The sequence below is a fragment of the Brevibacterium sp. ACRRH genome (assembly GCF_022346365.1).
In the GTDB taxonomy this organism is placed as follows: Bacteria; Actinomycetota; Actinomycetes; order Actinomycetales; family Brevibacteriaceae; genus Brevibacterium; species Brevibacterium paucivorans.
Map to the genome: position 1 here is coordinate 1 of NZ_JAKRMN010000002.1, position 115,343 is coordinate 115,343.

Annotated in this window: 94 protein-coding genes, 1 tRNA gene and 1 pseudogene (1 of these 96 running past the window's edge); 44 read left to right on the forward strand and 52 right to left on the reverse strand. The window is 57.6% G+C overall.

Going from position 1 to position 115,343, the window contains the following annotated elements; genetic code table 11:
- The 11 genes from MHX53_RS02245 to MHX53_RS02295 all read right to left on the reverse strand — a co-directional run.
- Positions 1-4,153 (reverse strand): YPDG domain-containing protein (locus MHX53_RS02245; protein WP_239271123.1); only part of this gene is annotated, 4,153 nt, incomplete at its 3' end.
- Positions 4,154-4,207: 54 nt separating this feature from the next.
- Positions 4,208-4,429 carry a hypothetical protein gene (locus MHX53_RS02250; RefSeq protein WP_239271124.1) on the reverse strand — a complete coding sequence of 74 codons (222 nt, stop codon included), beginning with the start codon at positions 4,427-4,429 and terminating at the stop codon, positions 4,208-4,210.
- 348 nt (positions 4,430-4,777) lie between these two features.
- On the reverse strand, positions 4,778-5,539 hold the full coding sequence (locus tag MHX53_RS02255) for an IclR family transcriptional regulator (RefSeq protein WP_239271125.1): 762 nt from the start codon (positions 5,537-5,539) through the stop codon (positions 4,778-4,780).
- The gene (locus tag MHX53_RS02260) at positions 5,539-6,912 is read right to left on the reverse strand and encodes a formimidoylglutamate deiminase (protein ID WP_239271126.1); all 1,374 of its coding nucleotides are present in this window, start codon (positions 6,910-6,912) and stop codon (positions 5,539-5,541) included. The genes MHX53_RS02255 and MHX53_RS02260 overlap by 1 nt, the downstream gene beginning before the upstream one ends.
- Complete coding sequence (locus MHX53_RS02265) at positions 6,909-8,129, reverse strand: allantoate amidohydrolase (protein WP_239271127.1); 1,221 nt, start codon at positions 8,127-8,129, stop codon at positions 6,909-6,911. The genes MHX53_RS02260 and MHX53_RS02265 overlap by 4 nt, the downstream gene beginning before the upstream one ends.
- Positions 8,130-8,248: 119 nt before the next feature.
- Positions 8,249-9,835: a histidine ammonia-lyase gene (hutH, locus tag MHX53_RS02270; RefSeq protein ID WP_239271128.1), complete on the reverse strand. Its 1,587-nt coding sequence runs from the start codon at positions 9,833-9,835 to the stop codon at positions 8,249-8,251.
- A gap of 40 nt (positions 9,836-9,875) precedes the next feature.
- Positions 9,876-11,162 carry an imidazolonepropionase gene (gene hutI, locus MHX53_RS02275; RefSeq protein WP_239271129.1) on the reverse strand — a complete coding sequence of 429 codons (1,287 nt, stop codon included), beginning with the start codon at positions 11,160-11,162 and terminating at the stop codon, positions 9,876-9,878.
- 7 nt (positions 11,163-11,169) lie between these two features.
- Positions 11,170-12,864: a urocanate hydratase gene (gene hutU, locus MHX53_RS02280; RefSeq protein WP_239271130.1), complete on the reverse strand. Its 1,695-nt coding sequence runs from the start codon at positions 12,862-12,864 to the stop codon at positions 11,170-11,172.
- A 283-nt stretch (positions 12,865-13,147) separates the two neighbouring features.
- Positions 13,148-14,884 (reverse strand): amino acid carrier protein, encoded by a 1,737-nt coding sequence (locus MHX53_RS02285; RefSeq protein ID WP_239271131.1) that lies wholly within the window; start codon positions 14,882-14,884, stop codon positions 13,148-13,150.
- Positions 14,885-15,227: 343 nt separating this feature from the next.
- Positions 15,228-16,661 (reverse strand): cytosine permease, encoded by a 1,434-nt coding sequence (locus MHX53_RS02290; protein WP_239271132.1) that lies wholly within the window; start codon positions 16,659-16,661, stop codon positions 15,228-15,230.
- A gap of 1,508 nt (positions 16,662-18,169) precedes the next feature.
- A tRNA-Leu gene (locus MHX53_RS02295) sits at positions 18,170-18,253 on the reverse strand.
- 278 nt (positions 18,254-18,531) lie between these two features.
- Between MHX53_RS02295 and MHX53_RS02300 the strand changes: the two genes are divergently transcribed.
- The 7 genes from MHX53_RS02300 (at position 18,532) to pknB (ending at position 28,137) form a co-directional block, all read left to right on the forward strand.
- Positions 18,532-19,467: a DUF3662 and FHA domain-containing protein gene (locus MHX53_RS02300; protein WP_239271133.1), complete on the forward strand. Its 936-nt coding sequence runs from the start codon at positions 18,532-18,534 to the stop codon at positions 19,465-19,467.
- Positions 19,464-20,006, forward strand: a complete 543-nt coding sequence (locus MHX53_RS02305) for an FHA domain-containing protein (RefSeq protein ID WP_239271134.1) — start codon at positions 19,464-19,466, stop codon at positions 20,004-20,006. Before MHX53_RS02300 ends, MHX53_RS02305 begins: the two co-directional genes overlap by 4 nt.
- Entirely contained in the window at positions 20,003-21,628 is a 1,626-nt protein-coding gene (locus MHX53_RS02310; RefSeq protein WP_239271135.1) for a PP2C family serine/threonine-protein phosphatase, read from the forward strand. The genes MHX53_RS02305 and MHX53_RS02310 overlap by 4 nt, the downstream gene beginning before the upstream one ends.
- A complete protein-coding gene (locus MHX53_RS02315; RefSeq protein WP_239271136.1) occupies positions 21,625-23,112 on the forward strand; it encodes an FtsW/RodA/SpoVE family cell cycle protein in 1,488 nt (495 codons plus the stop codon). Before MHX53_RS02310 ends, MHX53_RS02315 begins: the two co-directional genes overlap by 4 nt.
- A complete protein-coding gene (locus tag MHX53_RS02320) occupies positions 23,105-24,574 on the forward strand; it encodes a penicillin-binding protein 2 (protein WP_239271137.1) in 1,470 nt (489 codons plus the stop codon). The genes MHX53_RS02315 and MHX53_RS02320 overlap by 8 nt, the downstream gene beginning before the upstream one ends.
- Positions 24,571-26,202, forward strand: a complete 1,632-nt coding sequence (locus tag MHX53_RS02325) for a protein kinase (RefSeq protein WP_239271138.1) — start codon at positions 24,571-24,573, stop codon at positions 26,200-26,202. Before MHX53_RS02320 ends, MHX53_RS02325 begins: the two co-directional genes overlap by 4 nt.
- Positions 26,203-26,280: 78 nt before the next feature.
- On the forward strand, positions 26,281-28,137 hold the full coding sequence (gene pknB, locus MHX53_RS02330; protein WP_239271139.1) for a Stk1 family PASTA domain-containing Ser/Thr kinase: 1,857 nt from the start codon (positions 26,281-26,283) through the stop codon (positions 28,135-28,137).
- Positions 28,138-28,225: 88 nt separating this feature from the next.
- On the opposite strand, the gene MHX53_RS02335 is transcribed toward pknB, so the two are convergent.
- From MHX53_RS02335 to MHX53_RS02345, 3 genes are read right to left on the reverse strand one after another with little or no spacing between them, the layout of a single operon-like run.
- Complete coding sequence (locus tag MHX53_RS02335; protein WP_239271140.1) at positions 28,226-28,876, reverse strand: aminodeoxychorismate/anthranilate synthase component II; 651 nt, start codon at positions 28,874-28,876, stop codon at positions 28,226-28,228.
- On the reverse strand, positions 28,873-29,088 hold the full coding sequence (locus MHX53_RS02340; RefSeq protein ID WP_239271141.1) for a hypothetical protein: 216 nt from the start codon (positions 29,086-29,088) through the stop codon (positions 28,873-28,875). The genes MHX53_RS02335 and MHX53_RS02340 overlap by 4 nt, the downstream gene beginning before the upstream one ends.
- Positions 29,088-30,278: a class E sortase gene (locus MHX53_RS02345; protein ID WP_239271142.1), complete on the reverse strand. Its 1,191-nt coding sequence runs from the start codon at positions 30,276-30,278 to the stop codon at positions 29,088-29,090. The genes MHX53_RS02340 and MHX53_RS02345 overlap by 1 nt, the downstream gene beginning before the upstream one ends.
- 211 nt (positions 30,279-30,489) lie before the next feature.
- Between MHX53_RS02345 and MHX53_RS11735 the strand changes: the two genes are divergently transcribed.
- On the forward strand, positions 30,490-31,200 hold the full coding sequence (locus MHX53_RS11735; RefSeq protein ID WP_239271143.1) for a cell division protein CrgA: 711 nt from the start codon (positions 30,490-30,492) through the stop codon (positions 31,198-31,200).
- A 24-nt stretch (positions 31,201-31,224) separates the two neighbouring features.
- Entirely contained in the window at positions 31,225-31,884 is a 660-nt protein-coding gene (locus MHX53_RS02355; protein WP_239271144.1) for a hypothetical protein, read from the forward strand.
- A gap of 68 nt (positions 31,885-31,952) precedes the next feature.
- Here the strand turns inward: MHX53_RS02355 and MHX53_RS11740 are convergent, their stop codons facing one another.
- Entirely contained in the window at positions 31,953-32,654 is a 702-nt protein-coding gene (locus tag MHX53_RS11740; RefSeq protein WP_239271145.1) for a rhomboid family intramembrane serine protease, read from the reverse strand.
- 8 nt (positions 32,655-32,662) lie between these two features.
- Complete coding sequence (locus MHX53_RS02365; protein WP_102239340.1) at positions 32,663-33,196, reverse strand: peptidylprolyl isomerase; 534 nt, start codon at positions 33,194-33,196, stop codon at positions 32,663-32,665.
- Between the two features lie 272 nt (positions 33,197-33,468).
- Between MHX53_RS02365 and MHX53_RS02370 the strand changes: the two genes are divergently transcribed.
- Together MHX53_RS02370 and MHX53_RS02375 are read left to right on the forward strand one after the other, a co-directional pair.
- Entirely contained in the window at positions 33,469-34,347 is an 879-nt protein-coding gene (locus tag MHX53_RS02370) for an apolipoprotein A1/A4/E family protein (RefSeq protein ID WP_239271146.1), read from the forward strand.
- Positions 34,348-34,888: 541 nt separating this feature from the next.
- Positions 34,889-36,769, forward strand: coding sequence for an acyl-CoA dehydrogenase (locus MHX53_RS02375; RefSeq protein WP_239271147.1), 1,881 nt, complete (start codon positions 34,889-34,891; stop codon positions 36,767-36,769).
- Positions 36,770-36,946: 177 nt separating this feature from the next.
- Here MHX53_RS02375 and MHX53_RS02380 read toward each other — a convergent pair whose 3' ends face one another.
- The gene (locus tag MHX53_RS02380; protein WP_239271148.1) at positions 36,947-38,128 is read right to left on the reverse strand and encodes a phosphotransferase family protein; all 1,182 of its coding nucleotides are present in this window, start codon (positions 38,126-38,128) and stop codon (positions 36,947-36,949) included.
- Entirely contained in the window at positions 38,125-38,916 is a 792-nt protein-coding gene (locus MHX53_RS02385) for an SDR family oxidoreductase (RefSeq protein ID WP_239271149.1), read from the reverse strand. Before MHX53_RS02385 ends, MHX53_RS02380 begins: the two co-directional genes overlap by 4 nt.
- 210 nt (positions 38,917-39,126) lie before the next feature.
- On the opposite strand from MHX53_RS02385, the gene MHX53_RS02390 reads away from it, so the two are divergent.
- From MHX53_RS02390 to MHX53_RS02400, 3 genes are all read left to right on the forward strand, one after another.
- A complete protein-coding gene (locus MHX53_RS02390; RefSeq protein ID WP_102239345.1) occupies positions 39,127-39,759 on the forward strand; it encodes a TetR/AcrR family transcriptional regulator in 633 nt (210 codons plus the stop codon).
- 248 nt (positions 39,760-40,007) lie between these two features.
- Positions 40,008-40,241 carry a type II toxin-antitoxin system prevent-host-death family antitoxin gene (locus MHX53_RS02395; protein ID WP_239271150.1) on the forward strand — a complete coding sequence of 78 codons (234 nt, stop codon included), beginning with the start codon at positions 40,008-40,010 and terminating at the stop codon, positions 40,239-40,241.
- Positions 40,242-40,445: 204 nt separating this feature from the next.
- Positions 40,446-41,261 (forward strand): crotonase/enoyl-CoA hydratase family protein, encoded by an 816-nt coding sequence (locus tag MHX53_RS02400; RefSeq protein WP_239271151.1) that lies wholly within the window; start codon positions 40,446-40,448, stop codon positions 41,259-41,261.
- 18 nt (positions 41,262-41,279) lie between these two features.
- Here MHX53_RS02400 and efeB read toward each other — a convergent pair whose 3' ends face one another.
- The 8 genes from efeB to MHX53_RS02440 all read right to left on the reverse strand — a co-directional run bounded on the left by efeB (position 41,280) and on the right by MHX53_RS02440 (position 49,250).
- A complete protein-coding gene (gene efeB, locus MHX53_RS02405) occupies positions 41,280-42,587 on the reverse strand; it encodes an iron uptake transporter deferrochelatase/peroxidase subunit (protein WP_239271152.1) in 1,308 nt (435 codons plus the stop codon).
- Positions 42,587-43,837 (reverse strand): iron uptake system protein EfeO, encoded by a 1,251-nt coding sequence (efeO, locus tag MHX53_RS02410; protein WP_239271153.1) that lies wholly within the window; start codon positions 43,835-43,837, stop codon positions 42,587-42,589. The genes efeB and efeO overlap by 1 nt, the downstream gene beginning before the upstream one ends.
- A gap of 37 nt (positions 43,838-43,874) precedes the next feature.
- On the reverse strand, positions 43,875-44,789 hold the full coding sequence (efeU, locus tag MHX53_RS02415) for an iron uptake transporter permease EfeU (protein ID WP_239271154.1): 915 nt from the start codon (positions 44,787-44,789) through the stop codon (positions 43,875-43,877).
- A 251-nt stretch (positions 44,790-45,040) separates the two neighbouring features.
- Positions 45,041-45,847, reverse strand: coding sequence for an amino acid ABC transporter ATP-binding protein (locus MHX53_RS02420; RefSeq protein ID WP_239271155.1), 807 nt, complete (start codon positions 45,845-45,847; stop codon positions 45,041-45,043).
- The gene (locus tag MHX53_RS02425) at positions 45,840-46,766 is read right to left on the reverse strand and encodes an amino acid ABC transporter permease (protein WP_239271156.1); all 927 of its coding nucleotides are present in this window, start codon (positions 46,764-46,766) and stop codon (positions 45,840-45,842) included. Before MHX53_RS02425 ends, MHX53_RS02420 begins: the two co-directional genes overlap by 8 nt.
- Complete coding sequence (locus MHX53_RS02430; RefSeq protein WP_239271157.1) at positions 46,766-47,707, reverse strand: ABC transporter substrate-binding protein; 942 nt, start codon at positions 47,705-47,707, stop codon at positions 46,766-46,768. Before MHX53_RS02430 ends, MHX53_RS02425 begins: the two co-directional genes overlap by 1 nt.
- A 23-nt stretch (positions 47,708-47,730) precedes the next feature.
- The gene (locus tag MHX53_RS02435; protein WP_239271158.1) at positions 47,731-48,564 is read right to left on the reverse strand and encodes a nitrilase-related carbon-nitrogen hydrolase; all 834 of its coding nucleotides are present in this window, start codon (positions 48,562-48,564) and stop codon (positions 47,731-47,733) included.
- Positions 48,561-49,250, reverse strand: coding sequence for a hypothetical protein (locus MHX53_RS02440; RefSeq protein ID WP_239271159.1), 690 nt, complete (start codon positions 49,248-49,250; stop codon positions 48,561-48,563). Before MHX53_RS02440 ends, MHX53_RS02435 begins: the two co-directional genes overlap by 4 nt.
- A gap of 394 nt (positions 49,251-49,644) precedes the next feature.
- On the opposite strand from MHX53_RS02440, the gene MHX53_RS02445 reads away from it, so the two are divergent.
- Together MHX53_RS02445 and MHX53_RS02450 are read left to right on the forward strand one after the other, a co-directional pair.
- Positions 49,645-50,997: a PLP-dependent aminotransferase family protein gene (locus MHX53_RS02445; RefSeq protein ID WP_239271160.1), complete on the forward strand. Its 1,353-nt coding sequence runs from the start codon at positions 49,645-49,647 to the stop codon at positions 50,995-50,997.
- Between the two features lie 207 nt (positions 50,998-51,204).
- Positions 51,205-52,140, forward strand: a complete 936-nt coding sequence (locus tag MHX53_RS02450; protein WP_239271161.1) for a 3-hydroxyacyl-CoA dehydrogenase NAD-binding domain-containing protein — start codon at positions 51,205-51,207, stop codon at positions 52,138-52,140.
- A 4-nt stretch (positions 52,141-52,144) separates the two neighbouring features.
- On the opposite strand, the gene MHX53_RS02455 is transcribed toward MHX53_RS02450, so the two are convergent.
- Together MHX53_RS02455 and MHX53_RS02460 are read right to left on the reverse strand one after the other, a co-directional pair.
- Entirely contained in the window at positions 52,145-55,795 is a 3,651-nt protein-coding gene (locus MHX53_RS02455) for a proline dehydrogenase family protein (RefSeq protein ID WP_239271162.1), read from the reverse strand.
- A gap of 383 nt (positions 55,796-56,178) precedes the next feature.
- Entirely contained in the window at positions 56,179-56,340 is a 162-nt protein-coding gene (locus MHX53_RS02460) for a zinc transporter permease (protein WP_239271163.1), read from the reverse strand.
- Positions 56,341-56,503: 163 nt separating this feature from the next.
- Between MHX53_RS02460 and mgtE the strand changes: the two genes are divergently transcribed.
- The 6 genes from mgtE (at position 56,504) to MHX53_RS02490 (ending at position 62,946) form a co-directional block, all read left to right on the forward strand.
- A complete protein-coding gene (mgtE, locus tag MHX53_RS02465; protein WP_239271164.1) occupies positions 56,504-57,868 on the forward strand; it encodes a magnesium transporter in 1,365 nt (454 codons plus the stop codon).
- Positions 57,869-57,909: 41 nt separating this feature from the next.
- Positions 57,910-58,974, forward strand: coding sequence for a beta-eliminating lyase-related protein (locus tag MHX53_RS02470; protein ID WP_239271165.1), 1,065 nt, complete (start codon positions 57,910-57,912; stop codon positions 58,972-58,974).
- Between the two features lie 73 nt (positions 58,975-59,047).
- A complete protein-coding gene (locus tag MHX53_RS02475) occupies positions 59,048-59,506 on the forward strand; it encodes a hypothetical protein (RefSeq protein ID WP_239271166.1) in 459 nt (152 codons plus the stop codon).
- A 237-nt stretch (positions 59,507-59,743) separates the two neighbouring features.
- A complete protein-coding gene (locus tag MHX53_RS02480) occupies positions 59,744-61,216 on the forward strand; it encodes an MFS transporter (protein ID WP_102239355.1) in 1,473 nt (490 codons plus the stop codon).
- A gap of 21 nt (positions 61,217-61,237) precedes the next feature.
- Positions 61,238-61,906 (forward strand): universal stress protein, encoded by a 669-nt coding sequence (locus tag MHX53_RS02485; RefSeq protein ID WP_239271167.1) that lies wholly within the window; start codon positions 61,238-61,240, stop codon positions 61,904-61,906.
- Positions 61,907-62,001: 95 nt separating this feature from the next.
- Positions 62,002-62,946, forward strand: coding sequence for an acyl-CoA thioesterase (locus MHX53_RS02490; protein ID WP_239271168.1), 945 nt, complete (start codon positions 62,002-62,004; stop codon positions 62,944-62,946).
- Positions 62,947-62,988: 42 nt separating this feature from the next.
- On the opposite strand, the gene MHX53_RS02495 is transcribed toward MHX53_RS02490, so the two are convergent.
- Both MHX53_RS02495 and MHX53_RS02500 read right to left on the reverse strand, forming a co-directional pair.
- The gene (locus MHX53_RS02495; RefSeq protein WP_239271302.1) at positions 62,989-64,470 is read right to left on the reverse strand and encodes an MDR family MFS transporter; all 1,482 of its coding nucleotides are present in this window, start codon (positions 64,468-64,470) and stop codon (positions 62,989-62,991) included.
- 244 nt (positions 64,471-64,714) lie between these two features.
- On the reverse strand, positions 64,715-65,335 hold the full coding sequence (locus MHX53_RS02500; RefSeq protein ID WP_239271169.1) for a TetR/AcrR family transcriptional regulator: 621 nt from the start codon (positions 65,333-65,335) through the stop codon (positions 64,715-64,717).
- Positions 65,336-65,546: 211 nt separating this feature from the next.
- Between MHX53_RS02500 and MHX53_RS02505 the strand changes: the two genes are divergently transcribed.
- Complete coding sequence (locus MHX53_RS02505) at positions 65,547-67,190, forward strand: MDR family MFS transporter (protein ID WP_239271170.1); 1,644 nt, start codon at positions 65,547-65,549, stop codon at positions 67,188-67,190.
- A 146-nt stretch (positions 67,191-67,336) separates the two neighbouring features.
- Here the strand turns inward: MHX53_RS02505 and MHX53_RS02510 are convergent, their stop codons facing one another.
- From MHX53_RS02510 to MHX53_RS02520, 3 genes are all read right to left on the reverse strand, one after another.
- Positions 67,337-70,000 carry a choice-of-anchor M domain-containing protein gene (locus MHX53_RS02510; protein WP_239271171.1) on the reverse strand — a complete coding sequence of 888 codons (2,664 nt, stop codon included), beginning with the start codon at positions 69,998-70,000 and terminating at the stop codon, positions 67,337-67,339.
- A gap of 271 nt (positions 70,001-70,271) precedes the next feature.
- A complete protein-coding gene (locus MHX53_RS02515) occupies positions 70,272-70,919 on the reverse strand; it encodes a type ISP restriction/modification enzyme (protein ID WP_239271172.1) in 648 nt (215 codons plus the stop codon).
- A 339-nt stretch (positions 70,920-71,258) separates the two neighbouring features.
- The gene (locus MHX53_RS02520) at positions 71,259-71,720 is read right to left on the reverse strand and encodes a hypothetical protein (RefSeq protein WP_239271173.1); all 462 of its coding nucleotides are present in this window, start codon (positions 71,718-71,720) and stop codon (positions 71,259-71,261) included.
- A gap of 63 nt (positions 71,721-71,783) precedes the next feature.
- Here MHX53_RS02520 and MHX53_RS02525 point away from each other — a divergent pair, with 63 nt between their 5' ends.
- Positions 71,784-72,251, forward strand: coding sequence for a DedA family protein (locus MHX53_RS02525; protein WP_239271174.1), 468 nt, complete (start codon positions 71,784-71,786; stop codon positions 72,249-72,251).
- A 41-nt stretch (positions 72,252-72,292) separates the two neighbouring features.
- Positions 72,293-73,483, forward strand: coding sequence for a L,D-transpeptidase family protein (locus tag MHX53_RS02530; protein ID WP_239271175.1), 1,191 nt, complete (start codon positions 72,293-72,295; stop codon positions 73,481-73,483).
- 94 nt (positions 73,484-73,577) lie between these two features.
- On the opposite strand, the gene MHX53_RS02535 is transcribed toward MHX53_RS02530, so the two are convergent.
- Complete coding sequence (locus MHX53_RS02535; RefSeq protein WP_239271176.1) at positions 73,578-74,285, reverse strand: DUF1345 domain-containing protein; 708 nt, start codon at positions 74,283-74,285, stop codon at positions 73,578-73,580.
- 348 nt (positions 74,286-74,633) lie between these two features.
- Between MHX53_RS02535 and MHX53_RS02540 the strand changes: the two genes are divergently transcribed.
- On the forward strand, positions 74,634-75,020 hold the full coding sequence (locus MHX53_RS02540; protein ID WP_239271177.1) for a DUF1801 domain-containing protein: 387 nt from the start codon (positions 74,634-74,636) through the stop codon (positions 75,018-75,020).
- Positions 75,021-75,117: 97 nt separating this feature from the next.
- Here MHX53_RS02540 and MHX53_RS02545 read toward each other — a convergent pair.
- Positions 75,118-76,307: pseudogene (locus tag MHX53_RS02545) on the reverse strand (IS3 family transposase); the annotation flags it as partial.
- Between the two features lie 363 nt (positions 76,308-76,670).
- Here MHX53_RS02545 and MHX53_RS02550 point away from each other — a divergent pair.
- The gene (locus MHX53_RS02550; RefSeq protein WP_239271178.1) at positions 76,671-77,303 is read left to right on the forward strand and encodes a hypothetical protein; all 633 of its coding nucleotides are present in this window, start codon (positions 76,671-76,673) and stop codon (positions 77,301-77,303) included.
- Between the two features lie 105 nt (positions 77,304-77,408).
- On the opposite strand, the gene MHX53_RS02555 is transcribed toward MHX53_RS02550, so the two are convergent.
- The 3 genes from MHX53_RS02555 to MHX53_RS02565 form a co-directional block, all read right to left on the reverse strand.
- Entirely contained in the window at positions 77,409-78,395 is a 987-nt protein-coding gene (locus MHX53_RS02555; protein ID WP_239271179.1) for a phosphotriesterase-related protein, read from the reverse strand.
- Between the two features lie 122 nt (positions 78,396-78,517).
- On the reverse strand, positions 78,518-79,615 hold the full coding sequence (gene arsB, locus MHX53_RS02560) for an ACR3 family arsenite efflux transporter (protein ID WP_275433495.1): 1,098 nt from the start codon (positions 79,613-79,615) through the stop codon (positions 78,518-78,520).
- 19 nt (positions 79,616-79,634) lie between these two features.
- Positions 79,635-80,054 (reverse strand): low molecular weight phosphatase family protein, encoded by a 420-nt coding sequence (locus MHX53_RS02565; protein WP_239271181.1) that lies wholly within the window; start codon positions 80,052-80,054, stop codon positions 79,635-79,637.
- 212 nt (positions 80,055-80,266) lie between these two features.
- Here MHX53_RS02565 and MHX53_RS02570 point away from each other — a divergent pair, with 212 nt between their 5' ends.
- Positions 80,267-82,813, forward strand: a complete 2,547-nt coding sequence (locus MHX53_RS02570) for an ExeM/NucH family extracellular endonuclease (protein WP_239271182.1) — start codon at positions 80,267-80,269, stop codon at positions 82,811-82,813.
- A gap of 56 nt (positions 82,814-82,869) precedes the next feature.
- On the opposite strand, the gene MHX53_RS02575 is transcribed toward MHX53_RS02570, so the two are convergent.
- The 6 genes from MHX53_RS02575 to MHX53_RS02600 all read right to left on the reverse strand — a co-directional run bounded on the left by MHX53_RS02575 (position 82,870) and on the right by MHX53_RS02600 (position 89,638).
- A complete protein-coding gene (locus MHX53_RS02575) occupies positions 82,870-84,060 on the reverse strand; it encodes an FAD-dependent oxidoreductase (RefSeq protein WP_343212349.1) in 1,191 nt (396 codons plus the stop codon).
- Positions 84,061-84,124: 64 nt separating this feature from the next.
- The gene (locus MHX53_RS02580; RefSeq protein ID WP_239271183.1) at positions 84,125-84,793 is read right to left on the reverse strand and encodes an ABC transporter permease; all 669 of its coding nucleotides are present in this window, start codon (positions 84,791-84,793) and stop codon (positions 84,125-84,127) included.
- Position 84,794: 1 nt separating this feature from the next.
- Complete coding sequence (locus MHX53_RS02585) at positions 84,795-85,514, reverse strand: ABC transporter permease (RefSeq protein ID WP_239271184.1); 720 nt, start codon at positions 85,512-85,514, stop codon at positions 84,795-84,797.
- Positions 85,507-86,550, reverse strand: coding sequence for an ABC transporter ATP-binding protein (locus MHX53_RS02590; RefSeq protein WP_239271185.1), 1,044 nt, complete (start codon positions 86,548-86,550; stop codon positions 85,507-85,509). The genes MHX53_RS02585 and MHX53_RS02590 overlap by 8 nt, the downstream gene beginning before the upstream one ends.
- Positions 86,550-87,473 carry a glycine betaine ABC transporter substrate-binding protein gene (locus tag MHX53_RS02595; RefSeq protein WP_343212347.1) on the reverse strand — a complete coding sequence of 308 codons (924 nt, stop codon included), beginning with the start codon at positions 87,471-87,473 and terminating at the stop codon, positions 86,550-86,552. Before MHX53_RS02595 ends, MHX53_RS02590 begins: the two co-directional genes overlap by 1 nt.
- Before the next feature lie 11 nt (positions 87,474-87,484).
- Positions 87,485-89,638 carry a CocE/NonD family hydrolase gene (locus MHX53_RS02600; RefSeq protein WP_239271187.1) on the reverse strand — a complete coding sequence of 718 codons (2,154 nt, stop codon included), beginning with the start codon at positions 89,636-89,638 and terminating at the stop codon, positions 87,485-87,487.
- Between the two features lie 330 nt (positions 89,639-89,968).
- Here MHX53_RS02600 and MHX53_RS02605 point away from each other — a divergent pair, with 330 nt between their 5' ends.
- The 9 genes from MHX53_RS02605 to MHX53_RS02645 are packed head-to-tail and all read left to right on the forward strand — an operon-like array spanning position 89,969 to position 99,110.
- Complete coding sequence (locus tag MHX53_RS02605) at positions 89,969-90,820, forward strand: IclR family transcriptional regulator (RefSeq protein ID WP_239271188.1); 852 nt, start codon at positions 89,969-89,971, stop codon at positions 90,818-90,820.
- Positions 90,821-90,841: 21 nt separating this feature from the next.
- Entirely contained in the window at positions 90,842-91,990 is a 1,149-nt protein-coding gene (locus MHX53_RS02610; protein WP_239271189.1) for a thiolase domain-containing protein, read from the forward strand.
- Between the two features lie 10 nt (positions 91,991-92,000).
- Entirely contained in the window at positions 92,001-93,629 is a 1,629-nt protein-coding gene (locus MHX53_RS02615) for an AMP-binding protein (RefSeq protein WP_239271304.1), read from the forward strand.
- Positions 93,630-93,633: 4 nt separating this feature from the next.
- Positions 93,634-94,431: an SDR family oxidoreductase gene (locus MHX53_RS02620; RefSeq protein ID WP_239271190.1), complete on the forward strand. Its 798-nt coding sequence runs from the start codon at positions 93,634-93,636 to the stop codon at positions 94,429-94,431.
- 42 nt (positions 94,432-94,473) lie between these two features.
- A complete protein-coding gene (locus MHX53_RS02625) occupies positions 94,474-95,517 on the forward strand; it encodes a DctP family TRAP transporter solute-binding subunit (protein WP_239271191.1) in 1,044 nt (347 codons plus the stop codon).
- On the forward strand, positions 95,514-96,068 hold the full coding sequence (locus MHX53_RS02630) for a TRAP transporter small permease (protein ID WP_239271192.1): 555 nt from the start codon (positions 95,514-95,516) through the stop codon (positions 96,066-96,068). The genes MHX53_RS02625 and MHX53_RS02630 overlap by 4 nt, the downstream gene beginning before the upstream one ends.
- Positions 96,065-97,387, forward strand: coding sequence for a TRAP transporter large permease (locus MHX53_RS02635; RefSeq protein WP_239271193.1), 1,323 nt, complete (start codon positions 96,065-96,067; stop codon positions 97,385-97,387). Before MHX53_RS02630 ends, MHX53_RS02635 begins: the two co-directional genes overlap by 4 nt.
- Positions 97,388-97,395: 8 nt before the next feature.
- Positions 97,396-98,166 carry an SDR family oxidoreductase gene (locus tag MHX53_RS02640; RefSeq protein WP_239271194.1) on the forward strand — a complete coding sequence of 257 codons (771 nt, stop codon included), beginning with the start codon at positions 97,396-97,398 and terminating at the stop codon, positions 98,164-98,166.
- Entirely contained in the window at positions 98,163-99,110 is a 948-nt protein-coding gene (locus MHX53_RS02645; RefSeq protein WP_239271195.1) for a hypothetical protein, read from the forward strand. The genes MHX53_RS02640 and MHX53_RS02645 overlap by 4 nt, the downstream gene beginning before the upstream one ends.
- A gap of 26 nt (positions 99,111-99,136) precedes the next feature.
- Here MHX53_RS02645 and MHX53_RS02650 read toward each other — a convergent pair whose 3' ends face one another.
- The gene (locus MHX53_RS02650; protein ID WP_239271196.1) at positions 99,137-99,766 is read right to left on the reverse strand and encodes a hypothetical protein; all 630 of its coding nucleotides are present in this window, start codon (positions 99,764-99,766) and stop codon (positions 99,137-99,139) included.
- A gap of 155 nt (positions 99,767-99,921) precedes the next feature.
- On the opposite strand from MHX53_RS02650, the gene MHX53_RS02655 reads away from it, so the two are divergent.
- The 3 genes from MHX53_RS02655 to MHX53_RS02665 all read left to right on the forward strand — a co-directional run bounded on the left by MHX53_RS02655 (position 99,922) and on the right by MHX53_RS02665 (position 102,916).
- Complete coding sequence (locus tag MHX53_RS02655; RefSeq protein WP_239271197.1) at positions 99,922-101,079, forward strand: ImmA/IrrE family metallo-endopeptidase; 1,158 nt, start codon at positions 99,922-99,924, stop codon at positions 101,077-101,079.
- Positions 101,079-101,567: a DUF4411 family protein gene (locus tag MHX53_RS02660; RefSeq protein WP_239271198.1), complete on the forward strand. Its 489-nt coding sequence runs from the start codon at positions 101,079-101,081 to the stop codon at positions 101,565-101,567. Before MHX53_RS02655 ends, MHX53_RS02660 begins: the two co-directional genes overlap by 1 nt.
- 122 nt (positions 101,568-101,689) lie before the next feature.
- On the forward strand, positions 101,690-102,916 hold the full coding sequence (locus MHX53_RS02665) for a CobW family GTP-binding protein (protein WP_239271199.1): 1,227 nt from the start codon (positions 101,690-101,692) through the stop codon (positions 102,914-102,916).
- Positions 102,917-102,978: 62 nt separating this feature from the next.
- On the opposite strand, the gene MHX53_RS02670 is transcribed toward MHX53_RS02665, so the two are convergent.
- From MHX53_RS02670 to MHX53_RS02690, 5 genes are all read right to left on the reverse strand, one after another.
- Positions 102,979-103,758, reverse strand: coding sequence for a MerR family transcriptional regulator (locus tag MHX53_RS02670; RefSeq protein ID WP_239271200.1), 780 nt, complete (start codon positions 103,756-103,758; stop codon positions 102,979-102,981).
- A 27-nt stretch (positions 103,759-103,785) separates the two neighbouring features.
- Entirely contained in the window at positions 103,786-104,694 is a 909-nt protein-coding gene (locus MHX53_RS02675) for a DUF2268 domain-containing putative Zn-dependent protease (RefSeq protein WP_239271201.1), read from the reverse strand.
- A 73-nt stretch (positions 104,695-104,767) separates the two neighbouring features.
- Positions 104,768-106,105, reverse strand: a complete 1,338-nt coding sequence (locus MHX53_RS02680; protein WP_239271202.1) for a Fic family protein — start codon at positions 106,103-106,105, stop codon at positions 104,768-104,770.
- Positions 106,106-106,331: 226 nt separating this feature from the next.
- A complete protein-coding gene (locus MHX53_RS02685; protein ID WP_239271203.1) occupies positions 106,332-107,948 on the reverse strand; it encodes a serine hydrolase domain-containing protein in 1,617 nt (538 codons plus the stop codon).
- A 64-nt stretch (positions 107,949-108,012) separates the two neighbouring features.
- A complete protein-coding gene (locus MHX53_RS02690) occupies positions 108,013-109,470 on the reverse strand; it encodes an APC family permease (RefSeq protein ID WP_239271204.1) in 1,458 nt (485 codons plus the stop codon).
- Between the two features lie 180 nt (positions 109,471-109,650).
- Between MHX53_RS02690 and bioB the strand changes: the two genes are divergently transcribed.
- The 3 genes from bioB to MHX53_RS02705 all read left to right on the forward strand — a co-directional run bounded on the left by bioB (position 109,651) and on the right by MHX53_RS02705 (position 112,316).
- On the forward strand, positions 109,651-111,060 hold the full coding sequence (gene bioB, locus MHX53_RS02695; RefSeq protein ID WP_239271205.1) for a biotin synthase BioB: 1,410 nt from the start codon (positions 109,651-109,653) through the stop codon (positions 111,058-111,060).
- A 143-nt stretch (positions 111,061-111,203) separates the two neighbouring features.
- Complete coding sequence (locus tag MHX53_RS02700; protein ID WP_239271206.1) at positions 111,204-111,434, forward strand: amphi-Trp domain-containing protein; 231 nt, start codon at positions 111,204-111,206, stop codon at positions 111,432-111,434.
- 36 nt (positions 111,435-111,470) lie between these two features.
- A complete protein-coding gene (locus tag MHX53_RS02705; RefSeq protein WP_239271207.1) occupies positions 111,471-112,316 on the forward strand; it encodes a hypothetical protein in 846 nt (281 codons plus the stop codon).
- A 541-nt stretch (positions 112,317-112,857) separates the two neighbouring features.
- Here the strand turns inward: MHX53_RS02705 and MHX53_RS02710 are convergent.
- Positions 112,858-113,736, reverse strand: a complete 879-nt coding sequence (locus MHX53_RS02710) for a CPBP family intramembrane glutamic endopeptidase (RefSeq protein WP_239271208.1) — start codon at positions 113,734-113,736, stop codon at positions 112,858-112,860.
- A 105-nt stretch (positions 113,737-113,841) separates the two neighbouring features.
- On the opposite strand from MHX53_RS02710, the gene MHX53_RS02715 reads away from it, so the two are divergent.
- Positions 113,842-114,381 (forward strand): PadR family transcriptional regulator, encoded by a 540-nt coding sequence (locus tag MHX53_RS02715; RefSeq protein ID WP_239271209.1) that lies wholly within the window; start codon positions 113,842-113,844, stop codon positions 114,379-114,381.
- 127 nt (positions 114,382-114,508) lie between these two features.
- Here MHX53_RS02715 and MHX53_RS02720 read toward each other — a convergent pair whose 3' ends face one another.
- Positions 114,509-115,343, reverse strand: partial view of a toxic anion resistance protein gene (locus MHX53_RS02720; protein WP_239271210.1) — the 3' portion only. It continues 380 nt past the right edge of the window; only the last 835 of its 1,215 coding nucleotides appear in the window; its start codon lies off the right edge, out of view; its stop codon occupies positions 114,509-114,511.

Below are 115,343 nucleotides of genomic sequence, written 5' to 3' on the forward strand. Positions count from 1 at the left end.
TACCAGGGCCTTCCGTCTCAACAGTTGTGCCGTCCTCGACTGGGCCACCGGTGTTCGGAATTTCGACCTTGTCGCCAGGCTTACCCTTGTCGTCCTTCCAGTCCGGCTTCTCAGCAGGAGCGTCAGGCTTCTCAACGGTCACAGTGACGTCAACAGTGTCCTTCGAACCGTCTGGGTAAGTCACGTCCACAGGGACAGTGATCTTGTCACCAGGCTTAGCGTCCTCAGGAATCGGAACGGTGATTTCACCGGTGTTTTCGTCAACCTTCACGCCCTCAGGAGCGTTCTCACCAGGAGTGAACTTCGTTCCTTCAGGAGCCTTGGTTTCTTTACCGTCCTTGTCCTTGAACTCAGGCTTCTCGACCTTGACGTCTTCACCAGGCTTACCCGAGCCGTCTTCGTATTCAGGCTCGAACTTCTCGTTGTCCTTTTCAGCAGGGGCGGGCGGTTCGGTAACAGTCACGGTCGATTCGTCGATCGTGTTGCCTTCTGGGTCCTTCACCTCGACAACGATCTTGTCACCAGGCTTGGCGTCTTCCTCGATGTCAACGACAAGGTTGCCGTTTTCATCGATTTCGGCCTTACCAGGACCCTCGACTTCAGTGGTTGAACCTTCTGGAACGTCGCCACCTTCGTTCGGGACAGTTACCTTGTCACCGGGTGCACCTTCGTCGTCGCCCCATTCAGGCTTCTTGTCAGGGTCGGTGACAGTAACTGTCACGTCGACGTTGTCCTTCGAACCGTCTGGGTAAGTCACGGTCACAGGAACCTTGATTTCGTCACCAGGCTTAGCGTCAGCCGGAATCTGGACCTTCAGTGATCCGTCTTCAGCAACTTCCACGCCGTCCTTGTCGGTGCCGAACTTGGTGCCTTCCGGAACCGTAACCTTGTTTCCGTCCTTGTCCGTGAAGGTTGGAGCGTCAATCGGAGCCTTGGTACCAGGCTTGCCGAAGCCATCCTTGTACTCAGGCTCGAACTTCTCGTTGTCCTTTTCAGAAGGCGCAGGAGTGTCAGGCTTCTCAACGGTCACAGTGACGTCAACGGTGTCCTTCGAACCGTCTGGGTAAGTCACGTCCACAGGGACAGTGATCTTGTCACCAGGCTTTGCCGTTTCCGGAATCTGGACCTTCAGTGAGCCATCTTCAGCAACTTCAACACCATCCTTGTCGGTGCTGAACTTGGTGCCTTCCGGAACCGTAACCTTGTTTCCGTCCTTGTCCGTGAAGGTTGGAGCATCAATCGGAGCCTTGGTACCAGGCTTGCCGAAGCCATCCTTGTACTCTGGTTCGAGCTCGTCAGCCTGCTTCGGAGCGTCAGGATCTTCTTCAACCTCGACAACTACGCGGTCGATCTCGTTGCCGTCCTTGTCCTTGACGACAATTTCGATCTTGTCACCAGGCTTAGCGTCCTTGTCGATGTCGACGATGAGGTTGCCGTCTTCATCGATTTCAGCCTTACCAGGGCCTTCCGTCTCAACGGTGGAGCCGTCCGGAACCGGACCGCCCTCGTTCGGGATTTCGACCTTGTCGCCAGGCTTACCCTTGTCGTCCTTCCAGTCAGGCTTTTCAGCGTCAGGTTCTTCAACCGTGACGGTGACGTCAACGGTGTCCTTGGTGCCGTCCGGGTAGGTCACAACAACCGGAACAGTGATCTTGTCACCAGGCTTTGCCGTTTCCGGAATCTGGACCTTCAGTGAGCCATCTTCAGCAACTTCAACACCATCCTTGTCGGTGCTGAACTTGGTGCCTTCCGGAACCGTAACCTTGTTTCCGTCCTTGTCCGTGAAGGTTGGAGCATCAATCGGAGCCTTGGTACCAGGCTTGCCGAAGCCATCCTTGTACTCTGGTTCGAGCTCGTCAGCCTGCTTCGGAGCGTCAGGATCTTCTTCAACCTCGACAACTACGCGGTCGATCTCGTTGCCGTCCTTGTCCTTGACGACAATTTCGATCTTGTCACCAGGCTTAGCGTCCTTGTCGATGTCGACGATGAGGTTGCCGTCTTCATCGATTTCAGCCTTACCAGGGCCTTCCGTCTCAACGGTGGAGCCGTCCGGAACCGGACCGCCCTCGTTCGGGATTTCGACCTTGTCGCCAGGCTTACCCTTGTCGTCCTTCCAGTCAGGCTTTTCAGCGTCAGGTTCTTCAACCGTGACGGTGACGTCAACGGTGTCCTTGGTGCCGTCCGGGTAGGTCACAACAACCGGAACAGTGATCTTGTCACCAGGCTTAGCATCCTCAGGGATCGGAACCGTGATCTCACCGGTGTTCTCATCGATGGTCACACCCTCAGGAGCGCCCTCACCAGGAGTGAACTTGGTGCCCTCAGGAGCCTTGGTGTCCTTACCGTCCTTGTCCTTAAAGGTCGGAGCATCGATCTTGACATCTTCACCAGGCTTACCCGAACCATCTTCATAACCAGGCTCGAAGTGATCGTTCGCGTTCGGAACCTTCGGGTTGCTGTCGTCCTCATCCGGGATGCCGTCACCGTCATCATCCGGATCCGTAACGTCAGGATCACCGTCACCGTCGGTGTCCAGATTGAAGAACGCCTTAGCGTCGTCCTTGCTGCCATCCGGGTAAGTCACCATGACAGGAACATAGAACTCTTCGACAGTGTCCTTGTTCAGCTTCGACTTGTCCGGGAACGTAACGGTGATCTCACCAGTGTTCTCATCAATCGAAACTTCGTAGCCCTCAGGAACCTCGAAGCCTTCAGGAATCGCGAACTTCGAACCCTCAGGAGCCTTGACGTCCTTATCGTCATCGTCAGTGAAGGTCGGAGACGACTTCGTTTCCTCACCAGGAACAACCAGCTTGTCTTCGTACTCGGGGTCTATGGAATTTGCAATCGGGTCCTGGACAATGAACGAATCAGCCAGGTACGGCGTACCGTCAGGGAGAAGCACCATAGCGGTGTAGACGTCTCCGGCCTTAGCAGTGTCCGGAACGGTCAGCGGGCACGACTTAGCTGCGCCGAAGTTATCGGTGGTGACATCGCACTTGGTTCCGACTTTATTTCCGGCGGCGTCGTACCACTGGATGGTGTACGGCGAATTCGGCACGAGGCCAACAGTCCTGGTCTGCACCGTGGTGCCCTTGAAAGCAGGCTTGTCGGTGGTGTTGTAATCAACAACATCAAAGCCCGGCTTTGAGGGCTTCAGTGCAAAGTCTGAGTTTTCGATGTCACCATACTCAGGCTTTGTTGCATACCGTGCATCCCATGCTGGATCCTGGAAGTAGGCTTGACGGAAGTTATCTGGGTTGACGTTCGCAGACTCATCTGTCTCCAGATACACGTATACGTAGTCGCGGTTGATGTGCTTTGAGACTTTCCCTGCACCCACGCCTTGAGCAACGTCTCCTCCCGATGTGGCCCATCGTCCAGCGGCGGCAGAGTCGGCGACGGTGTGGAAGAGTTTCTTGGCTTCCTCATTTGGAAGAGTCCCGATGTTCGTCGATGAGACTCCATACGTACCCTTGAACTGAAGAACGTACCGTCCTTGGGCGTCCGTAGTAGCTGTCACGGTTTCAGCAATTGCCGACTTACCCGGATTGTCGGTCTCAAACTTAGCTATTGCGTCCTTCTGCGCTTGGACAAACTGTTCGCGAGTGTAACCAGGGTTGTCTTTCTTCCACTTTTCCAGAACATTGACTACTTCGTCCCGGAGGTACGACCCGATAACTTTAGCTTTGGGAATGGCAACGTCGCCGTGAGCAAAGTTGTATGAAGGAACATCTCCGCCACCAATATAATTTTGCTGATCCCAGAAGACACGCCCTTTGATATTTCCACGGTCCTGTTCGGCCTCTGATTCAGTACGCTGCGCTTCAGGCAGGCTTAGCCAGGTCTGTGGCCGTTCGGTCAGTGCAATGTTTTGCTCGTTAACTCGGTTCGTTGCAACATCCCACGTGGAGTTGTACCGGTTGACGGAGTCTTTGAATACTCCGTCGCCTTCCTGGAAGGAAACCTGAAAGCGATCGGCATCTGGATTTTCGATCCACACTCGTAGCTTCTGATATGGATTTGCGGTGAACTTGTGCTCGACACCGGCCACATCCTTATAGGTTGGGAAGTGCACCGTGTATGAGCCGTCTGCACGGGTAGTCGTCTTGTAGACAGGCGAAACGGTATAGCCCTTGACACGTTCATCCATCCACTGGGCGTAGACCGTGACGTTCTCAAGAGGAGTGTCGATTCCCGACTTAGTCTACTGGGTTCCTTCACGGTCCCAGTAGACGTTGCCGTTGACAGTCTGCCGTGCATTTCTTTCACCAGGCGAATTGACAGCGTCTGGCTCGAGCAGCGTATTCGCAGCCGCTGGGGCATCAAGTGCAGACGGGACAGCACCGGGCGCGAATGCCGCTGCCATTGCGAGAGTCAGACCAGTTGCCGCAACGCGGAGACTCCGCTTACGTGATATTGGACGCATTCTTTTCCTTCCAATTCTTGCCGGGGCACCATTGCTCAATGCCCACACACAGTGAATGCACAAACTTCTTTAAACGTCGTTCATAATCGTAACAAAATAAAGACGCTTCACCCGCGGAGATGTTGAACAGCTCATGAATAACCGCCACCCAAACCGCATAAAACAGGCGATCCCAGCGGTGTCACAGCAACCTTCACCTCCTTACCGATCAGTAAACTTGCTGGTCAGAAGGGTAACGGGCAGGCAACGAGCCGTCTTCGCCACGGAACGCACAGTCAACGTCCATCATGTGAACAAAATGACCAAAAGTTTCCTCGCGGGTAACAAGCCAGCGAAAAACTCCCGCCTCTACGTCTTCAAACCCCCGCCAATGAGTTGCGTGACGTTGGATGCCGCACGGGTACACATCGTTGCTGCTTCACTGACCCGGTCCTGTGAATAGTCGCTGTCCGGCAGCGTCAGTCCCACGGCTGCCAGGGCCCGTCCCGCCGCGTCATACACAGGCGCCGCTATCGTCCACACTCCTGGCGTGATCTCACCGGTTTCAATCGCGTACCCCTGCGTACGCACACGAGTCAGCTCTCCCATCAGATCATGAACCGACCTGGGCCCTTTCCCCGTCCGGTTCACAAACGCGACCTCACGCGACAGCGCTGCTAACACATCCCGCTTTTCCATCGTCGCCATGATTGCCCTGCCCGTCGCAGTCAAGTATGCCGGCATATGCACACCAGCCGCCGTAATCACCGCCATCGAATGAACCGACTGCTCTTTGAGCACATACACAGTTTCCCACCCGCGGATCACAGCCAGTTGCGCAACTCCACGCGCGCGCTCAGCCAGCGCCCGCACGTCCTTTTGCGCCACCCGCTGTAACGGGTTGATCCGCAAATACGCGCTCCCCAACTCCGCAACCCCGGGTCCAAGCAAGTAGCCCGCATCAACCTTGGTGACCAGGCCCAGCTCTTCCAACACATTCAACAGCTCATATGCCGAAGACCTGGGCACATTCCCAGACCGCGCAATTGCGCCTGCACTAATAGGGCGATTCGACGCAGCCAAATGACGCAGAATAGCCACTGCACGCCTGAGCGCAGGAACCTGAGACATCAGTCCAGCTCAAACTCACGCAACGCAGCACCATATAACTGCGCCACATCACCCAGTTGCGCGTGCTCACCGTGAGCCGCCACCTCTCGCCCACCTACGATCACGTGCGTCGCATCCGTAGCGGTCGCAGCCAACACCACCTGTTCGCCAACCGAACCAGCCGTGCGTACCGACTCCGTGTCCACCACAACAAAGTCCGCCACCTGAGTCTCGCCAGCACCCACCCCCGGGCGAATGTGCATCGAATACGCACCACCAGAAGTCAGTGCAGCAATCAGTTCAGCGGGGCTGAAGCGCCCACGCTCACCACTACCCAGCCGTTCACCAGCCTCCAAAGCCCGGAGTTCCAACAGCGGATCAAGCACCACATGCTGATCTGAACCCAGCGAAATCACCGCACTGGCCCCAGCCAAAGCTGAAGCCGGCCCAATACCGTCGGCCAGATCCGCCTCGGTCGTAGGGCACATGACCACAGCGGAACGCGCATCCCCCAACAACCTGATGTCCTCATCCGTCAAGTGGGTGGCGTGCACCGCTGACAGCCGGTCAGTCACAACACCAGCATCGGCCAACAAACGGGTCGGAGTCACACCGTAGTGCTCCAGGCACGCTTCATTTTCTGCCGGCTGTTCAGACAAGTGAGCGTGCAACGGCCCGTCCAGCCCAGCAAACGCGGGCAGATCAGGCTTAGCCACACCACGCACGGAGTGAATCGCCGAACCCAGCGTCACCAGCGGGTCCTCTGAACCGGAGTACCCAACCGTCGAATGCCCGCCAAAAGCGCCACCCAGGTCATCTGCCAACGCGGTCGCAAGCCCCGCGTGACGTTCCAGGTAACCGTCGATCGAACCGTCGCTAAACCGCGCCTGCTGCTCGTTGAGCTCCTGCCCAATGCCACCGGTCAGATAACACGTGTCCAGCAACACCAGGCGAATCCCCACGTCACGGGCTGCACGCGCCAACGCCAGCTCCATGTCGTGGCCACCGTAAGGAGTGCCGCCTACCTGGTGGTGGACGTAGTGGAATTCCGCTACCGAGGTGTACCCCGCCGTGAGCATTTCCGCGTACACCGCGCGTGCCAGCAGGTAGTAGTTTTCTGGCGTGAGCTGTTCGGCGGCCCGGTACATGACTTTTCGCCACGTCCAAAAGGTCCCGCCGTCGGCGTGGGTACGCCCGCGCAACAGCCGGTGAAACGCGTGCGAGTGTGCGTTGTTCGCACCCGGCAGTGCCAAGCCACTGTAGGTAACAGCCTCAGGTGGCGCGCTCACTCCAGCCCGCATCTCTGCCACAGACCCGTCATCGGCAACAAGCACGGCCACGCTGTTGATCACCTGGCCGTCTACATACAGGTTTTCAAACCACAGAGTTTTCACGCCTGCACTCCTGCTTCCATCGCCAACGCATCAGCCAGCGCCTTCACACCAGCACGTTGGTCGTCTTCTTCACAGGCTTCTTCTGGCGCATGCGAAACACCCGTAGGGTTACGCACAAATAGCATGGCAGACGGCACAAACCCTGCCAAGATTCCCGCGTCGTGCCCCGCACCCGAATCCAGAATCGGCGCCTCCGGCAGCACTCCCTGCAGACGCTGGTTGAACGCGCTGTTGAAGTGCGTTGTCGCCGAATATGACTCCTGGCTTACCGTCACCTCGACACCCAAGTCGTGCCCAACTTCTTGCGCCCGCTGCGTGATTGCGCGCAACACTGCACCCACAACCCCGTCATCCGGGTGGCGAATGTCCAGCCAGAAATCCATGCTCGACGCGATCACATTGGTACCACCCGGGTGCAAAATGGTACGGCCCACAGTCGCCACAGCCTTACCGTCCACACCGGCCACCACAGCCGGAATCGAACCAATGACCTGTGAACCAGCAACAACCGGGTCAGCACGTTTGGTCATCGGTGTTGTTCCGGCGTGGTTACCCTGGCCCGCGAACGTGAACCTCCAACGGCCGTGCCCCACAATCGAGGACCCAATGGCCACCGGCTGCCCAATATCAATCAGACCCACACCCTGCTCCACGTGAAGCTCAAGGAACGAACCAATCCTTGACAACCGTTCCTTATCCTGCCCCACCGAGTCCGGGTTCAGACCCACCTCGGAAGCCACCTCGGCGAAAGTCTTCCCCTCAGCATCCTTGAGCCCCAACGCACGATCCGGTTCGATCACGCCAGTGATCAACCGTGACCCCAGGCACGCGACCCCAAACCGGGACCCTTCTTCTTCCGGGAACACTGCCAACGCCAGCGGGCGGTTGAGCTGTTCCAGCCGGCCGTCCGCCTTCAGCTGGTCAACGGCTGCCAACGCCGAGGCGACCCCCAGCGGCCCGTCAAACTCACCTCCACCTGGAACAGAGTCCAGGTGCGAGCCGGTCACCACAGCATTGTCGCCCGGGGCGGTCACCCACGCCCACGTGATCCCGTTGCGGTCGATTTCGATGTCCAAGCCACGTGCCTGCGCTTCGCCCACGAACCATTCGCGCAGGTTGAGTTCGGTGGAGCTGAATCCGGGTCGCATGTATCCGGGGCCACGCGGATCGCGCCCCACGTCGCGAATGTCGTTGAGAAGAGAAACTACGTCTGACATGGATCCTCCGAATCATCAGCGCATCAAGCGGATGTATGTGTGGTTAAAAGGTGACTGGATAAATGGTGACTGGCTATAAGGCGACGGCCCACCCCTGTGGGAGTGGGCCGCTTAAGTATTTACAGTGCGTAACCGTTAAGAACAGTTCCGTCAGTGTCGGTGAGCGTATGCACAAATTGGTGGACCCCGCTTGCGACTTCAAGGGCACGGCCCGAACGCACAAACTCGTACGTTGCAGCCAACTCTGGTGACATGAAACGGTCAGTGCCTGGTCCTGGAACGTCTTTGCGGAGTTCCGCGATCACTGCACCGGTAACAGCTCCCGGTTCTGGTTCGCGCAGCTCAATCGCTCGGGCTGCCGCGTACAGTTCAACCGCGAGCACGCGGGTGAGGTTTTCAATCGCGGTGCGCAGTTTGCGTGCCGCTCCCCACCCCATCGATACGTGGTCTTCCTGCATGGCTGAGGACGGAATCGAATCAACCGAGGCAGGCGCAGCCAAACGCTTAGTTTCAGCCACCATGGCAGCCTGCGTGTAGTGGGCGATCATGAGCCCGGAGTCCACGCCTGGGTCATCAGCCAAGAACGAGTTGAGTCCCTGGTTACGCGCAGGGTCCATGAAACGGTCGGTGCGACGTTCGGCAATCGAGGCGACATCGGCCACCACAATGGACAAGAAGTCCAGCTGGTGCGCAATAGGGGCACCGTGGAAGTTACCGTTGGACGACACCTCACCGTTAGGCAACACCACTGGGTTGTCAACAGCTGCACGGATTTCGCGTGCAGCCACCTGAGCGGCGAACGTTGCAGCGTCACGGGCAGCACCGGTCACCTGGGGCGAACACCGCAACGAGTACGCGTCCTGCACCAAGTGGGTGGAATCAAAGTGGGACTTCACAATTGGTGAAGCGTGCAAGGCGTCCAGCATGTTGCGCGCACTGGCCGACTGACCTGGGTGCGGGCGCAACGGGTGGTGCAGTTCGTCACGGAACACCTGGTCCGTACCGTACTGACCCTCAACGCTCATCGCAGCCGTGAGGTCAGCGGTGGTGAGCAGCTTCTCCAAGTCGTACAGCGCCATGATGAGCATTCCCAGCATGCCGTCCGTACCGTTAATGAGCGCTAGGCCTTCTTTTTCTTCCAGTTCAACCGGCGTGATACCTGCTGCTTTGAGAACAGGACCCGCCTCAACCGGTTCCGAACCGCCTTCAGGATCGTGGACATAACCCTCGCCCATGACCACCAGAGCGCATGCGGACAACGGCGCCAAGTCACCTGAACAACCCAGCGAACCGTGCTCGTACACCCACGGGGTGATACCCGCGTTGAGCAGGTTCACGTATGCTTCCAGCGTTTCAACCTTCACACCGGTACGCCCGGTAGCCAGCGTGCGGGCGCGCAGAAGCATCAAGGCGCGAACCACCTCGGGCTCCACCGGCTCCCCCATACCCGCGGCGTGGGAACGGATCAGCGACTTCTGCAACTGCGAGCGCAGATCGTGCGGAATATGACGCTGCGCCAAGGCACCAAAGCCCGTTGACACACCGTAAACCGGTTTGGGGGCCTGAGCCAGGTCATCCACGTGGGTGCGCGTCTTTGCGACCTCTTCGCGGACGTGCTCAGGCAATTCGACCGGCGCGTTCTCACGCGCAACGGCAACCACCTGCGCAAACGTTAGCTCATCGGGTTCAAGCGCAATTGGGTTCATCAAAACTCCTGACAGTTGGGGTGCACTACATCATGCAAACTTATGCAGAAACACTGTACGGTTGCGGGTTGGACGCGATCAATTCGCCTTCACAGAACACCGCACCGATCTGTTGCACGCCCGGGCGGTACACCAGGTACCGGTAGCTGGGGGCATCCAGGATTGAGAAGTCGGCGCGTGCGCCCGGGCGCAAGTGTCCAACGTCCTCACGTTCCAGGGCTTTTGCCCCGCCTTCAGTGGCTGCCCACAGCGCCTGGTCCACCGTGAAGTGCATGTCGCGCACCGCGATTGCCAGGCAGAACGGGATCGAGCTTGAGAACCCGCTTCCCGGGTTGCAGTCCGAGGCGATCGCAACCGTCACGCCGGCCTCAAAGTAACGGCGGGCGTCGGGGTAGGGCTGGCGGGTGGAGAACTCGATGCTGGGCAACAGGGTCAGCACTGTGCCGGACTCGGCTGCCGCTGCCAGGTCGGCGTCGCTGGCGAAAGTCGCGTGGTCAGCAGACGCGCACTTGTACTTGGCTGCCAGCTGCAGGGCACCGCCGTCGGTGAGCTGGTTGGCGTGCAAACGCGGGCGCAAACCGTGCTCGATACCGGCCTGCAAAATGCGGGCCGTTTGTTCTTCTGTGAACGCGCCCTTTTCACAGAACACGTCGATCCACTTGGCGTGCGTCGTAGCCTTGGGGATCATTTCGTTGATGACCAGGTCCACGTAGGCGTCCGGGTCATCCTTAAACTCAGCGGGCACCACGTGAGCCGCCATGAGTGTCACTTCATCCGTGTGACGCGAAGCCAACTCAAGTGCCTTGAGTTCCGACTCAACGTCCAACCCATACCCCGACTTCACCTCAAACGTGGTGGTACCCGAGTGCTGGGCCTGACGCATGAGTCGTACCAGATTCGCTTCCAGCTCATCATCACTTGCAGCGCGCGTGGCCTTCACAGTTGTGGCGATACCACCGGCGGAGTACGACTCCCCCGCCATGCGTGCCGCGAACTCTTCGGAACGGTCACCGGCGAACACCGTGTGGTTGTGGGAGTCCACAAACCCTGGGATGACCGCCTGGCCTGCCGCGTCGATCACGCGGTGGTTAGCGCCGTCTTCAACCTCAGAGGGTGCCTGTGGCGCCTGGGTGGCAACGACCTCGGCGGCCTGCGGGTGCCCCGCTTCCAGGTCCGAGGTGGGACCCGCCCACGCAACCTTGCCGTCCTCAACGACCAGGGTGGCGTCAGTGACGACACCCAGGAAGTCGCTGTGCGGGTCAGCGGGGGTTGCGTTAGGGGCCGGGTTGTTGGTGACCAGTTCCGAAATGTTCGTAATGATCAGCATGAATGCCTCAGTCTGCTCGCTTGTTCAACTTTTCTACTGCAGGGACGCGGATGCCACGTTCTTCAGCAACTTCCACAGCGCGGTCGTAACCAGCGTCCACGTGGCGAAGAACACCCATACCTGGGTCGTTGGTGAGCAGGCGCTGAAGCTTCTCAGCCGCCAACTCAGTTCCGTCAGCAACCGACACCTGACCGGCGTGGATCGAACGACCCATACCCACACCACCACCGTGGTGCAGCGACACCCAGCTGGCACCCGACGAGGTGTTCACCAGAGCGTTGAGAAGTGGCCAGTCGGCCACGGCGTCGGTGCCGTCAAGCATGCCTTCGGTTTCACGGTAAGGCGAAGCAACCGAACCGGAGTCGAGGTGGTCACGACCAATGACGATAGGCGCCGAAACCTTGCCTTCAGCAACCAGCTTGTTGAAGAGCAGACCGGCCTTTTCGCGTTCGCGGTAGCCCAACCAGCAGATACGAGCAGGCAAACCTTCGAACTCCACGTACTCAGCAGCTGCGTCCAACCAGCGGTGCAAGGATTCGTTCTCAGGGAACAGTTCCTTCAGCGCCTTGTCGGTCACTTCGATGTCCTTAGGGTCACCAGACAGGGCTACCCAGCGGAATGGTCCAAGACCTTCACAGAACAGTGGGCGGATGTAGGCAGGGACGAAGCCTGGGAACTCAAACGCGCGGTCGTAGCCAGCCTTGCGGGCTTCGTCACGGATCGAGTTACCGTAGTCGAATACTTCAGCTCCACGGTCCTGGAATTCGACCATGGCGCGCACGTGCTTAGCCATGGACTCTTCCGCACGCAGAGTGAACTTCTCTGGGTCGTCTTCTGCTTCAGTCTGCCAGTCGTCAACGGACACACCAACGGGCAGGTAGGACAGTGGGTCGTGAGCCGAGGTCTGGTCAGTGACGATGTCAACTTCTGCCGCCTCGGGACGGTCCAGCAGGGCAGGCAGGATCTCTGCTGCGTTGCCAACCAGACCCACGGACAGTGGCTTGCGTTCCTTCTTCGCGTCAAGGACCAGCTTGAGGGCTTCGTCAAGGTCGGTGACAACTTCGTCCAGGTAGCGCTTGCCCTTACGGCGTTCCAGGCGCTCCTTCTCAACGTCAATGATGAGGCAGGCACCGCCGTTGAGCGTGACAGCCAGCGGCTGCGCACCACCCATACCACCACAACCAGCGGTCACGGTCAGGGTTCCAGCCAGAGTGCCGTCGAAACGCTTGCGTGCAATAGCGGCGAAGGTTTCGTAGGTTCCCTGGAGGATTCCCTGCGTAGCGATGTAGATCCACGAACCGGCCGTCATCTGGCCGTACATCATGAGGCCTTCAGCTTCGAGCTTGCGGAAGTGCTCCCAGTTAGCCCAGTCGCCCACCAGGTTCGAGTTAGCGATCAGCACGCGAGGCGCCCATTCGTGGGTCTTGAGAACACCAACAGGCTTACCCGACTGGATCAGCAGAGTTTCGTCGGCTTCCAGGTCGTCCAGAGTGGACACGATCTGGTCATATGCTTCCCAGCTGCGGGCAGCACGGCCGGTGCCACCGTAAACCACCAGGTCTTCAGGGCGTTCAGCAACCTCTGGGTCAAGGTTGTTCATGAGCATGCGCTTAGCAGCTTCGGCCTGCCAGTTCTTAGCAGTGATTTCAGAACCACGAGGCGCGCGAATCACACGCGAAGGGTCGTGACGTGTAAAGGACATGATGAACCTTTCTGCTGTTCTCTGGTTGTGCCGGTTGTGCTCACGCACCCGAGCAAACCACATGGAGTTTGTTCAATCGTCTCCGGTTTTCGCTGAAAATGCGACGGGCACCACACTGTTACTGTCCGAAATGCTGGACAGGCTAATGGCGCAAAGTGAGCGGTACGGCGCATTATATTGCGCCGTACCGCTCACTTTGCGCTGTTTGGCCGCGCTGTTTGGTCGCGCGGTTACCTACACACAGCCATGCAAATTGGCGAGTTATCGAAACTCAGCCACACGGTCAGTCTTTACGACCGCGCTTCCACATGCGACGACCTCGGGCGCGTTCCTCAGTTTTCTCATGGAAAGCCTGACGAACACGATCCTCCCGAGCTTCATCCGCAGCAATACGCTTGGCCTCGGAGGACACCTGTTCCTGCGTGGGCTCGTGGTCACGCAGACCAACCTGGAGGTCTTCAGGAATCTCAGGCAGCGTGCCGGTGTCAGCACGAACCTTGTGGTGCAGAATCTCCTGACGCAGAACCTTCGCAAGGAAGTAGATACCCAGCAGGTTAGGCACACTCATCAGGAAGAACATGGCGTCAGAGAACATCACGACGCTCTCCAGACCAATCGAGGCACCAACAACGATCGCCAGAATCCACACAACCTGGAATACACGCTGAGCAACCTCGCTACCACCGGTCAAGAAGTCAGTCGCCTTCTGGCCATAGTAGGAGTACGACAGAACAGTCGAGAACGCGAACAGAACCACACAGATGGTGAGCAGAACCGGGAACCAGCTAGCAACAGTACTGAAAGCGCTCGAGGTCAGTTCAACACCAGCAGCGTCCGAACCGTCATTCTCCTGCTTGTACAAGCCAGTGGTAATGATGGCCAGCGCGGTCAACGTACACACGATCACCGAGTCAACCAGAGGCTCCCACATAGCCGTGTAACCTTCGGTCGCCGGACGCGAAGTCTTCACAGCCGAGTGAGCCATACCGGCTGAACCAACACCGGCAGCGTTCGAGAACAACGCACGCTGGATACCAATGATGGCCACACCAACAACACCACCAGCAACACCGCCACCAGTGAACGCACCAGCAAACATTTCACCAAACGCCGTTGGGATGCTTGTGAAGTTCACCAGGATCACAGCGACGGCTCCGATCATGTACAAAATCGCCATGAGCGGAGTAATAGCCGAGGTGTAGTCAGCAATCTTCTTAATTCCACCGATAATCACAAGACCAGCCAAAACCGCCATGATCACACCAATGAGCCACAGCTTGTCGGCAAACCAGCTGGACTCACCACCTGTGGCGTTCACGAGAACCGCGGCACCTTGGTTTGCCTGGAACAGGTTTCCCGCACCAAACACACCAATGAGAGCAGCGATGGCGTAGAACGTCGAAAGGAACTTACCCAGTTTTGGGCGACCGATCTCTGCAAGACCGGCCTTCAGGTAATACATTGGACCACCGGCGGTGGATCCGTCTTCGCGGACAACGCGGTATTTCACACCAAGCGTGGCTTCAGCCATCTTCACACTCATGGCAAGAAAGCCGAACAAGATGATCCACAAGGCGGCACCCGGCCCACCAACGGAAATAGCGACAGCCACACCGGCGATATTTCCGAGTCCCACGGTTCCAGACAGCTCAGTTGCTAAAGCCTGGAAAGATGAAACCTCACCCGGGTCAGTCTTACGCGTCAGCTTTCCGCGGATTACCTCAAGCGAGTGCGTCAAACCGGTAATGGGCTGGAAGCGCAGGTACACGGTGAGGAAGATAGCTGCGGCCATCAGCCACACAACAATCAAGGGGAGTTCAGCACCACCGGGGAGCGGTAGCGCGAAGAACACAATGTCTGAAAGAACTTGAGCGAATGGGGCAAATACTTTGTCGAGGAACTGGTCAACGCCCGACTTTTCAGCTGCAGCTGCAGACTCAGCGAGAACGTCAATTGAAAGCAGGTTTTCCGAACCAAACGGAGCCGCGTTTGCCGCGGCTGCAAATAAATGATGACTCATAAATTCGGTGCGAGGGTAGATTTACGGCCGAAGGGTTGATCCGGCTTCGGGCACCGCTCCCAATCTTAACGATCGCCTAGAGTTTGGCACCGCGAAACCGCTTCATTGCCCGGTTCTTACAGGGGGGTGGGTGCATTTTGGCCCGGTGTGACGGGGAACACGAGGGATTCGCTGTTGTTACGTTTTCGTTACATAAGTGGGTGCGAAACGGCGCAAAGCGAGCGAAACTACGCGTTATATTGCGCCGTCTTGCTCGCTTTGCGCCGTCTGGCCTGAGTTACCCTTCCCGAGGTGGTGGTTGAGTTCCGGGGGTAGGCCCGAGGTGGTGGCTGGATTCCGAGGGTCAGTCCGCTTCTGGGTAGATCGTGTGCGCAGGTGCCACGTTGGTCTTCTTTGCCCAGGGGTAGTAGATCGCCGTGGTGACGATGATGCCAATGATCCAGGAGACATCGGCACCGCCGAGCACCTCTACCATGGGGCCGGTGTACATGGTCTGATCCATGAATGGAATCTGCACTGCGACACCAACTAGATACGCAACCAAGGCACCGAAGTGCCAATCCCCGTAACGACCTCGGCGGTCATACAACGCAGGAATATCAAAGCGGTCCTTAGACACAAAGTAGTAGTCCACCAGGTTCACCACACTCCATGGTGTAAACACCATGAGCAGCGCCAGAACAAAGTTCTTGAAGTTGGCCAGGAAGTCAGCGGACGCAAGCAGGGCGACCACGATGGTGAGCGCAACAATGGTGACCACGAAGATCGCGCGGGCGACCTTGGTGACGCTCACTCGGTTGCGGAACGACGTGACGATCGTTAGCACACACATGAATGCGCCATACGCATTCAGGGTGTTGACCGTGAGCTTACCCAGGAGGATCACAATGAAGATAAGGAGAGCTAGCACGCCACCGCCGGCCAGGTCACCGATGAAGCCAACTTGGTTGTCCAGGAACGCCTCGCCACCCTGCGACAACGCCGTTGCCGCAATGAAAACGCCCAGGGTCATGGACCACTGCGAACCAATGACCGAACCACCAAAGGTGAACCAGAAGGTGGCTCGGCGGGGAGTGTTTTCTGGCAGGTAGCGGGAGTAGTCAGCGACATATGGGCCGTAGGTGAGCTGCCATCCGGCTGACAGCGCAACCACGCTCAAGAACACTGGTGCGCTGAACTGGTTGTTGGCGAGGACAGCTGGAATGTCGACTGTCACCAGCACGATCACCGTGAGGTACAGGAAACCCAGCAGACCAGTGACCGAAGAAATGCGGCCCAGCAAGTGGATGTACTTGTACCCGAGCAACGCAATGATCGCGGTGAGGATACCGAAGATGACGATACCCACCCAGTTGAACTCTTTTGCAGTGATACCCAAGATTCCGTTGACGGCTTGGCCTGATAGCACCGCACCCGTGGATGCGAAGCCGATGTACATGAGCACAACCAACACCAGCGGGAAGATCGCACCGATCACACCGAACTGCGCGCGTGACGAAATCATCTGCGGCAAGCCCAGCGTGGGACCCTGCGCCGAGTGCAACGCCATGATGGTTCCACCCAGGATGTTCCCTATAAGTAGGGCAATAATGGCCCACAGGGCGTCGGACTTGAAGACGGCGATTGCGAGCGCGCCGTCGACGATTGCGGTGATCTGCGTGTTCGACCCAAACCACAGGGTGAACTGCGAAAACGGGGTTCCGTGCCGCTCATTTGGGGGGACCCAGTCAATGGTGCGGTTTTCAACGAGACCGCTCGTGGACTTTGTGTCTGCCATGAGCACTCCTCACTGGTGTTGGACGCGCATTTACGCATTAGGAACGGTTAATGCTAGCACGTGATGGGGCTCACAAATCCCGATTTCTAGAGGGTCAAGGCGGTAACTTTTGTCCGATACAAGAAACTATCCATGTTGCCGGACAGAAGTTGTTTGAGTGATTGTGGGTGCGTGGTTTTGCGTGTTAACGGGGGCTTTGCTCATCCACCCAAACTAGGCTTTCAGCAAGCTAGAAGGTCGTCGGTTTAGTGATTTCGGCCATTGAACAAGCCCTGATACCGGGCACTCCTCAACGAGGCGCTGTAGCCGATCATTGAATACGCGATCTGCAGAGAAAGAGTCGAGTAGCGCATGGAGAATACGCACCTCCCTGACTCTGTCACCCAAGGCGGTAGTCTTACTAAAGAGTGGCTCGTGGTGGGCGACACGATTTCGGAATTTGTTCACGTTCAGTGCCATACGGTGCAACGGCCCTCGCTTAGTGCCTGCTGGATATGCAGAGCTTAGTAACGGAGTCCAGATCGTTGGTTCCCGATGCTGATCTGTCAGGTTGCACCACAAACCAAGCGTAGTGTTCGCAACAATGCGATCAGGCGTCTTGTTGGGCCCCAGCCCACGCTCGGCTTCTTTAAGACGGCTAAGGGTAATTTCGTTTGCTCTTTGTTGATTGAGCCTACGCTTTGCGTTGCCAATTTGGCGGGTCCATAACTTCGACGTGGGAGACAACCAGTCCGGATACTTCACAGAAATCCTGCGCACGTAAGCGTTGCGCATAGCCACTTCAAGATGAGCGAGCTCCACCATAGCCGCCGCTGAAGTCGCAGTGTTCCATTGATAGAGGCGCATCGCTAGGTCAAGATCCTGACCAGCCGGATCCAAGTAACGTTGCAAGCGCGGGTGGCTGAGCCACTTGACAGCAGCGTCAAGAGTCCACGCTCCTACCACTTGGTCCACATCGCCCATAGAGCTATAATAGTTGCGCACCCTACGGAAACATATCCTCTGGCGGCCCAGCCGTTAGGCACCGTAGCGTTTAGATCATCAGATGGGCTCCGCGAATTTTTCCGCGGAGCCCATCGTCGTGTTTTAAATGGCAACCCACCGAGGTGTGCGCTAGCAACCGTAGGCGCACGGCTAGGGTGCCCCCACCTCGGACCCTAGAACGCGTTTGGATACACTCCAATTTGCGGACTGTAGCCAAACAACCCCAAAACACCCCTAAATAGTGACGCGCGCCACAGTTTTAGGCTCTTTTGGCTACACTCGAGCCTCAGAACCGAGCTCGACTGTAGCCAAATGACGCATCTCGGCGACTCCCACACAGGCAAGACCCCGACCCCGGGCAGCGCCGGACCCAGGCAGCCTCAAACCCCGAACCCAGACGAAACGGCGCAAAGCGAGCAATACTACGCAATATAATGCGCCGTCTTGCTCGCTTTGCGCCGTTTCGCACATTAACACAAAAATTTCGGGGCCCCACCAACAGGTGAGACCCCGAAAAAATTTTGTGCGCGAGGGGGGACTTGAACCCCCACGATCTTGCGATCACTGGCACCTGAAGCCAGCGCGTCTACCAATTCCGCCACTCGCGCGAGCGACAAGTGATAACTGTACACGTACAGGCTACAAACAACAAAATCCAGTGCTTTATCCAACTAATTGGCTACCATAAACATTTGAAGCACTGGTGATAGCGCCATGCGGCCATGCGGGAGCATTCGCACACACAGCTAAGCACAGCTACACACAGCTATACACAACTGAAAGCACAGGCACAGGCTGATGAGCGAAACCATCTGCATGTCACATCCCAATCGTGACGCGGTTATACTATTCGCCCAGCAGTGCAGTTACTAGCGAGTTACTACGTATGGCAGAAACAGCTAACGGCACACAGCCTGACAGCGAACAGGGGGAAGCGAACGTGGGCGTACTAGACCGATTCGAAAAAGGTATCGAACGCGTCGTCAACCAAACCTTCGCAAAAGCCTTCCGCTCCCAGGTTGAACCCGTTGAACTCGCCGGCGCACTCAAGAAGGAAGCAGACACGCACGCTGCTGTGGTGTCCCGCGGACGCACGCTCACCTCGAACAACTACGTGATCGAACTGGCCGCCAGTGACTTCGAACGCCTCGACTCCTTAAGCGACGAACTCACCGCCGACCTGCGCCAAGTCGTTGGCGAACACGCAATTGAACAGGGCTACAGCTTCGTTGGCCCCGTGACCGTCACACTCGAGCCAGCAGAAGACCTGGACACCGGCATCTACCGCGTGCGCGCCTCAACACGCCGCCCAGACGGCACCTTGGCCGCGCAACCCTCCGGCCGAGGTGGCTACGACCCACCCAGCCGCTCCAACCCCATCGTGCCCGAGGTGTACGAAAGCGCCCAGAACGCTCACCGCACGGGCGCCAACCCGGTGGTGGCCAGCTCCGCTGCGACAGCGCCAGCCGCTTCCACCTCGGGAATGACCGGCCGAGGTGGCGCCAACCCGGCCCGCGGCCGCACCTCCCCGCGTTTCGGAGTGAAGGTCAACGGACGGTTCACCCCACTCAAGCAGGGCACAACTGTGTTCGGACGCAGTTCGCAGTCCGCTGACTTCGTATTGGACGACCCGGGAATTTCGCGCCGCCACTTTGAAATCACCATCGACGGAACGCACGCGACTGCCACCGACCTCGGCTCCACCAACGGCACGCTTCACAACGGCCACCGCATCACCTCCATCACACTCACTGACGGCGTGACTCTCACCGCGGGCGATACTTCGGTAACCTTCTGTTCCATGGAGATGGGACGTCGATGACCGAATTCACCGTTGTCGCGCTACGGTTCGGCCTGTTTATCGCCATGTGGGTTTTCGTGTTCATGGTGGCAGGCGTGCTCAGTCGTGACTTGTTCGGCCCGCGTAAAGTCAAGGCCGGCAAGCGCCGCAAGCGAGCCAAAGCGCAACAGTCCGCCCCGGCAACCCAGCAGCCAACCAAGCAGCCTGTAGGCGCAGGTGCCACCCACGGCGACGCCTCGGACTCCTACGCCCACCAAGCCTCCGATTTCGTCAGCGAACTGGTGGTCACCTCGGGCCCTCTTTCTGGGACGGTTATTGCATTAGGCGATGCGCCCATTACGCTTGGACGTAGCCGCGAGAACACTCTGGTCCTCGATGACGACTTTGCCAGTGGTTTTCATGCCAAGATCGCCCCGGACGGCCGAGGCGGTTGGTATGTAGAGGACCTGGGGTCAACGAACGGCACGTACATGGGGCAACATCAACTTGAGGCGCCCACCTCGCTGGGAGTACATATGCCGGTGACAATCGGTAACACCACTGTGGAGTTACGTTCGTGACCGATTTTGTATTCAACAGCGCTGTACGGTCCAACGTGGGTCTGGTCAGGAAGAACAACCAGGACTCCGGATATGCCGGCCGTAACTTTCTTCTCATTGCCGACGGCATGGGTGGCCATGCCGGTGGTGATGTCGCGTCTGCAATCACGGTCGCGCGCCTAGCGTCGCTTGACCACCCTGATCACAACGGCGAAAGCCTAGACTCCCTGCGTTCCACCATCCTGGACGCAAACGACCGGATCGCTCGCGCGGTCGACGACGAACCGCAGCTGGGTGGCATGGGCACAACCGTCACCGCCCTTTTGCGTTGCAACGACCGTCTGGCCCTGGCCCACATTGGTGACTCGCGGGCGTACCTGTTGCGCGACGACTCGTTCTCGCAGATGACCACCGACCACACGTTTGTACAGATGCTGGTCGACGAGGGTCGCATCACCCCTGAAGAGGCTGAATACCACCCGCAGCGTTCCGTTGTGATGCGCGTTTTGGGTGACGTTGGTGCCCCACCTGAACTTGATATGTCCGTGCGCGAGGCGCGAATTGGCGACCGTTGGATGCTGTGTTCTGACGGCCTCACCGGCTTCGCTGACCTGGACGTCATCGAAGAGGCCCTGCGTTCGATCGACGACCCGGGCGACTGTGCCGAGAAACTTGTCAATATGGCGCTTGAGGGTGGTGGCGCTGACAACATTACGGTGGTGATCGGTGATGTCGTCGACGCGACCGACCTCACCGCTGAAGACCTGGCTACGCCCGGCGCGTTCGGTGGCTCGGTTGAGATCAACCCGCAGTACGCGCAGCTGGGCTCGGCTGACAATGACACCCAGCCCGTCAATGAGCCCAAGGCTGTTGAGGACTTAGAAACTGAGACGTTGCCTCAGGTGGATGAAGAAACCGCCGAGGTGTCATCCGACTCGGCGAGTGCGTCCAAAGAAACCAAGGAAGGCGCTGACACAAACCCGGCCGAGGCGGCTTCGGCTACCGCTGTTGGCGCGGCTGCAAGCTCGGCTGCGTCAGTTGCTGATGCCAGTAAGCGGGGCGGTCGGGGAAAAGCGCGAGCGACCTCGGGTCGCAAGCGTAAGGACCTTGGCGCTGACACCGACGATTTTGACGATTTCTCTGACGAGGAGCCCCGCCGACGCTGGATTCCGTGGGCGATCGCTGCAGCCGTCATTGTCGTGCTCATAGCAGCCGGATTCGCTGGAAAAGCATTTATACAGTCGCAGTACTACGTCACCGAAGAAGACGGCAAGGTTGCCGTCTATCAGGGCATTTCGCAGAACCTCGGCCCTTTTGAACTGTCGAATCTGCGCGAGACGACAGATATCGAAGTCCAATACCTGCCTGCGTACTCTCAGAGCAGGCTAAAAGAGACGATCCCTGCGTCCAGCGAGGACGAAGCAAAGAAGATCGTAGAGAATCTGCGTTCCTCTGCCGAAAAAGCGCGCCAGCAAAGCGTGAGCGGCGGCGCCACCGACGGCAATAGCAGCGACCCTGCACCGTCGGCACCGGGCAAGCCGGAGCAAGGACAACAGCAAGCCCCAGATCAACAACCGGGGCAACAGAACCAACCGCAGCAAAAACAACCTGCTCAGCAACCAAAACAGGGTGAAAACCCATGAGTGTTGCCACGTGGAATGTCGACGCCGGTGAAAACCAGGGTACGCATCACAACGAGCACGCCCAGTCACCAAAAACCAAGGGCCCTCGCACGTATCGCATAGCGGAACTTTTTCTGATTCTGCTCGCTATCGCTGTGTCCGCAGGTGCGTACGCACTGGTGGGCTTGGGAACCGACAAACAGATTCCAGCCAACGTCATCGAATACTCAGTGTGGCTGGCTGCGCTGAGCATCATTCTTCACGTGGTCACGTGGTGGCGCGCCAAGTACGCCGACCCCGTGATCGTCCCCATCGCCGTGTTGCTCAACGGTTTGGGCTTGGCGATGATCTTCCGGCTTGACCAGGCAAAGGGCACCAGCGTTGCCGTCAACCAGCTCATCTGGATGACACTGGGCGTACTCCTGGCCACTGCCACAGTGATCTTCGTGCGCGACCACCGCATTTTGCGTCGCTGGACCTACACGTTTGGCCTGGCTGCGTTGCTTCTCCTGCTCCTCCCTCTGATTCCAGGGCTGGGGAAGACCATTAACGGTGCCCGCATTTGGATCCACTTGGGCCCTTTCAGTTTCCAGCCTGGCGAACTCGCCAAGATTTTCCTGGCCATTTTCTTCGCCGGGTACCTTGTGACGTTCCGCGACCAGCTCACCGCAGCCGGCAAGAAGTTCCTGGGCATGAGCTTTCCACGCCTGCGTGACACCGGCCCAATCGCAATCGCGTGGGTCGCCTCAGTCGGAATTCTGGTGTTCCAGCGTGACCTGGGCACTTCCCTGTTGTTCTTTGGACTGTTTGTCGCCATGCTCTACATCGCTACGAACAAGAAGTCGTGGATCATCATTGGTCTGTCGCTGTTCGTCGCCGGTGCGGTCGTGGCTTCGCAGATCTTTTCGCACGTCAACCAGCGTCTGAGCGGTTGGCTCAACGCCTTGAGCCCGGAGGAATACAACAAGTCCCCCGGTGGCTCCTACCAGCTGGTCCAGGGCTTGTTCGGCATGGCTAAAGGTGGCCTAGTGGGCACCGGCCTGGGCGAAGGACGCCCCAACGTGGTGCCCTACGCCGAATCCGACTTCATCTTCGCTTCCCTTGGCGAAGAACTGGGCCTGATCGGGCTCTTCGTAATCCTGATCCTGTACGTGATCCTGTTCCAGCGCGGGTTCAAGACCGCGTCCGAACTACGCGACGGATTCGGCACCCTGCTTCTTGCGGGCCTGTCGTTCACTGTGGCTCTGCAGACGTTCATCGTGGTGGGTGGCGTGACTCGCCTGATCCCGCTGACGGGTCTGACCACGCCGTTCCTGGCTGCCGGTGGTTCGTCCCTGGTCGCCAACTGGATCATCATTGGCCTGTTCATGCGCGCCTCGGACAACGCCCGTCGCCCCGCTGAGGAACTCGCCACGGGCGTGTTGCGGGTCGCGCGCGTGAGTGAGCCTGAGAATGCGTCAGAAGCACCCACCACCGTTTTGAACCAGAGGAAGTCGAATGAATAAGCCACTCAAGCACGTTGCTGTCGTGGGCTTTGTCATGTTCGCCTTCCTGTTTGGTTCCACCAGCTACGTCCAGTACTTCGCAGCAGAGTCCCTGAATGAAAACTCGCTGAATAACCGCACGGTGATCGAGGAACTGTCACGCAACCGCGGGCCAATCCTGGTCGACGGCGAACCCGTGGCTCTGTCCAACCCGGTTGACGACCAGTTCAAGTTCCAGCGAACCTACGGCTCCAAACAGCTTCCTGCCAAGATGTACAGTCCCGTGACAGGTTTCTTTTCAATCACCTCGGGCGCTACAGGACTTGAACGCACGGAAGGCAGCCTGCTCGCTGGGACCGACGACAAACTTTTCTACGACCGCATCTCCGGCTGGCTCACCGGGCAGGAACCCACGGGAGCCGCAGTTGAGCTGACCCTCAACCCCAAGGCCCAGCGCGCTGCGTACGAGGCCTTGGACGGCCAAAAGGGCGCGGCCGTGGCCATGAACCCCAAGACCGGCGAAGTGCTGGCTATGGTGTCCACCCCTGGATTCGACCCCAACGACATGGCAACGCATGACCGGAAGGACGCCGAGGCGGCGTACAAGTCGGCGTTGAAAGACCCGGACAAACCGCTGTACAACCGTGCGATCGGCGGTAACTTGTACCCACCGGGAAGTGTGTTCAAGCTGGTGACAGCCGCGGCGGCACTCGAATCGGGCGATTACACGGAAGACACTGAGATCGACGCGCCCAACGCGCTGAAACTACCTCAGACCAGCCACACCATTAAGAACGCCGGTGGCTCCACGTGTGCCGACGGAAAAAAGGCCACGCTTAAACACTCGATCATGAAGTCGTGTAACACCCCCATCGCCAAACTAGGTATGGATCTGGGTGCCGACGCGATGAACAAACAAGCCGAAAAGTTCGGATTTGGCGACAACTTCACCATGCCGCTCAAAGTCAGCGCATCGACCTTCCCCGAGTCGCCAAACGAACCAGAACTCGCACAATCAGCAATTGGACAGTTCGAAGTGAAGACCACTCCCCTGCAGGTGTGCATGGTGACCGCGGCGATCGCCAACGGTGGCACAGAAATGCGCCCCAACCTGATCTCCGAGGTTCGCAATGCGCGCACGCTCGAAACCATTGATAAGCCCAAGCCTCGCGAATACTCGCGCCCCATCTCCAAAGACACGGCACATCAGCTCTCCGACATGATGGTCGACGTCGTGGAGAAAGGAACCGGAACGGCCGCGTCGATTTCGGGAGTGAAGGTGGCAGGTAAAACCGGAACGGCCCAGCACGCACAAGGCGCAGCACCACACGCGTGGTTCACCGGCTTTGCTCCAGCGGATGACCCGCAGGTGGCTGTCGCGGTTGTCGTAGAATCCGGTGGAAATGCGGGTAACCAGGCGTCTGGCGGTCGAGTAGCGGGACCAATTGCGAAGAAAGTCATGGAAGCGGTGGTGAACGAATGAGGCCTCAAAAGGGAACTCGGCTGGGTAACAGGTACGAGCTCACCGGGCGGATCGCCGTCGGTGGAATGGGTGAAGTCTGGCGTGGTGCCGACACCGTGCTCGACCGTGAAGTCGCCGCTAAGATCATGAAGGAAGAGTACCGGTCAGAACCGGGCTTCCTGGCACGTTTTAAGTCCGAAGCACGCTCCATGGGCTCGGTGTCCCACCCCGGAATCGCCGCTGTGTACGACTACGGCGAAGAAGAAGGCGCACCGTACCTGGTCATGGAGTACGTGCCCGGTGAAGCACTCTCCACGATCCTGGAACGTAACGGCGGGCTGCCCGAAGGCGACGCACTAGAAATCGTGGCACAGGCTGCCGAAGCCCTGGACGCTGCGCACAATGCCGGGGTTGTTCACCGCGACATTAAGCCGGGCAACCTGCTCATCACGCCTGATTTCAAAGTCAAGATCACCGACTTTGGGATCGCGCGCGTGGCTGACCAAGCTCCGCTGACCAAGACCGGCCAGGTCATGGGTACCGCCCAATACCTTGCGCCAGAACAGGCCACCGGTAAGGGATCGCGCCCGCAGTCCGACCTGTACTCGCTGGGCGTCATCTTGTACGAAGCCCTAGCTGGAGTGCGCCCGTTCACCGGCGAATCGCAAGTGGAGATCGCGATCGCGCAGGTCAACCGCAAACACCCACCTCTTCCGCAGTCGGTGTCAGAGCCGGTGCGCCGACTCGTCGACGCAACTCTGTCGAAGAAACCAGAAGGACGCCCAGAAAGCGGAAAAGCTCTCGCAGCTGCGGCTCGCGCGCTCATCGCGGGCGACGTCGCTGCCGCCGAGGCCGCGGTGCCGCAAATGAACCCGCGTCCCGAAACCGCCTCGGAAGCGGTCACACGGGTTTTCAACCAACCCACACCTACGCAAGCCAACCAGGTCCTCCCCCAGACCGCAGTCAACCCGGTGGTGGAAGACCCTGAGGAAACGACCTCGGGCAAGGAAGAACCCCCAAAGAAGTCCAAAGGTGCCGCGATTGCGATCGTCATTTTGTCGATCCTGGCGATCGCAGCGATCGCGTGGGCCGTATGGCAGTTCGCAAAAACAGACGAAGAACCACAGCCAGGCGCCACCGCAACAGCGACGCCCACGGAAGAAACCAAGACCGTCACCATCAACCCCGACGACTACGTGGGCCAAACAGCGACCACCGCTGAACGGAACCTCGAGAACCTGGGGCTTAAGGTCAAGCACGTGGATGTGGAATCCTCGGAGCGCTCCGGGCGCGTCGTGAGCGTGCGCGAAGGCAACCAGGGATACACGTTCGAAGAAGGCGACACCGTCACGCTCGAAATCTCCACCGGACCTAGCGAACCGGAGCCCAAGCCCGAACCTACCAAGGAAGAAAAGCCCGAACCCACGGAAGAAGCGCCAGACGAGGGTGAAGACGAAGGCGATGACACCTCGGGCGACGACGGCGGAACCGGCGGAGTTGAAGGCTCCGAACCCGGCGGAGACCAGGACGACACTGGGTCCGGAAACAACGGTAACGGCAAGGGTAAAGGCGGCAACGGAAACGGCAACGACAACCCTGGTGGCAAGGACAAAGCGCCAAAGCCTGAAACGACAGCAGGTGGGAACTAGGCGTGGTCAACAGGCAAAACGTTTCTGAACATGACACAGTAAAGTTGAACATTCACAAAGTTTGGTTAGGAGGTCAGCATGAGCACACCGCGCGTCTTGTCGGGTAGATATGAGATCAAAGAGCTACTCGGCCGCGGAGGCATGGCGGAAGTTCACGCTGGGTGGGACACCCGGCTGGGTCGTCGTGTCGCGATCAAACTGCTGCGCTCCGACCTGGCACGTGACCCGTCGTTCCACGAACGCATCAAACGGGAAGCACAGTCAGCAGCCCGCCTGAACCACCCGGGCATTGTGGGTGTCTACGACTCCGGTGAAGAAACGTTCACCGAAAGCGGTGGCGGGGAAGTTCAAGTTCCGTTTATTGTCATGGAGTTTGTTGAAGGACAGACTCTGCGCGAAGTCATCACGCAGCACGGGCCGCTCACCACGCAGGAATCGCTTGACGTGATCGCCGGTGTTCTGGCTCCGCTCGATTATTCGCACCGCAAGGGCATTGTTCACCGTGACATCAAGCCTGCCAACGTCATGCTCACCCCTGAGGGCGACATCAAGGTCATGGACTTTGGGATCGCGCGTGCGCTCGAAGACACCAGTTCACTGACCCAAACACAGTCGGTTGTGGGTACAGCGCAGTACCTGTCGCCTGAACAGGCAAAGGGTGAAGTGGTTGACGCGCGGTCTGACCTGTACTCAACCGCGTGCCTGCTGTACGAACTCCTCACCGGGCGGCCACCGTTCGTGGGAGACTCGCAGCTGGCCGTTGCGTACCAGCACGTGGGCGAGACGCCTAAGGCGCCATCCGAGCTCAACCACAAGCTGAGCCCGGCCATTGACCGTTTAGTCATGCACTCGTTGCAGAAGGACCGCGACGCGCGCTACCAGGACGCGTTCACGTTCCGTGAGGACGTGCTGTGTGCGCGCGACGGTCGACCCATGAGCATCGACGACGAAGCGACCACCCAGGTCATGTCGCAGCCGTACTCGCAGGAGCCGGCTACGCGGGTCATGTCTTCGCCTGCCGAACACCAACCGGACTACGGTTCCCAGCCGGGGGCAGAGCCAGGGATTATGACCTCGGCGGTGGCGACCGTTAAGGAAGACCAGCCGAACCCTGACCAAGACCGCAAGAGGCGCGGCCTCATGTGGACCGGAATCGCCATGATTGTTTTGGTGCTTGCCGGGTTGGCGTTCTGGATTTACCAGACGTCCAAACCGCCGGAGATCGTCACGGTTCACCTGGCCGACCTTTCCGACAAGCCAGCAGCTGAAGCGAAGAAGTACCTGCAAGAGAACAACCTGGTGGCAGAAGAGAAAGAGGTTGCCGACAACGAGGTCAAGGAAGGCAATGTTGTCAGCACCGATCCTGGCCCGGGTACCGACGTGCCCCAAGGTGAAACGGTTGTTATCAAGGTGTCGACCGGCCCCGAGGACGTTAAGGTTCCTGATTTGAAGGGCATGAGTGAGGCTCAAGCCCGGCAGGAACTGGAAAAGGCTGGGCTCAACGCGGGGTCCAACATTGAAGAGAACTCACCCGATGAAGACAAGGGAACAGTTCTCAAGACTGAGCCCAAGAAGGACTCGACCGTGAAGGCTGGGTCTACCGTGGACCTGGTGCTGTCCAGCGGAAAGGTCGAAGTGCCTGACGTGGTTGGCATGTCCAAGGACGACGCGTGCAAGGCCCTTGAAGACAAGAAGACGCAGCTGAAGTGTGACGTAAAGGAAGTCGAGACCAGCGATCACGCTGAAGGTGAAGTGTTCGAGCAGTCGCTACAAGGCGGATCCACGGCCGAACAGCACTCGACGGTGACGATCCGTATCGCCAAGGCGCCACCACCGCCTCCTTCGCCGTCACCGTCGCAGGCACCGGAGCCATCACGCCCGCCGTTCTTCCCACCGGCACCGTCGGAGAACGACGTACAGCAAGTCATTCCGTAAAGGTTTTGCGCTGTCTGGGCTATGCAGCAGTCCCCGAGGTGCAAAAACGTTGCGCGGAATGCGCGCCTTTACATACCAACCGCGCGGTTTACTTGTTCAGCGACGCACTGGCTACAGGTGACCTGCCCGAGGCCTTGGCAGGCGCATCTTCGAGCCCGCACCGGGCCAAGAAGTTCCCCACCATGAGGTAGCCGTCTTCCGTGCGCACAGACTCGGGGTGGAACTGCACTCCGGCAAGCGGTGCGTGCCGGTGCTCGATCGCCATGATGACACCATCATCGGTGTGGGCGGTCGCTTCGAAAACATCAGCAGGAAGCGTGCTGTCGACAATTGCCAACGAGTGATACCTCGTCGCAGTCAATGGATTCCTGCACCCGGCAAAAATGCCCGCCTCGCTGTGCCGAACAAGCGATGTTTTCCCATGCATCAGAACAGGTGAGTGGGCAACGGTGGCGCCGAACACCTCGGCCAGAGCCTGGTGCCCCAAACACACCCCAAACATGGGCAGAGAATGCGCCTCACACCACCGGATCACCTGAGGGCACACACCCGAATCTGCCGGCGTACCCGGCCCAGGCGACACCAACACCCCGTCAAACTGGGGCAGGTAGTCATCCAGCTGGTCGGCATTCACGTGGTCGTTGCGGATGACCGTGGTCTGGGCCCCCAGCTCCTGCACATAACCCACCAGCGTGTACACGAAACTGTCGTAGTTATCGATCACCAAAATGTGGGTCATCGCAGTAGCCCCGCCAGGTCCAGCTCCGTCAGCCCCTGCGCCGGGGCGAGCGCGCCCTCTTCAACCGTGGCGTCGTTAAACGGCATGTACGGCGCGATCACCGGGAACACGTACTGCATGAGCACAAACACGATCCCGGCGATCAAAATGAGCGAGATCAGAGTCTTCACAAACCAGTTGCCCGGCAGAATCCGCCAAATCAGTTCATACATCACTGTCCACCAGCCTTCTTAAACGCCGCGGAGTCCTTAATCGCATCAGGCGGCCCTTCAGAGGCGGGACGCCATTCGGTGAGCTCAGCGTAAATCACGTACCGCTCACGCGCCGAGAACATGGGGTTGCACGCCGTCAACGTCAACAGACGTTCCTTACCCTTGTACTCGGGGAAAGCGGGAACGGGGGCGAGCACCTCGGTCGCATCAGGCAAAATGATTTCAAAGTTACGCATGGTGTACGTGTAGAAACCTTCTTGGGTCTGAATCACCACGGGGTCGCCGGGGCGCATTTCAGCAATCAGGTTCAGGGGCTTACCGTAGGTCACTCGGTGTCCGGCCATGGCAAAGTTGCCCACTTCACCGGGTCGCGCGGTGGACGGGTAGTGACCCATTCCCATGCGGTTCAGAACGGGTTCCAGTTGCACACCTTCAGCAATGGTGCGGTAGTAGTCGTCGCCAAACCGCGGCACGTACATAATCCCGAACGCCTTGTTTTCTTCAGGCGTCTGAGCGACCACGGGGGTGTCTGGGTCGTCAGGGAGTTTGTCGCGTGGGTTGTCTTTCCACTGGGTGACCAGGGTCGATGCCAGGTTTTCGTTGTCGCGGTTGGCTTCGATGTCGGTCCACCACAGCTGCCACACCACGAACAGAATCATGATGAGCCCGGCGGTGATGCACAGTTCGCCGAACGTGCGGATGGTTCCGCGCACCACGCCCAGCGGTTGGCGTTCGGGTTTCTGCTTGCGGTGTTGGGCGCGAGTTTCCGCCTGCTCCTGAGCGCGTTTTTCAGCACGGCTGGGAAGGGGTTCGTCCTGCACGCGCGGCTGGACTGCGGTCTGGGCTGTGTATTCCCCGCCCGAGGTGGCGCTACGTTCGGCAGGTCGAATGAACGGGCGCGAGGCAGCTGGGGCCTGGTAGGCGGTCTGTGGCAAGGTCACCGGCGCGAACTGTTCGGTTGGCTGGTCCAACTCCGGGGCTGGCTGACTTTCGAGTGGCGCCCGCTGACTGCCGCCTGCCTGCGCAACGGCCGGCTGGTGTACTTGGGTTTCCTGATCGTGAGTGGGCGTGGAGTTCTGCGCAGGCATCTGGACTGTAGCGTCGGGCTGTGATGCTTGGCGAGCTTGCTCGGCTTCTGCGCGGGCACGCTCCATTTCGCGACGTTCCCTGCGGGTTCTAGGCTGTTCCACGAACACCTCACCATGCCGAGGACCGGCATTTCCTGTTAGACGACCAAACGCGAACTCAGCATGTTCTCATCACCGAACGGTCTACAGAGGTCTACACACCGAGTTTCTCCCCATATATATTACGGTCTACTCTTAGAAGTCGGTGTAAACATGCGGTAATTCGACTCGTACCAAGTACAATCTTTGAGGACTTAACGAAAAGAGGAGAATCGTGGCTAAGCCCAACCGAGTGCAAAGGACTTCGCGAAACAAGGCAACGCAGAACCCGCGGGATGCCAAGTCAAAGGACACCGCGAAGCAACCGGTCGATTCCTCCATCGCTGAGGACACCGAGAACGTAGAGACCGCCGAGGTGGAAGACACGGACGTCGAGCCTGCAACTGACGCTGAGCCCGGGGCCGACGCTGATGAGGCTTCCGACAAAGGCGACACCGACGACTCTGATGACACCGGCGCTGGCAGCACGGCCGTAGGTGCCAAGGAAAAGGCCGACGGGAAGTCGAAAACGACCTCGGCGAAAAAAGAAACTTCAACAAAGAAGGACTCAGCTTCCAAGACTTCTAAGTCCGCGTCCTCCAAGGATGGCAAGAACAGCAAGGGCAGCACGGACGACAAGGACAACAAGGGCGAGGCAAAGAAGAGCTCCGCGAAGCGCACCTCGCGGTCGGGCAACCCGGCAAAGCGCGCCTCGGGACGCAAGACGTCCACCTACTCCTCTGCCGACCACGGCAAGGTCACCCGCCCCAACCCGCGCTGGTTCCTGCCGGTCATGTTGGGGATCCTGTTGCTGGGGCTGGCGTGGCTGATCGTGTTCTACATTTCGAGCGGTAAGTGGCCGGTCGAGGCGTGGGGTAACTGGAACCTGCTGGTCGGGTTCGGGATCATGGTCGTGGGTCTTGGCATGTCGACTAGATGGCGATGACCAGCACCGTTTAGACTTCCCCTCGTGGGAGCTTCCGGAAAAAACTTCAGATTGCTAGCAAGCGCACCGATGTGGGTGCGCTTGCTCGCGTTGTACGGCGGGCTGGTGTTGTACGGGCTGTCGTGCCGGTTGTTGCTGCAATCCGACCTGGGAAACATGCCATGGGACGTGTTGCATCAGGGCATGGCAAAACTGCTCGGGGTCAGTGTTGGAACCTGCACCATCACGGTGTCGATGCTGGTCATGCTGCTGTGGATCCCCATCCGCAAACACCTGCGCGTGGGATTGGGGACGATTTCAAACGCCCTGCTGGTGGGGATTTTTGTTGACCTGTGGGGGCTCGTCATTCCGGTGGCGCCAAATCTGGTGTGGGCAGTGGTGCTCATGGTTGCAGGAATCGTGGTGAACGCGCTGGCCACGGCGTTGTACATTGTGCCCAACTTTGGTCCAGGGCCGCGAGACGGCCTGATGACTGGCCTGGTCAGCGCCACGGGGCGGCCGGTGTTCTTAGTACGTTCCGTTATCGAGGTCTTAGTGATGGGGCTGGGGTTCCTGATGGGCGGACGGCTTTTCATTGGAACGATTCTGTACGCGTTGTTTGTTGGGCCGTTGACCCAAGTGTTCTTGCGCATGGGCGAACGGATGATTGGTCCTGCCAGCCCGTTTGACTCCGACGACGCTTAGGTGGGGTTGTTCTGGTGGCCCCACGGCGCAAAGCGAGCGATACGGCGCATTATATTGCGTAGTTTTGCTCACTTTGCGCCGTGGGGTCTCATTGTCCACAGCCTCAGCGCACCCAAAACAAACCCAACGATCAAGCCGCCAAGGTGAGCTTCCCACGCGATGTTGGGCTCGACGAAGAGCATGAGCGCGTTCAGCAACACGAACCCCACGACTCCACCCCAGTTGCGGTCCAGCCGTTTGGACGGCACAAGCAGCACGCCCACGAGCCCAAAGACCGCACCAGACGCACCTACGTACAACGCGAACGGATGCGCAATTCCCGCCAAGGCAAGCAGCCACACCATGACCGAGCCGCCCACCCCAGACAACACATACGTCACGGCAAAGAACACCGAGCCCAAGGTGCGCTCCAAGAACGTCCCAAACAGCAAAAGCCCCATCATGTTGAACAGCACGTGCGCGGGGCTGGGCTGAGAGTGAACCAGCATGGTGCTGACAAACCGCCACGGCTCGTCCAACGCCCACAGCGGAACAAACGCCAGTTTCTCTTGCACGTGCCACGTGGGCACGAACTGGGTCAGCCACACAACAACCGTGACTGCGGCGATGCTCACAGTAACGGGGCTGCGCCGCAACGCCTGCACAGCGGGCGAGCGCGGGGCAGTCTGGGCCTGCCCCACCTCGGCCTGCCCCTCCTCGGGAGAATTCTGCGAAAACGAAGACCGCCCACCATTGGTGGGCGGTTCGTTGTGATCAGGATGATCAGTCACGGTCGGTTTTACTTGATGATTTCAACCGACTCGATGACGACTGGTTCCTGTGGGCGGTCCATTGCGCCGGTGGGGGTCGCTTCGATGTCAGCGACGACCTTGGCGGACTCTTCGTCAGCAACCTCGCCGAAGATGGTGTGTTTGCCGTTGAGCCATTCGGTTGCAACGGTGGTGATGAAGAACTGTGAACCGTTAGTGCCCTTGCCGCCACGAGTTCCAGCGTTTGCCATGGCCAGCAGGCCAGGCTTGGTGAACTGAAGTTCAGGGTGGATTTCGTCGTCGAACATGTATCCAGGACCACCGGTTCCCTGACCCAGCGGGCAACCGCCCTGGATCATGAACTGCTTGATGATGCGGTGGAAGCCCAGGCCGTCGTAGTAACGGGTGGGGTTGGTGCGACCCGCGTCGTCCTTGTATTCGCGGGTGCCTTCGGCCAGTTCAACGAAGTTGGCCACGGTCTTTGGCGCGTGGTTTCCGAACAGGTTGAGTTTGATGTCGCCCTTGTTGGTGTGCAGGATCGCCTGCTGCGTTGCAATACTCATGGCTTCATTGTGTCATGACCAGCCGGTGGCGTTGTCAAGTTTCATTCAGGGTGGTGGTTTTGGGCGGTTGGGCGGCGGGTTTGGGCGGTTGGGCGGCGGGTTGAGGTTTTCGCCGGGGCCGAGGTGGGCTCAGCCGGGCTGAGGTGCACCCGAGGGCATGCAGTTGGAACACAGCAAAGACTCAGTCTCAGATGACTTGATCAGGTGGCACTGCACACTCAAACACGTAGGATAAAGACAACGAGTTTTCATTCTCGAGCTTGAGAGGGGCCATGTTTAAGAAATCACCGGCTAAAAAAGTAGCTAAGAAGTCGACTACAACCGCAAAATCATTCTTGGAAGAGGTTAGTGACGTGGCATCGCAGATTGGTAAGAGTGTTCGAGAAGGTTCCGCACAGGCCATCGAGGCCACTGGCCCGGGCCTGGAACGTGCCAACGAATTCATTCACGACATCACCGACGCAGCTGGCCCCAAGCTGACTCAGACCAGCGACCGTCTTCACGAGGTTGCCGACCGTGTCCGTTCCCAGGCTGGCCCTCGCCTGCAGGAACTGTCCGAACAGGGTCGCGACCGTGCAGCTCAGGCAAGCGAACGCGTAAGCGAGTACTCCACCAAGGCTGCTTCCGACGCAAGCAAGCGTTTCGCTGACACATCGTCGCAGGTCGCTGGCCTGTTGGCTTCCGCGTCTGCTCCTAAGGGGGTAGAAGAGCTCGTGGGTCGCGTGACCGGCGACAAGAACGCTGTCAAGAAGGCTCAGAAGGCTGCAGCTAAGCGCGCTAAGGACCTGTCCAAGCAGGCGTCAAAGACGTCGAAGGAACTGGCCAAGTCCAACAAGAAGAGCAACGGTTGGAACTGGGTCGTGTGGGTTCTGGCACTGGGTGCCATTGGCGCGATCGGTTACTACGTGTGGAAGAAGCTCCAGCCAGTTAACGACCCATGGTCGGAACCGCTGCCTGGCAACCGTCCAGCCGACGCTCGCCCGCTGGGCTCGCACGACGCTGAAGAGTCCACCGCGACCGCTCCTATCGTGTCCGAGGTGGAAGTACCTGCAGGTCACTGTGACGAAGAAGAAAAAGACGCTGAGGTTGTCGCATCTGACCTCGAAGACGTCAAGGACGCCGACGCTTCGGGTACCCCTGGCAAGCACTGAGTGTGAAGGGCTTGGGTGCTGGTCCGGGCAAACAGCCCGAACGCGACTAGCCCTTAAACACTGAGCTTGGGTGACTAGCCCTTAAACACCGACCGGTCGTGTGCATGTGTTGCACACGACCGGTTTGTGTGTGCGTGCAGGTTTGACGTGCGCTTGCCTCATCTGGCCGTTCCAGTCTTGTGATCAATTCGCGTAGCGTCGTTTAGCTACACTCCAATTCAATTTTGTGCGTCGAGTGTAGCTAAAAACCCCCAAACAAGTGATGTAGGTCACTAAATGGGGGTGCAATGAGGTCGTTTAGCTACAGTCGAACTTTTCGAGTGTAGCTAAACGACTTTCCGGGCGAAGTGCTCCAGGCAACCTAGCCAAGCCCAAACTTCCTAGCACCTCGGGCAACCCTAGCCAGGCCCACACGGCGCAAAGTGAGCAAAACTACGCAATATAACGCGCCGTCTTGCTCACTTTGCGACGTCTCGCCTGGCACCACCGCCAAAAACTGTAGGATGACCCCATACTTAACAATCGATCGCAAAGGAGCGACATGTCCAAGTCCGTCATCTTCAACGAACGCGACGCAGAGTTTCTCTTGTACGAATGGCTCAAAGTCGATGAGCTCACCCAGCGCGACAGGTTCAAGGAGCACTCACGTGAAACGTTCGACGGAATCCTGGACGTGGCAAAGCAGATCGCGCTGGAGCACTTCGAACCGCACTATCAGAAGCTCGACGCGAACGAACCGCGCATGAACGCAGACGGGAAAGTTGAACTCATCGACGACGTGAAGCGCGCACTCGACGCGTTTTCCGCGGCAGACCTGATGTCAGCAGCCATGGATGAAGAGGTGGGCGGGTTCCAGTTGCCCATGACCGTGGCTCGCGCGGTGTACATGTGGTTCCAGGCTGCGAACGCTTCAACTTACGCTTACGCGGGGCTGACCACCGCAGCCGCCCAGACCCTCTACCAGCACGGATCACAAGAGCTGATCGACCGGTTCGTGCCACACATGGCCTCGGGCCGCTTCTTTGGCGTGATGGCGCTGTCCGAACCAGAAGTTGGCTCGTCTCTGGGCGACCTCACCACACGTGGCGAACCGCAACCGGACGGCACGTATCGACTGTTCGGCACCAAGATGTGGATTTCGGGTGGGGACCAGGAGATTTCGGAAAACATCGTGGCCCTAGTGCTGGCCCGCCACGCAGGTGAGAACGCGCAGCCCGGACCAAAGGGCTTAAGCCTGTTTGCGGTGCCCAAGTTCATCACGGACGACAACGGTGACCTGGGAGAACGCAACGCGATCACACTGGTGGGGCTCAACCACAAAATGGGTAACCGTGGAACCACGAACACGCTCCTGGAGTTCGGCGACGACAAACACAGGCCGGTAAACGCGCAAGGTGAGCCCACCTCGGGCGCGGTTGGTTACCTCATTGGACGCGAAGGCGAGGGCCTGGCACTGATGTTCCACATGATGAACGAGGCGCGGGTGTTCGTGGGCGCGGCGGCCGCTTCGGTTGGGCAGCGCTCGCACCTGACGGCCGTGCGGTACGCAGGCGAGCGGCGCCAGGGTCGCCTCCCGCAGGACAAGGGGCAGGGTGGGCCCATGGTGCCCATCGTGGAGCACGCGGATGTGCGGCGAATGTTGCTGGCGTCAAAGTCATACGCCGAGGTGTCAGTCGCCTTGGTCATGTTCTGTTCCCGGTTGCAGGATGAGGCGCAGACGGCGGAGCGCGCGGAGGACCGTGAGGCGGCGGCGCTGTTGCTTGATGTGCTGACGCCGGTCGCTAAGTCGTTCCCGTCGCAGTATGCGCTGAAGGCGTCTGACCTGGCCATTCAGGTGCATGGTGGGTACGGGTACACGCGAGATTTCCCGGTGGAGCAGTTGTATCGGGACAATCGGCTCAACCCGATTCACGAAGGTACGCACGGCATTCAGGCCAATGACTTGTTGGGGCGCAAGGTGGTCATGCGTGGCGGGGCTGGGCTGGATCTGCTGGTCAGGCGCATTGCGCGCACGTGCGAGGCGACGGGCGGTGGTGCCGGGGGCGGTGCCGACACACAGGCGTGGGCTACTAAACTGCGCGTTGCGGTCGAGCGGGCGGTTCAGGTGACGCGCAAAGTCCACGGTAGGGACAGTGCCAATGCCGCCTTGAAGGATGCCGCGCTGTACTTGGAAGCGATGGGGCACATCGTTGCTGCATGGCTGTGGTTGGACATGGTGAACACGATTGACGGCGCCGAGGCTAGTGCAGGTGAAGGCGACAGTGCAGGTGAAGGCGCTGGAAGCGATACTACGTTCTATGCAGGGAAGCGGGCGGCCGCGCAGTACTTCTTCGAGTATGAACTCCCCCATGCGATGACGCTGCTCGATGTCATGGAGAACGCGTCAAACGTGTTACTCGATGTGGATCCGAAAGGCCTGTGACGCCGGGTCATCCTCGAACTTGCACCGTCCAGCATGTGGCCCGGCCCTGCCACTCGTGCCCATTCGCCAGGAGTCGTTAGACTACAGCCCAAAACATCACGCCCGCCCAAGCTCAAACGGCGCAAAGTGAGCGAGACTACGCAATATATTGCGTAGTCTCGCTCACTTTGCGCAGTCTCACACCCACTCAAGCCCGCGGACGGCCAGCTGCGGAACTCCTTGCTCCAACCTCGGCGCGAAATCGTCACCGGGACGTTCGCCAGCCTTCCACCGAGTGAACATCGCCTCAAGGAACACGCACGACTTGAACAGCGCCAACGCCTTATACCAGTCGATCCGCGACAGGTCAGGGGCGCTACCTGACACCTCGGCGACCCCGGCGCTATACCGCTCCACCACCTGGTCTGGGGACAGATACCCCTCCGAAGTGGTCACCCGCGACAACTCCATGACAGTCATCTCTCGGCCGCCGGGCTGCCCGGCACCGGGCTCAGCGTACGTCGCCAGGAAGTACCCCAAGTCAGCCAGCGGGTCACCCAGCGTAGCCATTTCCCAGTCCAGGATCGCCATGACGTCCGGCGTCCCGACTGGGCGCACCATCACATTGCCCAGGCGGTAGTCTCCGTGGACAACTGCGTGGCGCTGTGAGGTGGGGATGTCGGCGGCAAGGCGGCGGCCAAGCTCAACCACATCGGGCACCTCGCGCTTGGAGTTGACCTCCCACAGGCGCGTAAACGTGGCCACCTGACGTTCCAGGTATCCCTCCGGCTTGCCCAAGCGAGCAACATCGGGGTCTTCCACGTCCACCGAATGCAGTTTCACCAGCGAATCCACGAAAGACTCCATGACGTGCGCGCGGTCCTGGGCCGTGGTGACGTTCGCGGGTTCAGCCGAATCGATCACGAACCCGTCCAGGAACTCCATAATGTAAAAGTTCACACCCAGGATCGACTCGTCCTCGCCCACCGCCAAAATCCTTGGCACCGGAACGCCCTGCGCGGCGACAGCCTGCTGCACGCGCGCCTCGCGCACCATGTTGTGTGTGCCCTTAGGCAGTGGCGGACGGGGCCCGCGCCGTAGCACGAACTTTTCCTCACCGCGCGACAACACGAACGTGATGTTGGACTGTCCGCCACCCACGCGCTCCCACTCGACGGGGCCTGCGCCCAAGCCGTGTTCGTCCAAGAACGCTTCGATCCGGTCCAGCACCAGAACTGGGGCGGCGGACCCGGTGGGGACGCCGTCAAAGGTGGGAACGACCTCGGCCGAGGTGGCCCCAGGTTGTTCCGAAGTGCCCGCCTTTTGTGCGGGTTGGTTGGCTGGTGGCGTGTTCTCCGGGTTTGAGGTGGTGTCGCTCATGCTGTGCCTCCTGCGGCAGTGAGGCCACCGTCGATCAGGAGCACCTGTGCGGTGATCCAGCTGGCATTGTCGGAGACGAGGAATGCGACGGCTTGGGCGATGTCGGCCGGTACTCCCAGGCGGGCCATGGGGTAGGCGCTTGCGACTTCTTCTTCCTTGCCTTCGTACAGGGCTTTAGCGAAGTCGGTCTTCACTACGGCGGGAGCGACTGTGTTGACGCGGATATCGGGCCCAAGTTCCACGGCCAGTGTGCGGGTCAGGTGCGACACGGCGGCCTTGGTGACACCGTAAAAACCGATTCCGGGCGGGGGCGTTTCACCGGCGACGGATGACAGGTTTACAACCGAGCCCTTGCGTTCGCGGAACTTCAGGTCCGGGTGCTTCAGCGCTGCCTGCACCCATGCCAGTTGCGCGAGCACATTGACTTCGAAGATTTTGCTGGCGGCACCCAGATCCAGGTCTTCGAGCTTTCCGTAAACCGGGTTGATGCCAGCGTTGTTGATGAGGATGTCTAAGCCGCCAAACTCTTTAGCAGCGGTGTCAAGAACCTGGGCACGGTGTTCAGGGTCGTGGGCTTTTCCGGCGATTCCCAGGGCGGAACCTTGCGGCATTGTGCTCACTGCTGCGTCCAGGTTTTCTTGACCGCGGGCGGTGATGATGACGCGAGCGCCTTGTGAGACCAGTTCTTGTGCGATCGCCAAACCGATTCCGCGACTACCGCCTGTGACGACAGCGACCTTGCCGGCCAGAGCTTCTGTAGTACTTGAGTCGCTTGCAGCGTTGTCCATTGCAAATCTCCCTTGTTTTGCTGTGCCTGGCGCGGGTGCGGAAACGCCCACCCCATCTACACCGATCGATCAAACACTACACCGATCGATCGCTCGGTGTTCTTCAAATACCTATACTTTGACCATGGGGTTAACGCCTTGTCAACCGATGATTGCCAGACAAACACATGGCGACCGCCCCGCACGAACACACGCCTAATCGAGAAATGAATGAACAACGAAACCAGCTCAAACTCACACAGCTCTAGCGCAATCTGGCGCGACTACAGCGACAACCCATGGACCCCAGTGCAAGGGGCGGCACTTCGGTGCTTTGCACGGGCTGGGTATCACGGCACGTCGATTCGCAACATCGCAACGGAAGCGAACCTGTCCGTACCTGGGTTGTATCATCACTGGCCATCCAAACAGGCAATCCTCCAGGCCCTCCTGTCCCAGGGTATGGATGAGCTGTGGTGGCGAACCGAGCTTGCACGTGAAGAAGCCGGGGACGATCCGTTGGCCCAGTTCACCAACGTCATGAACTGCATGCTGTGGTTTCATACTGTGCGTAAAGACGAAGCGCTGGTCAACGCCTCAGAAGCCAGGTCTTTGGATGCGGAAGGTTTAGCGACGCACCGGAAAGCTCGTTTACGGCAACAGAAGCAGATCGACGACATTGTGGTCGCCGGAGCCAAGGTTGGCGTGTTCACCGCACCGTACCCGCTAGATGCGTCACGAGCTGTGGTATCAATGTGCGTTTCAGTTGCCTCGTGGTTCCAACCTGACGGCGAGCTAACCGCAGCCCAAGTTGTGGACCGTTACACGGATCTGTGCCTGCGCACCGTGGAGGCTGTTCGCTAAGTCGGTGAGCCCACCGGGGGCTTAAGTGAGCTTCGTGGTGGTTTTGTCTACACATCAAAGTGACTGTCTTCGAGTTGTGTAGAGTAACGTGGCGATTTTGGGCCAAAAACGTGAACAAAACGAACAAAAAGGGTAATTGGTCTACACACCCGCTCGAGGTTTGTAGAGTAATGCACCTCCATGCCCCTCGTCGCTGAAAGAGTTACTGCATAATTAGTTGCACAGCGATCTGCTTGAGGAGCACCCACATGAAAGCGATGAGCTACACGGAGTCCCGCGCAAACTTCGCAAAGGTTCTTGACGCCGTCGTCAACGACCGCGTAGAAACGATCATCACGCGTTCCGGCCACGAACCCGTCGTGATCGTTTCCCTCACTGAGTACGAATCGTTACGTGAAACTGCGCATTTGCTTGGAACACCAGCCAACGCCCGCCGCCTACTTGACTCAGTCGAAAGGCTTGAAGAACGCGACCAGGCGTAGGCATGACCTGACCGAATGACATGGGTCGGCACACCGTTGACACGCGCGGCTGATTCGCGAACCCTAACCGGGCCCTCACAAACTGGCCCACACCTCGGAACCTAACCCCACCCAAGCACACTCTGTGAGACAGCGCACACAAAAATAGCTCGGTGCCCAGCTCACCGCATAGGCTGGACGAAACCCTCGATCGAAGGAGATCCAATGACCCAGAACGAAAACCCAGCAACCACCTCGGCGGACGCCCCGGCAGACACAAACCAGGTCGTACTCACCGAGGTTGTTGACAACATCCTCGTCATCACCCTGAACCGTCCCGAGGCCAAGAACGCCGTCAACAAGGACGTGGCCCAGGGTGTCGCCGCCGCGATTGACCGCTTTAACGACGATGACGAACTGGCCGTGGCCGTGCTTACGGGTGCTGGTGGGACGTTCTGTTCGGGCATGGATCTCAAGGCGTTCGTGCGCGGGGAGTCCCCGTCCGTTGAGGGCCGCGGGTTTGCCGGGCTGACCGAGGCGCCCCCAGCCAAGCCACTCATTGCAGCTGTCGAAGGGTACGCGTTGGCGGGCGGATTTGAGACCATGCTGGCGTGCGACCTGGTGGTGGCCGCGGATAACGCTAAGTTCGGGCTTCCCGAGGTGAAGCGCGGTCTGGTTGCTGCGGCAGGTGGCGTGTATACGCTTCCGGAACGCACGCACCGGGCGATCGCGATGGAGATGGCGCTGACCGGTGACCTCTACCCCACCGAGTTTGTGGCCGGTCACGGTCTCATCAACCGGGTTGTTCCCGCAGGTCAGGCTCTGGAAGGTGCACTGGAGTTGGCTCGCACGATTGCGGCTAACGGGCCGTTGGCGGTGCGCACGTCCAAGCAGATCATCGTGGAATCCGCTGACTGGGCGAGCGACGAAAAATCGGCCAAGCAGGAACCACTCACGCGCGTCGTGTTCAACTCGCACGACGCGATCGAGGGATCAAAGGCGTTCGCTGAAAAGCGTGCACCTCGCTGGACTGGTAAGTAAGAGCCTAGCCCTCCTGTTCTACGCTTCCAGGAGCGACTGCCCCACGTACCCGTCTGAGCCCACTCCCGGCGGGATCAAGAACACGCCAGAACCGGTGGTCTTGAGGTATTCCACAAACATGTCATCGCGTGACATGTTGCTGTGCACGCGCGCAAACCTGCCAGGGTCGTTGACGAACGCAATGAAGAACAGCCCCGCGTTTAAGCGACCCTGGTCATCGTTTCCGTCCACAAAGTTATAACCGCGACGCAGCATGCGAATGCCCCCGTTGTTATCAGGGTGGACGCGCGCCACGTGAGAGTTCTCATCCACTACGGGACGACCTTGGCTATCAAGCTTGTGAAAGTCCACGGGCGAAAACTCATCTCCACCGGACAGCGGGGCACCGTCATGCTTGAAACGCCCGGTGACACGCTCCTGTTCGGCTAATTGAAGCGTGTCCCACACTTCAATCGTCATATTGATGCGCCTGGCAACCAGGTAGCTACCACCGTGAGCCCAGGCAGGACCGGCGTTGATCCACACGTGCTCGTTCAGCGCGGCAGTGTCCTCTGCTTTGATGTTTGCCGTCCCGTCCTTTTGCCCAAAAAGGTTGCGCGGAGTCTCTTGGCTGCGCGTGGTCGAGGATGTGCGCCCAAACCCCAGCTGCGACCACTTGATGCGCGTTTTGCCCACGCCCATCCGCGTGAGGTTTCGGATCGCGTGAACTGCCACCTGCGGGTCGTCCGCGCACGCTTGGATGCACAAGTCACCGTCGGAGCGTTTAGGGTCTAGGAAATCATTCGTCATCACCGGCAGGTCAATGAATTCTTTTGGCATGTGTTTACGCAAGCCAAAGCGGTCTTTTCCGTCTGTGGTGACGAAGAGCGAGCGCCCAAATCCGAACGTCAGCGTGAGGCCGGCCGGATCCAGGCCAAATGCTTCACCTGTGTCATCGGGTGGAAAGTTGGGGCCACCCCCAAAAGCACCGCGCGCTGAAACCTCGCCGCCTATGACCAAGCGACGCGCGGCTTCGGTCCAATCTTCGAGGAGTTCAATAAGGTCCTCCCGCGTGGCCCCGTCTGTGAGGTCAAAGGCCGCGAAGTGCATGCGGTCTTGTGCTTCGGTGGTGATTCCTGCCTGGTGATCGCCTTCGAACGGGAAAGTCTTTGGCGCCGAGGTGGTGGGCACCTGTCCGCGTTCGCGTCCCCACGCGAACCCGGACACCCCGCCCAGAGCGAGCCCGGCCGCGCCGGCGCCCATGGCGCCGAGCAGCCCGCGGCGACCCACACCTCGGGCAGACTCTGGTGTTTCCTCTTCACCATTTTGTTCCTGGTGTTCGACCATTACTTGATCTCCAAAACCGTTCCAGTCAGCTTGGACAGCGGTTCGCGCAGTTCGTCGATCTGGTGGGTGAGTTCGGCCTGCTGTTCGGCGGTGACGGTGTCGTAACTGACGAAGCCTTCGTCCAGGTTGCCGTATTCGCCCAGCAGCTTGTTGAGCTCGCCGTACTCTTGCTCGATGTCTTTGACTAGTTGCTCACCTTCGGAGCCTTTACGTTCCGCAATGGGCTTGACCAGGTCAAACGCAATCTTCGAGCCTTCTACGTTGGCAGCGAAGTCGTAGAGGTCGGTGTGTGACCACCAGTCTTCTTCACCTGTCACCTTGCTGACGGCAACTTCTTCGAGCAGGCCGGAAGCTCCGTTGGCAACGGTTGCAATGTTGATCTGCTGGTCTTCGATGAAGTTGTCCGCGTCCACGGTTTCGCGCAACTTGTGCACATCCTTTTTGAGGGTGTCCGCGATTCGTTTCCGGTCTTCGGGGCTGGACGGCTTCCACCCGTCGAATGCATCAGCACCATCTGCGTTCTTGTCGCCCTTCTTGGGTGGGAAGAGGTCCTTTTCCATTCGGTGGAAGCCCAACCATTCGGTGAAGGTTGGGTCGTCTTTCCTCAGGGAATCCGCTTCCGCAAGATAGTCCACTTCACGGTAGTCGATGCGGGGGTCGAGCACGCCCAAAGCCTCAGCAATCGGTTCGATGCGTTCGTAGTGTGTGCGGGTTGTGGCGTACAGTTTCCGCGCTTGTTCGTCGTCGCCCTTTGCGTAAGCATCAGCGAATTCGCCCACTTTTGGTTCAAGTTCGGCGACTTCGTTCTTCACGAACGCGATGTAGTCTTTGACCGCTTTGTCGAAGAGTTCTTTGTCTTCGCCGGAGACTTCGACGGGTTCACCGGTGACCGTAAATTGAGCTTCACCGACGTTCTCTCCGCGTAATCCAGGTTTGCACGCGGTGAAGTATGTGCCTGGTTGCAACGAAACGGACAGCGTCGCTTCTGAACCAGGTGCAATGTTTTCCTTTTCCGCGACAATGCGCAGGCCGTCTTCGCCCAACAGATAAAACTCGGTGACGATGTCGCCCTCGTTTTTAATGGTGAATTCGCGGGTTCCCGACTCAGCGGTGTCGGCTGACACTGCGCATTCTGTGTTCGTTGCTTTTACGTTAAGTGCGCCGTCGGTTGCGTTGGGTTCACATGCGGCTAGGGCTGTGACAGCGAGTGCTAGAACAGGCACTGCAGACATGCGGACTATCTTTTTCATGGTTTTCTCCTTGCTGGTCAAAGATGGGTAGATTGGCTCAGTTCGTGGAAGATGGCTTGTTTTCGCGGACTCGTCGAATGAACGCAGGAATCACAACGGCCATGTAGACGAACCATGCGAGCACTTCGAGCCATGACATTTGCGGAACAAAACCGACCGTTCCTTTTAAGAAGGTGGCGAGCACTCCGGACGGGTCGATCACATCGGAGACGTTGAACGCCCAACCGAACGGGAAGGCCGCTCCCCAGAACGGGTAGGTGAAGAACCCGGTGAGCACTTCGCCGGTGCGCGGGTGTGTGGGGGTGATGGGTGCTCCCGAAAATGGCCCTGGGAGCACGGCGGCTTCTTGCAGGTCATGGATGCCGTATGCCAGCACTCCACCGGCGACCACGATGAGGGCGGCTCCTGACCACGTGAAGAAGGTGCTCAGGTTGAAGCAAATGAGTCCTTTGAACAGTGCCCAGCCGAGCGCGACCGCAAGAATGACACCTACGAGTGCTCCAATAATGGCGAGTGGGTTATTGACCCACCCCCACAAAATGATCGTGGTTTCAATTCCTTCACGGGCTACGGAAACGAATGCCACGGCGAAGACTGCGAAGCCTACGCTCATGCGGCGGGCGCGCACCTTTTCGATGTCACCTTCGAGTGCTGCTTTCATTTTCTTGCCTGCGCTCATCATCCAGAAGATCATTCCGGTGATCATGATGACTGCCAGGATCGACATTGATCCGCCGATAATCTCTTGGGTCTTAAACGACAAGCGGGAGCGTCCAAACGTGCTGACTGCGCCTATTACTGCAGTGAGTACGACAGCGATAGCCACCCCGCTCCACATGTGGCGGATGGCTTCGCGACGACCAAGTTTGCCTAGGTATGCAATCAGGATGCCGATGATGAGCGAGGCTTCGAGGCCTTCGCGCAACCCAATTAAAAGTGACGCTAGAAACATTGAGATCCGAACTCGAGAATGCGAGTGCACGAGCCGGAAGGCTCGCACGAGCAAGCATTTAGCTAACTAACTACTTACCTACTTAGGTAAGGCTTACCTACAGTAGCACGAAAATCACATGCTCCTCTTCGCATTTCTCAGGGCGTAGAGTGGAAGTACCCCTGGCGAGGCGATGCGTGCGGTAGGTAAACACGCTAAAGGGCGCCATGGTGTTTACCATGGCGCCCTTCACCATTGCTCAGATGTTCCCGTTATAAGAACCGCTTCAGGAACTCTCTTGTCCGTGCATGTTGCGGATTGTCAATAACTTCCTCCGGGGGTCCTTGCTCAACGATTATGCCACCGTCGATAAAGACCACGCGGTCAGCTGCTTCGCGAGCGAAGGATATCTCGTGAGTAACGACAACCATCGTCAGCCCGCCCTCCGCGAGCGCGCGCATTGTGCTTAAAACTTCACCGACGAGCTCAGGGTCAAGTGCAGACGTTGGTTCATCGAACAGCACCAAGGCAGGGTCCATCGCTAAAGCTCTAGCAATCGCTACGCGCTGTTGCTGTCCTCCAGAAAGTTGTTCGGGATAAGCATCCTCACGCCCTGCAAGGCCTACCATTTCAAGTAGTTCTGAAGCCCGCTTGTTTGCAGTGCTTCTCTTTTGTCCTAAAACACCCACAGGGCCCTCAGTAATATTCTGGGCCACTGTCATGTGTGAGAACAGATTAAACTGCTGAAACACCATGCCAATGCGAGCACGTCGGCGAGCTAGTTCACGTGGCGAAAGTTCGTGTAGGCGACCATTCTTAACCGCATAACCGACGTCTTCTCCATTTACGAGAATTCGTCCCCCATCTGGTTGTTCCAGAAGATTTATGCAACGGAGAAACGTAGACTTACCTGACCCAGAAGGGCCAAGTATGACAACAGATTCGCCCTCGGCGACTTCGAGGTTTATTCCCTTCAGGACCGTTGCGTCGCCGAAGCTCTTCTGAACATCTATGACAGATAGAACTGGGGCCGCTTTACTAGATTTGGCGGATTCGCGTGATTTCAAACTGTTAGGCATCGACCGCTTTCTCCTTATTTCTACTAAAGATACGACCGAAAGAAGATTGCCAACCTGACGCGGACTTCGGTAGGTCTGATTTACCGTAATGGCGCTCAATGTAGTGCTGACCAACATTCAAAATAGAAGTCACCACCAGGTACCAAATACACGCGACGATTAGCAGCGGGATTGTCTGGAACGTACGGTTGTAAATTGCTTGCGCTGAGTACAGAAGGTCTGCAAGTGCAATCACGCTCACCAGAGCAGTGCTTTTCACCATAGAAATAACTTGGTTGCCCGTAGGTGGGATGATGAAACGCATTGCTTGAGGCAGAATAATCCTGCGAAAGCTTCTGAATGGTGACATCCCTAGCGCAGCAGCGGCCTCACGCTGACCCTTCTTGACCGACAGCAAGCCACCTCGAATAATTTCAGCCATTAAAGCTGCTTCATTCAACCCCAGACAAAGAATTGCAGCCAAAAACGCTGTGACAATCCTATTGGTAGGCGCTTCGGCAAACGTCGGACCGCCAAAAGGCACTCCAATGGCAAGAACCGGGAAGAGAGCTGACAAGTTGTAGAAAAAGATCAGCTGGATAAGTGTTGGTGTTCCACGAAAAAACCAAATGTAAAAAGCTGCAAGTGGCTTCAACACTGGGTTATTTGACATTCTGCAGAGAGCAAGAACGATACCCAGAAGAATACCGATCGTCATCGCAATCACGGTCAAGAGTAATGTCACTCCCAGACCGCGCATGATGGATTTTTCGAACAGATACAGCGCAACAACATCCCATCCGAAGTTTGGGGTTGTGAACAGTAGGTAGATGACCTGAGCCGCGAGGACTAACGCGACAACTGCACCAACGATCTGCCAAGGATGTTGCTTTCTTCGGGCATTACTTATATCTAAAGGTGTCGACTTATCAGTCATCATTACTTCGCCAAGTTAATGCCAGGGGTGTCGAGCTTGTTTGCGTCGAGATCCCATTTGTCCATAATTGCGTCATACGTGCCGTTTTCGTGAAGCTCTTCAAGACACTCCAGGATGACGTCAGTAAGTTCCGAATCCTTCGGAACCATAATCCCCTGATACAGGTCATCAAAACCGTTCTGGGACTCTGTTCCTACAAGTTCAAGCTTTCCACCTGACTCATTGACAAAGTACGTCAGTGGTGCTCTTGACGAGAAGAATGCATCGGCACGGCCAGACTGCACAGAAAGGATTGCGCTCGGCTGGTCCTTGTAGGACTGAACTTCAACCTTTTCCTTTCCGTCACTTTCGCACTTAGAGGCCTGTTCTTTAATGACTGCTTCCGCAGATCCACCAGCCTGTACGGCGATTTTCGCTCCGCATGTAGTATCCAGGCCGTCGATATCGCTTGGGTTACCTTTCTGAACCGCAAAAACGACATACTCCTGAACCCAGTCGATAAACGTTGCTTGTTCTTGCCTTTTCGGGAAATCACCAGTTGGACCAATGCTCAGGTCGTAACGTCCAGCTTCCATACCCGTGAGTACACTGGCTAATCCGTCAATCGTTTTGTGGTTAATTTTCACATCAAGCATTTGCCCCATTGCCTCGGCCAAGTCAGCACTTGCTCCGGTTACTTTGTTTTCGCCATCCACAATTGTGTAGGGCGGGAATGACCCGGTATTCACTGACGTAATCGAACCTGCTTCCAAGATGTCCTCAGGAAGCTGATTGCGAAGCTCTTCATTCACTTCTTGCTTCTGAATTTCACCACCCGTGTTCTTGTCCGCATCAGACGAATTCAGCTTTGACTCGTCGACCGTGCAGCCTGCTATTAAAGCGAACGTGGCAGCTATTGAAAGTGTCTTCCAGATGGATTTACGTGGCTTCGTGTTTGTAGTCATGACTTACTTCCTTCCCTTATTGCCTAGTCGCGGCAATTCATCTCTGTAGGTGTGAAAGATAAAGAAAATCGCCGGTGCTGAAGTACCGGAAGTTTTGTACGAACGTCATTAAGGTGTTGTTTGCGAAGTTCTGCAACAGCCAGACTGGTGACCTCTGTGCATGCTGCAAGCGACGAACCTAACGGGTCGACAATCTTTGAAGCACCCACGCATGAGGGCCCTGATTCATCGGAGGCCACAACAAAAACAGTCGCGTCGAGCGCTCTCGCTGAAACAAGGGTTGACCACTGGAACTCTTTAGTCCGCCCCGCAGCCCAAGCAGCGGGAAGAGCTATAACTTCTGCGCCCCGATCTGCAAGGTCTCGGGCCTGTTCGGGAAAGCGCACGTCGTAACACGTCATTAAACCAACAGCAAAGCCAGCGACCGAGATAATTGGCGCGCGTTCGTTTCCTGGTCGAACGTTGTCAGACTCAACTGCTTCGAATGCGTCATAAAGATGCAGTTTCCTATAGACCTCGATCACTTGTCCGTCGCGCAAAACCACGAGCGTGTTAAAGGGTCGTGGGTCATCTGAGAGTTCATGCACACCAAAAATAACCGTCACGTTCTTGTCACGGCTGTGCTCGCGCATCGCCTCAACAAAAGGACCATTAAGCGCCTGCGCTGCTTCCCGGATCTTCTCTTTACGGTCAATGAATCGTGTCATTATGCCTTCTGGCAACACGAGAAGTTGAACACCGTCACGTTCAGCTTCATCGATGAGCCGACCAGCTACAGAAGCATTAGCTTCCCAATCTTCTACTACTGGAAACTGACCAACAGCTGCTCGTAGCACGTTTTCGGACAGTGAAGTCATTTTTCTTCAAACTCCTCATCTAAGCCGTATGGAAAAAGTTCAGATAAAGGCGGAGTCTCATCAACAATCCCTTGCGTTTTCAAATGACTGATGAAGTCCGACAGCATGCGGGTGTTTGCAGCTAGTCCAGTGGGATTCGGATCTGTAGTTCCGGTGTCATCAAAGAGATCGATTGCTTGATTAAGCCACGGTGTCACGTCCTGGAGCTTGCGATGACGCTTCAGAGCAATGTGCGCTGACTCTCTAAACATCCGGCCAAGCTCATTGGCAACATGAGGTGAAGACTTCAACAGTTCCGAACGAACCCCGAGAATGTGTATTCCCGGAATGTAACGCTTCTCTTCCAGGAACTGCTTTTCTTCGTCTACAACACTTTCAAAGAGCAGACGCATTTGGCTGTTAGGAGACGAAAAATTAGGTGGCAGGAACGGACTGAAAACCGCATCAAGTTCGCCATCAATCAACGCTTCGACCATCGGTTTCTCATCTGCGGCCACTGAGAAACTTGCACCAGGCACCACACCATCGAACCGATCGACAATCGGATGGTCTTTCGTCAGCCTCCCGACCGTCCACCGAATCTCAGCAAGGGAGACGTTTGCCTCAGAGAGAAGCGCTCGTGTCCATGTGTTTCCCGAGTCTGGCCACCCGGTTACACCAATGCGCGCACCTGCTAAATCACCCAAGCTATACGCGTCCGATGACGAACGTACGATTATGCAACGATGACGGAACCCACGCATCACGAAAATTGGAAGCCCAATTACTCTGTCATCGCCTTCAGCTCTGCGGCGCACATACTTGCTCAACGAAGTCTCGCCAGCATCAAACTGCGAGTCAGTCCACAAGTTTGGGGTCTGCTCTAACCGAGCAAGACTTACTTCATGTCCCGCTACAGGTGCTATATCCCCCATCGCAATGGGGAACACATGATCCCATTGACGAGTACCAATCGCTACAGACCCCAACTCGCGGCTCCTCTCATCCGACGTTCACCTGAAAGTGTGATTGCGACAACATTAAGTTCAGCACACAAGAAAAACAATGATTAATATTGATTCTGAACAAAAGGAGCCTTGAATGCACCAAGACAACATCACAGCTATAGAAATTGCCGCTTCACTCGTGGAAGCATCTGCCAGTGGGATTTCGGCAACTGTCGTGAAACTTATCCGCAGTGGAGAAATCACCACGGGCACGCGCCTCCCGAAAGTACGTGACTTGGCGCGTGAGTTGCACGTAAGTAGTGCGACGGTATCGGCAGCCTGGAAGAATCTGCGTTCGAGGGGCTACATCGATGGAACCGGGAGACAAGGTTCCTGGGTCTCATCCGCTGCTCCCCGGGTTGGCCCACGAAGGTTTGACTTCTTATCGAGCTATCTCCCAGACGGTGCGGTTGACATGACGTACGCAAGCCCTGACCCACAGCTTTTGCCTGACTTACGTAAGGCATTTGCATACGCTTTAAATATTGATCCGGAACTCCACAGTTATACACGACAAGCTATTACCCCGGCTCTTCAGACAGCTATCGAACCACACTGGCCTTTCAAAGCACAGCAATGGCTTGCAGTGAGTGGCGGTTTCGAAGGACTTCACCTTCTTCTACAAGGCATTTCGTCGCCTGGTGAAAAATACGCTGTAGCAGACCCAGCACCGCCGCGAATTCTTGACATTCTTGACCGTTGTGGGCTACGTCCTGTCCCTGTAGAAACTGACGAACACGGACCTTCACCTTCATCTCTTGAACAAGCGCTGAATACTGGAGTGGCTGGATTTATTTACGAGCCTCGATGCAGTTCTCTTCTTGGCGTTTCTATGACAAGCAATCGTCGCGAGGAGCTCGTGTCTATACTCAAAAAGCATGAAGCCATCGTCATCGAGGACGATGGGGCCGGCGACATTTCAGAAAATCCTCTATTAAGCTTAGGAAATTTCCTCCCCCAGCAGACGATCCTTATCCGAAGCTTTTCAAAGGCATACGGACCTGATTTGCGGATCGGCATCATGGGTAGCGCCAACCCCCGCCCCATTGAGTTAGCACGCGAGACATTGAAATTTGGAGCTGGTTGGGTGAGCCGAATCCTCCAGAACAGTCTGGCGCATCTGATCACCGATAAGGAGTCAATGCATACGGTTGCTGTAGCGCGTGAAACGTATAAACGGCGTAGGACGCTACTAGCTCGTGCACTCGCTGAAAGAGGCGTCTCTCCCCTATCTCACGACGGTTTAGTGATGTCGGTTCCCGTCCCGAGTGACGCACGATCACAGCTTGTCCTGGCAACTCATGGGTATGCAGTAACGACTTCAGAACTCACTCGAATTAGTCATAAACAACCGTTCATTCGCCTAACCGTGGGAGTTCTAAGCGAAGAGCAACTATTAGAAGCAACAGACGCGATTGCATTAGCCTCGAGAGCGCCAGCGCCGTAAACCTTCGACCACGATTCGGGCCGATTCTTTGCGTTGCGCATGTACCCGAAGAAGCGGCCAGCCACTCACTTCAGGTTTACAGTAGAAGTACCCCTGGTACAGCGGGAAGCATAACCTCGGGGCTCTACGGCCCAGTTGCGTAAGTCGCTCATACAGGCGGGTTCGGCGCATAGGCCAGGCCTCTCCCCCACCTCTAAAGGAGTTCTTGTGAAGAAAGTCGCTATTGTAGGTTTCGGAGTTATAGGTCAATCGTGGGCACGTTTATTCGCTAAAAACAGGCTTGAGGTCACGGTCTCGGATGTTCGTGACGACCTCGACCAACTCATCTCCCAGATCAACGAAGAACTCCCCGAAGATACGCACCTCGCAACCGCACCCCTCGAGGAAGCGGTCAAAGACGCCGACCTCGTTCAAGAGTCCGGCCCCGAACGCGAACAGATCAAAAAAGACCTGTACGCAACCATGACGCAGGCAGCCAAAGACACCACGATCTTCGCTTCTTCGTCCTCGGGCATCCCATCATCCGTCGTGGCACAGGACCTACCCGCTGACGTGGCCGCCCGCATCCTCATCGCCCACCCCTTCAACCCGCCAGAGCTCCTGCCCCTGGTTGAAATCGTGCCTAACGAGCACACCTCGGAGGACGTGCTCAACACCGTCACCGATTTCTACACACAACTGGGCAAAGTGCCGGTCCGGCTCAACCGCGAAATCCCCGGCTTCGTCATCAACCGCCTGCAGTGGGCAATCATGAAAGAAGCTTCCTACCTGGTCAAACAGGGAATCGTGAGCCCCGCCCAGCTGGACACCGCGGTGCGCAACTCAGTGGGCGTGCGCTGGGCATCCGTGGGTCCCTTCGAGGCATTCCACCAAGGCTCCGACCACGGCTTCCGTGGCCTAGTGGACCACGTTCTGTCCACCTTTGACTCCTTCGACACCGAAGCCACCACGTTCGGCGACGACTCCTACACCCCCGTTGTCGAAGCCGTCGAAGAGTCCTACGGCACCACGGCAACACAAGAGTCAAAAACGGCCCGTGACCGTCGCCTCATCGCGGTAAGCGAAGCCCTGACCAAGGCAGACGGGGGCAACCGCCTCATCGCAGTCACCGAAACGCAGCCCCAGTCAGACGACGAAAAGTAACACGCTACCTCAGTCGCTTGGCTAGCTCCTGGAACTCGCGGTCCGGGTTCCCGAACCTGTGCATGGTCATCGACACCGCCTGCTCACGCACGTAATACCGCTGCTCCACCCGGCCGCTCACGGTCACCGGTTCGGTAATCAGCGTGACGTTGATGTGACGCGCCGCCACCTCAACCAGCTCCCGCGGCACGTCACCAATCATTCGCACGCGCACACCCATCGGGTCACTCACGGAATCCAACCGCGAAGCGAACGCCGCAGCGTCGCTGACGTCCACCTCGGGCGCCATCAGACCTTCACCGGCTTCCGCGCGAAGTTCCTCAATGACACCCTTGACCTGCGGGAGCACGTCCTCATCCACTGACCACTCGATGGGCGCACCCACCCTCGCAGCCGCGAGCGCACACCGACGCATGCGCGCTTCCAACTCAGGCACCTCGGCTACAGCCCCCGCACCCACCCGCACGATCACGGGGCAGGGACGGTACCGCAGAATGTTCGCCTCGGCTTCAAAACCGTTGGGGTCGTGCGCCACGCCAAACTCGGTGTCCCATGCCTCCCGGTCGCTTTCCAGCGCCCGGTCTACCCACGCCGAGGTCGCCGCCGCCCCGTCTGTCCACGCGCCTAGCATCATGAGGTAGTTGGGGCCCCCGGCCTTGGAACCGAGTCCCACTGTGGATTTCTTCCACCCGCCAAAGGGTTGCCGTTCCACAATGGCGCCCGTGATTGACCGGTTGACGTACAGGTTGCCCGCATCCACACGGTCCAGCCACGTTTCAACCTCGGCAGTGTCCAAGGAGTGAATACCGGCCGTAAGCCCGTAGTCCACGGCGTTCTGCAGCTCGATCGCGTGGTCCAGCGAGTCGGCGCGTATGAGCCCCAGCACCGGGCCAAAGCATTCGGTGAGGTGAAAGAACGACCCCGACTTCACACCAGTTTTCACACCCGGCGACCACAGGCGCCCCGAGTCGTCCAACTGCCGCGGCTCGACCAGCCACTCCTCACCCTCCTCCAGCTGGGTGAGCGCGCGCAGGAGCTTTTCAGACGCGTCAACCGCCAGCGGCCCCATTTCCGCACGCAGATTCGTGGGCACGTCCACCACCAGCGACTTCGCGGCGTCGACCAGTTGCTTCCGGTAACGCTCGGACTCAAAAACCGAACCCACCATGATTCCCAACGAGGCTGCCGAACATTTCTGCCCCGCATGCCCAAATGCGGAATACACAAGGTCGGCCACGGCCAAGTCACGGTCGGCAGACGGGGTAATCACGATCGCGTTCTTCCCACTGGTTTCCGCGTTGACCTGCAAACCAGGCCGGAACGATTTAAACAGCTGCGCGGTTTCCGAGGCGCCCGTCAGAATCACCCGGTCCACCGCCTCGTGCCCAATCAGCGCCCGCCCCAAGTCGCCCTCCATCGACGGCGCCAACTGGAGCGCGGACTTGGGCACCCCGGCCTCCCACAGGCATTCAGCAATCAAGGCGCCGCACCGCGCAACTGCCCCGGCCGGTTTCAGGATCGCCGAGGCGCCCACAGCCAACGCTGCAACCGCACCTCCCGTAGGAATCGCCACAGGGAAGTTCCACGGCGGAGTCACAACGATCACCCGGTCTGCTTCAAAGTGCACGCCGTCGCGTTCCTGGATACGTTCGAGTTCGCACGCCTGCCTTGCGTAGTAGCGGATGAAGTCGATCGCTTCGGAGACCTCGGGGTCTGACTGCGCCAAGGTCTTGCCCGCTTCATGCGCCATGACGCTTAAGAATTGCCCGCGTTTGGTAGCGAAAATATCTGCTGCCCGATCCAAGACTGCTAGCCGGTCTGTAGCGCTCATGGAACGCCATTCGTGCTGGTCGCGGGCGGTTTCAACGCACCGGTTGACGTCCTCAACTGAGGTGAAAGGTTGGGCTTGCGGCTGGTCTTCCAGCCAGCCTGGCGCACTCGACTTCTCCATGAAATCCTGCACCCATGCTTGGTTAGCTGGCAGAGAAATGTCGGTGTCGGGTTCGTTGCGGAAGTCGGTTGAGTTGGTGCTGGCGGGGTTGGTGTGAGCTGGGCTAGCCCCAGCGCGGCTGGTATCGGTCTCGCTGCCACCGGCACGGGCTTCTCGCCCCCGGTCCTGTGTGCGGTTGGGGGTGGGCGGCTCACCAGTGGCCAGCAACTCGCCGAGGTCGTTGACAGACGCACGGAACCTCGCCTCCTCTGTCTGGAAGGCGGGGCTACCGTTGGCGATCTCAAAAATTGAGGCCATGAAGTTCTGTGGCGAAGTATTTTCTTCAAGCCTGCGCACCAAGTAGCTCACGGCGGCGTCAAACTGATCGGGATGCACTGCCGGCACGTACAGCAACAGGTCTCCCACGTCAGCCGAGATCACCTCGGCCTGCTTGGTGGCCATTCCCTGCAACATCTCAAACTCAACGCGGTCCGTGAGCCCCCGAGCCGCGCTGAGCTCATGCGCGAACGCGATGTCGAACAGGTTGTGGCCGGCAACACCCATGCGCAGACCCGCGGTGTTGTCAGCAGTGAGCACCCAGTGGAGGATGCGTTTGTAGTTGGCGTCGGTGGCCTGCTTGGTGGGATTGACGGTAAGCGGCCAGTTGGCGAGTTCGGCGTGAACCCGCTCCATGGCCAGGTTCGCGCCCTTGACCAGGCGCACCTTGATTTCCGCGTCACCAGCCTCAACACGTGAGCGGGCAAATTCGCTCAGCCGTTGGATTGCAGGCAGGGCATCTGGGAGGTACGCCTGAATGACGATCCCGGCTGACAACTGGTGGAACTCTTCTTCCGACAGCAGGCGCATGAACACGTCGATGGTGAGGTTGAGGTCGTTGTACTCCTCCATATCGAGGTTGATGAACTTAGCGCCGCGAGCCGCTTGTTCTTCACTCCCCGCCTGCTCCAGTGCCTGACGGTACAGCGGACGCAAACGGTCCACAACGTAGGTGACCGTTTCGTCATAGGACCACATGTTGATGCGGCTGGCCACGGACGACACCTTAATGGACACGTAGTCCACATCGTCGCGGGCCAGCAGATCGTGAGTCTGTTCTAAGTGGTTGTCGGCTTCTTCTTCACCTAGGACTGCTTCTCCCAGCAGGTTGATGTTGAGCCGGTGGCCACCACGTTTGAGCATCGCTACGGTTTTGCCGAATTGCTCAGGACGCGCATCGACCACCATGTGTCCCACCATCGTGCGCAGGCGAGCGCGCGCAGCCGGGATAACGAGATCGGGCATGGACGTAGCGAGCGTGGCACCCGCTTGGATCTGCGCGCGGTCCGCAAGCGACATGCTCTCTGGGGTCAGGCGAGCCACTTCAGTGAGCGCACGTGCCGCCGCTTTGGTGTCTTCGATTCGAATGACCCGGTCCACAAAACCACTGGTGAAAGGCAAACCGTTAGGGTCAGACAACACAGCTGCCAAGCGTTGCTCTTGTTTGACCGATTGGACGCTTGCGTTCCGAGGTGGTGCAGACTTCGCGCGCCTTGCTGACTTCGCGTGCCCTGCTGACCTTGCCGACTTTGCGGTGGACAAGCGCAACCAGCGTCGCACCCGGTCAACTGCCTTGTTCGCCAACTCGGCCAGTTCGCTGTTGGCCGGGTTGACCAAATCGGTTGGGTCCAGTTGGGGGTCGCCCTGCGTGTGTGGAGCGTGATTCACAGTGCATCCTAACTGGGAAACTCACCCTGCTGAACACAGCCTGCGAGCAGGGCCTGCTGGTCTCGTACCTAGCAGTTCTACCAGCAACTTTGCCAGCAAGAGCAAGCGTCCCGTGACTCGTTTATTCGTCTTTGAAAATCGATTGTTAGAACGTTCGCTTTTCGTTCGGTGATCCCAGGCTACCCGCCGCACGGCGCAAAACGAGCAAAACTACGCAATATATTGCGCCGTATTGATCGTTTTGCCCCGTTTCACCCAACGAAAAAGCGCAAGCCAAAAAGCTCAAGCCCGACACATCACGTGCCGGGCTCGAGCTTTCACTTAAAGATCAGTGCTGGTTTGTTAACGCCGGTCAATCAGCGCCACCTCACCAGCACCACTGATCAGTGCTCGTCGTAGTGACCTTCGTGTTCTGCGTGGCGGTGACCTTCGTGAACGTAGTCAACGTGGTCACCGTGCTGAACGGCTTCGTGGCCACAGTTTTCACCGTGCTTGTGGTCTTCAACGGTGTGTTCTGCCTGCTTGTGTTCGGTTCCAGCGGTCATGACTGCCTCCTTGATGAGTCCGCTCGGGCGAGCTGTTCTTGTGCCTCTATTCTGCCACACATATCAACGCATAGCAATCCATTTATATGAATCAGTTTTGACCCCTCTCCGCAAGCTGCCCGCTGGCGCTTAAGATAAGTGTTGTCCAGTGGGAGGAGCCAGCATGACTGTTGAAATGCACGCCGCAATTGAGCAACTCGAAGACGAACTTGCAAGTTCGCACCTGGATTCGGTGCATCTCGATGTCATTAATCATCTGGCAAAACAAATCCCCACCCACGAACTCACACGTCTAGTCAGCAACCGTCCCATCGTCCAGTCGGCAGTGCTTTTCCGGGTCCTTAAGAAGGACGAAGCCCTCACCGTTTTTGAAAACCTCCCACCCAGCTATCAAGCCGACCTCATCCAAGCACTCCGCGGGCCAGACGTAGCAGAGATCATCGAGGGCCTCGACCCGGACGACCGCGCGGAACTTTTCGGCGAACTCCCTGCAATCGTCGTCAAGTCCATGATGAAGGGCCTGTCTCACGACGAGCGCACCAAAACGTCGATCGTCTTGGGATACCCGCGTGACGCGATCGGCCGCTACATGTCACCGGAAGTCCTGTCGCTACACGAAGACTGGGACGCCGCACGCGCCTTAGAAGTTGTACGTGAACGCATTGAGGAACCAGAAACCGTCTACCTCCTACCCGTCCTTGCCCGAGGTCGCAACCTGGTAGGCGTCGTGTCCCTCCGTACGTTGGTGGGGGCTTCACCTGATACACCAGTGACTGAACTGATGCGCGAACCGTCGTCTGTTGAAGCCATGACCGACCGTGAAGATGCAGCGCGTAGCTTTCTGGATCAGCGGCTCATTGCGATGCCTGTTGTTGATGCCGAGAATCGCCTATTAGGCATTCTCACCATGGATGACGTTCTCGACATCGTCGATGAAGAAGACGCCGAGGACGCCGCTCGTGGATCTGGTTCGGAACCTCTGGACCGTTCCTACATGTCCTCGACCATCTTGCAGATCGTCAAGAGTCGCATTGTGTGGTTGTTGGTGTTGGCTGTTTCAGCCGTTCTGACCGTGCAGGTTCTTGACCTGTATGAGGATCGACTGTCACAGGTTGTGGCCCTCGCCCTGTTCATCCCATTGCTCACGGGAACCGGAGGTAATGCTGGCAACCAAGCTGCAACCACGGTGACCCGCGCACTGGCGGTTGGTGAAGTGCGTGTGCGTGACTTGATGATGGTGATGTGGCGCGAGGTTCGCGTTGGCGCCTCTCTGGGATTGGTGCTGGGAAGTCTAGGGTTCCTGATCTCGGGTCTCATTTACGGGTTCCAGCTGGGTTCCGTCATTGGGCTCACCCTGTTGTGTATCTGCACGATGGCCGCGTCCGTGGGCGGGCTCATGCCCATCTTGGCGAAGAAAGTAGGCGCCGACCCGGCCGTTTTCTCAAACCCCTTTATTTCGACTTTTTGTGACGCAACGGGTCTCATCATTTATTTCACGATCGCTACAGTTGTTCTGCACCTGCACTAAAGCAGGGATGCTGCACCGCTCAACTCACGAGGAGGAAACCCGTGAAACAACTGCACAACAGCGACCTCGTTCATTTTGGGTCGGATAATTATGCGGGTGCGCATCCGGAGGTGCTCGATGCCTTAAGTATGGCCTCGGGCGGACACGTGCCCGGCTATGGAGACGACCCATACACAGAGCGTTTACGCGAATGGGCCCGTGAAACTTTTGGGGCCGACGCCCTCATTTTCCCCGTGTTTAACGGCACTGGCGCAAACGTCGTTTCGCTTGCCGCACTCAACCCCAGGTGGGGGCATGTAATCGCGGCGCCCTCAGCACACATCAACACTGATGAAACCGCCGCTCCGGAGTCCACAATTGGTATCAAGGTCAAACCGGCGCCTGCTGTGAATGGCAAGTTGACTCCCGAAACAGTCGCCGACGCACTCTCCTGCCGCGATTTCGTACACGAAGCCCAAACGACCTCGGTCAGCGTGTCTAACTCCACTGAGTTGGGCACCGTCTACCAGGTGGAGGAGTTCCGGGCCATCGCCGAGGCGGCCCACACCTCGGGCTTGTCAGTTCACCTTGACGGCGCGCGGCTTGCATGCGCGGCGGCCGCCACGGGGGCGGATTTGGAAGAATTGACCCGCGGCGCTGATGTCATCTCTTTAGGCGCGACGAAGAACGGCGCGTTGGGCGCGGAGGCGGTCGTGGTGCGCAATCCCGAGGCGGTGTCAGGGATTCAGTATCTGAATAAGTCGCTGTTGCAGTTGCCGTCGAAGGCGCGGTTCGTTTCAGCGCAGTTGCTGGCCCTGTTCGATGGGGATCTATGGTTGCGCAACGCCGAGCACGCGAATGCGCAGGCGGCGAAGTTGGCCACCGGCCTCATTGAGGCCGGTTTCAGCGTGCCGGTGCAGACGCAGGCAAATGCAGTGATCGCAAGTATTGAGCCTGAGTTAGTGGAGCGCGTGCTGTCGCAAGGTGTAATTTTTTATGCGTGGCCGTTTGTGGAAAACGGAATTCGACTCATGACCGCGTGGGACACCCCGGACTCTGCAATTGACCAACTGATCAGCACTTTTGTTGCCGCGAGGGATGAGTTAACACAGCATTCGAAGGGTTGAACAGCGATTCGCGCGGTGGGTGGTGTGAAAAACTGCGTCAGTGCCTCGTGTTTAGATCCCACATGTAAAGGTGATGGCCTTTAACCCGAAGGCCACGGACTTGATTGGAGTCACCATGCCAGCACAGAAGAATCAGCCAATTCACCAATCCACGCCCATGTTTCACAGCTTTGAGGCATGGGAAGAGCAACCTCTTGAGAGCAAGTGGGTCTACACGTTCGACACACAAAACTTCTACCAGCTCGCAAGCGCGTCGCAGATCATGGATTTGATTCAGGGTCTGCAGCACGACGAATTCCTGATCGTGGAGAATGTCCAAGACCCATCGCGCTTCACGCAATGCAAGCGTCAGGACGGCGGATTTATGGCTGAAGCAGCCATGCCTCACCAGCTCACCGGCTTTGGAGATAACCCTGAACGTCTAGTTGTTTCCATGGCCACGTGCTACCAGATCATGTCCCATTATGTGACGTCTAATGGGAGCGCACCAGCGTTTGAGTCGCTGTACACGTTCCCCATCGAAACGTACTAGCCAAAAAGGTGGGTTGTAGCGACTTCACAGCACGTGACCCCTCGCTACAACCCATCTGGCTGGCATTAGTTGGGTGCTTTGATTGAGTCCCTAACTCGAATGTGTAACTGATCACGTTCTTGTTGAGTTTTACGTGCTATATCTAGAAATCACTTCGTCGCGTACACAGCCGTAATCTGATGACGCGACGAACACAACCGAACACTCCCATCTGAGAAGTCAGCAGAAGGTGATCGCATGTCGACAGCGCAGTCAGCGACCGACAAGCCAATCAAGACCAGCATCCCCATCCGCATGCACGATATGCCGTGGTCACGGTTCCACTGGATGGTCATCGTCGGCTTGGGTACCGCATGGATTCTTGACGGCGTTGAAGTCCAGATTGTTGCAGCCGGAGGTTTCGAGTCCTCGCTCAACATGACCACGTTGCAGGTCACATTCGCTGCGACCATCTACCTGCTTGGCCAGGTCACAGGAGCGCTCCTGTTTGGGCGACTCACCGACACGCTGGGTCGCAAGAAAATGTTCGTACTCACGCTGTTCTTGTACCTAATCGCATCACTGATCTGTGCGGCTTCCCCAGCACCGTGGTTCTTCTATATTTTCCGGTTCATCGCCGGTATGGGAATCGGCGGTGAGTACTCCGCTGTGAACTCCGCGATCGACGAACTGATCCCCGGCAAACAACGCGGACGCGTTGACCTCGCGATTAACGGAACGTATTGGTTGGGTGCGGGTATTGGCGCTGCGGTAAGTAGCGTGTTCCTCAACGAGGGGTACTTCGACCAAAACATTGGTTGGCGTCTCGCGTTCCTTGTGGGCCCAATCCTGGGTCTGGGAATCATTTACCTGCGCCGTCACATTCCGGAAAGCCCGCGGTGGCTGGCCAAGCACGGTCGTGAAGAAGAGGGCGAAAGGATCGTGCAAGCCATTGAGCAGGAGGTCAAAGACTCCGGCCGTGAACTCCCCCAGCGCACTAAGGACGATTACATTTGGCTTCGTCGCACTGAGGGCCTGAACTTCAAGCAACTCATCTGGGTGTTCTTCAAGCTCTACCCCACACGCACAGTGTTGGGTGCAACCCTGATGATCACGCAGAGCTTCCTCTATAACGCCATCTTCTTCACGTACTCCCTGGTCCTGCAGAACTTCTATGACCTGACAGCCGCAGAGGCCGCGCTGTACTTCTTCCCGTTCGCGCTTGGAAACCTGCTGGGCCCCGTACTGCTTGGCCCGCTCTTTGACACGGTGGGTCGCAGGAAGATGATCGCCGGGTGCTACAGCATCTCCGGTGTGGTATTGGCAGTCTCGTCACTCATGTTCGTCAACGACATGCTCAACCCGCTGACCCACACGCTGTTCTGGTGTGTATCGTTCTTCTTCGCATCCGCCGGGGCTTCGGCTGGATACCTGACAGTATCTGAGATCTTCCCTCAGGAAGTCCGCGGGCAAGCAATTTCGTACTTCTTCTCGATCGCCCAGATCGCCGGCTCGTTGGGACCCGTCTTGTTTGGTGTCCTTATTGGTGACGGAACCTCGCGCGAACCCATGATGTGGGGATACCTGCTGGCAACCGGTGTCATGCTCATCGGTGCCGCAGTCGCCGCCGTATGGGGTGTCGACGCAGAAGGTAAGTCGCTCGAAGAAATCGCGCCGCCGCTGATCGAATTCGACGATGATGGAAACGAGATCTCACACCTGCCCAAATAAGTTTCATGAAAGGGTGAAACTATGACCACCGACCCTCGCTCACAAAACATGCAGAACCAGGCAGAAAACACCTCGGCGGGGGAAAACCTGGCCGAAAACGCCGGCCAGCCAGACCCCACCACGGAACCACCTGCCACGGGAGTCACCGAAGAATCCCGCGAATACGTAGTGGTTGTGGGGGTGTCAGACACGTCCAATTCGCCCACAGCGCTGGCGTGGGCCATGGATATGGTGCGCGCCCGAGGCGGTCGACTGATCGCGGTGCGCGCATCTACCGCTGGGGGCGGGTTCAATGCGTACGCCTCGGCGCCGGCTACCGGCCGCAGGCCCTTGGAACCGGAAGTGGCGAAACTGAAGGCCGATGTGATTTCGGTTCTTGGTGCAGAAGCCGTCGAAGGCCCTGATGCCGTGGTTGACGTACACGTTTTCCGAGGTGAAACATCGCGAGTGTTGCGCAACGTGAGTAAGAACGCCAGCTTGTTGGTGCTCGATGCGCCTCGCAACCCCGTCACGCAGCCGCTGTTGGCACCGCGGGTGGTGTACAACGTGGACTGCCCTGTGGTGATGATGCCACCTACCATTTCTGGCGACCGCCCCAGCCGCTGGATGCGGGCGTTTGACTCGATGGGTCGGGCGATTGCGCGAGGCACAGGCACCGCGGGCCGCCCCGGATTGGGTGGGCACCTCTAGGTCGCCGCCCCGGATTGGGTGGGCACCTCTAGGAACGGGCGCTCCTCGTGGCACAATAGTCGGAACTTCCGTATCCACAGTCAGAGGATTCCCCTATGCACGACCGCATCACTCTCCGGTTTCTTGCGGCCCCCACAGATGAAACAAAAGACGGCTTAAGCATTCAGGCGGGACGAGTTCTCGAGTGGATCGACAAGGCGGGATTCGCGTGTGCGGCTGGGTACAGCGGGCGCTATTGCGTCACTGCGTACGTGGGTAATGTGCACTTCTCACAGCCCATCCGCCCTGGTGAGTTAGTGGAAGCGTCTGCGCGGATCATCTACACGGGACGCACCAGCATGCACGTGTTGGTCACGGTGGAATCGGCGAACCCGCGCACGGGCGAGTTTGCGCTGGCAACGCACTGTCTTCTGGTGTTCGTGGCCATGGACGACGACCGCAAGCCAGTCGAGATCCCTAAGTGGCGCCCGCGCACACGTGAAGACGAAGAGCTGTCAAAGGATGCGTTGGAACGCATCGAAGCGCGCAAAGCGATTCACGACGTTACGCTCGCCCAAACCTTCAGTAATGAAGGCACAACACCTGAGCTGACCCTGCGGTTCTTAGCGAACCCGTCAGACGTGAACTGGGGTGGCAACGCGCACGGTGGCATTGTCATGCGTTGGCTGACTGAATGTGCGCAGGCCCTGTCCACCAGTTTTGTTGGCCAATCCACTGTGTGCGTGTACACCGGTGGCGTGCACTTTCACGGACCCGTTCACATTGGTGATGTTGTGGAAGTCGACGGGCGGATCATTCACACTGGGCCTCATTCGGTACACATTTCGCTGCGCGTGCGTTCTGCGAACCCGCGCGATATGAAGTTCCGGCTAACCACCCGCTGCACCATGATTTTTGTTCACATCAACGAACTACGTAGGGCGTCCGAGGTGCCTCAGCTGAAACTGAGGAGCGCAGAGGACCGACTGCTCGACGCTCACGCCGTGGACCTGGTTGCTCGCCGCAAACGCCTCCCTCGCCTGCCACTGCCCAGGCGGTAACCCCCGCCGAGGTGGTCCGCGGGCAGGACGCGGGGGATCCGGTTAGTCGTCCGTGTTGACGACTCGGGGCTGAGTTTCGTCTTCTTCGGGCTTGCGTACAAAGATCGACAGCACCACGGCTACCATCGCGATGATCATGGCGAGGCGGAAGGCCGAATGTGCTCCCGGTTCACCGGCTTGGACGACGGTGAGTCCGGCGGTGGCACCCGAGTGGAGTGAGGCCGAGTAAATGCCGATGAGCAACGCGGTTCCTGCCGCACCGGCCACTTGTTGCAACGTGTTGAGCACTGCTGATCCGTGCGAGTACAAGTGGCGTTGCAATGAGCCCAGAGAAGCCGAAAACAGTGGGGTGAAGGATCCGGCCAGGCCAAGGGCCATGACGATCTGCGTGGATACGATCCACCACACGGGGGTTTGCGAGCCCACGGTCGAGTATGAAAGCAGTGCGACGGCAACGAAGATCGTGCCGGGGATCAGCAGGATCTTAGGGCCTCGGGCGTCGTAGATGCGTCCCATGAGTGGACCCAGTAGGCCCATCAGGATTGAGCCTGGCAGCATCACCAGGCCAGACTGGGTGGCTTTCAACCCTACGACCGATTGCAGGTATAGGGGTAGGAGCGAGAACGTTCCGAACATGGACAGCGCGATGATGGCCATGATGGCCACGGAGACCACGAAGTTGCTGGACAAGAACACGCGCAGGTCCAAAAGCGCGCCGTTGCGTTTTTGCAGGGACAGTTGTCGCAAAATGAACAGCACCAAAATCAGGAGGCTGGCGCCAAGAATCGTCCACGTTCCGAGTGGTGAGGAAAGGAAGCTACCCAACTCTCCCCCGCCGGAGCTGCCGGGGGCAGATTCGGGTGGGGTCACCTCGGCGGCGGAACCACCCTTTGCGAACTGATTGAGGGCAAACACGATCCCCCCAAAAGCGAACGCGGACAGCACCACGGAGAGCACGTCGATGGGGGCGGTGGTGGTTTCGCCCAGGTTGGCGAGCCAGCGCCAGCCCAGGATGAGCGCGACGATAGCGATAGGCAGGATGATGCCAAAAAGCCAGCGCCAGCCCAGGGTGTCCAGCACGATGCCGGACATGGTGGGGCCGATTGCGGGGGCGAGGGAGATGACCATGCCTACTCGGCCCATCATGCGTCCGCGCTGGTGAGAGGGCACGACTTCCATCATGGTGGTCATGAGGAGGGGCATCATGATGCCGGTGCCGGAGGCTTGGATGACGCGGCCGGCCAGCAGAGGGAGGAAGCCGTGGGACACCATGCACACGGCGGTTCCCAGACCGAATAGGCTGGCGGCGGCGAGGAACACTTGGCGGGTGGTGAAGCGTTGAATGAGAAACCCGGTGGTTGGGATCACCACTGCCATGGTGAGCATGAATCCGCTGGTGAGCCACTGGCCTTGTTCAGGTGGGATGCCCAGGGTCTTGTTCAGGGTGGGAATGGCGATCGCCATGGTGGTTTCGTTGAGGATCGACACGAAAGCGGCGACGAGCAGTAGCCAGATGGCGCGCATTCCGGCAGGGTCGATCGCATCGTTGCGGTTGGATTGACTGCGGTTGGTGGAATGGTTGCGGTCAGGACCGGGTGAGTTATTGCGACGACGCGAGAGCACACACAAACTCTACGCCACTGGCGGGCTAGGTTGCTTGGTGACGCTCAACACGCGCCGAACACGCACCTAAAAAGATCCAGCCCACTCCCAACGAATGTCGGGGCGGGCTGAACGATTGCATTAAGTATAGCCCCGCACGCACCACCTACACGCGTGAAAACGCGAGCAACCCGTCCGCCCGGTAAGCATCGATCCGCGCGAGCGCTTCCAACAAATCAATGTCGTGGTTCATCGACAAAGCAAAAGCAGCGCGGACAGTGGCAAACATGTCAAATATGGCGACGGTCGCCAGGTCATGAGCAACATCCTGGTCAAATTCGACTTCCAAACGGCCGGCCAGGGTTTCAATCAGCGACCGCTGCACGTCGTTGTGGTAGTTGACAGACAATTGCGCCAGCTGAGGTTCCCGTCGCATGACCTTGCGCTTAAGCGTGCGAACTGACCGGTCCGGTGTGACTGATTCGAGGTACGCCCGCTGGACAACTGCTAGGGATTCGGCAACGTCTTCGTTGACGGGCCGGTCGTGTAGAACTTTGACAAGGGCCACGTCCGAGGCGGGCTCGGCTCCCAGCACCACGGCCTCTTTACTGCCCCAATAGTTAAAAAGGGTCCGTGCGGACACACCTGCGCGTTCAGCGATCTGTTCAACCGTGACGTTGCTCAACCCGTGTGCGCTGACCAGTTCGAGTGCCGCACGGTGCATGGCGTCGCGGGACTCGCGTTTCCGTTTCTCGCGTAGACCCTGGGGTTGTTCTTGAGTGTCCATGTTGTTCCTCGCACTCATGCTAGACAAGCACCTGTTCACACGTGGCATTCGCTCCCGAGCTCAGTGGCGAACTCAGCCGGACAGTCGGGCGCAACACAAGCGTTCCGTTCGTCACAATTTTGGGTGCTACTACTTCACTTTTCAACCGAGCAGGCATAAACTCAATTCGTCACAAACTTTCACAGACTGCAAGTTTTTCAGGACGGAGTTCATGGTCGAACCTTCCCGCGCATCAGGCACCAACGAATCTACCCAAAGTGCAACGAGTCGCACTCGCCTGGAGCTTCCTGATGAAAACACCGCTCCTGAAGCGATTGACCATGACTCCACAGATACCCCGCGCGAGTTCACAGGGCTTGACCGTCAAGGCAAGCTCGTCATCGCCGGACTCATGTTGGGAATGTTCGTGGCCGCGATCTCCCAAACCATCGTAGGACCAGCGTTGCCACGAATCGTCGCTGAGCTCGGTGGCATGGAACACTACTCGTGGATCGCAACGGCTGCGATGCTGATGTCAGCAGTGACCGTGCCGGTGGTGGGAAAACTGTCCGACATGTACGGGCGCAAGATCTTCTACATCGGCGGCCTGGTGGTGTTCATGCTGGGAGCAACGCTTGCAGGAATGGCCACAAACTTCTGGTTCCTCGTGTTCGCTCGCGCCCTCCAGGGCGCGGGGATGGGAACCCTCATGCCGCTGAGCCAGACGATTATCGGAGACATCATCCCACCTCGGCAGCGGGGTAAATACCAGGGGTTCATGGGGGCGACGTTTGGGATCGCCTCGGTCGCGGGGCCACTTTTGGGCGGCTGGGTGACGGACACGCTGGGGTGGCGCTACTTGTTCTACCTGGCGTTGCCCATTGGAGTTGTCGCACTGGTGTTCCTGGCAAAGTTCATGCGCTTGCCAAAGCATGAAACCTCTGGCGGACTGGATTACCTGGGCATCATCACCCTGACGCCGGGGCTGGTGGTGGGGTTGCTGGCGATCTCGTGGGGTGGAAACACGTACGAGTGGAGCTCCCCAGTAATTCTTGGCATGGGGGCTGTGTCCGTTGTGATGTTGGCCGCGTTCGTGTGGGTTGAGACCCGGGTAGCGAACCCGTTGATTCCGTTGCGCATGTTGCGGAGTTCTACGGTTTCGCTGTCGATTCTGGCGTCGTTTTTCATTGCGGTTGCCATGTTTGGGGCGATTATTTACATCCCTGTGTATGCACAAGGCGTGTTGAGCGTTTCAGCTACGCAGTCGGGGGCCATTCTGATTCCGCTGAATGTGGCGATGATTGTGACGTCGATTCTGATGGGCGTTGTGATCACCAAAACCGGCAACTACAAAGTGATCTTGATCGTGGGCTCCCTGATGTTGCTGGGTGGCTATGTGCTTTTATCGATGCTGACGTGGCAGTCGAACCTGTGGGATCTTACGCTTGCGATGACTATTGTGGGCATGGGCTTAGGCATGTGCATGCAGACATACACGCTGGTGGTGCAGAATGCGGTGGACCGCACTGAACTGGGGGTCGCAACTGCGGCGGTGCAGTTCTTCCGCAACGTTGGGTCAACGATTGGGATTGCGGTGTTGGGCTCGATCATGAGTGCAGCGATGGTGCCCAAGATTCAGGAGCACTTGCCCGCGGGGGCCAAGGGGATGGGCGGTGCCATGGGTGCGGACTCAGGGGTGGGTTCGGCTTTGGATCCGGCGAAACTTGAGTCCTTGCCAGGGCCAATTGCTGATGCCATTCACCAAGGCATGGGTGAGGCCATGCACTTGGTGTTCGTCAGTGGCGTGCCTTTTGTTGTGGCTGCCCTTGTGCTGGCGTTGTTCGTCAAGCAACTGACCTTGCGGACAACCCACTAGGCGGGTGTTTTCTGGGCCGCCCGTTCCCGAGGTGGTAGAAGTGGGCCTGCACCTCCTGAACCGCCGCCTGCCAGTGTGAACTGATTTCTCAGTGCACCTGGCGGGCGCTGGTTAAGGGGAAGGCGCGGGCCCTTGTTGTGTCGGACTTAGCTGTTGCGACGGCGCACAGCTGCAAGCAGCGCAACACCAGTGACAACGAGCAAGCCCGCCGTCAGGCCGATCGGCAGGACCGACGCACCCGTACGTGGCAGGAAGCCGCCGTTGTTCGAAGCGGTGCCATTTGAACCATTCGAGGCGCTGTCACTGGAACCGCCCGAGGTGTTGTTCGCACCGCTGTCCGAACCGCCATCATTGACATCGGCAGGGGCTTCAGTCTGCTTGTCATCAGGCTTACCAGTGTCGTCAGTGTCGGACTCACCAGGCTTGGCTGGGTCGTTTGGTTCCTGCGAAGGATCCTTACCGGGTTCCTCACCAGGTTCCTCCGAAGGCTTTGGTGCAGGCTCCTGCGTTGGTTCGTCAGAAGGCTGCTCGCCGGGCTGTTCACCTGGCTGCTCGCCGGGCGCTTCACTCGGCTGTGCGCTTGGCGCCTCGCTTGGCTTCTCACCGGGCTCCTCACTCGGAGGGGTCGAACCGTCACCGTCATCACCAGCTGACTTGTGGTCCACGACGAACGTGAGCCGTTGCGTCTTAGCTGTCGCGTCGCCACCAGCGCTTCGCGCACCACCTGTGGCCTGCTTTGCGCGCGCCGTCACATCGATCGAGTACGTTCCAGGCTTGGTGAACGCCCATGCCGTGTGCATGTGCGTGCCAGGTGGGAGTGGAATGTCAGAAGCCTTGTCGCTCGACGCGTACATGGTCTGAATTGCACCCAAGGTCTCTGTGTAGGCAAACCACTTGCCACCCTTAGGAGCCCTCACTGGTGTGAGCGTCATCGTCGCACCATCGGGATACTTCGCGCGGTCCAGAGTTTCGCTTGAGAAACCTGGCCACACACGACCTGGCTGTTGAGCCTGCGGAAGAATGTAGAGCTCGGTGCCCTTAGGACCTAGGACGTCGTAGCTTGGATTAGCGAGCACGTTGCCTTCACGCTTAACTTTCGCAAGCTTCGTCACTTCCAGGGTCGTTGAGTCGATCGTACGAGTCACGGACTCCGTTGCGTGCTGACGCGAATCGTCGCCCAGCGCTACCGAAAGCTCGCCGTTGACGTCCATGGCGCGCAAGTCCACATGCCCGTTGTTGATAGTGACAGGCGTATTCAGGAGACTTTCGTCAGAACCGTCGTTTCCGTCATCCGGGTTGGGCGTTTCGTTGTCCTCTCCTGGGTCCGGGGTGGTGGTAGCTCCGCCGTCAGAGAACTGGGTCTGGACAGGTTTGCCCGTGCCATTCACCTGTCCAAGGTCAATGGTTTCCGTGTTACCGACTGTGGCGCGCGGCTGCGGCTCCAGTGTCAGCCGTAGCGTGTACTGGTCTCCCTTGCAGTATTCGCGATCTACCTGGAGACTACGACGCCCAGGACCACTTACGACATCAACCGAACAGGTCGGTTCGTCGAAGCCTTCTTCGTAAAAGCCACCGGTCACGTTGTAGATGAGCGAGTCATCTGCGGGTTTCGTGTCGATTGTGACCAGATTGCCGTCACCTTGCGTGTGCGCGTTGACGGACACGTCACGCGAGCTGACCTGCACTTCGCCTTGCGAGAAGTCACCGGCAGGTGCGTCCGGGGTTTCCATGGGGAACTGCCCCGCAGCCTGTGTAGTCACTGCTTTTTGCCCGGTGCTCGTTGTTAGAGGCGCACTGACCCAGCGTGCTGCCCCCTTGGTGGGCACAAACACGGCCTGGAACGCCGAGGTGTTGGACCCGATCATTTCGCTCCACGTTGCCTTGCCACCTGTGACGGGAACTTCGGCGAGGTGGTAGCCGTCGATGTAGAACACGACCGTGCCTTCAGCGGCGTCGTTACCGGCGTTGAAGGTGAGGTCGGTGAGGTTCTTGTCTCCATCTTTTTCGCTACCGGAGTGTGGGGCGATGGTGAAGCTCGGAGCGGAAGGTCCGGTGACGCCTGCGGCTTTGTCGTAGGCAGTCTTGACGTCGCCGAGTTTTTCGTCAGCAGGATTCGTACCGCCCACGCGCCACACCAGCGTGGTAGGTTTCGAGGCGGTGAAGGCGCCGGCAGTCGTCCGCGCACTTGCGTCGAAAGTGACTTCGTAGCGGCCCGGCTTGGTGAAGGTCGTGATGTTGTGGGTGTGCGTGCCCGGGTCGAGCCACACGGTACGTGAAACCTTGTCGTGGGAGGAGAACAAGCGAGTGACGGGCAGGTTCCCGAACGTCGAGTAGTTGAACATGTTCATTTCGCCGGGGCCGTTGAAGCCCACGAGCTCCAGGGCAAAGTTCTTGTCACGGAACTGCTCAATAGGAACCCCAGTGTCAGCGCCAAAGCCTGACCAAATGGGGCTGTTACCGGGCCCGGGGACCTGTGGCGCCATGTAGAGAAGCTGGCCGTTCTTGCCAAGGAAGCCGAGGCGGTGGTCGTCTGTGACAGGGAAGATGTAGTTCTGGCTACCGTCGTAGTTATACCCACGGCCGACCCAGTTGGAGGTCTTGTCCAGCGGAGCAGTTTTCCCGTTGGACTGTGAGTTGATGTCGAATGTGTTCGTCGCTTTATTCCAAAAAACTTTGGGTGCGTCAATGTGTGCCTTCGTCTCGACGCTGCGATCGTCATCTGGCCCCGCGAAGGCAGGAACAGTGGCGAACGAAAAAGCAGTGATCGCAACAGCCGCGAGCGAGGCACAGGCTGCACGAAGTGCGCGCATGAACCCCTCCTTTAGTGATAAGAAATCTCACTGACAAGAGCCAGCGAAATAACATTATCTTGACACAAGGATCCTTGCCACATAAATAAGTACCCACGAATGCTATGCAGGGTCGCTTATACGCCGCTTCGAGTCGATAAAACAAGGTCAATGCGTGGGGTGGTGACACTAAAGTGCACACCCTCTTAGATAGCGGTTTAAGCGCAAAAGGTAGCGACTAGGGAACGCACGGGGCCTGGCCTCCTTGCACATGTCCCACAGGTCTTACACCTTATTTCCGCAGTGTGAGTTTCGGTAACGATTTAACGATCTTCACCGTCTCCACACTCACATGGGTGACCTTCTTGATGAGGTCCACAATGTAGCGCGGGTTGCCGTGCTCCAGGCCCCAATCATTGGGGTCATTGACAATGCCGGAAGCCTTGTCAGTCTTCACCTGGTAGCGGTCCAGGATCCACTCCAGCGCGGAACGTGACCCGAGCAAGTATTCGTGAGCCTCATCCGGGATACCCGTCAATGTGATGTTGTCGTTCACCACAATCTGCGTTTTATCCGGCGTACGCGTCTTCCCGCCCCAACGCAACTTCTGCACACGATAGAAATCTGGGTCGCCGGCATCACCGAACGCCGTTTCTTCACCTAACGGATACTCCGGTTGCTCCTCATAGCGGATGTGCAGTTCCAGCAGATGCTCGCCGGCTTCAACGAACTTGCGGAAATCCTCCGCGGTGTCCGGCAGTGGGATCCTGGGCAACTGGCGTTTAAGGTCCGCCGCATAGGTGCTTCGGTACTGCTCCGAATGCAACAGCGCGTAAATGCTTGCGAAGATATCGTCCTTTGTGACCTGCGCACCGAACGCCTCTTGATAGCGGGCAAGTGCGTCATCGGAAATGTTGTCGATGCGCCTATAGCCGTTCACGACGGTGTCGCTAGTCGGTTTCCCGCCGACGGCACGCTCGTCATCGGCTGGCAGGGCGACGTGGCGCGTAACTGGGACGGCGAGCGGCTGGTCAGCGACGCCGTGTTCAACGGCCGCGAGTGGCGCATCAGCGCCGCCGAGCGGGCCGGTGCCGGCGAGCTGCGGATCCAGATCCTGCCGCCGGTTGTGGGGTCACGGCCGCCCGTGTGGAGACCCCGGGCGCGCTACCGCTGTCGCCAGACGCTACCCCTGTCTGCAGGCGCTGCCGCTGTGTGTAAAGCCCGCCACTATGCGGGCGGGGTCTGAAGCGGACGGTAGCTTCTGGAGCCAACGGTAGCGTCAGCGAGTCGGAGCATCAGGAGTACCCGCAGCGAGGATCTTCACCAAGGTGTGAGTGCCGACCAAGATGGTCGGGCCCAGCAGGACGGCGGTGAGCATCGTGGTTCCCAGGCTCACGAGCACATCGGGGGCCCCGGCCTGCACCCCCGTCGCCCAGATCCAGACGAGCACCGCGGCCACGACTGCTGCCAGCAGAGCGATCCAGCGCCAGGGTGAGGGCGACACCCTGCGCAGCTCGCGCAGCAACTTCGTCTGCCACCAACTGGCAATCGCCACCAGCACCAGGCACAGCACCAGCAACGTGCCGAACCCGACCCGAACCAGGAGGACCAGGTCGCCCGGCACCGGCATGGTCAGCACGGCGAGCACCAGCCCCAGTACCAGGCAGCCCAGGTACAGGATTATCCAGACGAACGGAACCTGCTTCTCAGATGTCCATCGAGGGTTTGCGTCGTAGGTCATTGGCCCATTATTTCACGCCCTGAGTCCAGGGTCCTGAACCTGTCGGGTGGTACCGTTTCTGGAATGGAAGAAGCACGTGAACCTGCCGAGGCGTTCGCCTTCGAATTTGATCAGGCCGGCGCGGTTGCAGGAGATCAGGTGGGATTCTGGCTTGGGCACAAATTTGGTCGCCGGCTATTCAAGGACGACGCCCGAATCTTACGAACTAACAGACTCGCTACGGCAGAAGCGTTCTTCAACCACCGCGGCCCGCTTGCCCTGGTCATTGGCCGATTCGCTCCCATCGTGCGCACATACGTACCTGTTGCGGCAGGCACCGCCCAGATGCCGTACCGCAACTTTGTCATCTGGAATGTGGGCGGCGCCCTCGCATGGGTGGGTTCAATGGTGCTGATCGGCGCCCTCCTTGGCCACATCCCAGGCATCACTCACTCGATCGACGGGATCATTCTCCTCATCATCGGAATCTCCATGCTCCCCGTGGCAATCAGTGCCACCACCTCATACATCAAGAAGCGACGCGCCACATAACGGTCCCCGCCCACCATCCGAAGAATCTATACACTCTTCGTATGAATACGCTTCCCCATCGTTCTACTGTGCTGACTATTGCCTTCTGCGCGCTGTTCGCACTTTTCGCACCAGCCATTGTTGCCACTCCAGCCCACGCGGCCCCACCTCGGCAGGCCACCAGCCAAATCAACGCCGAGGCAAAGAAGCACGCAAAGAAACTGGGCAAAGCAACAGGCAGCATTCGCTGCGGCCTCCCCCGAGGTGGTTGCTACCGCGCCTTCAAACACGGCTCGATCCACTGGTCCCCTAAAACCGGCGCCCACCCCACCTGGGGTGGCATCCGAAACGAATGGAAACGTACCGGTTGGGAACGCGGCAAACTCGGCTACCCATTATCCGGCGAGCGCTGTGGCTTGCGTGGCGGCGGGTGCTACCAAAAGTTCCAAAACGGCTCCATCCACTGGTCACCCAAGACCGGCGCTCACGCCACGTGGGGTGCGATCCGCTGGATCTGGCAGAACAACAACTGGGAACGCGGCAAATACGGTTACCCCACCGGTAGTTCGTGGATCGGCAACGACGGGAAACTCCGCCAGAAGTTCCAACACGGAACCATCACCACCGGCGTGCTCGCGTACGGCCTTCCGCACGGAATCAAACCCAAAGGCGGCCGGCAACTCGTCGTCGCACACACCTCGGCCCGCTCCTCCACAACCGGCACGGTGGAACTGTGGGAACTTCGCAACGACGAACGCTGGCACCGCACACACACCTTCACCGGCGCCAGGTTCGGATACAGGGGGCTGGCGACCGCCTCGGGCAAACGCGAAGGAGACGGCAAAACGCCCATGGGGCAATACCGCATTCCGTTCACCTTTGGGACCAAAGCAAAACCCAAGGGCACCACAATCGAATACCGTCGCGCCGACCGCAACGACCAGTGGTGTGCACGGTCTGGTTCACGCCACTACAACACCTGGATGAGCGCGCCCAACCGTAGCTGCCCCGCTAAGCACGCCGAGGTGTTCTCCAAGATCCCGCAGTACAGTCACGTGGCCGTGGTGGACTACAACTCGGCGAGAAAGGCGGGCCGGGGTTCGGCGATCTTCGTTCACAAGCACGGGAAAGGTTCGACCGCCGGGTGCGTATCCGTGACCGAGAAGCAAATGGTCACGCTGGTTACCTGGTTGCGGCCCGAGAAGAATCCTCGGATTGTGATCGCACCCCGAGGTGAACTGAAGAAGCAGTAGGCGTGCGGGGGCTGTACATCGAGCACTAGACGATCCAGCTCGAACACCCCGGGCACCGTCATGTGCGGCACACAGGTGCTCGGTGGCTGACCCGTCACCGAGTCAGGGCGGAGATGGTGACCGAGACGATCATCGCGAGCACGAGTGAGTTGAACCCGAAGGCGACGATGACATTGGTGCGCATCTGCTTCCAGGCAGCCTTCGTGCGGATCTCTGCTGAAAGGCCGGCGGCCATGGTCGAGGCGAGCACTGCCAGGGTGAGATAGTCGTCGAAATCCTCGGGCGGTTCGCCGTGGAAGCGGATGTGGCGCTTCTCGGCATCGGGCAAGTTGAGGTGCATGTAAGCAGCGGCGAAGGCAAAGATCATGAGCACCCAGGCGGCGGCAACGGCGTGGAGACCGAGTGCGAGGTACAGCGGCGACTGGCGCACCATCTCAGTCTGGGCGAGCACGACGGTCAGGAAAATGGCGAAGGCGGCAGCGGTGACGGCGAAGTTCGTCGCACCGGTGAACCCGAGCGCCCGCGCCCACCAGCGCTTCTGCGTCCGGACTTCGCGACGCACCTGGCCGATGAGCGCCGATCCGCTTAGGGGCTTGTAGCACCGCATCGTCCACGAGACGTAGATGATAACGAAAAGGTTCCAGAAGAGCAGATAGAAGAGGACGAGGAGCTCTGTCCGCAGCGATCTGCCCGGCGGGTCCGGGCGCAACAGGTAGACCCAGGCCGTTTCGATCAGCACGGTCAGGAGGATCGCCGAAACGGTCGAAACGAAGTAGCGGACGGCATCGGTCGCACTCTTCAACGGCTTATCCTCACTCGCATCGCAGATTCGGTGCTGAGAACAGTGTAGCCAGGAAGGAGCGGTGTGTGTCGGCGCTCGGCCGTGACGGTCACGGCCGAGTCCTGCCGGGGTGGCGCGGATTCGCTAAAGCGAATTACTCTACAACCCTCAAACAGGCTTGTAGAGTAAACACCACTTTTGTTCGTTTTGTTCACGTTTTAGGCCCAAAATCGGTCCATTACTCTACACTGCAAGTCCAAAACGGCTCAGGAGTGTAGAGCAACTGGAAGGAAAGCAGCCCACCACCACTAACACCCCACCGCCATGCGATTTAACGCAAACGCAAGGTCGCTCGTATACGTTTAACTCATGGCATTGAAAACACTGGACGAATTCCTCGACACGATTCCTCAAGGCGACAAGCGCGACCGCATGGTCGAGGTCCTCGACTGGGTCGCGTCCACCTACCCAGAACTTGAGCTGCGCATCGCTTGGAGCCAGCCCATGTTCACCCACCACGGGACGTTCATCATCGGTTTTTCAGCCGCGTCGAAACACATGGCCATGACCCCCGAGCGCTTCACCATGATCCACTTTGAAGAGTTGCTAAAAAGCCGGGGCACTGATCACGGCAAAATGCTGACCCGGCACCCGTGGACGCAACCGTTCGACTACGAACTTGCCACCGCGTTTATCGACTACCAGCTTGAAACTAAGAAAGACGTGACCAGCTTCTGGATGCCAAAAGAAGCGTAAGCGGCCCACCACCTCGGCGGGGTGCGCGGGCGGGCTGAACCCGTTTACTCTACACACCTCGAATGAACTTGCCCCTGAAAGTTGGACTGGTTTTATTTTAGGCGGTTAGGGCTTGAAGGGTTTGGTTTCGGTATTGCATGGGTGTTTGGCCTTTGAGTCTTTCTTGTAGTCGTTGGTTGTTGTACCAGTTGATGTACTCGTTGATTGCGTTGGTGAACTCTTTGATGTTGTTGAAGGTTTCGCCGTGGTACATCTCTGTTTTCAGGTGGCTAAAGAAGTTCTCGATTACGGCGTTGTCGTAGCAGTTGCCCTTACGAGACATCGATACTTTGCCCTCGTGTTTTTCGACCAAGGTACGCCAGGCTATGTGCCGGAACTGGAATCCTTGATCGGTATGTATGATCCATCCAGGTTCCGGGGCCTGGGCCGTGATCGATTCTTTCAGCGATGACACGGCAAATGTTGTCGCTGCTGAGGTTGACACGGTGTGGGAGATGATTGTGCGGTCAAACAGGTCCATGACCGGGCACAAGTACACTTTGCGGCCGGCGATGTTGAACTCGGTGATATCACTGACCCAGGCGGTATTGGGTTTATCCCGGGTGAAGTTGCGATCAAGGATGTTTGGGGCGATACGGCTGATCGTGCCCGCGTAGGAGATATACGGTCGACGGCGCCTGATCTTGGCTTTTAGCCCCATCTGGTCCATGAGTTTGTATACCAGCTTGTGATTGACCACCCAGCCTTTGTTACGCAGATCCCGCCACACGCGGCGGTACCCGTAACGGTGCTTGTTGGATTCGAAGCTGTGCCGAATCGCGGTTTTCAGGACTGCGTGTTTATCAGGACTCGTAAGACGTTTCTGGTGATAGAAAAACGTCGACCTTGCCATACCGGCAACAGACAAAAGGTCGCTTAATCGGTGGTCAGACTTAAGGGCGACGATCGCCTGGACCTTTAAGCGTGTCCCTGATCCCTTAAGTCCCGCAATTTTTTTAGATACGCATTCTCCGCCCGCAACAGCTCGTTTTCACGCCGTAGCGCGTCTTCTTCAGTAAGCACCTTCGGCTTGCCAGACTTTCTTGGTCGGCCTATGGGCCTAGGTTTTAACGCCTCATCGCCACCCTTACGCCACTTCACTACCCAATCTTTAACCTGCTGATCAGACCACAAGCCAAACTCACGAGCGATATCCAGCTGGGCCTCTCCGGCGAGATAACGCTCAACGACTTCTTTTTTAACCTCGAAGGAGTACTCCTGCTTTCTACGTTTCCTCACAAGACATAGCCTGCCACGCAACTTAAACCGTTGGTACAAGTTCTTAGCAGGACCATGACGAACCCCGACACGATTAGCAGCAGCACCGTAGCTAAAACCCTGCTCAAACAAGGCCACCAACTCTTCCCGCTGACTCGCAGTCAACGTACTATCTGCACGCAAAGAAATACTCCTCACTAGTAGACAACTGATTCACATCAGTCCAACTAATGGGGAGCAGTCCAGAACCAGTGGGTAGAGTAAACACCCCTTTTGTTCGTTTTGTTCACGTTTTAGGCCCAAAATCGGTCCATTACTCTACACTGCAAGTCCAAAACGGCTCAGGAGTGTAGAGCAACTGGAAGCCACGCGCCCCCAGCGTAAGATCAAAGCATGACTTCACATGCCATGCTGAACTCGGCTTATCCCCCATCTGAAGACTCCTACTTCCCCCAAACCATCGAACAAGACATCGCGCTCATGCTGTGCCATGGCGACCCTTACGACGAGGTATACACCTACTACACGCAAGACCCTGAAGATGACCCGTGGCAGGACCGAAAATCGGCCATCGACCCTCAACCTGAGTCACTGGAAGAGCTCATCCGTATGGTCAGCGAGGAGTACAAGCGGGCGGTCCCGCATGCCTCGGAGGACGCCACAAAAATCGCGAGCCTTGAGGACGCGCTCAAACAGCGCAACCTCGCCTGGTCCTTTGACGAGGGCTGGGACAAAAGTGAAGCCGCACAGGATGGCGTAGAAAAAGCCCGCGAAATCAACGCCGACGGCTACGCCTACTGCACCCTGCAAGACGTTGACGGGCTCATTCACACCGGCACGCTCTACTTAGGGTTTTCCTCTGTCAGCCGGAAGGACGAAGAAACCCGCACCATCGGTCACCGGGTGTGCGACGTGCTTAAAGAACAAGGCCTTAACCCCGTGTGGGACGGCAATACGGGAGCGCGAATCGAGTGTTCGGGCCTGCGCTACGAGCTGGCGCTCGCTGACGACTTCCCGTCTCAGTGACCCGGTAGGGTTGGCGGGGCTTCCTACCAAGGCCGAGGTGGATGGCAGCTGCCGGCCCCACACCACCTACGCACCACCTCGGCGGGTGGGGTCGAACGCGAGTCTCTAACTGAAGTACCGGCGCACGTTGTCCACCAGCATGGTCTGGATCTGCTCTTCACTCACACCACGCTCAACTAGCGCGGGAAGCACGTCTTCACTGATGTGTCGGTAGTTCCAGTTGGGCACGGCCTGAGCTTTTGCCTGCGGGTCGAACCAGTCGATGAAACACGAAGCGTCGTGCGCGAGCACCATCCTGTCTGCGTATCCGCGCTCAACCAACTGAGCCACCGTGTCCACACGCTGTTCAAACGGCAACAACACGTCTAGACCAAACCGGTCCATGCCCAGGATCGAACCGGCGTCGGCAAGTTCCATGAGGTAGTCCAGGTCGGTTGAGTCACCCGAGTGCCCGATAACCACCTTGGTCAGATCGGCCCCTTCTTCACGCAAAACTCGCTGCGCGTCCAGACCACTGCGGTTGTGCACATTCGTGTGCACAGTAATGGGGACACCGGTGCCCACATGGGCTTGCGCGACCGCCCGCATGACCCGCTCAACGCCCGGAGTCATGCCCTGTTCTTCAATCGCGCACTTCAAGAACCCAGCTTTCACACCCGTTCCGGCAATCCCGTTTTCAATGTCAGTGACGAACAGTTCAGTCATGGGTTCGGGCACATCAAACAACAGCCCTGGACCTGAAAAATGGAACTGGAACGGCACCTCGTTGTACGTGTAAACGCCCGTGGCAACGACAATGTTGAGATCGGTCTGCTCGGCGATGCGTTGAATCCGCGGAATATAACGCCCCAGCCCAACCACGGTGGGGTCCATGATTGAGTCGATTCCCAACGACTTCAACTCGTTGAGATCACGCACAGCCTGCGCGATCTTTTCTTCCTCATCCCAGTCGGCCTGGTAGTTCTGCCTAAACTCCTCCCCCACAACGAACACGTGTTCATGTGCCAAGGTTCTCCCCAACTGCTCAACCGGGATATTGCCCGTAACCGTTGGCACCATTTTCGTGGCAGATGATTGATCAATGGCGTTCATTTCGTCACTTCCTTGTGAATCGCGTAGCCAAGTATTCGCACATTGTCACGACCCATGCACTCCGGGCAATACTTTCTCAACCCGCGGAACGCCTTACCTACCTCCCACCGCCGAGGTGGGTGTCACCTCGGGGTAGGAACCGAAGAATCCCCGGGGAACAGACGCGGACCAAGCGCGCGCATCACGTACACCAGGCCAACCAAAACGGGAATTTCAACCAATGGTCCGATGGTTCCAGCAAGGGCTTGCGGTGACGTGGCACCAAACGTGCCGATCGTCACCGCGATTGCAAGCTCAAAGTTGTTACCCGCGGCAGTAAACGCCGTCGACGCGCTCTGCGCGTAGTTCATCCCTGACGCGCGAGACGCAATCAGAGCTACAGCAAACATGCCCACGAAGTACACCAATAGCGGCACACCCACCCGCGCCACGCTCAACGGATTGTTAAGAACCTGTGTTCCTTGAAGGCAGAACAACACAACGATCGTGTAGAGCAGTCCCATCATTGCCAACGGTGAAATACGTGGAATGAAGTGGTTCTCAAACCACTCTCTCCCTTTAAGTCGCTCTCCCAACACACGCGAAAGGACTCCCAAAGCCAACGGAACTCCAAGGAAGATCAAAACACTTTTCACGATTGCCCAAAACGAGAAGTCGGCACTTGCTGTATCCAAACCCAGCCAGCTCGGAAGGATCTGCAGGTAGAACCATCCCAAAACCGAAAACATCAGCAGCTGAAACACGGAGTTGATTGCCACTAACACTGCAGTTGCTTCACGGTCTGCACACGACAAATCACTCCACACAAGCACCATGGCGATGCATCGCGCCAGACCAACAATGATGAGACCAGTTCTCAGTTCCGGCTCATTAGCGAGAAACACCCACGCGAGCACAAACATGAGAAGTGGCCCTGCCACCCAGTTGAGAAGCAGAGAAAGAACCATCAGTCTGCGATCGCGTGCGATTTCCCGCGCCTTTTCAAAGCGGACTTTTGCGAGTGGCGGGTACATCATGACCAGCAGGCCAAGTGCAATCGGCAGCGAGATGTCACTGATCTTGAATCGGTTCAGAAGGTCTGAACTCTGCGGAACCCACACGCTAAGAGCTACCCCTACGGCCATTGCGCAAAGGATAAAAACGGGAAGCAAGCGGTCTAGTGTGGAGAGCTTTGGAGTTTCAGATGCGGACGGCGTAGACGATGCAGACACAGGATTCATATTGAAGCAGAAGTGTAGTTTAGCGGTGCGATGTAAGTTGAGCGATCAACGTATCGACTCGCTTACTGATTTCATCTCGGATGAGTGTCATGCGTTCTTCGCCCTCAATTCCTCGGAGAGAAGGTTCGTCGATATCCCACGTTTCAACCGAACCACGCATTCCCTCCACGTGGTCGACCTGGGCAGTTCCACCAACAATGACAACACGATCTACTGACCGAAGAAGATCAGGGTCAATAGGTTTGGGGTACTCACCGTCGAACGACGCCCCTACCGCTTCGACGCTTTTACGCGATTCCTCATTCAAGGAATCCCCCGGTTGGGTTCCGCCTGAAAACACATCGATCGCGTGCGCCGCTTTTTTGCGTGTCAACGCTGCAGCCATCTGGCTCTTGCCACCGTTCTTGACGCACACAAAAAGAACGCTTGGTTTCTTCATGGGTTTCCTCACATGGCGAATGGGTCGACTCTAAAACACCTAGTGTCATTGTAATGACCGGGCACTCGACACGCTGTCGCGTCACCAACCCCACGTAACCAACTGTTCAACTGAGGTTGAACATCACACCACCCACCCCGGCGCGGAATCGATTAGCGTCGAAACGTCAAAACTCAGGCACCCATCCCCCATCACCGACGATTTGGACTCTCATGGCGCACTCACAAACCCGCTCACTGTTCGCAGTGTTAGCCCTGGTGATCGCTTCGGTAGCACTACCCGTGTTGCCAGCTCTGGCGGCTAACAAAATCTACATTTCAGAAATCGCATACGCCGACAACACCGGCGACTTCATCGAAATCGCAGCCCCTGCAGGCACCAAGCTGGACGGCTGGAAAGTCGGCTCTGTCACCCGCGGTGGCACCGTCCAAGACGCCACCAACGTTCGCACGCTCGCCAACACCATCGTGGGTGATTCCGGAGCTGTCACCGTAGACATCTCCATCACCAACACCGTCAAGAGCGGGGCGCAAACCGATGGAGCTTATGGCGCCTCGGCATTCTTGATCAGCCCTGACGGCAAGATCGTGTCCTTTGACACGATCGGTGGCAACGCGGGTAAGCCTGGCGTAGAAGCCGGGTCCAGCGCCCACACGCCCGAGGTGCTCGCCGGCAACCGCGCCACCTCCACCGGCGCGACCGCCGGCAAGGGGAAGTCGATTGCACTGATCAACGGGAAATGGGTCGCAGGTGCCCCCACCCCTGGCGCGTTGCCTGAAGGTGCAGGCGACCCGAACCCATCGGAGCCCACACCAGAGCCCACACCTGAACCAACGGGCGAGCCAACAAGCGAACCTACGAAAGAACCATCCCCGAAACCAACAAACGAGCCCACTAAAGAACCAACCCCCGAGCCAACCAAAGAACCAACCCCAGACCCCAGCGAACCAGGTGACGTGACACCGATCCGCGACATTCAGGGCACCAGCGACAAGAGCCCCATGGTGGGCAAGTCCGTGACCACCCGCGGAATCGTCACCGCCACCTACCCCACCGGTGGGCTCAACGGGTACTACATCCAAACCCCGGGGACAGGAGGGGCTGAGCACGACCTCGGCGGGCCGTCTGACGGGATCTTCGTGTACTCCTCAGACACCGTCAAGGACGTCAAGCGTGGCGACTTTGTGCAGGTCAACGGGCAAGTGTGCGAGTTCTACGGGCTCACCCAGATCTCCGTGAAGGCTGGTGGCATGAAGCAGCTGAAGGAAGCGGCACCGGAAGTCAAGCCATACGAAGGCGAGATCCCAACCGGTGACGAAAACCGCGAATCGCTCGAAGGCATGCTGGTACAGCCCACCGGCGACATCACGGTGACGGACAACTACTCGACGAATAAGTTCGGTGAGGTTGCGCTCGTCAACGGCAAGAAAGCGCTCTACCAGCCCACGGACAAGTTCCGTCCGGGCTCAAAGGAAGCCACTGACCTCGCTAAACGCAACAGCGAGCGCACCTACCTGCTAGACGACGGATCCACTCTGAACTTCCTCACCAAGGGCCAGGGCACCCCGGTTTCCTACCTGGACAACGAACAGCCGGTGAGGGTGGGCGCTGAGGTGACGTTCACCTCAGCGGCAGTGTTCAGCTACGGTCACGAAGCCTGGCGTCTGCAACCCGTGGGGGCACTGACGGACGCCGAGGCGGGGATCGACGAACCTGCTAAGTTCGGCATCAGCCGCCACGGGTCCCCCGAACTGCAAGGCGGGAAGCTCGCGAGCTTCAACGTGCTCAACTTCTTCCCCACCACCGGTGACCAGCTCAAAGGCTGCTCCTACTACAAGGACCGCGAAGGCAACCCCGTCACCGTCAACGGAGGCTGTGACGCTCGCGGTGCGGCGAACCTCGAATCGCTGAGCCGTCAGCAGATCAAGATCCTCAACGCGATCAACCAGATGGACGTTGCGGTGCTGTCGTTGGAAGAGTTGGAGAACTCGGAGAAGTTCGGCAAGAACCGCGACTTCGCGATCACTTACCTGGTGCGTCAGCTCAACAAGCAGGCTGGGTATGGCAAGTGGGCGGCTGTGACGTCGCCTAAGTCCGTGCCAGCTACGGGTGACGACGTGATCCGCACCGGCTTTATCTACCAGCCGGCGCTCGCCGACACTGAAGGTGCCTCGGAAATCCTGGATAACCCGGCGTTTTCGAATGCGCGCGCTCCACTGGCACAAGAGTTCGTGCTGAAGAAGGACGGGAAGGCGACAGGGGAATCGTTCGTGGCGGTCGTGAACCACTTCAAGTCGAAGGGTTCAGGTAAGGGTCCGGGCAACGAGGATTCTGGTGACGGTCAGGGTAACTCCAACGCTGACCGCGTGAAGCAAGCCAAGGCCGTAGTCACGTTTGCCGATGCGATGAAGAAGAAGGCACAGACTGACAACGTGTTCCTGTTGGGTGACTTCAACTCCTACACGCAGGAAGACCCCATGCAGGAGTTCTACAAGGCTGGCTACGTTGACGCGGGCGAAAAGTTTGAGGCTGAGCCGACATACGTGTTCGGCGGTCAGCTGGGAAGCTTGGACCACGTGCTGGCAAACGAAAGCGCGGCCAAGGGGTTGAACGGGGCGTACACCTGGACCATCAACTCGCGCGAGTCCGTGGCCCTGGAATACTCCCGCTACAACTACAACGTGACCAACTTCTACGACCCATCACCGTTTAGGTCATCCGACCACGACCCCACGATCGTGGACTTCGACCTGAAGTAGAGAGGTACGGCGCAAAGCGAGCAAAACGGCGCATTATATTGCGCCGTTTTGCTCGTTTAGCGCTTTCTCAACAAGTCAAACACCCGCCGAGCCGTAAACGGCGCCAACGTCATTCCCAAGGTGCCGTGACCGGACAGGACTGTGACACCTCGGCCGATTTCCTTAAAGATTGGCAACCCGTCTGCGGTCATGGGGCGGCTGCCGATCCGCGCAACCGCAGTCTCCCGGTCCAGCTCACCCACCGCCGGTACAAGACAGGTGGCGGCACGCACCAGGGCGTCAACCTCAGCAGGCGTTGGTGCCGTGCGCGGCTCACCGCCGAACCGCATTCCCCCTGATAAGCGCACACGCGTGTCGTCCGGGTTGATCACCGCGTGGTCCTCAATGCTCATGAGCGCCCGCGTGGCCACCGGCCCGTCAGTGGGGATCTCCACGCTCCAGCCCACGCCAGGTTCCACCGCTACGCGCCCGCCGAAAAGCCGGGCAACCTCGTCGCTTTGGGCACCGGCGGCAATGACGACGTGGCGGGCGCGGTGGTGCTCGCCGAGGTCGGTCTCCACGCACGCCACTCCCCCGTCTGAGGCCGCCCGCCCCGAGGTGACGGCCGCTTGGTGGAAACGGGCGCCTCGGGATTGGGCGGCGTTGCGCACGGTTGCGGTGACGTGGCCGGGGTGGAAGGAAACGTCGTCGGGGTAGAACACTCCACCGGCAATGTCGCTGGCGAGCGCGGGTTCGCAGGCGCGGGTTTCAGCGGCGTCGAGGAACTGGCTGCGGACCCCGGCGGGGGCCACGGTGGCGGCTTCGCGGGCTTGAGCGCGGAGGGCTTTCGGCGAGGTGGCCACGTAGAGCCAGCCGGTTCGGCGCAGGTGCAGGTCGGTCGATTCGCGTTGCTCGAGTTCGGCGTAGAGGTCCACGCTGGTGCGTGCCATGTTGTAGATGGTGCGGATGTGGCGTTTGGCGTGTCCGGGGCGTGAGGCCCACGCGAGCTTCGACAACCACCCCAGCGTGCTCAGTGGCATCGGGGTGGCGAGCTCAATGCCTCCCCCACCGGCAAGAACGGCCCTGGCTCCGGTGACAAGAGCACGCGGATTGGACATAGGTTGGGCGTAACTGAGCGCCAAAATTCCGGCGTTCGCGTACGAGGCGACCGGCTCTGGCTGGGGGTCAAAAACGTCCACTTCCCACCCGGCGAGCGCGCACTCATACGCCAGATAACTGCCGACGATTCCGCCACCAACGATGATGATCGACTGTTGGTTGGGCGTGGGGCGCGGGTTGGGTCATGGTGTCGAAAAACTGTCCTCTAGAAGACTAGCCTTGTGCCAACCCAGCCGACATCCGCTTAACGCCAGCAGGCGCAACCAGTTTGAGAAGAAGGGCCATGAGTTGATCGGCCAGGATGGACAAAAGCGCGACCCACAGCGCAGCGGCGATGACACCTTCCATTCCGTAAGCCACCTGGTTGAGGATAATGTCACCCAGTCCGCCACCACCGGCAATGGTTGCCAACGTTGCTGATGAAACAACAAGCACAGTGGAGGTGCGCAAACCAGCGAAGATCGTGGGAAGTCCCAACGGAAGTTCCACGTTCCACAGGACCTGTAATGGTGACATGCCCATTCCGCGAGCGGCTTTCGTAATGCTGCGGTCGATAGAGTTCAACGCTTCGAAGGCGTAACTCAGTATTGGTGGGACAGCAAGAAGAACAAGCGCAATCGTGACGTTAACCAGTCCAATTCCAACTAGCCCAATAAAAATGGCGATGAGCGCCAAACTGGGCAACGCGCGACCAATATTCGTCAAGCTGACAGCAAGGAACTCGCCTTTGTGAATGTGCCCTAGCCAAAGCCCCACCGGCAGGCCAATAAGCACCGAAATTGCGAGCGCAATGAGCGACACATAAACGTGCTCACCAGTTTTTTCCAACAGAAGGCCAAAGTTGTTGACCATAAACGGAAAGGCCTTTGCAAATGTCTCCATGTCACACCCGCGCTTTCGCCCAAGGAGTTAGCAAGCGTCCGGTGATTGCAAGCACTCCGTCTAGGACGAAGGCTAGCAATACAGCTAGTGCACCAGCGCCAATGAACTGCGTATTGAACGGTGATGATATTGCTTTCAGGATCGGGGAACCGAGGCCATCATCGACGACAAACGCTGCAATTGTTGCGATACTCACCGTTAAAACTGTCGCAATTCGAAGTCCCGAAATGATCGACGGGATTGCGAGCGGAAGTTCGATCTTACGAAGAATCTGACTTTCCTTTAATCCCATGCCACGAGCAGCTTTGATGACATCTTGCGGTACCGAAGCCAGCCCCGCGAGAACCGCCCGGAACAAAATAACAAGAGTAAAGCACACAAGTGCGATCTCGACAGTCAAGAAGGTTAACCCAGTTAGTGGCACCAAAAGCTGAAACAACGCCAACGGTGGCAGCGTGTAAAGGAACGTTGCGACCATTCCGAAAGGCGCGGTCAAGACCTGGCGCTTAAACGCCAGGATCGCAGCCACAAATGCAATGACAAAACCAATCGCAACTGCGACAACTGTCATCCACACGTGACTTACAAGCGCTGGCCAAAAGACATCGGGCCACTGAGCGACGAACCAATCGACACAAAAAGCCTCATTGTTCTTCACGCAGTCACTTGCTTCACCGAAATCGGGGATGACTGGTGTCTTAGATGGCGCGAATTCACTCATCGCCACGCTCCTGCCGTTGAGTGTCTACTGCGCTCTCCTGTGCCAACGCATCTGGGGACACGAGCACTTCCACCGGCAGTGAGGCGACCTTCTTTCCCTCACTGGTGATTACCGTAACGCCACGAGCACCTTCGCTTGCCGCTACAGACAGAGCGTTACGGACGCTGGAATCTTCTGACACCTCGGGCCAACCATTCTGTGTACCCGGTTCCAGACGATCTCCTGCAGTTTTAGTCAAGTCACCCACGCTAAACACGGACAGCCGTTTCAACCCGCGCTCTTCACCCAGGAATTCTGCAACGAAATCGTCCGCCGGGTTACTCAAGATTTCTTCAGGGGTCGCGAACTGCGCCAATTTTCCGCCTGGTTTCAGAATCGCGATTCGGTCAGACATTTTGATTGCTTCATCAATGTCGTGAGTGACGAACAGCGTTGTCTTACCCAGCGATTTCTGAACAGCAAGGAACTCGTTTTGCACACTGGTGCGCGTAATGGGGTCGAGCGCCCCAAAAGGCTCGTCCATCAGCATGACTGGTGGGTCTGCCGCAAGCGCACGCGCAATTCCAACACGTTGTTGCTGACCACCGGACAGTTGTGACGGGTACCGTGAAGCCCAATCAGAGGCGGGTGTCAGCCCCAGGAGATCCAAGAGTTCATCCACACGATTCGCGATCGTTTGCTTGTCCCAACCAATGATTTTTGGAACAACCGCAATGTTGTCAGCCACGGTCAAGTGAGGGAAAAGCCCTGACTGTTGGATCGCGTAACCAATTTTGCGACGCAACTCAATGGGTTGCATGTCCATGATTGACTGATCGCCAATACGAATATCGCCACTTGTCAGATCTACCAGGCGGTTGACCAACTGCAGTGCGGTCGTTTTCCCACCGCCGGACGGTCCTACAAGACAGACCAGTTCGCCGGCTTTGATATCCAGGTTCAACGAATCCAGTGCTGGCTTGTCAGAGCCGGGATACGTCTTACAGACGTCTTTGAAAGTGATTGCCGAGGTCGTTGGAGTTTCGGTTGCGTTCATTATTCCTCGATGAGGTTGTTAGCGACAAGAAATTGACGTGCGACTTGAGACGGGTCGAGCCGATTAATTGCTACTGCACCGTTGAGAGCTTGAATTGCTTCCGTGGTCAGGAGCGCGTGTATGGAGTTGAGAGTTTCAGTCACCTCAGGGCCAACACGGTCTGCGACATCGTTCCGAAGAACCGGAACGACATTCTGGAAACCGAAAATGTTGAGAGTGTCTTCGAGAACAACAAAATTCGACCGTAGAAGTTGCGGATCCGTTGTGAACACATCGGCAGCTTGGACGTCACCGTTTTCTAAAGCGGCGTAGTTCAAACCGATTGAAAGTGTCTTGAGTTTCATCTCGTCGAGCTTGTAGAACTCAACGATCCCTTCGTACCCGTTTTGACCTGTCACGTTGTCTGGGTATGTGGTGTAGGTAAATGGCCCGACTTTGTGAAGGTCTTCCATTGTTTTGAGGTCATGCTTTTGGGCGAAATCTTTTGTTACCGCGACTGCGTTTTTGTTCTCAAACGGAGTTGCATTGAGTATGGTCACGCCACGCGAAGCTTCATACTCCTTGGCCTCTTGATATGTCTCTTCAGCCGTTTCTTGTAGCTTGTCCTCACCGGCTAAGGACTGGAGGATCACCCCGGTGTATTCGGGGTAAATGTCGACCTGGCCACTCATCATCGCGGTGTCAATGATGTTTGTTGATCCCACATTGGTTTTCAGATCAATCTCGTAACCGAGCTCTCTCAGTGCTTGGGCGTACATCTCGCCCATAATCCAACTTTCTGCGAACCCCTTCGAACCAACAGTAATCCTGCCAGCAGATTTCGCTTCTTGACTGGCATCTAATGGCGAACAACCAGTCAGAGCAAGCGAAGTGCCAGCACCAACAAGGAGGGCGCTACGTAAGAATTTTCTCCGCGAAGTCACGTCAGTATCTTTCAGTTTAAATCGCGCGGAATTTCCGCTTGGGTTTCACGAGTTCGGAACGGTTTTCCGCCGTCAAAAGCTTCAAGGCGGTTGGAAACGAGGAACCGTGTTTCGTCACCGTTCATTCGACTTTCAGTTCGAATTTCAACATCCCACACGCTTGGTTCAGCGCTATCGTCATGATTGCTGCTTGGTGATTCCAGTCCATCGCGACGGTACTTTACGATTCGGGTACACACTGCTTCCGCGCTCGTGGCATCGTGTGGATTGCGAGTGTACTTATCGCATTCGTAGGTGTAGTAGTACAGTCTGTTCGAAGTATCGAACTGCCAGTCTTCAGTAATGATGCGAACGGTTGTTTCACCTGAAACCATGTCCACGTCAAGCAACCGTTTCATGGGGGCACCACTAAGCTCGATAGGACTGTGCAGTGTGGCAGGTGGTTCCCGGAACTCAGGTTGGGACCATTCGTCAGGTTGATCACCAGGTTGCGTTGTCTGTGGCGCACGCACTGGAAGTTCAAGCGATGCGTGTTCGACGGTAATGGTGGTTTCTTGCGGTGAAGGCCATAGCAGCGGCCAGCACGAAGCTGAAACTGCCATACGAATCTTGTGTCCGCGCTTAAATCGGTGCGCTGTGGCGAGGAGCGGGAACACAGTTTTCACTGTTTCACCCGGCACCAAAGGCGAGGGTGATTCGTGTGAGTCACGGTGGGTGAGATTAAACAGACCCATGGTAATCAAATGGGAGCTGCCGTCAGGTGCGACGTCGCACAGCCTCACCGCTACAACACCAGTTTCATGGCTTGATTGTGCGCGAAGGTTGACTTGTGGGGTACCAACGATTTCGACGTCAGGTTCGGGAACCTCCCATTCAACGACGAATGACTGTTCGTCATCTGTGCGCTGATCAACGGGTTGCCCAGCAGCAGGACCAAACTGAAGCCAACTTCCTGCTGTGGTGCCGATCGGTGCGGTTGAAAGTTGCGCACGCTGGCCGTTGCAACTTCCGTTTTGCTCAGTGAACTGTGTCGGTGTGACGTTCGAGGACGGCCAGCGCTGTTCAGCAATCCAACGACCGGGACGGTGCTCAATGTCGGACCCTACAGGTGCAGAGTCAGGTATGTAAGCACGCAACTGCGGTTGGGTATCGACACCGTTGTCCACATCGCTCATCCAGTGGTCCCACCAGCGAACACATTCTGCAATGAAGTCAATGGCCGGCCCAGGAACGCCTTGATGTGGGTAGTTATGTGCCCACGGCCCCAGGAGAGCGTGCACTGTGCACGAGGCTGTTTCCATTAGCCGGAAGAGAGTGGTCCGGTACTCATCGAGTAAGCCACCAACTGCAAGCACTGGCACTTGAATGGCCGTTGGATCTTCACACACAGATGCGTGTTTCCAGTAGGAATCGCGACGTTGGTGACTGAGCCAATCCTCTATATTGACAGGCGCATCGTCGATACGTGTGGCCCAGTCTTCGCGCCACCCTTCACCAACTACGTCTGGATCTTGTGGGCGCGCGTTGTAAGCCCACATTGTTGACGCCCAGGACAGCATTTGGTCTGCGACGATTGCTCCACCGTTGTAGTGCACGTCATCGGCGTACCTGTCATCTGTTGAGCAAACACTGATTACGGCGGCGAGCTCTGGTGGCTGCAAGGCAGCGATTTGAAGACCATTGAAACCGCCCCATGACTTACCAATGATCCCAACTTTGCCGTTGCACCAGGGTTGCTCACCGATCCAGCGCAAAACCTTCAGCCCATCTGACAGTTCGGTCTCTGAGTACTCGTCCGTCATTAAACCTGTTGAGTCACCACACCCGCGCAGGTCGACGCGAATGCTCACGTAGCCTGCTCGAGCGAACTCAGGGTGAATAGTTAGGTCCCGTGCGGCTGTCATGTCGTTTTTGCGGTATGGAATGTACTCCAAAACAGCGGGAACAGGCTCGTCGTGGCAGTTCTCGGGCATCCACATACGTGCCGAGAGTTCCGTTCCGTCACTCAACGGAATTCGCGCGTGTGGGACAGTTTTAACAGTTGCGGGGTTGGAGCGGTATCGACCTGAAGAAAAACCATTCACCTTGTCAGCAGACGAGGTTTGGTTCGTGGCGTTTGAGTTTTGCGCATCATTAAAAATACCTGGCCCCGCATAATCAGTCATGAAATCAACCTAACACGGAAGACGGTGGCCATTTATTCGGCTTTGGGACAATCAACTGTCGAATATGAATGGTTTTTACCCCGGATGATTCGGCACGATACAAAAAGTCCAGATCTCTGAGGGCAGAAGTTCTCGGCTATAACCACACCAACCACCTCAAAACTGCTTGTTTTAAACCGAGCTCGCAGCGTGACACCAGAGACGGACGACCTTTCTTCACACACCTCGAGAAAACGTGCAATAACCACATCCGTTTACAACTTCATCAGGCAGTCTCACTCAATGGAACTCTGATTGACACAGATTTCTCACTGACTTTACTGTTTACGCATGGCAAAGGCGCCCAAACTAGAAAATGGTTCCACTGTACGGAACTTGAACTCCCAAAACACGGCTCTCCCGACACAACCTCGCGAGAGCGTTCTCGAACGTGCCAAGACAGTGATCGATGCTGTGGCGGTTGCACTGCAACAAGGGCAGTCAGAAGCATCGTTCAACTACATCGTCACGCGAACGCAATTACCCAAGTCGACTGTTCACCGCATACTTCTAAACCTTATTGACGTTGGCTACATTGAAAGGTGCAGTGGTGGTGGCTACACGCTCGGGCCCGGCATCATGCAGCTGGCCACACTTTCACACCTGCGCTCTTCTTTCACAGCAAGCGCGCATGATGCGCTCAACAGACTTGCCACTATTTCGGGCGAGACAGGATTTCTAACAATCCGCCGAGGCACTATTGCGGAATGTGTGATGAGAGTCGAAGGCACCGGCCCGATAAGGAACACGGTGTTGCACGCAGGCGACAGACATCCATTGGGAATAGGTGCTGGCTCCCTGGCAATCTTAGCGAGCTTGCCAACAGACGAGGCAAACGCAGTAAGGCGGACCAACGTCGAAGTTTTCGGAGCTCAGTCCACGATCGGGGAGCTAGAACGCAATGGACAACTAGCCAAGGCGATTAAACAAAGTCGCACCGACGGATTCTCAATTAACCCCGGAATGCTGTTGCCAGAATCGTGGGCTATCGGCGTGGCAGTTACAAACGATTCAGGAAGAGCTCACTTCGCACTTTCACTCGCAACTATCGAGCAACGTCTTTCTCGCGCTCGACAAGTTGAGTTAAACAAACTTCTGCGCGCTGAAGCGGTCCGGCTTAAACCTCACATTCAACATTTTTAACCTCAAGAAAAGAGAGGAACCATGACAAAAGAACCACAGATTATCGGTTGGGCACATTCGAAATTTGGTAAATCGGATGCGCCTATCACCGAACTAGTTCGTGACGTAAGCATACGAGCACTTGAAGACGCCGGGATGGAAACATTGCAAATAGACGCTGTACATGTAGGCGTATTTAATAACGGGCTTTCATCACAAGGCTTCGAGGGCACTCTTCCGGGACTCGTCATCCCAGAACTTGCATTCAAGCCGTTTTTCCGACACGAAAGCGCATGTGCAACCGGTTCCGCCGCTGTCTATGCCGCTTACGATTCGGTCGCATCTGGACGTTTTGACTCCGTGCTCGTCGTCGGTGCAGAAAAAATGACACACGCAGACGGAGCAACTCTCAACAATGTCTTGTTGTCAGCAAGCTACCGGCCAGAAGAAGAGGGGTACGGTTCCTTCGCAGGTGTCTTTGGACATATCGCCTCGATTTATGCAGAGCAGTATGGCGACCCTCTCGAAACATTGGCTCAGATTGCTGCTAAAAACCATCACAACGGAGCAGCAAATCCGCTTGCCCACATGCAAAAAGACCTCGGCTTTGATTTCTGTAACACGGTATCGGACAAGAATCCCGAGGTTGCTTCTCCACTACGCCGAACGGACTGCTCCCTGGTATCTGATGGAGCTGCTGCACTGGTTATTTCGCGTACCTCTAACGGCCGCGTCCGCTTCCGTGGCATGGGTCATGCAAGTGACTCTCTTCCTTTGTCTAAACGGAACCCACTTGAATTTAGAGGCGCAAAGCATGCCATGAATCAAGCACTTGAAGCGGCCGGAATGAACCTCACAGACGCTGACCTACTTGAAACGCACGATTGCTTCACGATTGCTGAGCTCCTCCAATACGAAGCTTTCGGGTTGGCACAACCTGGGCAAGGCCGCAATGCAATCGAATCCGGTCTTGTCTCGGTTAACGGTGACTTCCCTGTGAATGCGTCTGGAGGATTGAAAGCAAAAGGCCACCCAATTGGTGCGACCGGTGTCTCTATGCATGTCACGGCATGTATGCAGGTTACCAACTCGTTCCCCGGTTACCAGGTCAAAGATGCGACCACAGCAGCCGTCTTCAACATGGGTGGTGCTGCTGTTTCCAATTTCGCGTCAATAGTTGAAAGGGTCTGATGTGACTACAATGTGGAATCTTTCACCCATTTCCAATTATTCTCCAGCGCGAGATTTCACTCCCATTCCTCGTAGGGGAGTAAACGTTGCCGAGTTCCTCGTGCAAACAGCATCGCGACTACCGTCACACCCCGCAGTAGTCGATGACAGAAGCAACACCACATGGACGTGGCAAGAGCTACGCGAAAAGGTTCAGTTTGCGGCGCAGGCACTGAAATCTAAAGGTGTACAACGTCGTGACACCGTGATGTTGCTTTCGACAAACACCGCCCACATGATTCAGTACTTCTGGGGAATTATTTGGGCGGGAGGTGTTGTTGCACCACCTAATGCAAAAATGTCATACCGCGAAATAGAGGATTTAACACGCCGAACGGCACCTCGAGTTATTGTTGCCCACCCTGACTTCCGTGAAACGGTTGAGCGACTAGTAGACAACAAACTCGTAACCACAGTCATTTGGCTAGGCGAAGCTTCCGACGAAGAGCTAACACCCTCCGCTCCCGAAGGTGTGATGGGCGATGACCCAATGTGGTATTTCTTTACTTCCGGATCTACTGGGGCTCCAAAAATGGCCGTATTTACGCACGCCCATGCCGGATCCGTTTTAATGAATCACTACTGCGACCTCTTCCCCACAGAGGACCACAACGGACGCTCACTTATCATCGCGCCTTTGTCACACGGAGCGGGCATACATATGCTCGCGCAGGTTTTCACTGGAGCAGCTTCCGTAATTTATCCGGGGGACAGCCTCGACGGAGAGTTGGTATGGGAATGTATTGACAAGTATCGAATAACTAATGCGTTCACGGTTCCAACAATCCTGAATAAGATCGCTCGGGCGTACCCTGAATCCCGAGGTCCTAGTGATCACAGCATGAAGTATGTGATTTATGCAGGGGCACCGATGCTAGCTCACGATCAGCAACATGCGCTTAACCGTTTGGGTAAATGCCTGGTCCAATACTTTGGGCTAGGAGAGGTAACTGGTTCGATCACTGCTCTTCGTCCTGAAGAACACGGAGGAATTCCTGAGGACGCTGCCGGTATCGGGACTTGTGGCCGCCCCCGGACTTCCATACAGATTTCTATCCGGTCCGACGACGGTGATCGATTAGCTCCCTATGAACACGGGGAGGTTTGCGTTGCCGGACCAACCGTTTGTGCTGGTTACCTAAACGATGACAAGGCAAATGCAGAAGCGTTTAAAGACGGTTGGTTTCACACGGGAGACATTGGCTACGTTGATGAGCGCGGCTATCTATTTCTTACTGGACGCAAGTCGGACATGTACATTTCTGGCGGTTCGAACGTCTACCCCCGTGAAATCGAAGAACTACTCACAGCACATCCTTCAGTTTCCAACAGCGCTGTTATTGGAATCCCGGACGAAAAGTGGGGCGAGAAAGGGGTGGCGGTCATAGAAACCGACCGCGTTGGTGACCTTAACGAGCTTGAGCATGAACTCCGCGCCTATCTCAAGGCAAATCTTGCCGCGTACAAAGTTCCTAAGGTCTTTAAACCTACAGTGCAATTACCTCTGACAGCCTATGGAAAGGTCGCACGCAAAGAGCTCAAGCAAGCTTTGACCGAAGACATCGACATCGATGTCGCGACTGTTCGAGTTGGGAAGTAACAAAATGCGCACAGATCTCACACACCAAACAATCTTTGCAGTCGGTTGCGGTACACCGGACGGCGAAATCAATAACGGGCTAGCTGCCGCGTTAGCCTTTGGCGAGAACGGTGCCCGGGTATTCATAGTGGACCGCGATAAAGATGCCTTGGCACTTGCATCCGGGCGACTAGCCGAACGGAATATCACCCACGCTACGGCATTAGCTGACGTAACTGACGAAGATTCTATCGCCAAGGCACTCAACGAGTGCAGGTCGCATTTTGAAGACCCTTCCGTGCTCTACTACAACGTCGGGATCGTCAAAGATGGCGGACCCACCGAGATCACGACCGATGACTTCATATCCGCCTTGAAAATTAATGTGGCCGGGGCGTTCACCACGATTAGGTTCGTACTACCGGCGATGATTAAAGCGAAATACGGGCGGATTATCACTGTCTCGTCAGTCGGCGGAATACGTTCAGTGGGCTACAACTATCCGGCATACGCCTCGTCCAAAGCAGCGTTAATTGAGCTGACAAAAAGCGTAGGAATCGCATACGCAAAGGAAGGAATTAGGGCTAACACAATTGCCCCAGGTTTCATTGCGTCGCCGCTAGTTGCTAAATCACTTTCGAGCAATTACTCCACGAACGCGGACATGCTCAAGCAACGAAACGCAGCTTCCCCTACCGGAGAAATGGGACGTCCAGAAGACATCGCCAGCGCAGCAGTGTTCCTTGCATCTAACGCTGCAGATTACATCAATGCAGCACTAATTCCCGTAGACGGCGGTCTCATTCACACCACCCCAAACTAGAGCAACACCCAACGCCTGTGTGTGAACAAAGGAGTTCAAGCAATGATTAAAGCAGGTATAACGAATGTCAAGAAAATCTTAGCGACAGCTTTGATAGTTGCATTTGCAACAGTCATGACTGGTTGTGGAACCAACTTCGGCACCACTGAGGACGGTAAGCAGAAATATCGCTGGAAATTCACCGTCACTGCTGGAGCCAATTCGACCTGGTACACGGCTGCACAGCTATTTGGCGAGGAGCTAGATAAACAATCGAACGGCCGGATGAAGCTACAGATCTTCACCGGCGAGCGCCTCTCTGCAGGTGAACCTGTAGCTGGAGTCGAGCAGCTGATGGATGGTGCGAAAGATTTCAGCTACAACTCTCCGATTATTTATGCAGGAATCAACCCTAGGTTCGGCGCCGTTGTCATGCCATTCCGCTTCACATCCGTTGAAGAAGGACACGAGGCTTTGCAGGGAAGTGGTGGCGAGGCGTACCGAAAGCTCTTAGCAGAGAACGGTGTGGAACTTCTCGGTTTTGGTGAGTCCGGGATGCGACAAGTCACAAACAGCAAGAGACCTATCAAAACGCCAGCCGATATGAAGGGGCTCAAGCTACGGATACCTGGATTTGGCCTTTACACCGACTTCTATCGCACAGTGGGGGCCAACCCCACCACCATGCCGTTTTCAGAGGTCTTCACCGCAATTCAACAGGGTGCGATTGATGGACAAGAAAATCCTGTGGATGTCATTTACTCCGCAGATTTGCAGGCCGTTCAGCCATATTTATCAATCTGGAACTACTCATACGATCCACTGATTTTAGGGATGAATAAAGACCTCTATGAAAGCCTCAGCGATGAAGATAAGCAAATAGTGCGAAACGCTGCTCAAAAGGCGAATACCTTCCAAATCAACGAAAACCGCAAACAAGAGTCCATAAAACTTCAAGAGATGGAAGAGTCTGGAATACAAGCGTACGAAATGACGGACGATGAAGTCGAACAGTTTCGTGCGACGCTTGCGCCACTGTACGACAAATATCGGCGTATATACGGCGACGAGCTCTCAAAAGAATTCATTCCAGGAGGAGAGAAATGAAACTCATATCCCGTATTGAAGACTGGACTGTGATTATTTCTTTTATCACGATCGTTGTGATCACATTTTTGAATGTAATCTTCCGCTATGTCCTTCAGGCATCACTTGCGTTTACTGAAGAAATCACAATCAATGTGCTTGTCGTTTTCACCCTGGCAGGAGCTGTCATCGGTATACGTAACGGAGCTCACCTCGGTTTTACCTACGTGGTCGAGAACTCACCTCGTGCAATTCGGAAAGCGCTTATCGTGGCCAGTGCTGTAGCCATGATTCTGTTTCTTATTATTCTTTTGTATTTCGGCGGCGAAATGACCATAAACCAAGCGGTCCGTGGGCGGACAACACCCTCGCTCGGAATTCCTCAGTGGCTCTTTACCATTGCAATTCCGCTCTGTGGTTTGCTGGGAGCCTTCCATATCCTCACGGGGTTAAAGTCGTCGCTTCGTTCATCCCAAGATGAGGAGGACGTGGTAGCCCGACTGGCTGCTACTACCGCAGGCGCAACTTCGATCAACGCAGACCATGACTCAGAGAGTGGTGAAGACAAATGATTGAGCTGTTGCTATTCGGCGTTTTCTTCGTTCTTTTATTCATCGGAGTTCCGGTCGCTTTTTCACTGGGCATCGCAGCGGCTCTTGTGCTAGTTGTCACGGATGGCATTCAAGTTCTTGGAATTGTTCCGAGCGTGATGTATCCATCACTCTCGTCGTCGACCTTGTTGGCAATCCCCTTCTTTATTCTCGCCGGTGTGATCATGCAATACACGGGAATATCTCAGCGGCTTGTGGATCTTGCGTATCTCATTTTTGGTCGTCTCACACACGGCCTTGCTGCTGTCACGATTCTGGCCGCATTCTTTTTCTCAGCAATTTCGGGAAGCGGCCCGGCAACTGTCGCTGCTATTGGTGCGATTCTAATTCCAGCATTAAACAAAAACGGCTACAGGCCTCATCACTCTGCATCTCTTGTTGCAGCATCCGGGTCGATGGGTATCGTGGTTCCTCCCTCGATTGCATTCATCGTGTTTGCCGTGGTAGCCGCTGAGTACCAAAAGGTATCGATCTCACGTCTTTTCATTGCAGGAGTTGTGCCTGGCATCATGTTGGCTGTTGCCTTTTTCATCGCCGCGGTTCTACTTCCGCGGACTCGAAAAAATGGAAGGATTGTCCTCGACACCGAAAACTCGGCCCCTGAGCTCACCTTCGCCAACTTTGGTACAGCTTTCACTAAAGCATTACCTGGTCTGATGATTCCTGTCATCATTTTGGGCGGTATTTATGGTGGAGTTTTCACACCCACCGAAGCGGGTTCTGTTGCTAGCGTCTACGCACTGCTCGTTGGTGTCCTCATTTATCGTGATTTGAAAATTCGCGAGATACCAAAACTGTTTCTCGAAGCAGGCATCTCGACTGCATCGATCATGTTTATCGTCGGTGTTGCAAGCCTGTTTTCATATGTGATTACTGTTGAAGGCGTTGCGCAACGAATCTCTGACGCGGTTCTATCTGTCACAGATTCACGCATTCTCATCCTTCTACTTGCTACGATCATCCTCCTCATTGTGGGTGCATTTATCGATGCGATCAGTGCTTTCTACCTCTTCGTTCCTATCTTCGTTCCAACACTCATCGCTGTCGGAGTTGACATCACGACCATCGGTGTATTCATGACAGTCAATTTGGCGATCGGCTTGTTCACTCCACCCGTTGGTTTGAACCTGTACGTCGCTGCTGGAATCGGCAAAGAGAAACTCGAGAATCTTGTAAAAGGTATTCTTCCTTTCCTCTTTGCAGCATTTGTCACTCTATTGTTCATTACTTACTTCCCAATCTTCTCCAATTGGTTACCCGATCTACTTGGAGTGAAATAAGGAGGATCATGTTTAATCCATTCCAGTTAGAAGATAAAAGCGCCATTGTCACGGGTGGAGCGCGCGGAATAGGGCGGGGCATTGCAGAAACATTTTGCATGCTCGGAGCCAACGTAGCTATTGCGGACCTCACGGGATCTTTGGAAACAGCAACTGAACTCCAACAGTTGTATCCGGGTTCAGCGGTTAAAGGCCTAGACGTCGATGTCCGTGACTTCAAGCAAGTCGAAAACCTTGCGGCCACGACATACAACCGCTTCGGAACAATTGATGTTCTAGTTAACAACGCGGGTACCGCCTCGCGTTCAACGCTAGACGCCATTTCAAGCGAAGACTGGCAACGCGATCTCGACACAAACGTGAACGGTACATTCAATTTCACAAAAGCAGTCATCTATCCATATATGAGCGATAACGCGAGTGGAAGCATCATTAACGTTTCGTCGATCTCTGGTATTAACGGCGGTGCCTCATCAAGTGGCACCGCAGGAGCAAGATCGGGCCCCGCTTATGCCGCCTCTAAAGGCGGGATCATTGCACTCACCAAGTGGGTTGCAAAAGAAGTAGGCCACCTAGGAATTCGATGTAATTCCGTAGCTCCCGGACCGGTGAAGTCGGCGATGACAGAGGGCCAGGCATACGATCTCTCGGGACAAGTGCTTCAACATATGGGTGAACCAACAGATATCGCCAACGCGGTAGCATTCCTCGCGTCCCCTGCGGCTTCCTACATCACAGGACAAATCTTGCGCGTGGACGGAGGTGCAGTGATCGCATGAAACACTCCGGCGAAGAGCCTCTTCACATCAACCAGGCAATTGCACATCCTGGCGTTCTTGCGGATGAGCGCATAACTGCTGTTGAGACACTGGGAACCAGCTTTACCCGGCGGGTTCGCACTCACACCGGAGATGGACTCTTCGATGTGCTTGCATCAGTCGTTGAGTCAGGCGGCTCCCAGTACGGACTAATCGAGTTTAACGATGCAGACCTCGCGAACGTTAACTACTGCGTACCCGCAGAAGGCGATCACAAGCACCCAATGTGGTACAGCGACACCTTATATAGCAAACACTCGCGAGTGCTCGCAGGAACTGCGACTGTTGGATTACGCGACCAAGAGCGTTGGTCACACATTCATGCAGTCTGGAAAGAACGGGACACTGAGGTTTTACGCGCAGGTCACGTCTGGCCAGAAACTACCGTAGACGAAGGCTGGATGGAAGTATCAGTGGTTACTTTTCACTCAGTTGCGCTTAGTTACGGAACGTGCACTGAAACCGAGCTACCAGTGTTCGAGCCCTCTGCAAGTTCAACTAGCTACGAGAGCTCTGGGCCATTGCCCAATAATGGTACAACGTCTCGTTTTATTGTCGCAAGAATACGACCAAACGTCCTACTTGCCGACGCGATCCACCAACTGTGCGAACAGTTCAGCGTGTCTCAAGGCCGAGTTCGTGGGGGAACTGGGAGTCTCATTGGCGCAACGTTCAGAGCTGAGCATGCGCCTTACCACCGTGTAAGCGCGCCTGCGCCCGCCTCGGAAGTGGTTTATCTGCGCGGAGATTTCGACATCTCTAAGGGGTCAGATCAAATTAATCTACGTGCAGGTTTAGTCGACAAGACTGCAACGTTTTTCGCCGGTCACCTTGACCCGCATGCCAACCGTGTTGCTATCACTTATGACCTTGTGATCGAAGACATGTCAAACGTCAGCCACTGATGGTGAACACCTCGGGGTGCGCGAGCTCATTTCTTACCGAAAAGCCTGCCAAAGAAAGACTGTTTCTGGGGCTTTTCCCCACCGCCGAGGTCGCCCTCGCTTTGCGGGTCCGCAAGCGACTCTGCGTTGGGGTGCGGCTCAGTTTTCTGGTACGTGAAGTACTGCCCTTCAACGGCAAACACGTCTTCGCCTGGGCCCACTGCACCCGCGGCGCGCGGAAGTTCTTGGATAAGCAGGTCGCCATCCACCTCGGCCGGTTCTTCTTCCCCGCCTTCCTCACGGAACACGAACGCAGACTCATCAACGACCGGAGTGCCTTCGTTGAGCTCCTCATCACCGGCAAGCAGGTGTCTGACGAGTGTGCCGTCGACGAACACCCGGTAATCCACGAAGCTCATGGAGGACACCGTGCTCGCTACGTGCCAGGTGCCGGGCAGGGTGATCGAGTCGGTTTCGAAGTGGGGTGCGATCAGCATTTCCGGGTCCCACAGGATGGTCCAGTCGCCGGGGCGCGCCACCGCAAAGAACTGGTTCGCAGGGTCGTGGAATGCAGTCCACAGGTCGCCTTTGTCCTGTGTAGGGGTAAGCCCCCAGGCCTCGAGCTGCTCAGCCGTTACGGGTTCTGTTGTGAGGATCAGTGAAGTTGTCAGTCCCATACGAAAAGCGTAGCTAAATGTGGTCCGCTAGGGAATGGGTTTTCTGGCTGCCACTGGCCTGTGGAAAACCCGGTGTTGCCGTTTTTGGGCCGGTAAAGTTATGCGCATTGAGTAGATAAGCACGTTACTCAGGGTTATGAAGGGAGGTGCAAACGATGAGCGTTCGAGTTGATGTTCAACCCAGGCTTTTAGAGTGGGCAGTCGAACGAGCCGGGTGGGACCGCGAAACTACGATTGATCGTGTTCCAAGCTTTAGCGACTGGGTCGCTGGGGTGAAGAAACCCACGCTAAAACAACTCGAAAAGTTCGCTCGCGATACTCATGCTCCCATAGGACTCATGTTCTTACCGGAACCGCCGGAAGAAACCGTCCCCATTCCCGACATGCGAACGTTTGGCAATAAGCAAGTACCACGGCCCTCGGTGGATCTGCTCGACACGATTTATTCGTGTCAGGATCGACAGGACTGGTACCGCACATACGCGCAGACGAACGATGTAGAACCGCCAAGCCTCATCCCACACGTGACTACTGCAACACCAGCTACAGTTGTGGCACGTCACATGAGGGAGAAGCTAGGTCTGCCGAGCCTAGATCAAACCAGTGCCCTAAGTCGGCAGCAGATGGTTCGCCACCTGATTGACCGTATTGAAGGCCTTGGGGTCTTAGTCATGATCAACGGCGTTGTTGGTACGAACACCCACCGTAAACTCAACCCGCAAGAGTTTCGAGGTTTTGCACTTGCAGACCCCTTAGCGCCGTTGATCTTCGTCAACGGTGCTGACACAAAAGCGGCACAGATTTTTACACTGATTCACGAGTTCGCACATATCATTTTGGGCTCCAGCGCACTGTCTGACGCTTCCACGAACCTGGAAAACGGCGTGCATGAAGAACAGTGGTGCAATCAGGTTGCCGCCGAAGTTCTAGTACCACTCGATGCTCTACAACATGACTTTTCCGGCGAAGAATCTGTTGCGGAGCTCGAACGCTTGTCCAGCACGTACCAGGTCAGTACCTTGGTTATCCTCAAGCGGCTTTTCGACGCCCACTTGATTACGTGGGAAGAATACCGCACACGTTATGCAACCGAACAAAAGAGAATCGGCGAAATCCTATCCTCCCAAAAGCCTTCAAAAGCTGGAGGCAACTTCTATAACACTCAGCTCATCCGGCTCAGTCGCACGTTTGCCATCGCCGTTATTGCAAGTGCTATGGAAGGGTCCACGGCATATCGTCAGGCATATCAATTACTGGGCACAAAGAAACGCTCGACGTTCGACACCATGGCCAGCGAACTGGGGATCGCCTAATGTACTTGCTCGACTCCAACGTTTTCATCGAGGCCAAGAACCGATACTACGCAGCCGATATCGCTTCTGGTTTTTGGACGTGGCTCGGGCTGGTTCATCAGCAATCTATTGCCTGCAGTATCGAGGCAGTGCGCAGTGAACTTCTCGTAGGCGATGACGAGCTCGCCGAATGGGCAGACACCCATGCCTCATTCTTCAAACCAATAGACATCCAAACCACAAGCTACTTCCGCGAGCTTTCAACCTGGGCACAGTCGCAGAGTTACAAACCCGTAGCCATCAATCAGTTCACAAACAATCATGCCGACTATCTTCTAATCGCCTATGCCATGGCACACGGACACACAGTTGCCACCATGGAAAAGTCGCAACCGGGGGCACGTAGACGAATCCTCATACCCGACGTGTGTAAGGCAATGAAAGTAAACACTGTCGATACGTTTGGGATGCTCAGAAAGACTGGCGCGCGACTAATTCTGCAGCCTTAGTAAGCTGCGGGCGAGTTCCTGCGCTGAAGCCACCAACAAACGCATGAGCACACTCACCGCCAAGCATGTCCCATCACCACACCTGCTAGCCCCCGTGCCAACGATTCATTACCCTGTATCGCGTGACGCACACGAACCACGGCCACGGCACCCACTCCGGCACGCCAGCCGGCACCCCGGCTGACCCCACCGCTGACAGCCAGGCCACCTCCCCCGCCAGCGCGCACCTCACCCACGTGCGCTCACCCGTCCCGGTGATCCTGCTAACCGGCTACCTGGGCGCCGGCAAAACCAGCGTGCTGAACAACCTGCTCCGTCACCCCAGCGCGCGAGTGGGAGTCATTGTCAACGACTTTGGTGAACTCAATATCGACGCCGGGCTAATCAGCAATCAGGTCAACGAACCGGTCGCCATTTCTGGTGGCTGCGTCTGTTGCCTCACCGACGCCGGTGGCCTCGAGAACGCCCTCGCCGCCATGGCCGCACCCAAATACCAACTCGACGCGATCGTGGTTGAAGCCAGCGGTTTCGCCGAACCGCTCACCTTGGCCCGCCTGGTCTCCCGCTGGGGCCGAGGTCGTTTTCGCCTCGGTGGCGTCATCGACGTGATCGATGCGTGTGAACATTTTTCCACCGTCGATCAGGGCGGCATTCCACCTCTTCGCTACGCCGTGGCGACCCTCGTACTCGTCAACAAGCTCGACCTGATTCCACCCGGCCAGCGCGACGCACACATGTGCAGAATCCGCGACCGTGTGCACAGTCGCAACCCTCGCGCACACGTCGTGAGCACCGTCTTGGGCAGGATCGACCCGCACCTCCTCTTTGACGGCTCACCCGAACCTACCACCGAAGCCGCCACGACCTCGGCCGGGGAAACCAACCCCACTCACCCCAAGTGGCAACAAACCGAACTTCCCCTCCACGACCTCTTCATGGCCTCCTACCGCGAGCGCGACGAAGCGCGCCTTGCCTCGATCGACGCGCCTGCTCACGACCACACGCACGCCCACTCCGTCACCGTGGAGGTGCCGGGGGCGGTCAACGCCGAGGTGGTTCTCGACTTCCTTGAGAATCTTCCACCGGGTGCGTATCGGGCTAAAGGGTTTATCACCGTGCCCACTGGCCGAGGCACGCAAGCGTTCGTGATTCAGGCGGTGGGGCCCAACGTTTTCGCTTCTCGCGCAAAAGACTCGGTCACGGGGAGCGCGCTGGTCGTGATCGGCGCTGACCTGGATGAACACACCGCCGAGGTGGCAACCCGGACCGCTCTAACGGAACTTCCCTCTGACGGACCCGCCTCCCCTGGCTTGGAGCGTCTGCGCACCCTGGTGCGACTCCACAGTTAGCGTGTCAGGTTCGGTACAGGCCACCTGTTCTTGAACGCATCGCAGCGTTCCTGCTCGCCGTCTTAGCCACGGTGTTCCGGCAGGTGCCTTATGTGATTGCGGAGCACGTCGGCAGCGAATCGTGCAGCAGCCTCGCTACCGAAAGTCAGATGAAAATCGGGATTCGATTCGTACTGGTCCGCGACTCCGAGAACCATCGCGGTGGACTTCTCTTTGTCGCCGGAATGTGTTGGCGTTCCAGGGATTTGAGCGAACCAGTTCATGTGCGCGGTCGCCTGTTCTTGGGCGGCTGTGGAATCGGGCTCGTGGCCAGCTTCCTGGAGTTCGCGCCAGCGCGCCAGGAGTGCCTCCGTGTCAGCCTTCCATGTCTGTTGTTCGCGAACGGACTTACCATGCCACCACTGATTTGATGCTTCGAACGCGTCGCGTCCCCAACGTTCAACAACCTCGGCTTCGTAGTCATCGTTGAAGCCCTGGAGCATCACGTCCATCTGAGGCGCGCGACCTTCTCGGCGCATCTTCAACGTGTGCTGAACTGCGGTAATGCGACGCTCAAGTGTCAGCCTGTCCGCTTCTAGTCGCCGAAGGTGGGCCTGAAGCGCTTCTATCTCAGCGTTGGGGGTATCCTGCGCGTCGAGTACCGTGGCAATCTCGGTAAGAGCCATCCCTGTGTCTCGAAGGAGAAGGATGTGCTGTAGGCGTGCGACCGACTCGCGTCTGTAGTAGCGATAGCCGTTGGACCCGACACGGTCGGGCTGAAGCAGCCCGATGCGATGGTAGTAGCGCAATGCGCGACCGCTTATCCCTGCTCGTTCGGCGAGTTCCTTGACGGTCCACTCCATCACGTACTCCTCATCACGTCTTAGTCGTCAGCCGCGCCCGGACGGTGCAAGACCAAGGCGAGGCAGAGCCTGCAGCAGGATTTCCGCCGCGGGGGTACGTACGTTTTGCGCCGCGGTCGTGCCTTCGGCTTCGACGTACGCGGCAACCAGCCTCGCTCCGGCAGCATACCCAGCGCCGGTGGGCAGGCCTACCGGCGAACCACCGAAAAGTTGGGCTGTGGCATCGCCGAGAACCCACGCCGCGAAGTCCTGCATCCCGGTGATATCAAGCCCGGTCGCGACCTTCGCAAGAACCTGGTCATCAGAGCGGGTCGCATCCGCCACGAAGTTAGTGTATCCAGTGTCGCCGTAGAGTTCTGCGGCGAATGTGTCTGCGAGGCCCTCGGAGATGATGTGCTCCCCAACCGTCACTGTGTTGGGGTTCCATACAATACCGCCGGGCGAATAGCGAACATTGTGATGGAGCTCATGGACGGCGATGGCTTCGAGCCGGTCGAGGACGCGCTGGGTGGGCCACACCGTGATTGCTATGTAGCCACTGATTCCGCCGAACCCCGACAAGCCCTGAACCTCATTGAGAAAATGGTCGTTGGTTGGATCGCCGAGCAGGAGCAACACCTTGAGATCCGGCACAATCACGCTCGGATCGGCGTCCTGCAAAGCGGCGACTCCCGCCTCAAGCGCCCCAGCGACTCGCCTCCACGCATCAGCCTCCACCAGCATCTTCAAACCCTCGTGTAGCTGGTCCGTAGTGTTCTCCCAGTCGAAACCGAAGTTTTGACGGTGGACGGACGCCATATCTAGCCCGTCAGGAATGAAGTGGTACATGCCGGCCATGGGCGCCCACATCTCTCTCACTAGATCCGCCCGCAGATCGGGGGCTACATCCAAAATCTGCGCCATCGCAGAGGCGCTGTCAATCAATGAAATGGTCATAACGCTTGACTGTAAACATTGACGCTGGGACAAGGTCAACCACCGCTTCAATCAACGTCCCCGGTCAGTACAACTAGCGCCTCTCAGGCAGGCTTCCCGGCGCTGGCCTTCGCGGTGGGCTTATCCGTGTATCGAACCGTGTGCTCGCCCACTTCCGCTGAGTTGAGTTCAGCAGGTTCAATAGGTCGTTAGACACGTATCCGCGTTTACCCTTGTCAATACTTCGCATTTCCAAAACGCCGGCCGCCACAAGATACTCAAGGGCACTCTGCGCCGCCGTTGCTGTTGTGCCGGTCAGCCGAGCGGCCACATCGATCGTCAACGCCGGAAGTTTCGGCAACACATCGAGGATCTTCCACACGGTTGAATCGCTTCGAGGCATTCTGGTCCCAGTCCGTTGCGCATAGGCCGCAATGATCTCACGGCTATCACGGTCAAACTCATCGAGCTCCTCCTTGAGCGCGGTCGCCAAGTCCACGGCTTCGTCTGCCGCAGAAATGAAGTGCGCAAGCCACGCGTTGACGCCTTCGCTGATACTTAACTGACGCGCAGGCTCAGATTCTGTGGCCAAGTCGGCGCCATGCGGGATGCCACGGAAAGCCATCAACCCGGTGACATATTCATCTGAGCGGGTCAGAAGCACCTGACTGATCGGCAACACTGAACTCTCAGTCAGACCACCGCGAACCAACACGGTGTGAATGAGCGCTCGCCCAATACGCCCATTGCCATCAGCAAACGGGTGCAAAGTTTCGAACTGCGCGTGCACCAGTCCAGCCTGGATAAGGGAACCCGTCGCCGCGCCGTTCATAAACGCCACCAGGTCCTGCACTGCCGGCATGAGATCCGCCGGCGCGGGCGGAATGAACTCCGCTTGACCTGGGTGGATGTCGCTTCCGCCCACCCAGTTCTGTCTGTCGCGCGCACCCGGCTGGTTGAGGTCGGGCAGAAGTTCTGCCTGCAACGCCGCAATGTCGGGCCACGTGATGTTCTCCGCCGCGCCCAGGCGTTCCACGGCACTCGTGAGTGCGGCGATGTTGTCCGCAACTTCAGCCGCCGCCGAGGTGTTCCCGGAGTTGGTAACGACAGTCCCAGTGCGCTCGAGCCGCTTGAGTTCTTCGAAGACAATGTTCCGAGCGTTAGAGCGCAGGCCCTCTATGTAGGAGCTCGATACTGCTTCGCTCCGCAGGAGGTAACGCGATATTGCTTCGAGCTTTCCAGTTGACTCATGGAACTTCTGAGCTCGGATGCGTCTTTCTACCCGACTGGCTTCAGTAGCCACCTCGGGATCAATACGCCAATCAGGTTCAATGAGCGAAAACGGTTGATACGACCAGTACGTTCCACCCCAGCGGTCACGCGGACGTCGTGCATCGTCGGGCGGAGTCCACTCCCCAACTGACCATGACATACGCGAAAGCCTTTCATCAACCACCATTGAATCCAAGGATAATCGTTATCCTTGGGTTTCTAGCTCGTTTTGCCCAGGTTAAACACGATCTTTGGAAAGGTGGCTTGGAAGCCTTTCCGCGCCGGATTTTCGAACTCCCCACAGCTTCCCACTTAACTTCCCACTCAGCTTCCCAAAGTGTTAAGTCGAGTGGGAAGTTAAGTGGGAAGCTGAAAACATGCCCCAGCTAAAGCTTCTTCACCGTTAGCTTTTGAATCAGCCCGGCTGCGTTAAGTTTCATGGTCACTTCGCGTCCACGCTGCTGGCCGTCACGCTCTTCGCCCCACATTTTCCATGTGGCCTCGTGCGCATTGATCCACGTGACCTCGACGTCTTCCAGCCCAGCATCCACCGAACCGTCACCGCCCACGTACTCACGCACCTCGGCCCAGTGCGTCAGGCGCTCAGCCCGTGGCACGTCCATGTCCATGTTGTCCGAAAACACCTGGTCAGCCCCCGAATCATCACACGCAGCAATCATCCGTTCGGCCTGTGCAGCCCGCTCGCGCGCCTCCTCAGACGGCGCAAAACTGCACACCGGGTCCACCGCATACACAACGCCAGCCCCAGAAGCGCCACCACCCGTGGCATCATCACCCGCTCCAGCCCCCGAGGCACCCGCACCCTTGCGCGCCGGAGTCGCCTCCACCGCTTCAGCCCTGGGCCACGCAACCGAACCGTCACCTCGGCCGCGCACATCCGAAACCAGCGCGTCTAAAGCGTTGGTGGCGACCGCCTCGGCGGGGAAACCCGTCACATTCGCCAACAGCACGACCCCCGTTCCACTTGCCGCATGCCACCTCATGTGTAGCGAAAACCCGGGGTACCCGCCCGAATGCCCCGCACAGTGCCCCAACTGCGTATCGAAATAACACCGCAGCCCATACCCGTACCCGGCCGTCACCACCGCGTCACGGCCGTTGCGCGTGACACTGATGAGCCGTTGTGCTTGCTGCAGGTCGGCCAGAATCCGTCGCCACGTGCGCTTCTCGCGCGGGTTGGCACCTAAAGGAAAACCGCCGAGGTCGTTCCCACCTTCCCCGCCGGCCTCACCGGCCACCGCAGTTCCGTCCACGGCCGTCATGAGAACACCGACCCAACGCGCGACATCACTCACCGAGGACGCCAACCCACCAATCGCCGAAAACGCACCGGGCAACGTGAACGGTTGCGGCTCAAGCTCGCCCGCCAGATTCTTCCGATACCCCGTAACCAGCCTCTCCTGGTCCAGCTCACGCACATCAAACCCCGTGGACTCCAGCCCCAGGGGCGTGAGCAGATGAGTGGCGACCACCTCGGTAAACTCCCGGCCCGTGGCCGCCTCCACGAACGCACCCAACAACGCATACCCGTAGTTGGCGTACTCATACCCGGTACCCGTCACGAAGTTGATGCCCGCAGGCCGCCTCATCAGGTCACGCATACCGGCGTCACTCAAGGACTCCAGGCGGTCAGCCCACGGATCGTCATTGGGCAGTCCCGTTGACATGGTCAACGCATCACGCACCGTCATCCCGTCAGCCCACGCCGATTCCCGCAGGTCAGGCAACCAGTCCACCAACTCGTCATCCAACGAAGGTGCCGGACCGGTCACCGGGATGACACCTCGGCACACGCCCAATACCGTGGCCGCCGTAAAAGACTTCGTCATGGACGCGATCCGGAAGATCGCATCCGGGTCACGCTTAGCAACCAACTGGCCGCCGGACACGATCCCGTAGGCAAGTTGCGTGACACCTCCCGCCGATGCTTCAGCCTCTAACTCTTCGCACACCTGAGTGAGCACAGACGGGGCGAATGACACAGTAAATCCTTTCGTAAGTGGGAGCGAGTGTTTCAGTTATGAGCGTAAGGGCCGATGTATCCGACTACTTCTGTGGCGGCTCCGTCTTGCGCTGTTGAGCCTCGACCTCGTGCCGGTGAAGGTGAGCGTACGAGTCACCCAACAGGGCTTTGAGGCCTTCGGATCGGCTGATCTGTTTCTTGGCGGCCACCACATAGAGCACGGCACCGATCGCACACCAGACACCCAGAATGATGTATTCCGACGGCCACACCAGCGACGACCCCGTACCCGGCACAATCGCCCACACGATCACCAGCAACGCGCCCACTCCACCGATTGCGGGCAGGAAGCTCAAACGTGTGCGGTATGGGCGCTCCAATTCCGGATACCGCCGAGGCATCAGGTACTTCGCCAGCACCACCATGAACCATACGATCCCCAAGTACACCCCTCCGGTGTCCAGGAACCACACAACCGCGCCGGGCCCCAACCATCCCAGTCCAAGCGTGACGACAGCGGTCGCAATGAGGGCTTTGCGCGGGGTTCCGGTGCGCTGGTCAATGTCCCCCAGCCGAGGTGGTAGCAAGTGGGCGCGCCCCATCGCCACCATGATGCGGGAGCTGGCTACGAACAGACCAAGGAAGCTGGTCAGCAGACCCAAGAACGCAATCAGGTAGGCACCAGCACCCAGCCACGCGAACCCAGCTTCACGGAAAGCCGACACGGTTCCCAAGTCCATCTCTGCCACGTCTTGCCACGGCAACACCCAAGCGGTAGCTGCCAGCACCAGGCAGTAAAAACCTCCGGCGGCAAGCACGGTGAACCCCACGGCACGGCCGACTTTACGCGCGGACATGTTCGCGTCCTCGGCCAAAACAGCCACCAGACCGAAACCTGCCAAGAAAGTCATACCCGGGATGATGAAGCGCAGCGTGTCGGATATCGGTTGAGCGTCTGGAGCGTATGCGGGGAAGAAGTTTTCAGGCGAACCGGCGGTAAACCCCACCACGACCAGCGCCAGACCGATCACGACGATCGCGGCGAACATGGCCATCTGCACCTGCGCACCCACTTCGATCCCAAACCAGTTGAGCAGGAAGAAGATACCGGTCAGCGCGATACCAATGAGCAGAACCGGAAGATACACGGTTTCATCGTTAATGGTGTAAAGCGGGATCGTGTTGACCCACGGCACGAACTTCGCCAACAAGAACCCGAATGCGGTGACGTAGAACGCCAAGGACGACACATACGCACCCAAGAGCATCCAGCCGGTAAGGAATGCGGCACCTCGGCCCATCGAGGTGTAGGAGTACACAACCTCGCCACCGGCACGCGGGAACGTGGTGGTCAGTTCCGAGTATGCGAGCGCCACGCACGCAGCCAGCAGCACACCAGCAATCAGACCAAAGACCACACCGCCAGCACCGTATTCGGCAAAGAGTTTGGAGTTGGTGTAAATCCAACTGGTGCCCACGACGCCGGCGACGCCGAAGGCTAAGAGCTGAAACATGTTCAGCGACTTCTTGAGTTCCGCCATGTTTATGTCCTTCTTGTGGGTCGACAGTGACCGATCGATATTACCTACGTCACACCCCAGAATATACATCGCGAATGAAAAGTTTCACCTGTTAAAACTTGGTACTGCAGAGCGGGATGCACAGGCGACGCGCACCGCGCTCCACTTGCATTCGGTTGAACAGTGTTCAAGACTTGTTCCATGTCTGTAGATAACGCTTCACCGGCCACATCAGCCGAGCCGGGCACTGTAACCTCGCACTCCCCTGCCCCCATCGACCCCGACGCACTTGCCAAGCAGGTGCTCGCTGGGACCCCTGCCACCTCGGACCAGGGGCTGGCAATCCTGCGCACCGCTGACGACGACCTCCTTGACGTCGTCGCCGCCGCGGCACGAGTGCGCCGGAAGCACTTTGGCATGACCGTGAAGGTGAACTACCTGGTCAACCTCAAGTCCGGCCTGTGCCCCGAAGACTGCGGATACTGCTCGCAGCGCCTGGGATCTGACACGGAGATCCTCAAGTACTCGTGGCTGAGCACCAAGGACGCCACGCGCCAGGCGACCTTCGGAATGGAAGGTGGCGCGGGTCGCGTGTGCCTCGTGGCCTCCGGGCGTGGGCCGTCGAACCGTGACATCGACCGAGTGGGTGAAATCACCAAGTCGATCAAGGACAGCAACCCGCAGCTTGAAGTGTGCGCGTGCCTGGGATTCCTCAAGGACAACCAGGCCGAACGGCTCAAGGAATACGGCGTTGACGCGTACAACCACAACCTCAACACAGCCGAATCGAACTACGAAGAAATCTGCTCCACCCACACGTTCGAACAGCGCACCGACACCGTGAAGAAGGCGAAAGCTGGCGGCTTGTCGCCATGTTCGGGCCTGATCGTGGGTATGGGCGAATCGGACGAACAGGTCATCGAAGCGATCGACTCCCTGCGCGAACTCGACTCCGATTCGATCCCCGTGAACTTCCTCATCCCGTTCGAAGGCACCCCTATGGAAGGTGTCCACCACCTCACGCCACAGCACTCGATGCGCATCCTGGCTGCCGTGCGGTTCATGTGCCCTGACAAGGAGCTTCGCATCGCCGGTGGGCGTGAAATGCACTTGCGCACGCTCCAGCCGCTGAGCCTGCACGTGGCCAACTCGCTGTTCCTGGGCGACTACCTGACCAGTGAAGGCCAGGACGCCATCGCCGACCTCGACATGATTGTGGACGGCGGCTTCTCCATCTTGGGCCAAGAGGACACCAAGGCGTTGCGCGACCAGATCCTGGCCAGCAAGAACGCTCACCTGGCTGCCGTCAACGGCGCCCAGGGCGGCACGGAAGTTGGTGGGGCCGGCGCTGCTGGTAGGGCTTCCGGTGCGGCCGGCGCTGGTTTGCCGTGCGCCGGTGGTGCTGGTGCGCGGGCCGGTGGGTCTGCAGGCGGGGCTGTCGTTGCAGGTCAGCCGGGTGCGGTCCCTGCGGGAACCTCCGCCGAGGCGGCAGACGGAGCCGCTCCCACCTCGGGCGGGTGCCCCAAGAGCCGCGGAGAGGTACCGGGAACGCCCACCGTTCCGGTGATTCGCCGCCGAGGTGCCGGCACCGACCTCCCACCCAACGCATAACTCCTACCCGACGCGTTTTGCCAGGCGGCCCGCCCTTGCCGAGGGTTCCGTTACCGACGGTTCCCTTGCCGGGGGTGGGCCGCTGGGGCTGTTTCGATTCGCAAGGACATGTTCCGTTCAGACTCGCTTGATTGAATATCGGCATGAGCGAAAAACTGTTTGAACACGAATCAGAAGAATCGATGACCCGCGAGCAGGCGGCGAAGAAGTTGCGCGAACTCGCCGATGCGATCGAACGTCAGAACGAAGTGCGCGTGCAAGCGGGCGACCACGACGTCACCGTAGACGTCCCCGACACCGTGAGCTACGAGTACGAAATCGAAGTGAAGCAGGGCGGGAAGTCCGAAATCGAGGTCAAACTCGCCTGGAAGTAACCCCGGAAGACGCGACGCGCGGACAGGAGAAACTGCGTGAGCCTGAAGTACGACCTCGAAAACGTCAACACGGAACTCCCCATCGACGGCGGTGTAGCCGCGTTTGACCCGGTGAGCCTGCGACTTGCCGCCCAAGCCTTGTCTGACCGAGGCGGCACCGTCCAATTGCTACCCAATGTGGCCGGCACGCAGTCGCCCATCCTCACCCAGCTCGCCACGGTGGCGGCGGAGCCAGCGGAGGGGATTCCCACCTCGGTCGTGGCCACTGTGGACACCCGCCGGTTGCGCTGGGACCGGGGCGCCTTGACGCCAAAGGCGGTCGACTTCACGGACTACACGGGTGAGGAAAAGTACGGGGTGGACTTGGGTCGGCTCCCTGTTGCCGACATGGGTGACACGCGCGTCACGTGCGTGGACATGCTCACGGAAGGCGACGAGTCCCTGACCGTGTGGTTCGCGGAACTGCCCGCCGAGCTCACCAGCGCCGATGCCCGCGCGCTCACTGATTTGGCTGTGCGCACGCGAGACAGTTGGGAGGGTGCCGAGCGCTACACCGCCCTGGTCACGATCCCGGCCCAGCAGCTCACGTACATGGCATCACCGCAGGCCAGCCACGTGGAAGAGTGGGACCTGACGGGTCTGCAGCAGAAGTTCGCGGCGGCTTTCGACGAGACGGGCGCCCGCGTGATCGCGCAGACGGCCATGTTCGCTGGGGCCTTCCACATGCCGCCACCTGCGCGCACCTTTGGTGAGCGCGGCCCCGTGGTTCTGTGGTTTACGGAAGAAGGCGCCGAGGTGCCATTCAGCATCATCTACACGGCAGGTTCGGCGTGGTTGAAGGCGGGCACCAAGGTCGACATCGACAGCCTGCAGTTGCCGTAGGGCCGACCCAAGATGGTTCCACGAGTAAGCTCAGCCCCTGCACTTTACGCTATGGGCACCGTCTAAAAACGTCTTCGCTCCACGCATGGACGGGCGACAATTCTGCTTTTTCGAGTGCCAATGATCTTTCACCATAACTCCATCGTTATAGAAAAGCTTCAGTCATCGGCGCTCTCCTTATCGTGGAGGGTCAACGGCTGAAGCTGATGTAGAAAATTGTATGGCATTCACGTGGCTGAAAGCTGTCGGCGCCACATGTTCCATAGCCACATACCAACCACCAGCCACACCCTGGTTGCAGTTGCGCCGTCTGAGCTTGGATATATCCGCCGAAGTCCGATCGACTAAGCGGTCAGGCAACTGAATGTGTGGGTTCGTAACGCACCATGCGCTACTCCATTAATCTCACACTGATTCGCGAAATCATTGACCACTGTGAGATTAGGACCCCTCTAATCTCACAGTGATTGGCCAATTTGGAGATTAGTGTGAGATTAAGGCCCCCTTAATCTCACACTCTCCCTCAGACGTACTTAATTCCTTACGCAACCGAGCCCTGCTTCACAGGTTCGGACACACCCGGAAGGGACGACGACCTCGGGCTGGATTCCGAACCACGAACCCGGTTCACGCGGCACCAACGCAACACAAGCCCCAAACCACACAAACACAGCGCCGGCAGGATTCCCACGACCGGCGAGATCAGCCACTCGAACCCCGGCCGGATCACCAGGTGACCCTCCATGACCAGCGGGTTAACCGTGACGTCCTCGACTGCGTGTAGCAACACCAGTGGCCAGATCGACCCCGCGAGGCGGAACAACTCCGCAAACAGCACACCCCACAGCACCATCACACCGCATGCGAACAGCGCAAACACGGGACGCGACACGTCCATCACGGTGCGCATCTGCTCTTCAGGCAGGAAGAACAGGTAGTAAGGCAAGTGCCACAGGCCCCACACGCCACCGCTGATCGCGTATACCAGCCAGTCGCTGGCACGGCGGTCCACTTCACCCACAAAGAAGCCTCGCCACACGGACTCTTCGCAAATGTTCTTCACGAACATCGCGATAAACGGAACTGCCACTGCCCCACTGAGCGCGCCAAATCCAATCCCGTTAAACGTGGCGATGCCTGAACCCACGCCCGCGACACTCGAGAACACACAAATGGCGGGGTACACCAGCAGTGCAAGCACATACCACTTCCACGACTGTTTGAACCGCGGGTTCCATCGACCCGGCGCGCTCACCTGCTTAGTCACTCGCGCAACAACCACCAGCACAAACGGGGTAGTAAGCCAGATCAGTGAGCCCAGTGAGTCCACAGAGTTTGGTTGCCCTAGAAGTTCGTTGACACCTGCACCGATCCATCCGCTAGCCAATGTGACGATTGTGATTCCGATAAACCAATTCATGACACGCCCTCCCCAGAGCATTGAGTGCGAGCACCTCGCTCACATATATCTATGCGATATGTCTATCAGATATGTTTAACCGACACAAGAGGTAGTCTTGATTTCATGGCACACGTGATTCTGGGGTTACTGTTTCTGGGCAATATGAGTCTCTACGACCTCATCAAAGCTATGGAACAAGGTACTTCGTTGTTCTACTCGGCCAGCGCCGGCAGCATTAAGCGCGCGCTCGACGGTCTACTCAAACGCGGTGACGTCCACGTGGTGTCCCAAGAAACCACGGGCCGGAAGCGCAAAATCTACGGCATCACACCACAGGGACGCACAAGTTTTCACACCTGGATGATGTCACCACCGGAGAACGCGGACCTAGATGCAGCGGCACTCACCCGCATCTACTTCCTGGGTCTCTTAGACGAACCCGAACGCGTCACCGTCCTGGAATCGATTCGTGACGCGGTGTCTCGTTCTGCCGCAACCCTTGCGCACACACAAACGCAGGTGGCTGGCCAAAGCGTGCCAGCGGAACTCGCATCAGTAGCGCACTACAGCACAGCCACACTGGACTTCGGGATCCGCGCGCACGACACCGCGCTCACGTGGTTGGAAGAGCTCATCGTTCAGGCGCGGGCTGACCTGACGTAAAGGCGCAAAGCGAGCGAAACTACGCAATATATTGCGCCGTTTCGCTCGCTTCGCGCCGTCTCGCCTGGCCTAGATACCCACCCCAGCCCGAGGTGGCACCCGACCGCGCCCACCTGGGCACCAGCCCTTAAATCTCCAGCAGGTTCTGGGCGTTGTCCGGGTTTGAAACAAGCTCGTCAACCTGCGCATTACCGTTTTGGCGCTCCAGGTACGGCTGCGCGCGGTCCACCTGCGACTTCAGCACGTCAATGGTTTGCGCGAAGTTCTTGTTCGCTTCAATGCGGAACTGGTCAATCCCGTCCATGGTCTTGAACACGCTATCGAACGCCCGATTAAGCGTCTCAACAGCAACACCGGACTCCACGGCCTGCTTCTGCGTGCGCACCGAATTCTGCGCCAGCATGTCAGACGTGCGGTTGATCAGGTCATTCGTGGTCTTGTTGACCGCGTCAATCTGGTCAAGCACCAGCTTCTGGTTCTCCAGCGCCTCAGCCGTAATCACGGCGGTGCGCAGTGCCGTCACCGTGGTGGTCTTGGCACGGTCCACACCCTGGATGAGCTGGCGGTTGTTCGCGTCGATGATACCCATGGACAGGTAGCTCTGAATGGTCACAGCGATCTGCGTCTGAATGTCCTGACGACGCTGACGCACAGCAAACAGCAGGTCCTTCTCCAGGATCCCTGCCTGCTCAGCCTGACCCTCAGACTTCAGGCTTTCAATCTTGCCCACAACCTGCCCGTCGATCTGCTCCAACAGACCTTCCGCACGTTGCAGTTCGTGCAAGTCCTCCCACAAGTTGCGACGCTCCACGGCAAGCTCCGCGTTGTCGCGCTGCAACTGCTCCTGACCTGCGTCCAAAGACCGCAACACCGAATTCAACTGCTTCTGGTTCGACTCAAAACTGTTGAAGTACTTCTTGATCGCGTTAAATCCGGGCACCCACCCCAATGCTTTTTGCGCA

Bases quoted from the DNA above. Each gene is read 5' to 3' on its own strand.
- MHX53_RS02250 (WP_239271124.1), bottom strand. From the start codon at position 4,429: ATGCGTCCAATATCACGTAAGCGGAGTCTCCGCGTTGCGGCAACTGGT.
- MHX53_RS02255 (WP_239271125.1), bottom strand. From the start codon at position 5,539: ATGTCTCAGGTTCCTGCGCTCAGGCGTGCAGTGGCTATTCTGCGTCAT.
- MHX53_RS02265 (WP_239271127.1), bottom strand. From the start codon at position 8,129: ATGTCAGACGTAGTTTCTCTTCTCAACGACATTCGCGACGTGGGGCGC.
- hutH (WP_239271128.1), bottom strand. From the start codon at position 9,835: ATGAACCCAATTGCGCTTGAACCCGATGAGCTAACGTTTGCGCAGGTG.
- hutI (WP_239271129.1), bottom strand. From the start codon at position 11,162: ATGCTGATCATTACGAACATTTCGGAACTGGTCACCAACAACCCGGCC.
- hutU (WP_239271130.1), bottom strand. From the start codon at position 12,864: ATGTCCTTTACACGTCACGACCCTTCGCGTGTGATTCGCGCGCCTCGT.
- MHX53_RS02285 (WP_239271131.1), bottom strand. From the start codon at position 14,884: ATGAGTCATCATTTATTTGCAGCCGCGGCAAACGCGGCTCCGTTTGGT.
- MHX53_RS02290 (WP_239271132.1), bottom strand. From the start codon at position 16,661: ATGGCAGACACAAAGTCCACGAGCGGTCTCGTTGAAAACCGCACCATT.
- MHX53_RS02300 (WP_239271133.1), top strand. From the start codon at position 18,532: ATGGCAGAAACAGCTAACGGCACACAGCCTGACAGCGAACAGGGGGAA.
- MHX53_RS02305 (WP_239271134.1), top strand. From the start codon at position 19,464: ATGACCGAATTCACCGTTGTCGCGCTACGGTTCGGCCTGTTTATCGCC.
- MHX53_RS02315 (WP_239271136.1), top strand. From the start codon at position 21,625: ATGAGTGTTGCCACGTGGAATGTCGACGCCGGTGAAAACCAGGGTACG.
- MHX53_RS02320 (WP_239271137.1), top strand. From the start codon at position 23,105: ATGAATAAGCCACTCAAGCACGTTGCTGTCGTGGGCTTTGTCATGTTC.
- MHX53_RS02325 (WP_239271138.1), top strand. From the start codon at position 24,571: ATGAGGCCTCAAAAGGGAACTCGGCTGGGTAACAGGTACGAGCTCACC.
- pknB (WP_239271139.1), top strand. From the start codon at position 26,281: ATGAGCACACCGCGCGTCTTGTCGGGTAGATATGAGATCAAAGAGCTA.
- MHX53_RS02335 (WP_239271140.1), bottom strand. From the start codon at position 28,876: ATGACCCACATTTTGGTGATCGATAACTACGACAGTTTCGTGTACACG.
- MHX53_RS02340 (WP_239271141.1), bottom strand. From the start codon at position 29,088: ATGTATGAACTGATTTGGCGGATTCTGCCGGGCAACTGGTTTGTGAAG.
- MHX53_RS02365 (WP_102239340.1), bottom strand. From the start codon at position 33,196: ATGAGTATTGCAACGCAGCAGGCGATCCTGCACACCAACAAGGGCGAC.
- MHX53_RS02370 (WP_239271146.1), top strand. From the start codon at position 33,469: ATGTTTAAGAAATCACCGGCTAAAAAAGTAGCTAAGAAGTCGACTACA.
- MHX53_RS02375 (WP_239271147.1), top strand. From the start codon at position 34,889: ATGTCCAAGTCCGTCATCTTCAACGAACGCGACGCAGAGTTTCTCTTG.
- MHX53_RS02380 (WP_239271148.1), bottom strand. From the start codon at position 38,128: ATGAGCGACACCACCTCAAACCCGGAGAACACGCCACCAGCCAACCAA.
- MHX53_RS02385 (WP_239271149.1), bottom strand. From the start codon at position 38,916: ATGGACAACGCTGCAAGCGACTCAAGTACTACAGAAGCTCTGGCCGGC.
- MHX53_RS02390 (WP_102239345.1), top strand. From the start codon at position 39,127: ATGAACAACGAAACCAGCTCAAACTCACACAGCTCTAGCGCAATCTGG.
- MHX53_RS02395 (WP_239271150.1), top strand. From the start codon at position 40,008: ATGAAAGCGATGAGCTACACGGAGTCCCGCGCAAACTTCGCAAAGGTT.
- MHX53_RS02400 (WP_239271151.1), top strand. From the start codon at position 40,446: ATGACCCAGAACGAAAACCCAGCAACCACCTCGGCGGACGCCCCGGCA.
- efeB (WP_239271152.1), bottom strand. From the start codon at position 42,587: ATGGTCGAACACCAGGAACAAAATGGTGAAGAGGAAACACCAGAGTCT.
- efeO (WP_239271153.1), bottom strand. From the start codon at position 43,837: ATGAAAAAGATAGTCCGCATGTCTGCAGTGCCTGTTCTAGCACTCGCT.
- efeU (WP_239271154.1), bottom strand. From the start codon at position 44,789: ATGTTTCTAGCGTCACTTTTAATTGGGTTGCGCGAAGGCCTCGAAGCC.
- MHX53_RS02420 (WP_239271155.1), bottom strand. From the start codon at position 45,847: ATGCCTAACAGTTTGAAATCACGCGAATCCGCCAAATCTAGTAAAGCG.
- MHX53_RS02425 (WP_239271156.1), bottom strand. From the start codon at position 46,766: ATGATGACTGATAAGTCGACACCTTTAGATATAAGTAATGCCCGAAGA.
- MHX53_RS02430 (WP_239271157.1), bottom strand. From the start codon at position 47,707: ATGACTACAAACACGAAGCCACGTAAATCCATCTGGAAGACACTTTCA.
- MHX53_RS02435 (WP_239271158.1), bottom strand. From the start codon at position 48,564: ATGACTTCACTGTCCGAAAACGTGCTACGAGCAGCTGTTGGTCAGTTT.
- MHX53_RS02445 (WP_239271160.1), top strand. From the start codon at position 49,645: ATGCACCAAGACAACATCACAGCTATAGAAATTGCCGCTTCACTCGTG.
- MHX53_RS02460 (WP_239271163.1), bottom strand. From the start codon at position 56,340: ATGACCGCTGGAACCGAACACAAGCAGGCAGAACACACCGTTGAAGAC.
- mgtE (WP_239271164.1), top strand. From the start codon at position 56,504: ATGACTGTTGAAATGCACGCCGCAATTGAGCAACTCGAAGACGAACTT.
- MHX53_RS02475 (WP_239271166.1), top strand. From the start codon at position 59,048: ATGGCCTTTAACCCGAAGGCCACGGACTTGATTGGAGTCACCATGCCA.
- MHX53_RS02480 (WP_102239355.1), top strand. From the start codon at position 59,744: ATGTCGACAGCGCAGTCAGCGACCGACAAGCCAATCAAGACCAGCATC.
- MHX53_RS02485 (WP_239271167.1), top strand. From the start codon at position 61,238: ATGACCACCGACCCTCGCTCACAAAACATGCAGAACCAGGCAGAAAAC.
- MHX53_RS02490 (WP_239271168.1), top strand. From the start codon at position 62,002: ATGCACGACCGCATCACTCTCCGGTTTCTTGCGGCCCCCACAGATGAA.
- MHX53_RS02495 (WP_239271302.1), bottom strand. From the start codon at position 64,470: ATGCGCGCCATCTGGCTACTGCTCGTCGCCGCTTTCGTGTCGATCCTC.
- MHX53_RS02500 (WP_239271169.1), bottom strand. From the start codon at position 65,335: ATGGACACTCAAGAACAACCCCAGGGTCTACGCGAGAAACGGAAACGC.
- MHX53_RS02505 (WP_239271170.1), top strand. From the start codon at position 65,547: ATGGTCGAACCTTCCCGCGCATCAGGCACCAACGAATCTACCCAAAGT.
- MHX53_RS02510 (WP_239271171.1), bottom strand. From the start codon at position 70,000: ATGCGCGCACTTCGTGCAGCCTGTGCCTCGCTCGCGGCTGTTGCGATC.
- MHX53_RS02520 (WP_239271173.1), bottom strand. From the start codon at position 71,720: ATGACCTACGACGCAAACCCTCGATGGACATCTGAGAAGCAGGTTCCG.
- MHX53_RS02525 (WP_239271174.1), top strand. From the start codon at position 71,784: ATGGAAGAAGCACGTGAACCTGCCGAGGCGTTCGCCTTCGAATTTGAT.
- MHX53_RS02530 (WP_239271175.1), top strand. From the start codon at position 72,293: ATGAATACGCTTCCCCATCGTTCTACTGTGCTGACTATTGCCTTCTGC.
- MHX53_RS02540 (WP_239271177.1), top strand. From the start codon at position 74,634: ATGGCATTGAAAACACTGGACGAATTCCTCGACACGATTCCTCAAGGC.
- MHX53_RS02550 (WP_239271178.1), top strand. From the start codon at position 76,671: ATGACTTCACATGCCATGCTGAACTCGGCTTATCCCCCATCTGAAGAC.
- MHX53_RS02555 (WP_239271179.1), bottom strand. From the start codon at position 78,395: ATGAACGCCATTGATCAATCATCTGCCACGAAAATGGTGCCAACGGTT.
- arsB (WP_275433495.1), bottom strand. From the start codon at position 79,615: ATGAATCCTGTGTCTGCATCGTCTACGCCGTCCGCATCTGAAACTCCA.
- MHX53_RS02565 (WP_239271181.1), bottom strand. From the start codon at position 80,054: ATGAAGAAACCAAGCGTTCTTTTTGTGTGCGTCAAGAACGGTGGCAAG.
- MHX53_RS02570 (WP_239271182.1), top strand. From the start codon at position 80,267: ATGGCGCACTCACAAACCCGCTCACTGTTCGCAGTGTTAGCCCTGGTG.
- MHX53_RS02580 (WP_239271183.1), bottom strand. From the start codon at position 84,793: ATGGAGACATTTGCAAAGGCCTTTCCGTTTATGGTCAACAACTTTGGC.
- MHX53_RS02585 (WP_239271184.1), bottom strand. From the start codon at position 85,514: ATGAGTGAATTCGCGCCATCTAAGACACCAGTCATCCCCGATTTCGGT.
- MHX53_RS02590 (WP_239271185.1), bottom strand. From the start codon at position 86,550: ATGAACGCAACCGAAACTCCAACGACCTCGGCAATCACTTTCAAAGAC.
- MHX53_RS02600 (WP_239271187.1), bottom strand. From the start codon at position 89,638: ATGACTGATTATGCGGGGCCAGGTATTTTTAATGATGCGCAAAACTCA.
- MHX53_RS02605 (WP_239271188.1), top strand. From the start codon at position 89,969: ATGGCAAAGGCGCCCAAACTAGAAAATGGTTCCACTGTACGGAACTTG.
- MHX53_RS02610 (WP_239271189.1), top strand. From the start codon at position 90,842: ATGACAAAAGAACCACAGATTATCGGTTGGGCACATTCGAAATTTGGT.
- MHX53_RS02615 (WP_239271304.1), top strand. From the start codon at position 92,001: ATGTGGAATCTTTCACCCATTTCCAATTATTCTCCAGCGCGAGATTTC.
- MHX53_RS02620 (WP_239271190.1), top strand. From the start codon at position 93,634: ATGCGCACAGATCTCACACACCAAACAATCTTTGCAGTCGGTTGCGGT.
- MHX53_RS02625 (WP_239271191.1), top strand. From the start codon at position 94,474: ATGATTAAAGCAGGTATAACGAATGTCAAGAAAATCTTAGCGACAGCT.
- MHX53_RS02630 (WP_239271192.1), top strand. From the start codon at position 95,514: ATGAAACTCATATCCCGTATTGAAGACTGGACTGTGATTATTTCTTTT.
- MHX53_RS02635 (WP_239271193.1), top strand. From the start codon at position 96,065: ATGATTGAGCTGTTGCTATTCGGCGTTTTCTTCGTTCTTTTATTCATC.
- MHX53_RS02640 (WP_239271194.1), top strand. From the start codon at position 97,396: ATGTTTAATCCATTCCAGTTAGAAGATAAAAGCGCCATTGTCACGGGT.
- MHX53_RS02645 (WP_239271195.1), top strand. From the start codon at position 98,163: ATGAAACACTCCGGCGAAGAGCCTCTTCACATCAACCAGGCAATTGCA.
- MHX53_RS02650 (WP_239271196.1), bottom strand. From the start codon at position 99,766: ATGGGACTGACAACTTCACTGATCCTCACAACAGAACCCGTAACGGCT.
- MHX53_RS02655 (WP_239271197.1), top strand. From the start codon at position 99,922: ATGAGCGTTCGAGTTGATGTTCAACCCAGGCTTTTAGAGTGGGCAGTC.
- MHX53_RS02660 (WP_239271198.1), top strand. From the start codon at position 101,079: ATGTACTTGCTCGACTCCAACGTTTTCATCGAGGCCAAGAACCGATAC.
- MHX53_RS02670 (WP_239271200.1), bottom strand. From the start codon at position 103,758: ATGGAGTGGACCGTCAAGGAACTCGCCGAACGAGCAGGGATAAGCGGT.
- MHX53_RS02675 (WP_239271201.1), bottom strand. From the start codon at position 104,694: ATGACCATTTCATTGATTGACAGCGCCTCTGCGATGGCGCAGATTTTG.
- MHX53_RS02680 (WP_239271202.1), bottom strand. From the start codon at position 106,105: ATGTCATGGTCAGTTGGGGAGTGGACTCCGCCCGACGATGCACGACGT.
- MHX53_RS02690 (WP_239271204.1), bottom strand. From the start codon at position 109,470: ATGGCGGAACTCAAGAAGTCGCTGAACATGTTTCAGCTCTTAGCCTTC.
- bioB (WP_239271205.1), top strand. From the start codon at position 109,651: ATGTCTGTAGATAACGCTTCACCGGCCACATCAGCCGAGCCGGGCACT.
- MHX53_RS02700 (WP_239271206.1), top strand. From the start codon at position 111,204: ATGAGCGAAAAACTGTTTGAACACGAATCAGAAGAATCGATGACCCGC.
- MHX53_RS02710 (WP_239271208.1), bottom strand. From the start codon at position 113,736: ATGAATTGGTTTATCGGAATCACAATCGTCACATTGGCTAGCGGATGG.
- MHX53_RS02715 (WP_239271209.1), top strand. From the start codon at position 113,842: ATGGCACACGTGATTCTGGGGTTACTGTTTCTGGGCAATATGAGTCTC.